General features: G+C 60.4%; 104 protein-coding genes and 6 tRNA genes (1 of these 110 running past the window's edge). 66 read left to right on the top strand and 44 right to left on the bottom strand.

The features are described 5' to 3' along the window. The 3 genes from QW379_02890 to QW379_02880 form a co-directional block, all read right to left on the bottom strand. A protein-coding gene (locus QW379_02890) for an ABC transporter permease (protein ID MEM2869352.1) crosses the window boundary here: on the bottom strand, positions 1-909 show its 5' portion. Its footprint begins 33 nt before the window's first position; only the first 909 of its 942 coding nucleotides appear in the window; its start codon is at positions 907-909; its stop codon lies beyond the left edge, outside the window. Next, on the bottom strand, positions 910-1887 hold the full coding sequence (locus QW379_02885; protein MEM2869351.1) for an ATP-binding cassette domain-containing protein: 978 nt from the start codon (positions 1885-1887) through the stop codon (positions 910-912). A 123-nt stretch (positions 1888-2010) separates the two neighbouring features. Further along, positions 2011-2295 (bottom strand): hypothetical protein, encoded by a 285-nt coding sequence (locus QW379_02880; GenBank protein MEM2869350.1) that lies wholly within the window; start codon positions 2293-2295, stop codon positions 2011-2013. A gap of 238 nt (positions 2296-2533) precedes the next feature. Here QW379_02880 and QW379_02875 point away from each other — a divergent pair, with 238 nt between their 5' ends. After that, positions 2534-2905, top strand: coding sequence for a hypothetical protein (locus tag QW379_02875; GenBank protein ID MEM2869349.1), 372 nt, complete (start codon positions 2534-2536; stop codon positions 2903-2905). Between the two features lie 138 nt (positions 2906-3043). Further along, positions 3044-8746: an ATP-dependent helicase gene (locus QW379_02870; protein MEM2869348.1), complete on the top strand. Its 5703-nt coding sequence runs from the start codon at positions 3044-3046 to the stop codon at positions 8744-8746. A 23-nt stretch (positions 8747-8769) separates the two neighbouring features. Here QW379_02870 and QW379_02865 read toward each other — a convergent pair whose 3' ends face one another. Next, the gene (locus tag QW379_02865; protein ID MEM2869347.1) at positions 8770-10053 is read right to left on the bottom strand and encodes a CPBP family glutamic-type intramembrane protease; all 1284 of its coding nucleotides are present in this window, start codon (positions 10051-10053) and stop codon (positions 8770-8772) included. A 154-nt stretch (positions 10054-10207) separates the two neighbouring features. Between QW379_02865 and QW379_02860 the strand changes: the two genes are divergently transcribed. Genes QW379_02860 through QW379_02810 form a run of 11 tightly spaced genes read left to right on the top strand, consistent with a single transcriptional unit; the run spans position 10208 to position 22145 of the window. Next, entirely contained in the window at positions 10208-10534 is a 327-nt protein-coding gene (locus QW379_02860) for a hypothetical protein (protein ID MEM2869346.1), read from the top strand. Then, the gene (locus tag QW379_02855) at positions 10527-12629 is read left to right on the top strand and encodes a V-type ATP synthase subunit I (protein MEM2869345.1); all 2103 of its coding nucleotides are present in this window, start codon (positions 10527-10529) and stop codon (positions 12627-12629) included. Before QW379_02860 ends, QW379_02855 begins: the two co-directional genes overlap by 8 nt. Positions 12630-12643: 14 nt before the next feature. Further along, a complete protein-coding gene (locus QW379_02850; GenBank protein ID MEM2869344.1) occupies positions 12644-12865 on the top strand; it encodes a hypothetical protein in 222 nt (73 codons plus the stop codon). Positions 12866-12884: 19 nt separating this feature from the next. After that, positions 12885-13436 (top strand): V-type ATP synthase subunit E family protein, encoded by a 552-nt coding sequence (locus tag QW379_02845; protein MEM2869343.1) that lies wholly within the window; start codon positions 12885-12887, stop codon positions 13434-13436. Between the two features lie 15 nt (positions 13437-13451). Further along, positions 13452-14531 (top strand): ATP synthase A1 subunit C, encoded by a 1080-nt coding sequence (gene ahaC / locus QW379_02840; GenBank protein MEM2869342.1) that lies wholly within the window; start codon positions 13452-13454, stop codon positions 14529-14531. A gap of 8 nt (positions 14532-14539) precedes the next feature. Continuing rightward, the gene (locus tag QW379_02835; GenBank protein MEM2869341.1) at positions 14540-14845 is read left to right on the top strand and encodes a V-type ATP synthase subunit F; all 306 of its coding nucleotides are present in this window, start codon (positions 14540-14542) and stop codon (positions 14843-14845) included. A 29-nt stretch (positions 14846-14874) separates the two neighbouring features. Then, positions 14875-16608 carry an ATP synthase subunit A gene (locus tag QW379_02830; protein ID MEM2869340.1) on the top strand — a complete coding sequence of 578 codons (1734 nt, stop codon included), beginning with the start codon at positions 14875-14877 and terminating at the stop codon, positions 16606-16608. A 16-nt stretch (positions 16609-16624) separates the two neighbouring features. Next, positions 16625-19840, top strand: coding sequence for a PKD domain-containing protein (locus QW379_02825; protein MEM2869339.1), 3216 nt, complete (start codon positions 16625-16627; stop codon positions 19838-19840). A 4-nt stretch (positions 19841-19844) separates the two neighbouring features. Next, entirely contained in the window at positions 19845-21239 is a 1395-nt protein-coding gene (locus QW379_02820; protein ID MEM2869338.1) for a V-type ATP synthase subunit B, read from the top strand. Between the two features lie 13 nt (positions 21240-21252). After that, positions 21253-21873, top strand: coding sequence for a V-type ATP synthase subunit D (locus QW379_02815; protein MEM2869337.1), 621 nt, complete (start codon positions 21253-21255; stop codon positions 21871-21873). Next, complete coding sequence (locus tag QW379_02810) at positions 21873-22145, top strand: hypothetical protein (protein ID MEM2869336.1); 273 nt, start codon at positions 21873-21875, stop codon at positions 22143-22145. Before QW379_02815 ends, QW379_02810 begins: the two co-directional genes overlap by 1 nt. A gap of 69 nt (positions 22146-22214) precedes the next feature. On the opposite strand, the gene QW379_02805 is transcribed toward QW379_02810, so the two are convergent. Both QW379_02805 and QW379_02800 read right to left on the bottom strand, forming a co-directional pair. Further along, on the bottom strand, positions 22215-22811 hold the full coding sequence (locus QW379_02805; protein MEM2869335.1) for a hypothetical protein: 597 nt from the start codon (positions 22809-22811) through the stop codon (positions 22215-22217). Between the two features lie 21 nt (positions 22812-22832). After that, positions 22833-23108: a hypothetical protein gene (locus QW379_02800; GenBank protein MEM2869334.1), complete on the bottom strand. Its 276-nt coding sequence runs from the start codon at positions 23106-23108 to the stop codon at positions 22833-22835. Between the two features lie 635 nt (positions 23109-23743). Here QW379_02800 and QW379_02795 point away from each other — a divergent pair. Continuing rightward, a complete protein-coding gene (locus QW379_02795) occupies positions 23744-24298 on the top strand; it encodes a Rab family GTPase (GenBank protein MEM2869333.1) in 555 nt (184 codons plus the stop codon). 35 nt (positions 24299-24333) lie between these two features. Here the strand turns inward: QW379_02795 and QW379_02790 are convergent, their stop codons facing one another. Further along, positions 24334-24825 carry a metallophosphoesterase gene (locus QW379_02790; GenBank protein ID MEM2869332.1) on the bottom strand — a complete coding sequence of 164 codons (492 nt, stop codon included), beginning with the start codon at positions 24823-24825 and terminating at the stop codon, positions 24334-24336. A gap of 123 nt (positions 24826-24948) precedes the next feature. Between QW379_02790 and QW379_02785 the strand changes: the two genes are divergently transcribed. After that, complete coding sequence (locus tag QW379_02785) at positions 24949-26352, top strand: hypothetical protein (GenBank protein MEM2869331.1); 1404 nt, start codon at positions 24949-24951, stop codon at positions 26350-26352. Between the two features lie 12 nt (positions 26353-26364). Here the strand turns inward: QW379_02785 and QW379_02780 are convergent, their stop codons facing one another. Both QW379_02780 and QW379_02775 read right to left on the bottom strand, forming a co-directional pair. Then, positions 26365-26853 carry an N-acetyltransferase family protein gene (locus QW379_02780; protein MEM2869330.1) on the bottom strand — a complete coding sequence of 163 codons (489 nt, stop codon included), beginning with the start codon at positions 26851-26853 and terminating at the stop codon, positions 26365-26367. An 8-nt stretch (positions 26854-26861) separates the two neighbouring features. Further along, positions 26862-27425 carry a DUF4184 family protein gene (locus QW379_02775; GenBank protein MEM2869329.1) on the bottom strand — a complete coding sequence of 188 codons (564 nt, stop codon included), beginning with the start codon at positions 27423-27425 and terminating at the stop codon, positions 26862-26864. 82 nt (positions 27426-27507) lie between these two features. On the opposite strand from QW379_02775, the gene QW379_02770 reads away from it, so the two are divergent. The 3 genes from QW379_02770 to QW379_02760 all read left to right on the top strand — a co-directional run bounded on the left by QW379_02770 (position 27508) and on the right by QW379_02760 (position 30590). Further along, the gene (locus tag QW379_02770) at positions 27508-28005 is read left to right on the top strand and encodes an archaemetzincin family Zn-dependent metalloprotease (protein ID MEM2869328.1); all 498 of its coding nucleotides are present in this window, start codon (positions 27508-27510) and stop codon (positions 28003-28005) included. Between the two features lie 305 nt (positions 28006-28310). After that, positions 28311-29651, top strand: coding sequence for a hypothetical protein (locus QW379_02765; protein ID MEM2869327.1), 1341 nt, complete (start codon positions 28311-28313; stop codon positions 29649-29651). Continuing rightward, entirely contained in the window at positions 29652-30590 is a 939-nt protein-coding gene (locus tag QW379_02760; protein MEM2869326.1) for a hypothetical protein, read from the top strand. Positions 30591-30664: 74 nt separating this feature from the next. On the opposite strand, the gene QW379_02755 is transcribed toward QW379_02760, so the two are convergent. Continuing rightward, the gene (locus QW379_02755) at positions 30665-33640 is read right to left on the bottom strand and encodes a M20/M25/M40 family metallo-hydrolase (protein MEM2869325.1); all 2976 of its coding nucleotides are present in this window, start codon (positions 33638-33640) and stop codon (positions 30665-30667) included. A 530-nt stretch (positions 33641-34170) separates the two neighbouring features. Between QW379_02755 and QW379_02750 the strand changes: the two genes are divergently transcribed. From QW379_02750 to QW379_02735, 4 genes are read left to right on the top strand one after another with little or no spacing between them, the layout of a single operon-like run. Continuing rightward, a complete protein-coding gene (locus tag QW379_02750; protein MEM2869324.1) occupies positions 34171-34464 on the top strand; it encodes a hypothetical protein in 294 nt (97 codons plus the stop codon). Between the two features lie 3 nt (positions 34465-34467). Next, positions 34468-34659, top strand: coding sequence for a hypothetical protein (locus QW379_02745; protein MEM2869323.1), 192 nt, complete (start codon positions 34468-34470; stop codon positions 34657-34659). After that, positions 34649-36130, top strand: a complete 1482-nt coding sequence (locus QW379_02740) for an amino acid permease (protein ID MEM2869322.1) — start codon at positions 34649-34651, stop codon at positions 36128-36130. Before QW379_02745 ends, QW379_02740 begins: the two co-directional genes overlap by 11 nt. Before the next feature lie 50 nt (positions 36131-36180). Further along, positions 36181-37356, top strand: a complete 1176-nt coding sequence (locus tag QW379_02735; GenBank protein MEM2869321.1) for an MFS transporter — start codon at positions 36181-36183, stop codon at positions 37354-37356. On the opposite strand, the gene QW379_02730 is transcribed toward QW379_02735, so the two are convergent. After that, positions 37314-37997 carry a hypothetical protein gene (locus QW379_02730; GenBank protein MEM2869320.1) on the bottom strand — a complete coding sequence of 228 codons (684 nt, stop codon included), beginning with the start codon at positions 37995-37997 and terminating at the stop codon, positions 37314-37316. The two genes, QW379_02735 and QW379_02730, sit on opposite strands and share 43 nt — an antisense overlap. A gap of 285 nt (positions 37998-38282) precedes the next feature. Here QW379_02730 and QW379_02725 point away from each other — a divergent pair. After that, positions 38283-38405, top strand: a tRNA-Thr gene (locus QW379_02725). Positions 38406-38563: 158 nt separating this feature from the next. Here QW379_02725 and QW379_02720 read toward each other — a convergent pair. From QW379_02720 to QW379_02680, 9 genes are all read right to left on the bottom strand, one after another. Continuing rightward, on the bottom strand, positions 38564-39811 hold the full coding sequence (locus tag QW379_02720) for a Ni/Fe hydrogenase subunit alpha (GenBank protein ID MEM2869319.1): 1248 nt from the start codon (positions 39809-39811) through the stop codon (positions 38564-38566). Further along, positions 39808-40566, bottom strand: coding sequence for a hypothetical protein (locus QW379_02715; protein MEM2869318.1), 759 nt, complete (start codon positions 40564-40566; stop codon positions 39808-39810). The genes QW379_02720 and QW379_02715 overlap by 4 nt, the downstream gene beginning before the upstream one ends. Then, positions 40566-41387, bottom strand: a complete 822-nt coding sequence (locus QW379_02710) for an FAD/NAD(P)-binding protein (GenBank protein ID MEM2869317.1) — start codon at positions 41385-41387, stop codon at positions 40566-40568. Before QW379_02710 ends, QW379_02715 begins: the two co-directional genes overlap by 1 nt. After that, positions 41388-42365, bottom strand: coding sequence for a 4Fe-4S dicluster domain-containing protein (locus QW379_02705; GenBank protein MEM2869316.1), 978 nt, complete (start codon positions 42363-42365; stop codon positions 41388-41390). It lies immediately after the preceding gene. A 359-nt stretch (positions 42366-42724) separates the two neighbouring features. Then, the gene (locus QW379_02700) at positions 42725-42853 is read right to left on the bottom strand and encodes a hypothetical protein (GenBank protein ID MEM2869315.1); all 129 of its coding nucleotides are present in this window, start codon (positions 42851-42853) and stop codon (positions 42725-42727) included. A 92-nt stretch (positions 42854-42945) separates the two neighbouring features. Then, positions 42946-43671: a hypothetical protein gene (locus tag QW379_02695; protein MEM2869314.1), complete on the bottom strand. Its 726-nt coding sequence runs from the start codon at positions 43669-43671 to the stop codon at positions 42946-42948. A gap of 278 nt (positions 43672-43949) precedes the next feature. Then, positions 43950-44022: transfer RNA gene (locus QW379_02690), tRNA-Gln, on the bottom strand. 81 nt (positions 44023-44103) lie between these two features. Then, complete coding sequence (locus tag QW379_02685; GenBank protein MEM2869313.1) at positions 44104-45777, bottom strand: glutamine--tRNA ligase/YqeY domain fusion protein; 1674 nt, start codon at positions 45775-45777, stop codon at positions 44104-44106. Between the two features lie 67 nt (positions 45778-45844). After that, positions 45845-45918: transfer RNA gene (locus QW379_02680), tRNA-Gln, on the bottom strand. A 171-nt stretch (positions 45919-46089) separates the two neighbouring features. On the opposite strand from QW379_02680, the gene hutH reads away from it, so the two are divergent. Continuing rightward, the gene (gene hutH / locus QW379_02675; protein MEM2869312.1) at positions 46090-47613 is read left to right on the top strand and encodes a histidine ammonia-lyase; all 1524 of its coding nucleotides are present in this window, start codon (positions 46090-46092) and stop codon (positions 47611-47613) included. Here the strand turns inward: hutH and lysS are convergent. Then, positions 47606-49186 (bottom strand): lysine--tRNA ligase, encoded by a 1581-nt coding sequence (gene lysS / locus QW379_02670; protein MEM2869311.1) that lies wholly within the window; start codon positions 49184-49186, stop codon positions 47606-47608. The two genes, hutH and lysS, sit on opposite strands and share 8 nt — an antisense overlap. A 96-nt stretch (positions 49187-49282) precedes the next feature. Here lysS and QW379_02665 point away from each other — a divergent pair, with 96 nt between their 5' ends. Both QW379_02665 and QW379_02660 read left to right on the top strand, forming a co-directional pair. Further along, positions 49283-49456 carry a preprotein translocase subunit Sec61beta gene (locus QW379_02665; GenBank protein MEM2869310.1) on the top strand — a complete coding sequence of 58 codons (174 nt, stop codon included), beginning with the start codon at positions 49283-49285 and terminating at the stop codon, positions 49454-49456. Between the two features lie 52 nt (positions 49457-49508). Beyond that, positions 49509-52094, top strand: coding sequence for a M20/M25/M40 family metallo-hydrolase (locus QW379_02660; protein ID MEM2869309.1), 2586 nt, complete (start codon positions 49509-49511; stop codon positions 52092-52094). A 6-nt stretch (positions 52095-52100) separates the two neighbouring features. Here the strand turns inward: QW379_02660 and QW379_02655 are convergent, their stop codons facing one another. Beyond that, on the bottom strand, positions 52101-54875 hold the full coding sequence (locus tag QW379_02655; protein ID MEM2869308.1) for a PKD domain-containing protein: 2775 nt from the start codon (positions 54873-54875) through the stop codon (positions 52101-52103). 248 nt (positions 54876-55123) lie between these two features. Between QW379_02655 and rpl7ae the strand changes: the two genes are divergently transcribed. The 6 genes from rpl7ae to QW379_02625 all read left to right on the top strand — a co-directional run bounded on the left by rpl7ae (position 55124) and on the right by QW379_02625 (position 59455). Beyond that, a complete protein-coding gene (rpl7ae, locus tag QW379_02650; GenBank protein MEM2869307.1) occupies positions 55124-55495 on the top strand; it encodes a 50S ribosomal protein L7Ae in 372 nt (123 codons plus the stop codon). Between the two features lie 13 nt (positions 55496-55508). Further along, on the top strand, positions 55509-55721 hold the full coding sequence (locus tag QW379_02645) for a 30S ribosomal protein S28e (GenBank protein ID MEM2869306.1): 213 nt from the start codon (positions 55509-55511) through the stop codon (positions 55719-55721). A 7-nt stretch (positions 55722-55728) separates the two neighbouring features. After that, complete coding sequence (locus tag QW379_02640; GenBank protein MEM2869305.1) at positions 55729-55911, top strand: 50S ribosomal protein L24e; 183 nt, start codon at positions 55729-55731, stop codon at positions 55909-55911. Positions 55912-56033: 122 nt separating this feature from the next. Next, complete coding sequence (infB, locus tag QW379_02635; protein MEM2869304.1) at positions 56034-57788, top strand: translation initiation factor IF-2; 1755 nt, start codon at positions 56034-56036, stop codon at positions 57786-57788. A 137-nt stretch (positions 57789-57925) separates the two neighbouring features. Then, the gene (locus tag QW379_02630; protein MEM2869303.1) at positions 57926-58726 is read left to right on the top strand and encodes a tRNA (adenine-N1)-methyltransferase; all 801 of its coding nucleotides are present in this window, start codon (positions 57926-57928) and stop codon (positions 58724-58726) included. A 51-nt stretch (positions 58727-58777) separates the two neighbouring features. After that, on the top strand, positions 58778-59455 hold the full coding sequence (locus QW379_02625; protein MEM2869302.1) for an MBL fold metallo-hydrolase: 678 nt from the start codon (positions 58778-58780) through the stop codon (positions 59453-59455). 195 nt (positions 59456-59650) lie between these two features. On the opposite strand, the gene QW379_02620 is transcribed toward QW379_02625, so the two are convergent. Continuing rightward, positions 59651-59724, bottom strand: a tRNA-Val gene (locus QW379_02620). 189 nt (positions 59725-59913) lie between these two features. Here QW379_02620 and QW379_02615 point away from each other — a divergent pair. The 6 genes from QW379_02615 (at position 59914) to QW379_02590 (ending at position 68301) form a co-directional block, all read left to right on the top strand. Continuing rightward, positions 59914-61152, top strand: a complete 1239-nt coding sequence (locus QW379_02615) for an MBL fold metallo-hydrolase (protein MEM2869301.1) — start codon at positions 59914-59916, stop codon at positions 61150-61152. 127 nt (positions 61153-61279) lie between these two features. Further along, complete coding sequence (locus tag QW379_02610; GenBank protein MEM2869300.1) at positions 61280-63298, top strand: PQQ-binding-like beta-propeller repeat protein; 2019 nt, start codon at positions 61280-61282, stop codon at positions 63296-63298. Then, the gene (locus QW379_02605; GenBank protein MEM2869299.1) at positions 63295-65055 is read left to right on the top strand and encodes a hypothetical protein; all 1761 of its coding nucleotides are present in this window, start codon (positions 63295-63297) and stop codon (positions 65053-65055) included. Before QW379_02610 ends, QW379_02605 begins: the two co-directional genes overlap by 4 nt. Beyond that, positions 65055-65735, top strand: coding sequence for an ABC transporter ATP-binding protein (locus tag QW379_02600; protein MEM2869298.1), 681 nt, complete (start codon positions 65055-65057; stop codon positions 65733-65735). The genes QW379_02605 and QW379_02600 overlap by 1 nt, the downstream gene beginning before the upstream one ends. 98 nt (positions 65736-65833) lie before the next feature. Then, positions 65834-66718, top strand: a complete 885-nt coding sequence (locus QW379_02595; protein ID MEM2869297.1) for an ABC transporter permease subunit — start codon at positions 65834-65836, stop codon at positions 66716-66718. Then, the gene (locus QW379_02590; GenBank protein ID MEM2869296.1) at positions 66715-68301 is read left to right on the top strand and encodes a hypothetical protein; all 1587 of its coding nucleotides are present in this window, start codon (positions 66715-66717) and stop codon (positions 68299-68301) included. Before QW379_02595 ends, QW379_02590 begins: the two co-directional genes overlap by 4 nt. Positions 68302-68425: 124 nt before the next feature. Here the strand turns inward: QW379_02590 and QW379_02585 are convergent, their stop codons facing one another. Continuing rightward, entirely contained in the window at positions 68426-69826 is a 1401-nt protein-coding gene (locus tag QW379_02585) for an MBL fold metallo-hydrolase (protein MEM2869295.1), read from the bottom strand. Between the two features lie 64 nt (positions 69827-69890). Here QW379_02585 and QW379_02580 point away from each other — a divergent pair, with 64 nt between their 5' ends. Together QW379_02580 and QW379_02575 are read left to right on the top strand one after the other, a co-directional pair. Then, positions 69891-71345 (top strand): M48 family metalloprotease, encoded by a 1455-nt coding sequence (locus QW379_02580; GenBank protein MEM2869294.1) that lies wholly within the window; start codon positions 69891-69893, stop codon positions 71343-71345. Between the two features lie 6 nt (positions 71346-71351). Beyond that, complete coding sequence (locus QW379_02575; GenBank protein MEM2869293.1) at positions 71352-72245, top strand: tetratricopeptide repeat protein; 894 nt, start codon at positions 71352-71354, stop codon at positions 72243-72245. Here the strand turns inward: QW379_02575 and QW379_02570 are convergent. From QW379_02570 to QW379_02555, 4 genes are all read right to left on the bottom strand, one after another. After that, a complete protein-coding gene (locus QW379_02570) occupies positions 72144-73292 on the bottom strand; it encodes an NAD-dependent epimerase/dehydratase family protein (protein ID MEM2869292.1) in 1149 nt (382 codons plus the stop codon). The genes QW379_02575 and QW379_02570 overlap by 102 nt on opposite strands. Further along, a complete protein-coding gene (locus QW379_02565; GenBank protein ID MEM2869291.1) occupies positions 73225-74166 on the bottom strand; it encodes an HAD-IIB family hydrolase in 942 nt (313 codons plus the stop codon). The genes QW379_02570 and QW379_02565 overlap by 68 nt, the downstream gene beginning before the upstream one ends. 87 nt (positions 74167-74253) lie before the next feature. Next, complete coding sequence (gene rfbB / locus QW379_02560; GenBank protein ID MEM2869290.1) at positions 74254-75258, bottom strand: dTDP-glucose 4,6-dehydratase; 1005 nt, start codon at positions 75256-75258, stop codon at positions 74254-74256. Between the two features lie 171 nt (positions 75259-75429). Beyond that, entirely contained in the window at positions 75430-75891 is a 462-nt protein-coding gene (locus tag QW379_02555) for a dTDP-4-dehydrorhamnose 3,5-epimerase family protein (protein ID MEM2869289.1), read from the bottom strand. A gap of 96 nt (positions 75892-75987) precedes the next feature. On the opposite strand from QW379_02555, the gene QW379_02550 reads away from it, so the two are divergent. Further along, positions 75988-76470, top strand: a complete 483-nt coding sequence (locus QW379_02550; GenBank protein ID MEM2869288.1) for a DUF835 domain-containing protein — start codon at positions 75988-75990, stop codon at positions 76468-76470. Between the two features lie 220 nt (positions 76471-76690). Here QW379_02550 and QW379_02545 read toward each other — a convergent pair whose 3' ends face one another. Continuing rightward, on the bottom strand, positions 76691-77854 hold the full coding sequence (locus tag QW379_02545; GenBank protein MEM2869287.1) for a glycosyltransferase: 1164 nt from the start codon (positions 77852-77854) through the stop codon (positions 76691-76693). A gap of 336 nt (positions 77855-78190) precedes the next feature. On the opposite strand from QW379_02545, the gene QW379_02540 reads away from it, so the two are divergent. From QW379_02540 to QW379_02525, 4 genes are all read left to right on the top strand, one after another. Continuing rightward, complete coding sequence (locus QW379_02540) at positions 78191-79384, top strand: radical SAM protein (GenBank protein MEM2869286.1); 1194 nt, start codon at positions 78191-78193, stop codon at positions 79382-79384. A 52-nt stretch (positions 79385-79436) separates the two neighbouring features. After that, positions 79437-79631, top strand: a complete 195-nt coding sequence (locus tag QW379_02535) for a 30S ribosomal protein S17e (protein MEM2869285.1) — start codon at positions 79437-79439, stop codon at positions 79629-79631. A gap of 87 nt (positions 79632-79718) precedes the next feature. Next, on the top strand, positions 79719-82655 hold the full coding sequence (locus QW379_02530; protein MEM2869284.1) for a DEAD/DEAH box helicase: 2937 nt from the start codon (positions 79719-79721) through the stop codon (positions 82653-82655). Continuing rightward, on the top strand, positions 82652-83482 hold the full coding sequence (locus tag QW379_02525) for an HD domain-containing protein (GenBank protein ID MEM2869283.1): 831 nt from the start codon (positions 82652-82654) through the stop codon (positions 83480-83482). Before QW379_02530 ends, QW379_02525 begins: the two co-directional genes overlap by 4 nt. Positions 83483-83548: 66 nt before the next feature. Here QW379_02525 and QW379_02520 read toward each other — a convergent pair whose 3' ends face one another. Genes QW379_02520 through QW379_02505 form a run of 4 tightly spaced genes read right to left on the bottom strand, consistent with a single transcriptional unit; the run spans position 83549 to position 86788 of the window. After that, on the bottom strand, positions 83549-84820 hold the full coding sequence (locus tag QW379_02520) for an Ig-like domain-containing protein (GenBank protein ID MEM2869282.1): 1272 nt from the start codon (positions 84818-84820) through the stop codon (positions 83549-83551). Further along, entirely contained in the window at positions 84817-85641 is an 825-nt protein-coding gene (locus QW379_02515) for a CDP-alcohol phosphatidyltransferase family protein (protein MEM2869281.1), read from the bottom strand. Before QW379_02515 ends, QW379_02520 begins: the two co-directional genes overlap by 4 nt. A 12-nt stretch (positions 85642-85653) precedes the next feature. Then, positions 85654-86223, bottom strand: a complete 570-nt coding sequence (locus tag QW379_02510; GenBank protein MEM2869280.1) for an adenylate kinase family protein — start codon at positions 86221-86223, stop codon at positions 85654-85656. Positions 86224-86227: 4 nt separating this feature from the next. After that, complete coding sequence (locus tag QW379_02505; protein ID MEM2869279.1) at positions 86228-86788, bottom strand: arginine decarboxylase, pyruvoyl-dependent; 561 nt, start codon at positions 86786-86788, stop codon at positions 86228-86230. A gap of 296 nt (positions 86789-87084) precedes the next feature. Between QW379_02505 and QW379_02500 the strand changes: the two genes are divergently transcribed. Together QW379_02500 and QW379_02495 are read left to right on the top strand one after the other, a co-directional pair. Further along, positions 87085-87167, top strand: a tRNA-Leu gene (locus QW379_02500). Between the two features lie 132 nt (positions 87168-87299). Continuing rightward, complete coding sequence (locus QW379_02495; GenBank protein ID MEM2869278.1) at positions 87300-87800, top strand: hypothetical protein; 501 nt, start codon at positions 87300-87302, stop codon at positions 87798-87800. 41 nt (positions 87801-87841) lie between these two features. Here QW379_02495 and QW379_02490 read toward each other — a convergent pair whose 3' ends face one another. The 4 genes from QW379_02490 to QW379_02475 all read right to left on the bottom strand — a co-directional run bounded on the left by QW379_02490 (position 87842) and on the right by QW379_02475 (position 89955). Further along, positions 87842-87970 (bottom strand): hypothetical protein, encoded by a 129-nt coding sequence (locus QW379_02490; protein ID MEM2869277.1) that lies wholly within the window; start codon positions 87968-87970, stop codon positions 87842-87844. 123 nt (positions 87971-88093) lie between these two features. Beyond that, positions 88094-88738 carry a nucleoside monophosphate kinase gene (locus QW379_02485; GenBank protein ID MEM2869276.1) on the bottom strand — a complete coding sequence of 215 codons (645 nt, stop codon included), beginning with the start codon at positions 88736-88738 and terminating at the stop codon, positions 88094-88096. Between the two features lie 197 nt (positions 88739-88935). Beyond that, on the bottom strand, positions 88936-89679 hold the full coding sequence (locus QW379_02480; GenBank protein ID MEM2869275.1) for a sulfite exporter TauE/SafE family protein: 744 nt from the start codon (positions 89677-89679) through the stop codon (positions 88936-88938). A gap of 30 nt (positions 89680-89709) precedes the next feature. Then, the gene (locus QW379_02475; protein MEM2869274.1) at positions 89710-89955 is read right to left on the bottom strand and encodes an AbrB/MazE/SpoVT family DNA-binding domain-containing protein; all 246 of its coding nucleotides are present in this window, start codon (positions 89953-89955) and stop codon (positions 89710-89712) included. A gap of 126 nt (positions 89956-90081) precedes the next feature. Between QW379_02475 and QW379_02470 the strand changes: the two genes are divergently transcribed. From QW379_02470 to QW379_02430, 9 genes are all read left to right on the top strand, one after another. Then, entirely contained in the window at positions 90082-90951 is an 870-nt protein-coding gene (locus QW379_02470) for a DUF429 domain-containing protein (GenBank protein MEM2869273.1), read from the top strand. A 59-nt stretch (positions 90952-91010) separates the two neighbouring features. Further along, entirely contained in the window at positions 91011-91229 is a 219-nt protein-coding gene (locus QW379_02465) for a hypothetical protein (GenBank protein ID MEM2869272.1), read from the top strand. A 65-nt stretch (positions 91230-91294) separates the two neighbouring features. After that, positions 91295-92599, top strand: coding sequence for a DUF4010 domain-containing protein (locus QW379_02460; protein MEM2869271.1), 1305 nt, complete (start codon positions 91295-91297; stop codon positions 92597-92599). Positions 92600-92697: 98 nt separating this feature from the next. Beyond that, complete coding sequence (coaBC, locus tag QW379_02455; protein ID MEM2869270.1) at positions 92698-93900, top strand: bifunctional phosphopantothenoylcysteine decarboxylase/phosphopantothenate--cysteine ligase CoaBC; 1203 nt, start codon at positions 92698-92700, stop codon at positions 93898-93900. Next, entirely contained in the window at positions 93897-94778 is an 882-nt protein-coding gene (locus tag QW379_02450; protein MEM2869269.1) for a GHMP kinase, read from the top strand. The genes coaBC and QW379_02450 overlap by 4 nt, the downstream gene beginning before the upstream one ends. Further along, positions 94779-95684, top strand: coding sequence for a hypothetical protein (locus QW379_02445; GenBank protein ID MEM2869268.1), 906 nt, complete (start codon positions 94779-94781; stop codon positions 95682-95684). It begins immediately after the preceding gene. 10 nt (positions 95685-95694) lie between these two features. After that, complete coding sequence (locus QW379_02440) at positions 95695-98217, top strand: Ig-like domain-containing protein (GenBank protein MEM2869267.1); 2523 nt, start codon at positions 95695-95697, stop codon at positions 98215-98217. A 50-nt stretch (positions 98218-98267) separates the two neighbouring features. Then, positions 98268-98585 carry a hypothetical protein gene (locus tag QW379_02435; GenBank protein ID MEM2869266.1) on the top strand — a complete coding sequence of 106 codons (318 nt, stop codon included), beginning with the start codon at positions 98268-98270 and terminating at the stop codon, positions 98583-98585. Further along, complete coding sequence (locus QW379_02430) at positions 98586-99722, top strand: acyl-CoA dehydrogenase family protein (GenBank protein ID MEM2869265.1); 1137 nt, start codon at positions 98586-98588, stop codon at positions 99720-99722. Here QW379_02430 and QW379_02425 read toward each other — a convergent pair. Then, a complete protein-coding gene (locus tag QW379_02425; protein ID MEM2869264.1) occupies positions 99719-100648 on the bottom strand; it encodes a site-specific DNA-methyltransferase in 930 nt (309 codons plus the stop codon). The two genes, QW379_02430 and QW379_02425, sit on opposite strands and share 4 nt — an antisense overlap. Before the next feature lie 17 nt (positions 100649-100665). Continuing rightward, the gene (locus QW379_02420) at positions 100666-102588 is read right to left on the bottom strand and encodes a C25 family cysteine peptidase (GenBank protein MEM2869263.1); all 1923 of its coding nucleotides are present in this window, start codon (positions 102586-102588) and stop codon (positions 100666-100668) included. 127 nt (positions 102589-102715) lie between these two features. Between QW379_02420 and QW379_02415 the strand changes: the two genes are divergently transcribed. The 5 genes from QW379_02415 to QW379_02395 all read left to right on the top strand — a co-directional run bounded on the left by QW379_02415 (position 102716) and on the right by QW379_02395 (position 106807). Next, the gene (locus QW379_02415; protein ID MEM2869262.1) at positions 102716-103798 is read left to right on the top strand and encodes a CorA family divalent cation transporter; all 1083 of its coding nucleotides are present in this window, start codon (positions 102716-102718) and stop codon (positions 103796-103798) included. Positions 103799-103891: 93 nt separating this feature from the next. Beyond that, positions 103892-103969 (top strand) — tRNA-Arg (locus QW379_02410). A gap of 170 nt (positions 103970-104139) precedes the next feature. Continuing rightward, on the top strand, positions 104140-104898 hold the full coding sequence (locus QW379_02405; GenBank protein MEM2869261.1) for an ABC transporter ATP-binding protein: 759 nt from the start codon (positions 104140-104142) through the stop codon (positions 104896-104898). Next, a complete protein-coding gene (locus QW379_02400; GenBank protein MEM2869260.1) occupies positions 104899-106350 on the top strand; it encodes a hypothetical protein in 1452 nt (483 codons plus the stop codon). Between the two features lie 79 nt (positions 106351-106429). After that, on the top strand, positions 106430-106807 hold the full coding sequence (locus tag QW379_02395; protein MEM2869259.1) for a nascent polypeptide-associated complex protein: 378 nt from the start codon (positions 106430-106432) through the stop codon (positions 106805-106807). Between the two features lie 34 nt (positions 106808-106841). Here the strand turns inward: QW379_02395 and QW379_02390 are convergent, their stop codons facing one another. From QW379_02390 to ilvE, 3 genes are all read right to left on the bottom strand, one after another. Further along, positions 106842-107069, bottom strand: coding sequence for a hypothetical protein (locus QW379_02390; GenBank protein ID MEM2869258.1), 228 nt, complete (start codon positions 107067-107069; stop codon positions 106842-106844). Between the two features lie 114 nt (positions 107070-107183). After that, positions 107184-108419 (bottom strand): glycosyltransferase family 4 protein, encoded by a 1236-nt coding sequence (locus QW379_02385; protein MEM2869257.1) that lies wholly within the window; start codon positions 108417-108419, stop codon positions 107184-107186. Positions 108420-108440: 21 nt separating this feature from the next. Then, complete coding sequence (gene ilvE / locus QW379_02380; GenBank protein ID MEM2869256.1) at positions 108441-109319, bottom strand: branched-chain-amino-acid transaminase; 879 nt, start codon at positions 109317-109319, stop codon at positions 108441-108443. A 117-nt stretch (positions 109320-109436) separates the two neighbouring features. On the opposite strand from ilvE, the gene QW379_02375 reads away from it, so the two are divergent. Then, positions 109437-110066 carry an RNA 2'-phosphotransferase gene (locus QW379_02375; GenBank protein MEM2869255.1) on the top strand — a complete coding sequence of 210 codons (630 nt, stop codon included), beginning with the start codon at positions 109437-109439 and terminating at the stop codon, positions 110064-110066. 156 nt (positions 110067-110222) lie between these two features. On the opposite strand, the gene QW379_02370 is transcribed toward QW379_02375, so the two are convergent. Next, complete coding sequence (locus QW379_02370; protein MEM2869254.1) at positions 110223-111614, bottom strand: site-2 protease family protein; 1392 nt, start codon at positions 111612-111614, stop codon at positions 110223-110225. Between the two features lie 102 nt (positions 111615-111716). Here QW379_02370 and QW379_02365 point away from each other — a divergent pair, with 102 nt between their 5' ends. The 3 genes from QW379_02365 (at position 111717) to QW379_02355 (ending at position 113464) form a co-directional block, all read left to right on the top strand. Beyond that, a complete protein-coding gene (locus QW379_02365) occupies positions 111717-112706 on the top strand; it encodes an HD domain-containing protein (protein MEM2869253.1) in 990 nt (329 codons plus the stop codon). Positions 112707-112857: 151 nt separating this feature from the next. Continuing rightward, positions 112858-113274, top strand: coding sequence for a KEOPS complex subunit Pcc1 (locus QW379_02360; GenBank protein MEM2869252.1), 417 nt, complete (start codon positions 112858-112860; stop codon positions 113272-113274). Next, positions 113240-113464 (top strand): hypothetical protein, encoded by a 225-nt coding sequence (locus tag QW379_02355; GenBank protein MEM2869251.1) that lies wholly within the window; start codon positions 113240-113242, stop codon positions 113462-113464. The genes QW379_02360 and QW379_02355 overlap by 35 nt, the downstream gene beginning before the upstream one ends. Here the strand turns inward: QW379_02355 and QW379_02350 are convergent. Next, positions 113461-114777, bottom strand: coding sequence for a tryptophan--tRNA ligase (locus tag QW379_02350; protein ID MEM2869250.1), 1317 nt, complete (start codon positions 114775-114777; stop codon positions 113461-113463). The genes QW379_02355 and QW379_02350 overlap by 4 nt on opposite strands. A gap of 268 nt (positions 114778-115045) precedes the next feature. Here QW379_02350 and QW379_02345 point away from each other — a divergent pair. Continuing rightward, the coding region (locus QW379_02345) for a hypothetical protein (protein ID MEM2869249.1) at positions 115046-115343 on the top strand (298 nt) is incomplete at its 3' end.

The following is a 115343-nucleotide window of genomic DNA, read 5'->3' as shown; positions in this document are numbered from 1 at the left end:
TAGAATCATGAGGAGCGCGAAGAGCGCGACCGCGCCCAGGTCGAGATAGATGGGCAGGGTGTTTAGACCGAGGAGGGCGCCGCGAACCCCGTCCACGGTATAGCCGAGCGGGTTGAGCCTGACCGCGCCCAGCAGCCAGCCCGGGAGCCTCTCGTCCACGGGGAAGAGGGCCCCCGAGAGGAAAAAGAGGGGGAAAACGAGGAACGTTGAGACGACCTGAAAGCCCTCGAGGCTCTCGAAGAGGGAGCCGATGGCGAGGCCGAGCGAGACCATCGCTATCGCCGTGACCAGAAGAATCAGGAGGGCGAGGGGGATGCCCCAGGGGTTGACCGAGGGAAACAGGAAGGAGAGTAGGAGGAGTACAGAGGCCTGGATGATGACGTCGGTGCACCCCCCCAGAACCTTGCCGAAGAATATGCTTATTCTCGATACAGGCGCGACGAGCACCGCCTTGAGGACGTCGAGCTTCCGGTCCCACACGATGTAGAGCCCGAAGAAGACCGAGCCGAAGAGCACGGCCATCGCCAGTATCCCCGGGTAGATGTAGGACCGGTAGTCCACGCCCCCGATATCAACCGCCGAGCCCACGCCCGTTCCGAACAGGAAGAGCCACATCAGGGGCGAGACGAGGCTCGAGACCACCCGGCTCCTCTCGCGCGTGAAGACCTTGAACTCCCTGTACCACACAGCGGCGACGCCCCCGAGCTCGCGCATCAGAGCCGGTGGTTCCGTGACCCCCTCTTGCGCCGGTCGTGTGCTTCGGGAGGGGGAGACAGAGCCAGAGGAGCCGCCGCTCCTGAGCCCTGCCTCTGCATCATGGGGTGGTGGCGCCGGGCCATCTGCCGGTCTGGAGCCCCCGCCCTTGCCGGCCGGTCCGGCGCTCTGCTCTGCCTCTTTTCCCCCCGCCATCTACCTCCCCCTCTGCCGGAACCTCGCCACGCTCTCGACCCAGCCGCCGCTGTCCTCGCCGCTCTCGTCCCTGATGTCTCGCCCGGTGAGCTTGATAAAGACGTCGTTCAGAGTCGGGACACGCGTCTCCACGCACTCCACGCCGGGCACCCTCGAAAGAAGGTCCGGGAGGTGGAGGTGGGCCTCCCTCATCGCTATCTCGACCAAACCCGCGTTTAGCTTAACATCCGAGACATAGGGGAGGGCTCTTATTTTCTCAACGGGCGGGTCCCTGACCTTAAGAACGACCATGTAGCCCCCGAGGGCATCCCTGAGCTCGGAGGGCTTCCCGAGGGCGATTATCTTTCCATGGTCAATTATTCCAATCCGGTCGCAGACCTGCTCCGCCTCCTCCATGTAGTGCGTGGTCAGGACGACAGTGGTCTGCTCCGTGCTCGCCATTTTCTTTATGTATTCCCAGGTCCTGGCCCGCGTCTGGGGGTCCAGGCCGAGCGTTGGCTCGTCGAGGAACAGGACCGCTGGCCTGTGCAGCAGCCCGCGCGCGAGCTCCAGCCTCCTCCTCATTCCTCCGGAGTAGGTCCGGGTGACGTCGTCCGCCCTGTCCACGAGGTCCACGAGTTCCAACAGCTCCTGAATTCTCCTCCGCCTGACCTCCCGCGGAATTCCATAGAGCATCCCGTGCAGCTCGAGATTCTCCCTGCCCGTGAGAACAGTGTCGAGCGTGGGGTCCTGGAAGACGATGCCCACCTTTCTCCTAACCCCGGCCGGGTCGCGGACGATGTCGTGCCCGGCGACGCTGGCGGTTCCTGAGGTCGGTTTGATGATTGTGCAGAGCATCCCTATCGTCGTCGTCTTGCCAGCGCCGTTTGGACCTAGCAGGCCGAATATCTCGCCCCTCTCGATGCTCAGGTCGAGGCCGTCCACAGCCCGAATTCTGCCGAATGTACGGGTCAGTCCCCTCGCTTCTATGATGGCCATCTCGACCCGGCGAGCACCGTAACCGATAATAATGTTTTGGTAAAGGCACACCCGCGTGGCAAGACTCCAGACTCAGCCCTACATCTCAGGAGATGCCGCCCCATTCTGTGAAGTGGAAGAGGCTCATCTCTTCCTTCTCTCCTCCCATGGATTGTAGGGCAGGGTCGGGTCGACTTCGGCTCCCCGAGCCACCATCTCCTGGGGCTTGAACCAGCTATCTGGGGGCGGAGGGGTTATGAAGTGAGGCCTCTCGGGGGGCTTCGGGAGCTCGATGACGGGGACGTTGTCGAGAAAGAGCGTCGGGACCTGAGGCTCTGGATGGGTGGAAGCGGGCGGGGCAGTCGGGGGTGCACAGGGGCGAGGTGTTGCGGAAACTATTCTCGGGGGCGAGGAGGGAATCTCGCCCACGATGCGGGGCGGCGGGGGATGGAATTCTCTAACTACCTTTGGAGGAGGTGGCTGGCGACGGCCTTCCACGCCTGTGATACCAAGGAGTTCGTAGAGGGGCCCAGGCGATGGGCGCTCCTCAGTGTCTTGGGACTGTGTATGGGGCGTTGGGCGTGAGGGGAGAGACGTGAAGATGCCGGGCTGAGGGGCAGCGGCCGGTTGAGAATAGTAATAGGGAAATTGTGCATGAGTTGGGGGAGTGGGCTGCGGAACTACAGAACACGCCCTACTTTCCTGCGCCGGAGGTCTGACCGGCACCGATGCGGAATGCTGGGCGGGGATGGAGTGTGAGCTCCGGAATTTTTGGAGTGGCCCTGGTACCCTCGGAGGTGCCGAGGCTGGAGGGGGAGCCATCCATGGCGGATGGCTAGGGTCCGCGGAAGCCACTGCTGTAGCAAGGGCCCTTTTCCTTTTTAGGAAAAGGAAGGCGCAGAGGAGGGGGAGAGATTGGGGCGCGGACCGATGGGACGGCCCCGCGACGAAGAGAGAGCTACGCTGGTGCTCCGGAGCGGTCCTCACGCCCTTTGCCTCATTTGTTGTGGCCCGCTTCAAAAAGGACGTCACCCGTTAACACTAAGCTGCTTCCGGGGTAATAAATGTGAGGGGTCTATGATTATTTAAATCTATATAAAACGGTCTGTCGTATCTAGAAAATATTTATTACCACCAGCTCTAATGACTATTGATTAATCCAAGGAGGAATGGCCGGTTGGGCATTAGGTTCGTAACGAAGAGGCACACGCTCGAGGAGATGCTCTCTCTGATGCATCCCCTGGTCAGGGATTGGTTCAGGGGGAAGTTCAGGGAGCTGACCGAGCCGCAGGCCCTAGCCATCCCCCTGATTCATGCTCAGGAGAATGTGCTGATATCTTCGCCAACTGGTAGCGGGAAGACCCTCACCGCTTTTCTATCCATAATCAACGAGCTTCTGGTACTTCAGGAGAGCGGGAAGCTGGAGGACAGAATCTACTGTATTTACATATCCCCACTGAAGGCCTTGGCAAACGACATCGAGAAGAACCTCCAAGCCCCCCTCAGGGAGCTGAGGGCGCTTGCGAAATCCAGGGGCGGGGAGGGGCCGCGCATAAGGGTCGCGGTCCGCTCGGGCGACACCAGCGCCTATGAGAGGCAGAAGATGGCAAGGCTCCCCCCCCACCTCTTCATCACTACGCCAGAATCGCTCTCGATGGTGCTCTCCGCGCCCAGATTCCGGGAGAACTTCATGGGCGTCCGCTATGTTATTGTGGACGAAATCCACGAGGTGTGCAGCTCGAAGAGGGGGGTTCTCCTCTCCCTAACCCTCGAGAGGCTGCAGGCGTACTGTAGTAGCGAGTTCACTCGGATAGGGCTCTCGGCCACCCAGGCCCCAATCACAGAGATAGCTAAGTTCCTAGTCGGATACGACAATAGGGGGAGGCTCAGGCCCGTGTCCATCGCCGTCGCAAGTGCGCAGAAAGGCCTAGACCTGAGCATCCTCTGCCCAGTGGAGGACCTGAGCGCCGTTCCCTACGAAGTCGCGAACTGGAAGATGTACGACAAACTGAAGGAGCTAATCGAGAAACACAGGACAACCCTGATATTCACAAACACGCGGAGCGGGACGGAGACAGTGGTCCACAAGCTAAAAGAGAGGGGTGTGGAGGGCATCGCCGCCCACCACGGCAGCTTGAGCAAGGAGACCCGGCTCGAGGTCGAGGAGGGGCTCAGGAGCGGGAAACTCAGAGCTGTGGTCTGCTCGACATCGCTGGAGCTGGGAATAGACATCGGCCACATAGACCTAGTCTGCCAGATCGGCTCCCCCAAGTCGATTGCGAAGGGTATTCAGCGGATAGGGAGGGCCGGGCACGGGGTCTATGAAACGCCGAAAGGTAGAATCATTGTGTTCGACAACGACGACCTCGTGGAGTGCTCGGTGTTGGTCAAAAACGCCTATGCAGGTAACATAGACAGAATTCAGATACCAAAGGGCTGCCTGGACGTACTCGCTCAGACATTGGTCGGAATGTCTCTCGAGAGGCGCTGGGGCGCGGAGGAGGCGCTTGCGCTCATCAGGCGCTCCTACTGCTACCGGGACATGCCGGAGGAGCGGTTCTACTCCGTGCTCAGCTATCTCGCGGGCAGACACTCGCTCGAGGGTGAGGCCTATGCGAAAATTTCCTACAGAGATGAGGATCGGACCTTCGGAATCCGGAAGGGCAGTAGGATGATTTTTTTCCTTAACGGGGGAACGATTCCTGAGGAGTCTTCCTACAAGGTCTTCTCAGAGAAGGGCGTACCGCTCGGCACCCTCTCCGAGAAGTTTGTCGAGAGGCTGAGGAGCGGGGACATTTTTCTTCTGGGGGGGAAGACCTACGAGTTCGACCGATCGCGCGGAATGAAGGTCTTTGTCAAGGACGCCCGGGGCAGGAGACCTACAGTTCCATCCTGGAGCGGTGAGATGCTCCCCCGCACATTCGACCTCTCGCTCGAGATTGGGAGGTTCAGGGCGGAGATGGCCAAGCGTCTCGTTTCGAAATCAGGTGAAGGGCTGCAGGAATGGCTGATGAAGGAATACAGATGCGACCCCGGGTCGGCGAAAAGCATCATTAGTTACTTTAAGGAGCAGCTCGCCATCTCTCCGAAAATACCCACCGACCGGCGCCTGGTCATAGAGGGGTACAGGGATGGTAGGGGGAACTTCAATCTAATTTTCCACTACTGCTTCGGCAGAAGAACAAACGACGCCCTCTCGAGGGCCTACGCCTATGCGCTGACGAAGGAGTACGGAGTCAACGCCTCTATATCCCTATCCGATGATGGCTTCCTTATCACTCTGCCGAAGGAAATACCTCTCAAGAAAATCGAGAAGCTGGTGACCCCGGAGAACCTCGAGAGACTTTTGAGGGCCTCAGTGAAGGGCACGGAGCTCTTCAAGCAGAGGTTCAGGCACTGCGCGATGCGCAGCTTCATGATTCTCAGAAACTACAAGGGGAGGGAGATACCGGTCTCGCGCCAGCTCTACCACGCCTCCCGGATTCTGGAGCTGCTGGACGACGAGGAGTTCCCGGTCATGGCGGAGACATTCAACGAGATATTTCAGGATGCGATGGACATTGAGGGTGCAATGAAGGTCGTGGAGGGAATAAAGAAGGGGCGACTTGAGGTTTGCTACCAGGGCCCAACGGATCTGCCCTCGCCCTTCGCGCACAGTCTCGTGCTTATGGGTATATCGGACATTGTGCTCATGGAAGACCGATCCGCGCTCCTGAGGGAGTTGCACAGACGTGTGCTGAGCAGGGCATTTCAGGAAAGCGGCGCAATGGCGCCACGCTTCTCGGTCGAGGACGTGAGAGCTTACTTCCGTGGAAAGGAGATGAGGATTGACCAGAAGGCGGACATCCTCTACATCATGCGCAGGGTCGGGCCCTTGAACCTCCTCCAGCAGAAGGGCAGGAACGTTTACGATCTATCCAACGTTGACTTCGAAACAACGAAGAGGTGGGCACTGGAGCTGATTCGGGACGGTCAGGCTGTTTTTGCGTGGTGCAATGGACCAGTCTGGGTGCCAGCGGAGGAGCTGCCAGCGTACTACGCGATCTACGCTGACAAGAGGAAGCCCGGTAGCGCCGAGAAGCGGGTGCTCTTGATGCTGAAGAGGGGGAAGAAGCTTCCCTACGATGCGGGCTCCCAGGCGGCTCTGAGGAGGCTGGAACAGGCCTATCTTGTCGAAAGGTTGCCCGACGACCCCGACGGCCGCCCCGTTTACAAGCCGAGAGATGTCTCCAGAATTCCTCGGGTGGACCTCCAGAACGCGCTCCGCCGGAGGGTGCTACAGACGCTCGAGTTCGGCGGCCCGATGTCGCTCGCGGAGCTCGCCTTTGCGCTCGCCTTAGACGAGGCATCGGTGGAACAGGTGCTCACATCCCTCGAGGAGGAGGGGCAGGTTTCTTCGGGGAGCTTCACGGAGGCCTCTGGCGCCACACAGTACATGCTGACGAAGGACCGCCTCCGGCTTGAGGCTAGGACGAACGGGGCCCGAACTTTTGACGAAAGCCAAGTAATGCAATTCCTGCTGAAGAAACAGTTCTATGGTTTCCAGAGCATAAACGATTACTTTAGCAGGCTCTACGAGGCGGGGATGGCATACGACCTATTCAACCGCTTGGAGAGCTTTGACCTAGAGACCTGGTGGGAGATGAGGAGGAAGGGCGAGGTCTTGAACGGCAGATTCTTCCACGGGCGGGTCGGGTATATCAGGGCCTCGGACGCGCCTCTTTATGTTTCTGTATATAGAAAAGAGCAGCTCTCCCAGCTGGACGAGGAGGTGCTAATGTTCTTCAGGAAGAACCCGGGCTCAACATTCTCCGAGCTAGTCGAGGGCTTCTCTGAAAAAAGAGTATCAAGGGAGGAGCTAAAGGAGGCGCTGGACAAGCTCGACCGGAATCTCTATTTGGTCCGAGGCTTTTTCGAGAAGCGCGAGTGGTCCTCGAGGAACCGGTATTTCTGCTTTGACATTGAAGGTGGAGAGAAAGGGGCTGAGGAGAAGCTACTGATTCGCGTTCTAGAGGCCTATGGACCGCTCCACATAGGCGGCATTAAAAGCGCCACGGGCTTCGACTACGATTTTCTCGTTGAGAAGCTGCAGCAGCTTGAGGAGCGGGGCGAGGTGGAGAGGATAATCTCGGTTGGGACGTCGCCCATCGACCTTTACATCCTGAAGAGGGAGCTTCCCGAGCTTGAGAGGGTGATGCCGGGCGAGGTCAGGGACAGGATGAGAATTCTCTCTCTCTACGACCCATACGTCCGTCGGCTCTGGGCGGAGGTAGCAAACCGCTATGGTGAAGGCTGGTTCTTCCCAGTTATCAAGAATGGCATCCTGATCGGAATGGTGGAGAAGTGGCAGATGAGCGGCTGCGTGGACGTGAGGGACATAAGCCTTGACGACACCTCTCTCCTCCCCGAGCTTCTCGATGAATTGGACTTCGTGATGGGCTACTACCGCTCTATGGGCACGGACATCATCCGCGTCAGGAGGGTTTTCGGCAAGTCCATTGATGAGCTGGAGCGGCGTCACCTCGACACATTCCTTTCGAAGGGCTACCAGGTCGTTCAGGGCAATCTGCTCAAAGGGGAGTTTGTTCCAAATGTCTTTCCTAAGGGAAAGGCGCTGGCGTACCTACTCTGGAAGCAGCACATCCACCCAGAAAACAGGTTCAAGCATACCCTCGAGGCCGCCCAATACATGGGTGGATTGCGCTCGGACTTCGAGGCTGGTATCAGGGTCCAGCTCTTCACCCCCCTCTGGAGGCTGGTGAGAGCCGGTGCGCTCCTTTCATGCCTCGGAATTCCGGAGCACCTCCTGAACTGCCTCCCCTCGGATGTTCTCCTATATAAAAAGGCGAAGAACCGGCCCGTGGACGAGGAAATGCGCGAGGTGCTCGGGGCGATACCTCTCTACACACCGATATCTCGCGCAGATCTGAGCCGGAGGGTCTCGCTCTCGCATGAGGCCTTCTCAGAGGCTCTGAAGAAGCTCTACGCCGGTTTATTTGTGATTCGGGACTCCAAGAACCGCTATGTGCTGACCAAAGAATCCCAGCTCACGGTTGAGGAGGCGAGGCGGCGGGTGCTGAGGAGAATCGTAGAGAACTTCGGTCTCGTGAACGCAGAGGCCCTCTCGGCCTATGTCAAGCACGAGTTCAAGATGGCGGAGCTCCGGGGACTGCTAAAGGAGTGGGAGAACGAAGGCTGGCTGGTCAAGGGCTATCTGGTCGAAGGCTCCGAGGCCCTTTTCTGGATCATCAAAGAAGACCTCGATAAAGTGCCCCAGATGGAGTTCAGAGAGAGGGTGGTTCTGAGCCCTTCTGACGCCCTCTCACACTACATGGCCCAAGAGATAAGAGACCGCTTCGGGATGGGCGCGTGTTTCGTCGTGTTGGATGGAACGGAGATGACCGGGGCCTTCAAAGCCACCGTGCGAGCTGGTGTTCTCACCATAACCCAGATGATCGGGGAGCGCACGGAAGAGGCCGCTAGGGAGTTTGCGCGGAGGTGGGGACTGAGAATTGAGTTCTCAGAAAAGGACGCCGGGCGTCCTACTGACGAGTGGGAGCTGATCAGCTGGTACGAGAGGCGGTTCCTGAAAAAAACAGAGGAGAGGGCTGAGGAAAAAGAGGCCGAGGCCGGGGAGGGCGCCGGGGGCGACGTATCCCCGGAGGGTGGCGGGGGAGCGGGCGAGGAGGTGGTCGAGGACGGGGAGGAGGAAGCGGGGCTCATTGGCGAGGTAAAAGGCTTTTCGGTCCGGCGCTCCAACGGGCCAGGGGAGGAGCTCAGGGAACGGTCTCTCCCGCAGCGGGAGATGGGGGAGGGACCCGAAAAAGGGAAGAGAGGCGAAAGGAGGCGAGGTGGAAAGGAAGAGAGTTATTTCCGGTAACATGCCGATGGGACTCTCCGCACTCAACATGGCCGGGCCGGGAGGGTGTTCGATTCTGCATATCTGGAAAATATCTCCCTGAGCCACCGGAGGGTCTGGGAAGCGTAGTGGCCGAAGTAGAAAGCCCCCACGAGCAGCCATAGCGGGAGGAAAACCACCCAGAGCTCGTCGAAGCCCGGCACAAGCACTAGGCCGAGGTACAGGTAGTCAAAGCCGAAGTGGAGGGCGATGGCGGCGTGGAGGCCAACCCTCAGGAACAGGTAGCCGAAGGCTAGGCCGGCGATGAATGTTGGCAGCACCTTCCAGAGGTCCCAGCCGGGGACGTGGGCCAGGCCGAACATGAGCGACGAGCCGACCAGGAAAAGCGCCTCTAGCGGACCGATTCCGAAGCCCCCTCCGAGAAAGTATCCCCGGAGTCCCTTCGTGGTACGGCAGCGCAAGTACTCGAGCAGTCCTCTGCCGGAGGCCTCTCCTGAGGCGTGGGCGAAGGCGTGTGCGATGAGTAGTGGGAGCCCGAGGAGGAAAGTCCTGGCAAGAAGCTCCTCGTAGACTGAGGCATGGGCAAAAGTGAAGAGGAGGTACCACCGTGGATATTCTCCGAAATCAGGAGCTCTCGGGGCGTTACCGGTGGCTTCGACCACTAGAGTATAGATGAAGTCGAAAAAGAAGACAGCGAGAAAGAGCTGGGGGAGCTGCACAAAACCATCTCCCGAGCGCCGGTCCGGAGCCCTGAAGCGCTTCACGCAGAGTGCGAGGAAAGTCCTGATTCTCCCCCGCTCGCTCCAGGCGATGGAGGCGAAGGAGAGGAGAATCGCGGCCACAAGGGCTGCGTACCATGCGAGAAAAGAGGGCCCGGTGAGCTCGGCGAATGCAATGGGCTGGGGAGTGAGGATATAGAGTGCCGCGCCCCGTTCGCTCTCCGGGGCCATTCTGAAGACCTCCGGGACTCCGGCGACCAGGGCTGCGAGGGAGAGAGCCATCGCCAGAAAGAAAACCAGAATTCCAGCAAGCCTCGCGAGGTGCTGGAGCACCATCAGGACGGCCTTCCACCTCGGACCCTCGGCAACGGCGATGGAGACCACGGGAGGAATCGCTTCTTCGTCGTCGAAGGTGTCCCGCGGTGGCCCCGCGAAATTCCCCGGCGAGTCCGGGGGTGCTGTCCTGGAAGGAATCGTGGGTGGCGGAATTCGCGATGGGTCCCCCCCGTCGGCGGTTGAAGAAATCACAGCGGCGCCGCAGGAGGGGCAGGGGAAGTCTCTGTCCCTCTCCTGAAGCTCCTTCCCGCAGCGGGGGCATCTCGTCTGCACGGAGAGATGATTGCGGTGCCCAGTATTAAGCTAGCGGGGGCCGGTCCGAACGGGCTGCTCCCAGAGCGGAGCCCCCAACACAAACTATTTCAACACAAACAATATAATCCGCCCGAGCAGGGAATTCCGCCTTGTCCGTGGGGAGGTTGTAGTCTTGGCTCGCGAGGAGGTGCTCAGCAGAATACGCGAGGCGGAGGCACGGAGGAGGGAGGCGGAGGAGGCCGCGCTGGGTGAGAAGGAGAGAATAGTTCAGGAGGCCCGCCGCGAGGCCCGAAGAATTCTTGAGGAGGCCACAGCCCAGGCCGAGGCGGAGGCCGCGGAGCGGCTCCGCGCGGCCGAAAAGGCAATTCAGGACGAGAGGGCTCGGATGATGGCCCAGGCCCAGAAGAGCCTCGCAGACAGGAGGGAGATGGCCTCCGCCAGGGTGAGGGAGGCGGCGGAATTCATCCACAGCGAGTTCCTGAGGCGGCTGAATGCTTAGGCCGAGACGGATGAGCCGCGTCGTGGTCGCGGGCCCCAGGGAGCGTATGAGGAGCGTCGTCGAGACTCTCCACGCCCAGCGCTCCATGCACATCACCGACTACCGGGAGGAGTACGAGGGGTTCGTAATCGGGACACCGATGGAGGGCTCCGCCGAGAGCTCCGAGAGGCTGCTCAGGCTGCGCGCCGCTTCCAAAATTCTGGGCGTGGAAGAGGGTCCCACGCATAATCCACTTCCCTCTGCCACGGCGCGGAAAAAGCTCGACGCGCTGCTTTCGAATCTTGAGAGAGAGGTCAGGGGGCTGGAGGCGGAGAGGCAGGAGCTCGAGAGCGGCCTGCGCGAGCTTGAGAAGAGGAGGGCCTCTCTACTCTCTTTCGCCGAGCTGCCCCTTCCCCTCAAGGCCTACAGGCCCTACGACAGCCTGGCGGTCTTCACTGGAAAGGCCCGCGCCGGTTTCGAGCGGGAACTGGAGCGCGTGACGGACAGGTTCGAGCTGTTCACCCGGGGCCCCGAGGGGCCCTTTGCGCTCTTCGTCGACAAGTCGAAGAGGGAGGAGGTGGAGAGGGTCCTCGCGCGCCACGACTTCACCGAGCTCAGGGCTCCGGAGGGGGAGGGCTACCCATCCAGAATTCTTGCCGCCCTCGAGCGGGAAATCGAACAAAAGCGAGAGAGGCTCGAGGCGGTCAAGAGGAGGCTGGCCCTGGCGAGGGAGGAATACAGGGACGAGATTCTGGCATGCTCCGAGGAGCTTGCGATTGAAATCGAGAAGGCGGAGGCCCCGCTGAGATTCGCAACCACGGACACGGCCTTCGTCATCGAGGGCTGGGTCCCAACGGACGAGCTGGAGAGGACCGCGGAGGCCCTCAGGAGGGCCGCGGGAGACCACATCCATATAGAGGCGCTGGAGGAGGAGGAGTGGCTGGAGGAGGCCCGCGGGACCACAGAACGTGCGGAGGGGAAAAAGGATGCTATTGGGGCGAAGGGGCAGGGAAGAAAGGTCGAGAGGGGGGAGGGAGAGGACGACATATACGCGGGAGTTCCGGTGGCGCTGAAGAACCCACGGCCCTTCAGGCCCTTCGAGGCCCTCATAGAGCTGTTCTCCCTTCCCAGCTATAAAGAGCTCGACCCGACGGTGCTCCTGGCGCTAGTTTTCCCGTTCTTCTTCGGACTGATGATAGGGGACCTCGGGTACGGGGCACTGCTCATCGCGACCGGACTGATATTCAGGACGAAGCTAAAGAAATGGGAGGGCTTTTCCGAGCTCGGGGCCTACATTCTCGCGGCCGGTCTGTTCGCCTCCATATTCGGAGCCCTCGTGTTCGCCGAAGCGTTCGGAGTCCCCTTCCACTCCGCCGCACACGGCGAGGGGGGCGGTGAGGTCAGCTGGGAGAGCCTCACCGGCCTCGACATCCCGGTTCAGGCCTCCATCCACAAGCTCGAGGCCTCCGGCCTCTCGACCCTGATGGTCTTCTCGGTCGTGGCGGGCTCGGTGCACCTATGCCTGGGACACCTGCTTGGCGCTGTAACTGAGTGGCAGCACAGCCGGCGGCGCGCGGCGGGTAAGGTGGGCTGGTTCATGATCGTTTTCGGCTTCGGGCTGATCATCCTCAAGTTCGCCGATAAGAACTCTCTCGGCGCGTGGCTCTGGGCGGGTCCGCTAGCGCCCTTCAGCGCGTACTGGGACCCTGGCATCGGCCTACTTATTCCATACGCCTCCGTCGCATCCCTTGTGCCCGGCGTCGCCCTCGCGGCCATCGGCGAGGGCCCCCTGGCTCTAATGGAGGTGTTCAGCGCGCTCTCGAACATCCTCTCGTACACCAGGCTGGCGGCGATAGGCGTGGCGAAGGGGGCGATGGCATTCGCATTCAACAGCATCCTCCTCCCGCTCGTCACCGGCGGGAGCATTGGCCTCGCCCTCGCTGGCTGGGCGCTCCTAATACTCGCCCACATGCTCGTCTTTGTATTGGGCTCCATCTCGTCGGGAATTCAGGCCCTCAGGCTCAATTACGTCGAGTTCTTCACCAAATTCTACAAGGGAGGGGGAATCAAGTTCAGACCTTTCGGATACTGGAGGAGATATACGACAGAGACCTGAGGAGTGTGGGAAAAATGGACATCGGAAGTGGTTTGGTCGCCTTAGCGGCCGGGATAGCGATAGCCGGGACGGGAATCGGCACGGCGTGGGCGCAGAAGGAAATTGGTGCAGCGGCGGTCGGCGCGACCGCGGAGAACGAGAAGATGTTCGTCAGGGGCATCGTGTACATGGTCGTCCCCGAGACAATCGTTCTCTTCGGCCTCGTCATCGCCTACATGCTGATGGGGAAAGTGTGAGCGGCTCGAGGGGGAATGGATGGGTCTAGAGCAGGTCGTCGAGGACATTCTCGCGGAGGGCGAGAGGCGCGCCACCTCAATACTCGCCGAGGCCCGCGCCGAGAGAGAAAAAATTCTCTCGGAGGCCCGGGAGAGGGCGCGGGAGCTGAGAGAGAAGCGGCTGGCCGAGGCCGAGAAGGAGGCGGCCCAGCTCAGGGTGCGCGAGCTGGCGAGCGCGGAGCTCGAGGCGAAGCGGAACCGCCTCCGGATGGAAAGGGAGATGCTGGAGGCGGCGGCGGAAGCGGCCCGCCGGAGGATCTCGGCGCTCCAGGGCGCCGAGGAGGAGGCGATTCTGGAGAGGCTGCTGAAAAAGGTCCCGCCGGGCTATAGGGTCCTCTCGTGCCCGAGAAATGAGGAGTTTCTCAGAAGGCGGCTCGGCTCGGCCTACGCCGGCACCGTCAACTGCCTCGGAGGCCTTATTCTCGAGAGCCCGGACGCTTCTGTGAGGATCGACCTGACCTATGATACCATCTTTAAGGAAGTTGTGGAGAGCACAATGAAAGAGGTCCACACTCTCCTTTTCCCAAAATGAAGATAGGGAGGAATCATGACACTCTCCGGTGAAGCCGGCCACGAGGGCAACTATGCTTACACATGCGCCCGCGTGAAGGCTAGGAGAGCCCTCCTCCTGCCCCCAGATACCTACCCGAGGCTGCTGAAGATGGGACTCTCTGAAATCGGCAGGTTCATCGGCGAAGGGCAATACCGGAGCGAGGTGGAGGAGCTCTCTGGGCGCTATGGGGGGGTCGACCTCATTGAGAGAGCGACATATCTCAACCTCGCTAGGACCTACAATACTATCATCGGTTTTACAAGGGGAGAGCTGAGGGAGCTTGTGCGCAGGTACCTCAATCGCTGGGATGTATGGAACTTCAAGACCGTACTGCGCGGCCGGCTCGCGGGGATTTCGTGGAGTGAAGTTGAGGGAGACATTGTGCCGGCAGGCGTTTTTAATAAGGAGGACTTCGCGGCATTGTTCGCAGCCGCTGACATAAACGAGATGATTTCTGTGCTGAAGCGGGAGGGGAGGGAGCACGACTTCGAGCCACTTCTGCTACGCCTACTTGGAGAGAAAGGAGAGGTGCCAGTTCTAGCCGACCTGGAGAACGCCCTGGAGAAGAGCTACTACGAGCGCCTCCTCCGGTTTGTGCCAGAGAAAACGCAGGCCAATCGTCTCTTTCTCCAGTTCCTGAGAGTCGAGACTGACATTGTCAATCTCAAGACATTATTCAGGCTGAAGGCCGAGGCATCGAGCCCCGAGGCAGCCCGGGAACTGTTAGTCGATGGGGGGGAGGAGCTCGACCCATCGAAACTCAGGAAGCTCGTGGCTGCGGAGGGCATCGAATCTCTCCTACAGTGTCTCGTGGGAACGAAAATTTATGAGAGCATTAGGGAGCCGGCCACTCGGATCAAAAACTCCGGGTCGCTCCATGAGGTTTTCTTGGCGCTCGACAGGTATCTCCTAGAGAGGGCCAGGCGGTTCTCACACACATATCCCCTCTCCGTAATCCCGGTAATGGACTATTTGCTGAGAAAAAAAATAGAAGTGGACAATTTGAGAACAATAGCCAGAGGCAAGCAGAGCGGCCTCCCGGAAGAGGTCATCCGGGGCCTGCTTTTCACGTGAGGGCTGATATGGAGCTGGCGGTTGTGGGGAGGGAAGAGTTCGTCACCGGGTTCAGGCTCGCCGGTGTTCGCAAGGTCTACGAGGTGAAGGGCGACAGCGTCGAGGAGATGGAGAGGCTGATGGAGAAGGCGATGGGGGATAGGGAAGTAGGCATTCTGGTCGTCATGGACACTGACTTTCGCAGGATTTCCCCTTCTCTGAGGAAATCGATGGCAGAGAGCGTGGAGCCGGTGGTAATCGCCATCGGAAAGATAGAGGAGGTGGATCTAAGGGAGAGGATATTGCACGTCGTCGGTGTGGATTTATGGAAGTAAGTGGATTGAATAGATTCGGAGGTCAGGGGATGGAGGAGAAGGGCGAGGTCTACAGGGTCTCCGGGCCGGTGGTCACCGCCGAGGGCATCAAGCCAAAGATGTACGACGTGGTTCTGGTCGGCCGGGAGAGGCTGATGGGAGAGGTCATAGGTCTTGAGGGTCCGAGGAGCCTGATTCAGGTCTATGAGGACACCTCAGGAATTCGGCCGGGAGAGGAGGTCGTGAATACGGGCTCACCGCTGATGGTGGAGCTTGGTCCTGGGCTGTTGAAGTCTATTTACGATGGAATTCAGCGGCCCCTGCCAGTTCTGAGAGAGCTCAAGGGCGATTTTATCCGGAGGGGCGTGAGCGCGCCAGGCCTGGATCGCCAGAGGCGCTGGGAGTTCCTACCTAGGGTGAAGGCGGGGGATTATGTCCGGCCCGGGCAGATAATTGGTACTGTTCAGGAGACGAAGTTCATAGAGCATCGAATTCTTGTTCCGCCGAACGTCTCCGGAACACTCACGAGCATCAGCGCCGGCCGGTATACGGTAGAAGATGTGATTGCGACACTCTCGGACGGCACACCCCTCAGGCTCATGCAGAGGTGGCCCGTAAGGCTGGGGCGGCCGTTCAAGAAGAGGAGGATGCCCGACGTCCCCCTGATAACCGGCCAGAGAATTCTGGACACGCTCTTCCCTGTTGCCAAGGGCGGCACTGCCGCGATACCGGGGCCGTTCGGCAGCGGGAAGACAGTCACCCAGCACCAACTATCCAAGTGGAGCGATTCGGAAATAGTGGTCTATGTGGGCTGCGGCGAGAGGGGAAACGAGATGACCGAGGTTCTGACAGAGTTCCCGCGCCTACAGGACCCAAGGACAGGGGCTCCCCTGATGGACCGGACGGTCCTCATCGCGAACACCTCTAACATGCCGGTGGCGGCGAGAGAGGCGAGCGTCTACACGGGAGTGACAATAGCGGAGTACTACAGGGACATGGGGTGGAACGTATCTCTGATGGCGGACTCGACCTCGCGATGGGCGGAGGCGCTGAGGGAAATATCCTCTAGGCTGGAGGAGATGCCAGGGGAGGAAGGCTACCCCGCCTACCTCTCCGCCAAGTTATCCGCTTTTTATGAAAGGGCGGGGAGGGTCCAGACGCTGTGCGACCTCGACGGGTCCGTCACCATAGTAGGCGCCGTGTCCCCGCCGGGCGGCGACTTCTCCGAGCCCGTTACCCAGGCCACGCTGAGAATCGTCAAGGTCTTCTGGGCGCTCGACGCTAAGCTCGCCCAGCGGCGGCACTTCCCGGCAATCAACTGGCTGACCAGCTACAGCCTCTACACAGCCACCCTTGATAAATGGTTCGAACAGAACGTCTCAAAAGACTGGCCCGCGCTTAGGGCCTGGGCGATGGAGACCCTACAAAGAGAGTCGGAACTCCAGGAGATTGTCCAGCTCGTCGGGTCGGACGCCCTCCCCGATGAGCAGCAGCTCCTGCTCGAGGTCGCCAGGATGATAAGGGAGATATTCCTCCAGCAAAACGCCTACCACGAGGTCGACTCCTTCTGCTCGATGGCCCGGCAGTACGCTCTCCTCTCGGCCATCAGGAGGTTCTCGGAACTCGCGTTCCAGGCCCTCGAAGCCGGCGCTCCTCTGTCGAGAATCACGGCCGTGCGCTCGAGTGAGCTTCTGGCTAGGTCCAGATTCGAGAGGGACTTCGAGAGCGAGATGAAGAAGGTGATGGAGCTGATGGCGTCCGAGTTCTCGGCGATGGGCAGGTGATGGTGCGGGGTTCAGGATGATGCTGAGAGAATCGGTGGCTATGCTCGTTCTGCTCGCCTCGGTGTGCGCCCCGTTTCCCCCGAGGTCGGGGGGAGGCGACGCCCGGACCCCAGCGACAGAGCTCAGGAGGGAGGAGGGGTGCGTGTCCAGGCTGCTCGAGATTCGCGCCCGAGCGGTGGTGGATGAGGCGGGCCACGCCCTGAGCGTCAGCGCGGTAGTGTCGATACAGGCGCTGCAGAACACCTCCAGAGTATTCCTGAAGCTCAACCCCGCGATGAACGTGACAGAGGCCCACGAGCCTTCCCTCGGGAATCTGAGCGTGGAGCGCTCTTTCGACCCCTTCATCGCCGTCTCGCTCGGCCGGGAGGTGGGCGCAGGAACATTGCTCAACATTACCCTGAACTACTCCGGAGAAGTGGCCTACAGCGAGGACGGGGGCGAGAGCTACTGGGACTACATCGGTCCCGAAGGGAGCTGGGTCAGGTCCTACGGCTGGTACTTCCCCGGGGACGAGAGGATGGAGCGGGCCCGGGCCACCCTATCCCTGACCCTTCCCGAGGGAAAGATGGCTATTGGACCCGGTGAACTCGTCGGGGAAGTTCATGAGACCCCCAATGCCACGGTCACGTATATATGGGAATCGCGGATACCTCTTATCGGGCTCTCATTCACGGTCGGGCGCTACGTATTCACCGAGCACCAGACCTCCGACCATATCTATCGCCTTTATTTCAGACCGGAACACGCCCCAGCCGCCCCCTCCTATGCTTCCGAGATGGCCCGGATTGTGGAGTTCTATACCTCCCTTTTTGGTCCCCCAGGCTTCCGCGATCTTACGGTCGTGGAGGTGCCTGGCCGGTTTGCTGCATGGGGCCAGAGCCTTCCGTCCATGCTCTGGCTCTCTTCCCGCAATTTCGACGGCCCCCTTCCCTATAGACTCCTCTCCCACGAGCTCGGCCACCAGTGGTGGGGCGTGGATATAGAGGCTGATGGGGCGGGGGAGAGCTGGCTGAGGGAGGGCTTCGCCGGATACAGTGAGGCGATGTACGAGATGGAGGTTTACGGCTCCCGGGGCTACCTCGAGTTCTGCAGGCAGAGGTACATTGAGCTTTTCGTCGCTCCCGGCGGCCCGGAGCCCCTGCTGATAGGGACCAACTACGACCTCGCTGGCTACAAGGGGCCGTGGGTGTTGCACATGCTCCGTTACTTAATCGGCAGCGCGGAGTTCAATAGAAGCCTCTCCTCCTTCCATCAGAAATTCTCGGGAAAGGTGGTCAACTTCTACGACTTCATGGAGCACATCCAGAGCTCGACCGGACGCGACCTCTCAGTGTTCTTCTTTTTTTGGATGTTCTCTCAGGAGAGGCTTGACTGCGCCATCGCCTGTGCGACTGTATTCCAGGGAGAGGAAGGGAAGCAGATGGTCGAGGTTGTGGTGGAGAGCAGGGCCGCGGAGCCTCTCCTTCCAATCGACCTCTCGGTGATGAATGAAGGAGAGACCATCGCCTTTTTTCCCCGGGCCTCGCTCAGAAAGGATCGTGTCACGGTCCTTCGGTTTGAGATTGACCGGGAAGCGGACACTGTAAAGCTAGATCCAGACGGATGGCTTCTGGACATCGCCACATCGAATAATGAGGCCCCGACCGCACAGGCCTCCCTGGACTTCTCGTTATCCGGATTTGAGTTGCAGGGCGAGCCAATAGAGGGTGGAGCGATTGTGGCAAGAATCGGTCTCTCTAGCGAATCCTCGATGGATGCGGAGCTGCTGGGTGTGATGCTCCTAGCGGATGGTGCGCCGGTGTGGAGCGATGCAGTGGCCCTACCATCGCATGGGCGGGTCTCTCTGAGTGCTCCTTTCTCACTGAGCGTGGGAGAGCATGAACTAGTGGCTTGGGTAGATCCCGACGACCGATTCTACGAAAGGAACGAGAGCAATAATATCTTGTCCACAATGCTGAGAATCCTTCCACCGCAACCTCTCCTCCCAAATCTCCGCGTCATGCCCCGCTCGCTCTCGGTTCCGGCCGGCGCCACGGGCGGAGAGACCACCTCCCTGAGCGCTGTGGTCGAGAACACAGGCAGGGCTAACGCAGGGCCCTTTGAGGTGGAGTTCTGGCTGGAGGATACGGTGCCATCTCTTCTCGGACGCGCGGGCTGTTCCGGGCTGTTTCCCGGAGGGAACGCTGAGATATCCATTCGGCTCATCGCCTCTCCGGGCAGGCATTTCGTCACAGTGGTTGTGGACCCGGCCGGAGAAGTCGTAGAGAGTGATGAGGGTGACAACTCCCTCTCATCCGACGTCTATTTAAACGCCCGGCCGGAGCCGGTGCTCCACGCGACCCCCGCAACAGTGGCGGTTTGGGAGTGGCTTGAGTTCTCCGGAGAACGCTCCGTTGACGACGGCCGCATCACCCACTATTTCTTCGATTTCGGTGACGGTGAGGAATCGGGTTGGGTGGCGGAGCCAGTAACCCATCACCGCTACAGCCAGAAAGGGAGCTACCGGGCAAGGCTGAGGGTTCTGGACGACTCAGGGGCGGAGAGCGGGTGGAGCCCTGATGTGGTTGTCAGGGTCCTGAACGCACCGCCGGTTGCTGAGGCTGTCGCAAAAAGGAGGAACGGGGACGTGAGGACCGAATTTAAATTCAACTCAATATCCTTCGACCCCGACGGGGCCGTGGTGGAGCACCTCTGGGACTTCGGGGACGGACGCAGAGCCTCGGGGGCCACTGTCGCCCACACATTCACAAAAAAGGGCAATTTCACGGTGACCCTGTCCGTCAGGGACGATGAGGGCGCCCTCTCCTCCACATCCCTCAACGTGACGGTGCGCAACCTGCCACCAACGGCCAGCATCAGCGCGGGAAAGCTCGTTGGGCTGGTCGGCGAAGAGTTTAAGTTCAGCGCCAGCGGAACCACGGACCCGGACGACCCCCCGGAAAACCTCGAATTTCTGTGGGATATAGAGGGCCGGCAGGTCAACGGCCCTGAGGCGGTTTATGTATTCACCGGGCCAGGGCAGCACAGGGTAGTGCTGAAGACTAGCGACGGCTACGACTTTTCAGAGGCTTCTGTCATGGTCGAGGTTCGCTCGCCTCCGCCATCTAACCTACAGGGGGTCGTCGGCTGGCACTCCTGGGCGCTGCTGGGCTTGCTGTTAGGACTCATGGCTTTTCTCGTGATTTACCTCACAGTGCCATTCAGGAAGCGAAAGGCGGAGGAGGAGGAGTGAGTGGATGACTAGGGAGTACAGAACCGTGAGCAGGATTGCCGGGCCTCTGATTTTCGTTGAGAGGACGGAACCCGTGGGCTACGGAGAACTCGTCAGGGTTTCCCTCCCCGACGGTAGCAGGAGGAAGGGCCAGGTGCTTGACACCTCGAGGGAGGTTGTGGTAGTCCAGATATTCGAGGGCACGGCGGGAATGGACAGATCCTGCGGTGTCACATTCCTTGGAGAGACGCTCAAACTGCCCGTCTCACCTGATATTCTTGGAAGAATTCTCTCCGGCGGGGGAGAGCCGCTCGACGGGGGACCTAGGATAGTTCCCGAGGAGCGCCTAGAAATCCTAGGGTCCGCCATAAACCCTTGGGCCCGTGACTCGCCACGGGAGTTCATCCAGACCGGGATCTCGACGATTGACGGAATGAACACCCTTGTCCGGGGCCAGAAGCTCCCCATATTCTCAGGGTCCGGGCTCCCCCACAACGACATCGCACTCCAGATCGCGAGGCAGGCCCGCGTCCCGGGGGGGACGGGCGAGTTCGCGGTGATTTTTGCGGCGATGGGCATAACAAACGAGGAGGCCCAGTTCTTCATGCACGATTTCGAGAGGACGGGGGCTCTCAAGAGAGCGGTGGTCTTTCTGAATCTCGCCGACGACCCGGCCGTGGAGAGGCTGATTACCCCGAGGTTGGCTTTGACCGCGGCCGAGTACCTGGCTTACCAGCACGATATGCACGTGCTCGTCATCCTCACCGACATGACCAACTACTGCGAGGCCTTGAGGCAGATCGGCGCCGCGAGGGAGGAGGTGCCGGGCAGGCAAGGCTACCCGGGCTACATGTACACCGACCTCGCCACCATATACGAGAGGGCTGGGAAAATAAAGGGCAGAAAGGGCACGATCACCCAGTTCCCTATCCTTACGATGCCCGGCGACGACATCACCCACCCGATACCTGACCTTACGGGTTACATCACCGAGGGGCAGCTCGTGATATCGAGGGAGCTGCACAGGAGGGGCATCTATCCCCCGATCAACGTCCTACCCTCGCTCTCGAGGCTCATGAATCTAGGTATCGGTAAGGGGATGACCCGAGAGGACCACAAGGCGGTCTCGGACCAGCTCTACGCAGCCTACGCAGAGGGCAGCGACCTCCGGGGGCTTGCGGCGATCGTCGGCAAGGAGGCCCTGTCGGATCGCGACAAGAAGTTCCTTCAGTTCGCCGATATGTTCGAGGACAGGTTCGTTCGGCAGGGAAGGGAGGAGGACAGGGACATCGACTTCACTCTCAACCTCGCATGGGAGCTGCTCGCCACCCTGCCCGAGGCGATGCTGACCAGAATGGACAGGAGCCTCATCGAGAGGTATCATCCCGCTCACTCCGGGAAAAAAGGTGCTGAGGCGTGAAAGGAGCCGGTCGATGATGATAAAGGACAGGGTGAAGCCGACCCGCTCCGAGCTTCTGGAGCTGAAGAGGAAAATTCGCCTTTCGGAGAGAGGGCATCGGCTTCTGAAGATGAAGCGGGATACCCTGATCATGGAGTTCTTCAGGGTGCTTGCCCGGGCCAAAAACCTCAGGACTCAGCTCATCGAGCAGTACAGAGCTGCTGAGAGGAAAATTGCAATAGCGATGGCGGTGGAGGGGGTCGTGGCAGTAAGGTCAGCCGCTTTTGCCATCAAGGAGAGGCCAAGAATTCGGCTGAAGAGTAAAAACGTGATGGGCGTGGTTGTACCGCTCGTAGAAGGATCCGGCGTCAGGAAAAAGCTATGGGAAAGAGGGTACGGAATTCTCGGTACGAGCGCTAGAATCGACGAGGCCGCTAGGGCCTACGAGGAGCTCGTCGAGACAATTATAGTAACGGCCGAGGTGGAGACCACGATACGCAGGCTATTGGATGAGATAGACCGGACACGCCGGCGGGTCAACGCCCTAGAGTTCAAGGTCATTCCAGAACTTAAGGAGGCGGCTGCTTTCATATCCCTCCGCCTCGAGGAGCTAGAGAGGGAAAACATATTCAGGCTGAAGAGAATCAAAGGCTGATGGAGCCCGGCGGGGCGCCGGGGCGCGGCCGGAGCGGCGGGAGCTCGGGAATTACGGGAGATGAGCGGGGCGGGAGAGGCAGCGCGGGCTCGAGGGGCGGCCCCGTGAGGAGCACCGATGCGGGTGGCGGGGAAGAGCCGGGGCTGCCCCCGGCCCTCCGGACCCCGGAGGGCCGAGAGAGGCTGATGAGGCTGCTGTGGCTGATATCTCTGGCGATGCTCGCAACCGGCTACGCGCTGATTTTCTGGATATGGACCCGCGGGGGGCTCTGATTCCATCGGAGCGGGTCTACAATGAGAATCAGGGCTTCTTGGGCGGGTAGAGCCTCGCGAACTCCTCACTCACCTCCGTCCGCAGTCTCTCAAGAACGAGCCGGTTTGCCTCCGTCTCGGTCCGAGCCTCAGAATCACCTCTTTTATCGGGCCGCTCTCGCCCATATCCGTTATATAGAGTCTGTGGAAAAACAGCTCGAGGACGAAATCTCTTCCCGGAAAAACAAAGTCCACATCTGGCTCACCGCTGATCGGCACCTCCTGAAACGCGTACCCCCTCCTTTTCAGGAGAGCTCTGAGCCGGGCCAGGAAAATGTCCCTGTCGAAATCGTCGTGCCAGAGAACCGCCCTGTAACGGTTCACATCATGGGTCGGCACCTTCCGGAGAGCGAGATAGGAAATCAGTACCCCCAGGCAATACAGAGGAATAAGAATAAAGATGGAGGACTCGCACGTGTAGTCCGGGAGACCCATTCTGTCTCTGACGAGCATGTTCAGGAGAAAAAGCAATAGCGCGACAACTCCTCCCAGTATCAGTGATACGGAGAAAATGACGACGTGGTAATCCGTCGGGGAAATGTGATACCATTTGTTCTTGACAAGGGGACAGCGGATGTAGTCCAGGGCGTCCCAGGCGTGGGTGCGTGTGAGAACCCATTTCCCCATTCAAATAACCCCGCCCGGCCGCTACTCCTCCTCGCAGAGCGCCTCACGCCTCAGAAGCATCGCCGCCTTCTCCCCGTCCCACTCGTCCGACTCTCCCCCCTCGACCAAGTAGCGCGGCTCCGGGTACTTAATTAAAAGATTCTTGATAAAATCGTCCACTTTGTCCTCATCAATGGGGCCCCCGGAGGTCTTGGGCTCCACTCCCCTCATGCCATCCGATTTCACATACCATGTGCCGACGCACCTGTCCTTCCTGCGGTCCCACACGTAAATATATTCCCAGCCCATCCGCCTCACCTATAAGTTGTTATCTGTCTAGAGAGTATAATAATTATTTGCCCATCCCAGTTAGTGCAAATATACCATTCAAATCCATCCTTCTACCCCATATTAATGTTTCCAGCCCCCTTCCACTTACCCGCTGTCTAAGTTAGGACAGTATTGATGCTCATCAGAGAACATAAACCACAATCATTCTTGAGCTTGGACGGCCCTCAAGATCGCCTATCGTCTGAGGTACCTACCGGCGCGGTTTCTATCCACTCTGTTAATCAAATCAAGTTTTCCGACTACATCCTCTAAAGAGGTTTCTGAAGAGGAATGAGGCAGCTCCAACCTCAAGGATTCCCTTGATGGCCCAAACGAACCCTCCCCCCTCATCTTGAAAGCATTTTTAACCCACGAACCTATCGCTCCTATGAGATCCTGTACTTCATTCTCGTTATCACGAATTTTTAGGAAAATCTACTTGGCTCCATTTAACAATCAATACGATTATTAGATGCGATTCTCAATCATCATGATTACAATGTATGAATGATATGGAGCGATTCATATTTCACAGGTGAAAATAGTTCTGATTTGGCTTTGGAGGTGGTTTGGGACCACCTGCGCCGGGAAAATTTTTATTTAATCAGGTCCATAACATATCCGTGGTCGAGAGGTACAGTAAGAAAGTCTGCCTGCTGGGCGATGAGGGGGTGGGGAAGACCAGCCTGATTCGGCGGTTCGTGGAAAATACATTCGACGACTCCTACATTAAAACCATCGGGACCAAGATATCAAAGAAGGAAACGGTGATACAGGGACGTGACGGTCGGCCCGTGCAGCTCAACTTCATGATATGGGACATCCTAGGTCATAAGTCCTCGAAGAGGGTCCCACCCACCTACTACGCTGGCGTCGAGGGAATTATGGCGGTCTTCGACTTGACCCGCCCCGAGACCTTTAAGGATCTCGACGTCTGGGTAAGTGGAATAGTTGTGGAGAAGAACTACGAGCCCGCCGTCGTCATTCTGGGCAACAAGAGCGACCTGAAAGACAGGATAAAGGTCTCGGAAGAGGAGCTCAAGAGCATGGCCGGCAAAATGGGGGCCGCCCACTTTTGGACCAGCGCAAAGACCGGAGAGAACGTAGAGGCGGCCTTCCACCACCTAGGAAAGGAAATGCTGCTAAGGCGCTCCGGTCCCTCGTGGACTTGGGCCTGAGCCCCCGCGCGAAATCCGGCTCCCTGAACCAGCTATCAGAAATCGACCAGTTCCGCCTCCATGCTCCCCGTGTCGACCAGCGCCAGCGTCCTCTTTCCCGTGAGGTAGCCGCAAGCTTCGCCAGGGTTGACGACTAGGGTCCGCCCCCTCCTCTCGATTCTGGGTTCGTGCGTGTGCCCCAGGACGACTAGGTCATACCTCCCGCAGCCCGTGAGTGCGTCCGCGAGCGCGCGCTCCGTGCCATGGTAAACAGCAACCCTCCTTCCCTCTGGGTCGACCTCCGCAAGGTCCCCAGCGAGCTCGCCGATTTCTTTGAATCTCTTCTTCAGGCCCGCCCTCTCGCCGTCGTTGTTCCCGTAGACCGCCACGACCCGCACGCCGGCTTTCGCCAGCGCGGGAGCGACGAATGGGGCCACGATGTCGCCCGCGTGGAGCACAAGCCCCACTCCCCTCTTCCTCATCACGAGCGCCGCGGCCTCGACCGCGGGCAGGCTGTCGTGCGTGTCAGATATCAGGCCGATGAGCATTGCTGTTCCTCCCGGAGCGGAGGATGGCCGGAGCGAAGCATTATTCTTTGGGTTGATTGGGCGGGGAGCCTTCCCTCATTTCCACAACAAAATATAATACTCCACCACCTCATCGCCGTCTCCGTGCCAGCCGCGCGCTTCCCCCTGCCAGCCCGCGACAGGGTTATCCTTCACCTCTCCCGCTTCGGGCGGCCGGAACCTGAAGGGAGCTGCCCGCGTGGCATCACCCAGGACGGAATAGCCGAGGCCACGGGACTCGCTAGAGCTCACGTCGCCCTCGCGCTCAGGTCCCTTCGCGAGGAGGGGCTCGTCGAAGAGCTGAAGGGGCGGGTGGCGGGCGAGGCGCGCAGGAGAAAAGTCTACTCGCTCTCCGACGCCGGCCTGAGGTACTCGCGCGAGCTTCTGGCATTGATCATGGAGGCCGTGGTCGAGCTCCATAGGGATGGCGCGGAGCCCCAGAGGCTGAAGCTCTCCGAGGCCTCCTTCCTACTATCTAAAAAACTCCCCCTTGCAGAGCTTGCAATCTCGGTGGGCGAGAGGGCGGTGCTATGCATCGGTCCGGACGGCCTGCCCGTCCGCGCTCCTCGAAAGGGGGGTTGGGGGTCGGGCGAGGAGGGGACGGCCTTGCCTGCGAGCGAGGGAGTGGGCGATGCCGGGCCATCCCCTCCGCGCCCCACCCCGGAGAGTCTTCTCGTGGAGACACCCACAGGGGTCCTGGGGGAACCCCAGCCCTGTAAAAAGGCGCCGGCCACCCCTCCCCGTCCACCAGAACCCCCGCTGGTCAGGTGGGGAAGGCTGGCGGCAGTGACCCTCGCCGGGCTCGCGCTGCTGCTCGGGCTCATATTCACAGGCATCCGGCTCGGGCTCCCGCTCCCTCCCGACTTTCTCCTCACATACTTCCTCCTCCTGCTCACAATCGAGCTCGTGCTCCTGCTCGCCTACGAAATACCGCCCGGCATCAGGACCGAGCTGGGAGTTTTCACGGGCACATTCATTGCGCTCTACGGTGGCGTTCTGGTTCTCGCGCCCCCTCTCCAGAGCCTTCTCTGGCTGGCGCAGGGCCTCCTTATTCTTTCCACGGGCCTTCTGCTCTGTCCCCTCAAGGAGGGCCGCGGCCTCCAGACCGCGGGCGCTGCCGCGGGCGCCTTCATGGTCCTCCTCGGCTCCCTCGGCGCTCTCAGGCCCGGCGAGCTTCACCTACGGCTCTTATCCGCCCTCTGGATTCCCGCTGGCCTCCTGTTCATAGCGGCCAGAGTCTACCCGGGGAAGCTGGGCCTCGCCAGCCACCTGAGGGCCTCGGCCGTGATGTCGGCTGGCCTCTTCCTCCTTGCAACGGGTATCTTCTTCTTTTCAAAAGGCCTCCACGCGGAGGGACTCGTCGAGCTCGTGGTCGGCGGCGCGGTTCTCTATTGCGCCGCGCCCCGCAGAAGGGAGAACTGGAGCCCCACATTCATTATAGTCTCGACGCTGCTGGGCCTAGTAGTCGTGCTAAGCGCGATCTCAGCCCTGGAGTATTTCGCGGGCTGAGACGGGGCCGGCTCAATCAAGCAGTTTTTGAAAAATATGAACGTCAAGCCACCGGCCGAATTTCCACCCCGCCTCCCTCATCACACCTACTCTCTCAAAGCCAAGCGCCTCGTGCAGGTGGAGGCTGGCGTCGCTACCCTCCACAATGCGCGAAACAACCAGATGGAACCCGGCCCTCTTTCCCTCTTCGAGAATTCCCTCCATCAGGGCCTTTCCTATCCCCCTCCCCCTGTGCTCTCTCGCAACATAGACTGAGAGCTCGACCGTCCTGTCGTAGCCCTTCCTCCTCGACCACCGGCTGAGCGAGGCCCAGCCCACAACCCTTCCGTCCTCCTCCGCAACCAGAATCGGGTGAGAGGGCTTGTGCGCCAGGTACCACCTCCTCATCCGCTCCTCGTCCCTCGGCTCTGTGTCGAAGGTGGCTGTAGTGTGCAGGACGGCGTCGTTGTAGATTTCAGCCATCGCCAATAGGTCGGCCTCGCTGGCGGGTCTTATTTTCACCGAACTCCTCACTTCCCACCCGCCCCCCTCGCTTGTTGCCTGAAATAGTAAAAGTAAAGCATTGCTAGGAGGAGCGCCAGCATCGATAGCTGGACAATCCAGCCAACCCTCTCAAAATCTCCGAAGGGAACCAGGTTGAAGCCATAGTAACTCTCCACCGGAAAGCTCAGGGGGTTGTAGGGGTGGTGGAGCGTGTCGAGGAGCACATGCGATACTGTCCCAATCAGTGCCGAGGAGCTCGTGACGAAAATCGAGGGCTTTTGGGAGCGGAGGTCCACCCCAGCGAAAAAGAACCACCTCTTGTTCTTCAGACGGCCCTCGAGTTTGCGTAGCAGCGGCGGGACCGCAAAGAGCACGAGCGCGATTGTGAGACCGAGGTCCACGGTGATTGAGCCGAGCAACGAGTGCATCAACCCCCTAGACTTCCATCTGTCCCAAGTGAGGATGTAAAGGAAAGGGCACTCTAAATCCGGGATGACGGAGCCGACGCTCAGGGCGAAGAAGTCGAACCTCGCCGGTCTGTGCGCGAATAGGGGCCACACCGTCGGCCAGTGCAGAACCGCAATCGGCATGTCAGCGCCCCAGCTCCATGCTCCGGGCAGCCCCCATCCGCATCCCCAAACTTAAATCTCCCGCACGCCTCTGGCCCTCTGGATGTCCAAGGAACTCACCCTTGTCCTGTTCGGCGATGTCCCCGAAGCAGATATCAGGGAACTCGGGGCCCTCCTTCCCGGCGCGGGGTACCGGGTCATTGCGGTCAGGAATGAGCCCGTCCCCGCCGCGGCCTACAGCCCACGCCGGGCCCAGTATCTCGCCTCCGCCTTTCTCGAGGTAGCCCTGAGGCACCCGGGGACTGTCCTTGGAATAACCGACCTCGACCTCTACACGCCGGATCTGAACTTCGTCTTCGGACTTGCGCAGAGGGGTGGGAGGGGGGCGGTTGTAAGCAGCCACAGACTCCACCACCCCATCCGGCGGATCTATCTCGAGCGTCTCGTAAAAGAAGCGATTCACGAGCTTGGGCATGTGAGGGGGCTCGGCCACTGCCCTGACCCGCTCTGCGTGATGCACTTCTCTAACTCTCTGGCTGACACAGATAGAAAAGGACCCTGGCTCTGCGGGAGGTGCTCGCTCGCAGACCCCGGTGTGTGATTCCCTCCCACGACAGCGGGGCCACACTTTTCCGTGATAAATCCGCCGTTGCCGACTTTCACCTACCCCTCCAAACCCTTTTTATACGGCGACGTGGGTTGGGTCGTTGGGCTCCCAAGGACCAAAGAGCCCCGCCGGGGCCGGCTCCCCCGCAACAGGGCGCAGCACTGACGAACCGCGCCCCAGGGGGAGGGCGTCGGCGAAGTGCCTGCATGAGGTGATGCGGGAGAGGGCGGGCGAGTGGGGCTCGAATCGCCTTCGATCGCGTAGACCGGGCGGGTAGAACGGGTCCAGGTGGAATGAGCATGGTGACGAAGGAAGAGCTGGCGCCCCACGTCGAGGACGTCGCGAGGGCGCTCGGGAAGGACAGGGTTTTGAAAGAGGGCATAGATGTTGAGAAAGAGCTGAGGGAGTATCTGGAGACCTACAGGGTGCTAGATATCGCCACGGCGAAGAGGAGCGTTGTGAGGAAGCACGGGGGCAACCCTGCAGAGCTAAGGGTCTCGTCTGGGCCGCCGAGAAAGCTCTCGGAGCTGCAGGTGAACGAGCCTTCTGTAGACTTCGTCGTGAGGGTGCTCACGGTTAATCCGAAGGAGGTGGAGGTCGACGGTGAGAAGAAGAAAATCCACTATGGAATCATCGCCGACGAGACTGCGTCGAAGACCTACACCGCTTGGATGGAGGAGGTGCCGTTCAAAAAGGGCGATGTGATTCGGGTCAGGAGCGCCTACACGAAGGACTGGAACGGCGAGCCCCAGATAAACTTTGGCAACAGGACGACCTTCGAAAAGGTCTCGGACGAGCTCGTTCCAGCGGCCGCCGCAGGGAGGTTCGGTGAGGAGAGGGTGCTGAAAGTGAGGGATTTCAAAGATGGCGAGAACAACGTTACCGTCGAGGCAAGAATTCTGACCATTGAGAGGAGGGAGGTGCCCGTTGGGGACGCGGTCAAGACGGTCTTCTCGGGTCTCCTCGCCGACGAGACGGGCCGGGCCCAGTTCACGATGTGGCACGAATTCCCGATAAAGCCCGGCGACGCTGTGAGAATTCAGGGCGCCTACATCAAGTGCTGGAAGGGCATCCCGCGCCTCACTTTCGATGAGAGGTCGAAGGTTGAGAGACTGGAACACTCGACACTTCCGGGACTCAAGGAGCTGGAGCGCGGACATGTGACGACCATCGAGGAGATCGCCGCGCGCGGCGGGGCGGCAGCCGTGACTATCCGGGGCATCATCATTGATGTCAAGCCGGGGAGCGGCGTCGTGTTGCGCTGCCCCGAATGCAGGCGCGTTATTCAGAAGGGCGTCTGCAGGGTTCACGGGGCGGTGAAAGGAAAGCCCGACCTGAGAATCAAAGCCGCGATCGACGACGGCACCGGAGCCCTCATCGCTGTTCTCAACAGGGAGCTCACAGAGAGGGTGACGGGGAGGGCGATGGAGGACTACATGAAGGTGCTGACCGAGCTCGCCAGCCCCGACGCCGTCCGGGCCGACATAATGGAGAAGGTGATCGCACGCCCGATGGAGCTGACGGGCAACGTGACATCGGACGAGTATGGCCTGATGCTCGTGGCGACCTCAGCCAGGATGCTGGAGGTGGATGTCCAGGCTGAGGCGAGGGCGATGCTCGAGAAGCTGGAGGTGGATTGATTGAGAGCCCCAAGGGAGATCGCCCACCGCCTCTTCGCCGAGGAATTCAATTCATCCACGGTGGAGCTGGAGCCGGAGGGCGAGTTCTCGCCCGGCCACGTGCTCACGCCGCTCGGCCTCTGCGTCAATAGGGTCCTCGTCGTGGGAGTGATAACTGACGTCGAGAACATCTCAACGAGTGGTGACCCGCTCTGGCGCGCCCGGCTCTCTGACCCCACCGAGACCTATTACATATCTGCGGGCAAGTACAGCCCCGAGGCCGCGGGCGCTCTGGCCAGAATCACTCCACCAGCCTTCGCCGCCGTCGTCGGAAAGGTACGGGTCTACAGACCGGAGGAAGGCGTGGTCTACCTCTCGCTCAAGGCCGAGACCGTGGTTCCTTCGACAGCGGCTCTCAGGGACTACTGGGTACTCGAGGCCTGCAGAAGCCTCAAAAAGAGAATCGAGCTCGCCGAAGAGGCCATGGGCCTCGAGAAGCCGACCGTTGAGGCCCTGGTGTCGCTCGGCGCGAGCCGCAGTCAGGCCGAGGGGCTCATCCTTGCCCTCAAGAGATACGGACCTCCTGACCTGGAGCGCTTCAGGGCGATGCTGGAGAGTTGCCTGCGCTACGTCCTGCCCGAGATGAATGGCAGAGCGGGAGAGGAGGAGGAGGCGTTCGCCATTCCGGGAGAGAAAGAGGGGCCCGGGGAGATGGCATCCGAGGAGGCGGAGGAGCCCGGTGACGATGAGGTCCCGGGCTACTCCAAGGAGGAGGAGGCGAAGGTCATAAAAATCGTCGAGAGCCTCCAGACGGGCACGAAGGGAGCGCCCTGGGAGAAAATCGTGGAGAGGGCGAAGAAGGAGGGTCTGAGCAAGGAGACCGTGGACCAGATAGTGATGGATCTGATGGAGTCGGGCGTTCTCTACGAGCCCTCGATAGGCCGAATTCGGAAGACCTGAGACCTCGGTTTCTCTCGACACCCGGGCTCCCTCTCAACTTCATGTTCTTTTTCCCTCTCCGCCTACACCGTGGCCTATAACCCCCGGCCGGGGGGCTCGCCCGTGTAGGGGGGCCCGGGATGAGGTCCGGCGCCGGGGTCCTCAGCGAATTCACCAATAGAATTATCGGGCGTCCAGGGCTCGGCCTCGGGCGGCTCCGGGGGGAACGCCCTTCCCTCCATTCTGACAACTCCTGACCCGGCCGCCCTCGCCCTCCATCGGAGCCCCCAGAATGCCATCAGCACAAGGAGCGCCATCAGAACCAGACCCAGCGCTCCAAGCAGGCTTACCAGCCAGTCCCTGTTCTCCAGCGCGGGCTCTTTCTTAGGAGGCGGCGGGAGTGGAGGAAGGGGCTCGATTGTTACGATGAGTGAGGCCGCAGAAGACTCGCCGTAGTCGTCCACAACGGTGAGCTCGACGGTGTAGTTGCCGGGGCGGAGGAAAACATGCTCCACGACCGGTCCTCCGGCGTGCGTCCCGTCCCCGAAGCTCCAGTAGAGAATCACCGGGCCCTCGGGGTCAGAAGAGCTAGTGGCGTCGAAGTAGACCTCTCTACCCTCGGTGAAGCAGCCGAAGGCCCTGAACGCGGCAATGGGCCTCCGATTGATGACCCTGACAGGCTCGAGGTAAAAAGTGTCAGTCTGGCCCGCGCTGTCCATCACGGTGAGGGAGGGGGCGTAGGTGCCGGGGCGCGTGTAGGCGTGCCGGGGCGATGCGTCCGAGGACACGTTCCCGTCGCCGAAGTCCCAGAGATAGACCACGGGGCCCTCGAGGTCGCTTGAGTCGCCCCCGAAGAAAAGGACGGGCCTGAAGGTGCTGACCTCCTCGGGATGGGCCATCGCCCTCGCCACGGGCCTCCTGTCCCTGACCTCGACGATTGTGTATGCGGTGGCCTCGGAGCCGTCGTCATCCTTCACAGTCAGGCGGATGGTGTATCTTCCCGGTCTATCATAGGAGTGGGCGACGCTCCAGCGGGGGTCGGTTTCCCCGTCGCCTAGATCCCAAAGGACGGCCACGACCCTGCCATCAGGGTCATTGGCGCGCGCCGTGAATGTGAACTCCGTGGTGATGTCCCCCGTGTCCTCCGGCACCTCTATGAAGCAGGCCGGGGGCCGGTTGCTAACGATTATTCCGAGGTGGTAGATGGAAGAGGAGCCATCATCGTCCGTTACATTCAGGAGGACGTCGTAGCTCCCGCTGTTTGTATAGACATGGACGGGGTCGAGCTCATCGGTCTCGCAGCCGTCCCCAAAGCTCCAGCGGACCGTCACGGAACCGTCCTGGTCGGAGGCGTTTGAGAAGAACTTGATGGGCACGAGGGTCAGGGCGCGGGTGCTGTTCGCTGATGGGCTGGCGGAGGGGGCCCGGTTGAGAACCGTGATGTTAATTCTGGACGGCCCGGAGACTGAGCCGAGGGCGTCGCGGACGCGCAGCGAGGCGGTGTAGACACCATCGTTGCCGTACGAGTGGGCCGCTCGGGCCGACGGCGTCCAGCCCGTGCCGCTTCCGTCGCCGAAGTCGAAGCTGTACTCCGAGACGCCGCCGATGGCGTCCACCGAGCTCCCGCCTTCGAAGCGGACCTCCTCCTGTGTCAGGACTGAGAGGGGCGAGGCCGAGAGGAATGCCACAGGCTTGTCGTTCACCTCCACAAACCTCTCGGCTGTGTTGTTGCTCTCGTCGCTCTCCACGACATTGTTCCGCGGGTCGATTTCAACGGTGACCCTGTGGGTCCCCACGGCCGCCTTCCACCTCGCTTCTGTGGAGGAGGTCGCACCTGCGGGCACATCAACACGTCTGGCGGCGATTGGGAGACCATCTAAGTAGAACTCGACATCGACGTCCGTAGCGTTCAGGTTGCCCGTGTTGGTTACATTGACCGATATCTCCACATCCTCCCCCTCCTCCGGCCTTTCGCTCGAAAGTCTCAGGCCATCCGGCGGGATGGAGAGGTCAACATACATAAACCTGGCCATCTCCGCTAGGGATGCGATTGCGAGCATTGTAGCCCTTTGGACGAGCGTGAAGTTGATGTACTCCACCCTGTCCATGGTCGAGTGGTAGTAGGGGCTGAAGTCCTCTTCGATGCCGAAGACCCCAGGGTAGCCGTGCTGCCAGAAGCGAGTGACGTCCGTCGGGGCGCCCTGACCCGCGGGGTACTGATAGGTGTCTATGCGCAGACCGATTCCGTATCTCTCGTTCACGCCAACCATGTACCGGCCCTGCGGCGCGGAGGCGGGGTCCCAAGCTAGGTTGAAGTCGTATGTTCCCCCAGCGTACGAGCTTCCGACCATATCGTAGCATATCCCGCCCTGCACATTCTCCCCCATTGAGTGGATGCTCTCCACGTATCGCCCCGAGCCCACCAGCCCTATCTCCTCAGCGGTGAAGAAGCAGAACTTTATGGTGTCCTGGAAATCGTACCTGCTTAGAATTCGAGCGGCCTCGAGAACAGCAACGCAGCCCGAGCCGTCATCGTCAGCGCCGGGGGCGTTGTTCCAGTAGTCCTGCGAGACGCTATCAGAGTGGGCGTAGAAATAGTAGACCGCGTCCGAGCTGGTGTTCAGGCCCGGAAGGGTGAGAATCACGCTGCTCATCAGATATGTGTTGACCTGCCCCTGGTAGGTGAAGTTGTGGAAGGAGACCTGCAGACGGCCGTTTCTATCGAGAGTGTCGTGGAGCCACCTCGTCGCCAGCGCCATCTGGGGCGCGGCGCAGAAGCGCGTCCCGAACTCCTGAAGCGTGGTCAGGTACCGCCTGAGATGGTCCTGCGAGACCTGGCAGGTCAGGCCCTTGATCGCGGCCTGGACCTCCGGGGGAGGAACTGTGAAAAGCTTGGTGGAGGGCTCTTGTCTCACGCCGCTGCCCGGCGCCAATGGGACGTCAAAATAGATGGGGATGGAATGGAGGCCGCCCGGTTGCCCACCCGCTTCCATCGCCCGCTCCTGAAAAGTTGCTCCTGCCCCGGGCACGAGAAGTAAAAGGACGACCACCGGCGCCGGAACCCCTCTCATCACCATGAACATTCGGTTGGCTATATATTAATGAATTGGTGCGGTGGTGCGGGGTGCCCTCGGAACGGACCGATGCCCCCACCTCGCCTGTGTGACTGCCAATAGGTGAGGGCGGGGAAAAAAGAGGAGAGAGGAAGGCGTTTGGGAGAAGCAATAAATTACCCCAACAACCTTAAATCGCTCCACACTTTTACCAGTGGAGGGGAAAGGGAATACAGCCCAACACCCTGCTCAACATCATAGGCTTCAGCCTCGTCCTCGCGGCGCTCTCGGGCTTCGCAATCTATACGGAGGTCCCTGCGGGCGGGCCGGGACTGAGGAGCTACTCGGTCAGGTTCCCCCTGACAGAGGCGACCGGGCCGGAAGGCTCCGGGGAGGCGCGCGACGGCCAGACGGTTCAGAGCACCCTCACGGTCACCCAGCCCAATATCACGACAATCATTTTTCAGTTTGAGTTCACCGACAACTATCGCTTCTCCTTCGTAAGCCCAGCCGGCGCCAATCTAAGAATCACCTCACCAGAAGGTGTCGTGAAGGAGGCCAGCTGCGCCCCCGGAGGCACCACCCGGACATCGGTCGAGTTCACGGACCTGAACGAGCTCCCCGCCGAGGCCAAGGTTACCGCGGCCGGCCTCCAGGACGCGCAGAAAAAAGCCGCAACCCGCTACCCACCCGGACTCAACGGAACCGGGGACTGGACTATCGAGGTGAGCGCAATACGTGATTACCTGCTGCCGGTCCACGGCCGGGGCAGCATATCCTTCACCATAAGCACACGCATAGAGAGCTACGTAGCATTGGTCGAGGAGATGCACGAGGCCTGAGGCATGACTGGCAGGAAGATGATTGCGGGAGGGAACCCCAAGAGGCAGGCGGGAGTGAGGGTCAGAGAGCTATATTGTCGAGAGCACGGGAGACCTGCTGGGTGGAGAGGGGGCGCAAAAAGCTCGGGGGAGAGAAAGGACGTGCCCCACTTGGTTGCGGTATTGAGGGGGGTGGGCGGAGCCAATGGCAACTGAGAACGGCGGCACGCTTGGCGAGCGCTGCAGACGTCGCTTCTTCATCACCAAGAGCGTGGAGGAGGTGCTAGCTGAGGCCGAGGCGGCACCCCACAGGCTCAGGCGCAGCCTCAATGTTATTGAAATTACCGCAATCGGCATAGGTGCGATCATCGGTGCTGGGATATTCGTCCTCACGGGAGTTGCGGCGGCGGTCAGGGCCGGTCCTGCTATCGTCATTTCCTTCATTGTCGCCGCGGTCGCTTGCGCCCTTGCCGCCCTATGCTATGCAGAGTTCGCATCAATGATTCCCATCTCTGGCAGCGCCTACACCTACTCCTACGCCACGATGGGCGAGCTCGTAGCCTGGATAATCGGCTGGGATCTGATTCTGGAGTACGCGGTTGGCGCGATTGCGGTGTCGATAGGGTGGTCGGGCTACTTCGTCCAGCTCCTGAGGACCTCGGGCTTCGAGTTCCCCGCCGCACTGGCTGCGGGCCCGTTTTCTGGAGGCTTCATAAACCTCCCGGCGATTTTCATCGTCCTGCTACTCACCCTCTTGCTCGTTCTAGGTACCCGGGAGAGCGCCAGAATCAATCTCGCGCTCGTGCTGACGAAAATCGTGGTAATTCTAATTGTCGTTATGGCTGGGGCATCCCACATAGACCCAAAGAACTACGAGAACTTCCTTCCTTTCGGGGTACCTGGAATCTTTGGTGGGGCCGCCATCGTCTTCTTCGCCTACATCGGCTTCGACGCCGCCTCCACCACAGCGGAAGAGGCGGAGAACCCCCAGAGGGATCTACCCATCGGTATAATCGGCTCGCTTGCGATATCCACCATTCTGTACATAGCCGCGGCCGCTGTCTTAGTCGGCATGGTTCCGTACAGCGAGCTGAACCAGTCCGCTCCCTTTGCGTACGCTTTCGCCCAGCATAATGTGGTCTGGGCGACGGCCGTGGTCTCCGCGGGTGCGATAGCGGGGATCACGAGTGTCCTCTTGGTCAGCCTCCTCGCCCAGCCGCGCATCTTTTTCTCCCTTTCGAGGGATGGGCTGTTGCCCAAAGTTGTTGCGAGAGTCCACCCGCGATTCGGGACCCCCTATATAGCGACTCTGGTCACGGGAGTTGCCGTTGCAATTTGTGCGGGCATTCTCCCAATTGAGATCGCGGCCGAGCTGACAAACATCGGGACCCTCTTCGCCTTCTTCCTAGTCAGCGTGGGAATCATCGTCCTTCGCAAGGTCAGGCCTGACCTCAGGCGACCGTTCAAGGTACCGCTGGTCCCCTGGCTCCCGGCGTTGGGTGCGATTTTCTGCTTGGCCCTTATGATCAGCCTCCCACCCCTGACGTGGTTCAGGTTCATAATGTGGCTTGGAATAGGGCTGATAATCTACGCCAATTATGGGTATAAAAAGAGCAAGCTCTTCAGCACACATAGCACCGACGCGGAGAACTTATCGGGGCCTGGGACTGGACAGCTCGGGGGATAGTGCCAGACCCCCCAATAGATTTATCTGGAAGCCCCAAGCTCCACCCACCGATGGACAGGGACTACAGGGTGATGCTCGCTGCCTCAGGTCTCAACACGGCGGTCACCGCGATGCTGTACGCTTCCCTCCAGTTCCTCGCTTACGAGAAGGGCCACTCCCTCATTTACGTCGGCCTCGTGGGCGCACTCCCCTACATCGGAATGATGGTGATGGCATACGTCTGGGGACTCCTATCCGACTGGCTCGGAAAGAGAAGGGACATCGTGGTCGCCACCGGCGTTCTGGGGAGCCTGCTCTTCTTCGTCTACCCCTGGCTGACGACGATCGAGCAGCTCCTCGCCGTCAGATTCGTCCAGGTCTGCCTGATGGGCTCGATAATATTGCTTCTGGCAGTCGTCACGGAGCGCTTTCCTGCGGAGAAGGGGAGGGTGATAGGGGACATAAACGTCCCGCTCTCGCTCGGCTGGATGGTAGGAGCGGCGGCGGCAGCCTTTCTTTACAGGGAGCACACGACAGAGCTCTGGGCGCTCTGCGGCGTCGTGGGGCTGGCTTCAGCTCTGGTGCTCGTGCCGCTCAGGGAGGAGAGGAGGGCCGCCGGGCTCAGGCCCATGCTCAGCGGGATGGTGACCTTCAGAAATAAGAAGCAGATAGGCCTCCTCTGCGCGGCGACGCTCGTTTTATTGATAGGTAACTACATGGTCTACTCGGTCTTCGCCCAGTACCTGCGCACACCCGACTTCGGCCTGAGCGAGTTTCAGATCGGTCTGCTCGTCGCGGGCTCGGGCCTCACCGGTGTTCTGGTGGTCCGATTCGCCGGAGAGCTGGCCGACCTGCGCGGAAGGCGGGGAATCTTCCTGGGGGCCATCGTGTGCTATGCGGCGAGCTGGACCCTCTATGCCCTGACCACGAACATCTACGTCGTCGGCCTGCTCTGGATGCTTCCCTACTGGTCCTTCTTCGTCACCAGCTCAACCGCGATCGCATCTGACCTGACCAGCGAGGAAGAGAGGGGGAGGGGCATAGGAATTCTGAATGCGGCGATCAACTCCGGGAACGTGGCTGGCTCCCTCCTCGGGGGCTTGGCTGCGGAGGTGCTGGGCTACCGGCCTACGTTCGGGATCGCTGCCGCTCTCGTGACCGCCTCGTTCTTCATCGCCCTCGGCGTCAGGGAGAGCAACTCGAGTCACTCCAGCGGCTCAACCCCCGCGGCTCCGCCCGAAAGGTAGAGTCGGGGCGCTGGCGGATCTCCGGCATATCTGAGCAGGCCCATGACTCGAACAAGAGTACCATTCTCCCATGGCCTCTTCTCCTCCGACGGTCTGTAAGAGTTCGAGGAGCAGTTCAGCTCAAGCGATGGATTGGACCGCTCGACTAGTCTGAAACTGAGGCTCTGCCCGCGGAGGTTTTTAAAATATGCCACGCCGGCGAGGGCGACGCCAGAACCGTTAAGAATTCCGCGCTCAAGCCACAGAACCTCCAGCGTGGAAGGGGAAAGGAACTCGAGCCTCGCTGCAGATTTTATCTGCATCTCCATCTTTCCGGCGAAGCGCTCGAGAACGCCCGAGGCGCGAATTCTCGCGCCAGTCAGTAGCCGGCCCTTCAGATTCGCACCCTCCAATAGAGTAGCGTCGATGGAAAGCCGAACCCCGGGCGGTTTTCCACCGGGCAGCAGCTCCACGTCGAGGCTTCCTTCCCACGACCTCCTAACTTCCCGCACCATTCCACTGATTGAAACATAGCTGCCCGCGGCTTCGGCCGGGACCGAGCCGGAAAGCTCGATGGGAGCGACGCTCACGGAGTAGGCGTACAGCCCGAGCGAGCCGAGGAGCGAGAAGAGCGTTGCGGCGGTGAGCAGTCTGTCAGCCATGTCCGGGAGCCTACTCCCCGAACGGCTTATCAAAGGCGCGTGGTACCTACCAGACCCCATGCCGATGGGGCTCAATGGCGGCCCTTTCTACCCGCACAAACTGGTGAGCAAAAGGCTACGGTGGAAAAACGGCGACAATGCGCTTGCCTATGTCGCATGCGAAGCGCGGGTCCTTGCGGGTTCTATGAATCCCCCGGCTAGACCTCCGGAATATTAACATAAGCTTTAACTAAGCCATCGGATATCAGGCCCCATAATGGCGGCTCCCGGAGGGAGCCCGCCCATGCCGCTGTGGCTCAGTGGTGGAGCGACTCCTTGGTATCCACCGGGGGGCTGAGTATGGATGAGGCCTCCAGGAGTCCTTTGCCGAACAGGAGTAGGTCGAGGGTTCAATTCCCTCCAGCGGCTCTGGGCCCCCGGAGGGGGCCCCTGGGATTTATCCGCTTTGATGAAACTTTGAGCCTCACAGGTTGCACGGGACAAAGTTTCGGGTTCAATTCCCTCCAGCGGCTCTGGGCCCCTGGAGGGGGCCCCTGAAAAGCCTGTGTCGACTTTCGAATGATTTCTCAGTGCGTCGAGCAGGAAAAGCAGGGGTCATAGGCCCTCAGAAGGCTCTCGGTCAGCTTCACCAGCTCCGCTCGTGGTTTTGTTATATTGGCGTTGAGCAGCGCCGTCAGGTCCTCTTCGATGTTGGTAAGGTTCTGGGCCGTCGGTGTGACTATGTCCGCCTCGGTGACGATGCCCTTCTCGTCCACGCGATAGGCATGGAATAGAGTTCCCCTCGGTGCCTCCGTTGCCCCCACGCCCCAGCCGGGCCTGACGACCCTCGGGACGGTCTCGTCCTTGAGCTCCTGGGCGAGCTCTCCAGCCAGCTCGATGCCTTCCTCGGTGTAGTGCACAAGCTCGATACCCTGCGCGACGAGATTGTGAAACGGGTTGACGCTCGGGAACTTAACAACGTCGCCGGCCAGCTCCCTGGCCCTATCGAGCAGCCTGTGGTGGAAAAGATTCACCCTGGATATGGCCCCGACGAAGAAGCCGTGGCCGTTGCGGTGGCTGAACTTGGCGGTGGAGTAGGTCCTGACCGCCTCGTTGAGGTACTTCTTATAATCGGTTAGCGGCGCGTTAACACCGGCGTCCGACACTATCCTGCCGCCGTAGGCCGGGTAGTTCTGGCCGTCGTCGAGCGCCGAGTACTCAGTTTTGCGGTGCAGTTCTGGATAGGCGAGGGAGGCGGCGAACCTGTAGGTCTCCACACAGTCTTCTAGGACCCCCTTGAGCTCCTTTTTCACCATGGCCATCTTTGTCCGGGATGGGAGTCGCATAAAGCCGCCGGGTACGGAGTTGACGGGGTGGACGGCTCGGCCTGAGACCACCTGAACGATGTCGTTTCCCACCGCCCTGACCCTGAGGGCGCGCTTGACGGCCTCCGGCGCCTTCCCGTAGAGCTCGACGAGCGTTCCGGCCCCGAGGTATTCGGGGAGGGCCAGAAAGTACAGGTGCAGGGCGTGGCTCTGCAGCATCTGCCCCACGATGCCTAGCCGGCGCAGTTTCTCTGTCTGTGCAGATGGCTGTATCCCCATGGCTTTCTCGATGGCCATTATGGCGGCGTAGTTGTGGACCACCGGGCACACCCCGCAAATTCTGGAGGACATCTGGGCGACCTCGTCGGCCCTCCGTCCGCGTAGGAACTCCTCGAAGAGGCGGCAGCCTTCGTGGACCTCCATCTGGACCCGGGCGCGGCCCTTCTCTATCTCGAAAGTGATCCGGGCATGCCCCTCGATCTGGGAGATGTAGTTGTAGCCGGCGCTCATTTATTATCACCCCCGACGTCTACGAAGAAACTGGAGTTGACCGCATACTTCCTGAAAAGGCGCACGATGTCCTCGGGGGAGGCCAGCTTCCTCAGGAGCTCGAGCTCATTGGACATCTCAGGCTTCTCCAGAGCACCGCGGCACCCGTCGCACGGCATGCCGGCGGTGGGGCAGGGCGCCCCGCAACCGCCGTACGTCACGGGGCCGGCGCAGGCGACCTTCTGGAGGAGCAGGCATGGGTTGTCCCTTTCCTTGCAGTCCATGCAGACGGGACGGACGTGCTCCCTGAGTGGGCGACCGGCAAGGACATCGCTGACCAGTTTCTCGATGTCCTCTCTAACGATGGGGCAACCGCGAATCTGGAAGTCGACCCTGATATAGTCGGAGAGGGACTTCACGTGGACCATTTCAAAGAGGTCCGCCTTATCACCATAGATGCGCTTCTTGGCGGAGACCAAGTCGCGGTAGTTGTTGAGGGCCGCTATGCCTCCGAAGCAGGCGCACGTCCCCATTGCGACGACTATCTTGCTCCGCTCCCGAATCTCTTTGACGAACTGGACCTCCTCGCTCGTCATTGCCGTCCCTTCGATGAACGCAATGTCGAAGTTCGTCCATTCGTTCCGGCCCTGACCAACGCGGAAGTGCTTTATGTCGACGTTAGTCAGTATCTCGAGCAGATGCGGAGAGTTAAGCAGCTCGACCTCGCAACCCTCGCAGTCAGTGAGGTCAAAGATACCGACCACCGGCTTCGCCATCAGATCGCCTCCGGGAGTTCCTTTACTTCCGCATAGTTGAACACGGGGCCGTCCAGGCAACAGTACTTGTGGTTGATCTGGCAGTGCTGGCACTTGCCGACGCCGCACTTCATCAATCTCTCCAGTGACACATATATCTGCCTGTCCTCCATACCCGCCTCTTTGAATCGCTTGATTGCGAACTTGTACATCACCGGCGGACCGACGATGATGCCCACTGCGTCCTTTATCGGGTAGGTGAGCTTGTCGATGAGGGCCACGCCGAACCCGACGCAGCCGTCCCAGTGGCAGGGGGTCCCGTCGGGATTCTTGGCTGCGTCCACCGTGACAAGGAAGTTTGCCCTTTTTTTCCAATCGTCGAACTCGTGTTTGAAAAGAAGATCGGCAGGAGTTCTCGCGCCGTAGAGGATGGTCACCCTCCCGAAGTCCTCTTTATGGGCTAGGACATAGTTTATGTGACCACGCACGGGGGGCAGGCCCAGACCGCCGAGCAAATAGACGATGTCCTTTCCCTTGATGGAATCCAGCGGGAAACCCACTCCATAGGGACCCCTGATGTAAATCGCGTCGCCGGCCGTCATCTTGTGGACCGCGTTTGTCACGGAGCCCACCCTGCGTATGCATAGGTCAATGTAGCCCTTCTCCTCGGGACTTGAGCAGATTGATATCGGCGCCTCGCCGATGCCGGGCACAGAGAGCTCCACAAACTGGCCGGGTTGGTGGGTGAAGCCACGGCTGACCTTGATGCGGAACACCTTGGTGTCGTAATTGAGCTCGGTGACCTTCATTATCGTCCTCTTCTGGGGCTGGTAGATATTCATTCATCCCACCTCCAGCTTCTCGAGGTTGGCGCGCATATTGATGCCTGCCGGACAGTAGACGATGCAGCGGCCGCAGCCGACGCAGGCAGGGAGACCGAACTCGTCCACAAAGCTCTTGAACTTGTGTGTGTAGATGTTGCGGAAGCGGTCCTTTATATTCGGCCGAAACTTGTGGCCCCCCGCAACGGTGGCGAAGTTCAGAAGGGTGCAGGAGTCCCAGAAACGCTCGCGTCGCGAGTTCTCAGGAACCACTTCAGAGGTATCGGCTACATCGTAGCAGTAGCAGAGAGGGCATACCGTGGTGCAGTTGGTGCAACCGAGACAGAGCCTGGCCATCTCGTCCCACAGTGGGTTGGTGTGGTTTCTGGCGAAGCTGCGCCAGACCTTCTCGTAGTCCAGCGGTTTCTTCTCCTCACACTCCGCCGAAATCCCGGTGACAGCTAGGTCCGTAGCGTGAAACAGAGGGGAGCCGAGGAGCTTCCGACCTTTCTCCGTACCGGCATATACGATGTAGCCGTCGCCCTCTTCCCTGAAGAAGAGGTCGCAAACCCCGTGGGGAAGCCTGTCCGCGTTCATTGATTTGCAAAAACACTCCTCGCTCGGCTTGCATTCAACACCCATTATCAGCATGCCGCCTCGGCGGGCAGAGTAGTAGGGGTCGCTGGCCATGGCCATGTCCAGCCGGACGATGGCATTTATATCGCAGATATGGAGACCGAAGAAAGCCAGTCTCGACTCGGGCAGCATTTCCCTGAACTCGCCCTTTCTGAACTCGAACATCGTCTCCCGGGGCGGGTGCAGGTACTTCTTCACCGGCAGCACAGTTCTCGGGTAGTCGAGAACCGGCGGGTGCTCATCGTCGATTTCCGCAAACATGAATACGGACCCGTGTTTGACCGGGCCGATGACAGTGTACTCCCCTGCCAAACTGGATAGGAACCTGCCGACGTCGCCCTTTTTAATTTTTTTTCCAATCATCCTCATCACCGTCCGTTTCCCGCCCTGCCGGCGTGGAGCCAACCTGACGGTAGTGTATCTCTGTGATTCTCTACCCCCCGGTGGAGAATATTCCTGATAGATATGAACTTTGTTCTTTGGTACAAAGATGGCAGCATTTCTTTGTTTCTTTGTGCCTAATGGCGTACGGCCTGTCCCGCACAGACTGCACTCGCCTGTGTTTAAGGAGTTAGAGCAGCGCCTATTCATCGCATCATTCAACGGAATGGCCTCCGGGAAGAGCGCATGGACCGCCTTCCTTCTCGAAAGGCCCATGTAGAACTCGTTCGGGACACCTTGCTGGGGCACTTCTGGGCGCAGAGGCGCTAGCCGGTGCAAAGCTAGCTTCTAATGTGGCGGGGGCGCCTGAGGACGCGGACCCTGAATCCGAGCTCCGCCAGAACCCGCGAGGCCTGGACACCGGCGAGGCCGCCATCCACGACAAGAACTGCACCGGTTTTCGCACCCATCGCTGCCTCCCCCGCGACCTCCAGACCGGTGGATGTGTTCTATCGCTCCTCGCTTTCCGCCATAATCACTCTCATGCGTCGCAGGTCTTTTCTCATGACGGCAATTCCTTGATTTGAGAGATGAGTTCCTCACCTTTCAGAAACTCAACCCGATCCCCTGCCTCAGCGATTCCGCCATGAGCCGTGCTATACAGAAGTATGCTATCTCCTTCGTTAATTTTTAAGTTGTTGTTGTTATCGTTGAATCGCCCGTTGGCCACCGGGATGGTGCTCAATAATGTGCTCATCCTTACAGTGCCTGTTTCTGGATCTATTATTTTGATGGTAACTTCAGTAGATTTTTTAGCCCCATTGGTGACATTTATTATCCAGTCTCCCTCAGCAGTTTTTTTAGCACGTATTCCTAAAGCCTCCTCGAAAGGATACTCCGGCAGCTCCTTGATGGTGCCGAGGACACGATTCCCCATCCTCAGCTCAAGCCTCATTCCTTCGAATATTTCGCCGTTGTTTTTAAGAAAGATTGTGTCTCCCGTGTCCAGCCTATTGTTATTGTTCCTGTCGTTGAATTCACCATCGGATGAACCCATCCATGTCAATGGACAGGTATACACCAAGTCATTTGTCTTGCCATCAAATACCTGTAACCTCACTTCCTCGGCGTTTTCAGAACCCCGCGTAATCTCAATCAACCAGCCGTCTGGTCTTGGCGTCACCCGGAGTCCGTATGTGGTGCCCCCTTCCCCGCCCGCAACATTCGGGGTCCTGTTGACCACCATAACAAGAGCGAGGGCGATGCTCACCCCAACAAGCACGACCACTGTTAAAATGATGGCGATGTTTTTCTCGGGAGTTCGGGCCGGTTGGAGTGACGGTTGGGCCATGTATTGATATTGAGGAGAATATAGCTGGGGTGGCTGCTGTGGAGATGCCTGCGGTGGATGCTGCTGGCTGGCAGATGGTACATATCCTTGCTGGGGCCCTGTGGAACACATAATAATATGAAAGGAAAAATCTCATAATAACTATTGTGCCTACGGCCCGTTTGAGCCCCTCTTATCCATTTGCCCCGCCCCAAAGCTCCGGCGGGCCGCGGCAATAGCCCCGGGTGGATTCGAACCACCGTCCCGGGATGCAGGACCCCGGATGATTGACCTCTACACTACGGGGCTTTTTTGACTGCGCCGGGCCGAATTTCGTTTCCGTAATTAAAGATTTGCAGGAGGGCGCCTCCTTGGGCCTCGTTCGCCCTCTCACCCCTGAGACCTGCTCTTGCTCCATCTATCCTTCAGTCGCACGGTCAGGTTCAGGACGAGTCTTTCGGGCGTCGTGTCCGGATCCACGCAGAAGTACCCGACTCTCTCTAGCTGAATACGGTCTAGGGGCTTCAGCCTCTTCAGAGCAGCCTCGACTTTGCAGTCCGTGAGAACCTCGAGGGATTTGGGGTTAAGGAACTCCCTGAAGTCCCGGCCCTCCTGCCCCGCCGGGTCTTCGACTGTGAATAATTTATCGTAAAGCCTCACCTCCGCACTTATGGCGTGGGGGACAGACACCCAGTGCAGAGTTGATTTCACCTTCCTCCCGTCCGGGGCACTACCACCGCGCGTCGCGGGGTCCACGGTACACCTAAGTTCGACCACCTTGCCATTTTTTTTCACGGCCTCCCTGCAGGTCACGAGATAAGCACCCCTAAGCCTGACCTCGCGGCCGGGCGCGAGTCTGTAGAAGTCCTTTGGCGGGTTCTCCATAAAATCATCCTGTTCGATATAGAGCTCCCTTGAGAACGGGACCTTTCTCTTTCCCGCGGAAGGGTCCTCTGGGTTGACCATCACCTCAACCTCCTCCACTTGGCCCTCCGGGTAGTTCTCGATAACGACCTTCAGGGGCCTGAGGACGCCCATGTATCGCGGGGAGGTCTTATTCAGGTCCTCCCGGATGCAGTGCTCGAGGAATTCGAAGTCCACTGTGCTGTTGACCTTTGCCACGCCTATTCTCTTACAGAAAAGCCTGATGCCGGCGGGCGAGTAGCCCCGGCGCCTCATTCCACTGATTGTCGGCAGCCGGGGGTCGTCCCAGCCGGAGACCCTCCCCTCCTCGACGAGCTGCCTGAGCATTCTCTTACTCATCACTGTATAGCTTAGGTTTAATCTGGCGAACTCGATCTGCTGCGGGTGGTGGACGCCCAACTGGTCGAGGAACCAATCGTACAAGGGTCTGTGGTCCTCGAACTCAAGGGTGCATATGGAGTGGGTGATGCCCTCTATTGAGTCCTCAAGCCCGTGGGCCCAGTCATAGGTAGGATATATGCACCACTTCGTGCCCTGCCTGTGGTGCGGGACCTTCAGAATTCGATACATCACCGGGTCCCTCATGTTCATGTTGGGGTGGGACATGTCTATCTTCGCCCTCAGGACTCTGCTCCCGGTCTCGAACTCTCCTCGGCGCATCCTCTCGAAGAGGTCGAGGTTCTCTTCGATGCTCCTGTTGCGGAAGGGGCTGGGGGTTCCGGGCTCCGTCAGCGAGCCCCGCATTCTGCTTATCTCCTCCGCACTGAGGTCGTCGACATATGCCTTCCCGGCCTTTATTAATTGAACAGCGTACTCATACATTTTCTCAAAGTAGTCCGAGGCGAAGAATAGCCTATCCTCCCAGTCGAAACCCAGCCAGCGCACATCCTCAATTATTGAGTCCACGAACTTCTGCTCCTCCTTGACAGGATTGGTGTCGTCGAACCGGAGGTTGCACTTCCCGCCATATTCCTCCGCAATGCCGAAGTTCAGGCATATCGACTTCGCGTGGCCGATGTGCAGGTAGCCGTTCGGCTCGGGCGGGAATCGTGTGTGGACCCTCCCCCCGAACCTCCCGGTCCTATTGTGCTCATTTATGATCTCCCTAATGAAGTCAGATGCAGGCTCCTTTTCCTCCATCCCGCTCACCACCTCCCCTGCATACTGGATGCCGCCTACTTATAATTTAACCAGGTTTATCAGAGAATGGCAGCCCCGACCAGAGTCGAACTGGTGCCTAGAGATCCAGAGTCTCTTATGCTACCACTACACCACGGGGCTATCCATTTTTTAGTCCTTGGTAACCGGGGTCCCCCCGGGAGCGGCCCCACCGGCACTTCTCCGTACTCGTTAATATAGGAGGGTCTATTTAATGAAATCGCCCCGGCACGCCCTCCGGTACCGATTTCCACTTATATCTGTAAAGAATATGCCGCACCGTGGGTGCGAAGCATGACGGTGGTCCTTGACGGTCACTCCCTCACAATCGAGGACGTTGTGAGGGTGGCCAGGGGCGGCGAGCGAGTGGAGATTCACGGCGACGCGAGGGCGCGAATTCAGCGCTGCAGAGAGATGCTGGAGCGCAAGATTCGTACCCGCGAGATAATGTACGGTGTTAACACGGGCATAGGGGAGCTCTCTGAGGTCGTTCTCACCCCCGAGCAGGTCGAGCGATTCCAGCGATATCTTCTCTATTCTCACGCTGCGGGCTGTGGCGAGCCATGTACGGAGGAGGACGTGCGCGCCGGAATGCTCTCCCGCCTGAACACGCACTGCTGGGGCCACTCGGGCATCAGGCTCGAAATCGTCGAGACGCAGCTCGAGATGCTCAACCGGGGCGTCACGCCCGTGGTCTGTCAGAAGGGTTCGGTCGGGGCCTGCGGTGACCTCTCCCCCATGGCCCAGATGGCCCTGACGCTGATGGGCGAGGGGGAGGTATTTTACAAAGGGAAGAGACTGCCGGCGAAGCAGGGTCTCGAGGAGGCTGGAATTCATGCGATTGTGTTCAGGGAGCGCGACGGACTCGCCGCCATCAACGGCTCCAACATGATAACTGGCATGGGCTGCCTGCAGATATATGACGCGTGGCGGTGGCTCAGGACCCAGGAGGTCGCTCTAGCGATGACCCTCGAGGCCCTGAACGCCAACATGAAGGCCTACGACCGCCGAATTCATGAAGTACGGGGCTATCCGGGGGCAATCGCCTGCGCTGAGAATATCAGAAGGCTCACCGAAGGCTCTGAGCTGCTCAAGCGGCCAGGAAAGAAGGTGCAGGACGCCTACTCCCTGCGCTCCAGCCCTCAGGTCGTGGGAGCCGCTCGCGATGCCCTCGAGTGGGCACGACAGATTTTCGAGATCGAGCTCAACCACGCTGCCGACAACCCGACCTTCTTCCCCGACGAGGACCTTGTGCTTACTGGAGCGAACTTCCAGGGCACTCCCCTCGCGCTGGCGCTGGAGCTCGTGGGTATGTCCATCACAACCGTCGGTGTCCTCTCGGAGAGGAGGACCAACAGGCTCATGAACCCGCACCTTTCCATGGGCCTTCCGGCCTTCCTGACGAAAGGCGCCGGGATGTTCTCCGGCCTGATGCTCGCCCAGTACACCGCAGGTGCTCTGGTCTGCGAGAACAGGGTCCTCTGCACGCCGGCAGCCGTTGGATCGATTCCCGCGGCCGCGGACCAAGAGGACTTCGTCTCCATGGGGATGACAACTGCCATCAAGACCCGCCAGATAATCGAGAACTCGTGGACGATTGTGGCCATTGAGCTGATGGCGGCTGCGCAGGCACTTGATTTCAGGTCTCCGGTCAGGCCATCCCCAGCATCGCAGGCGGCTTACGAGGAGATTCGCAAGGTCGTCCCAAAACTGGAAGAGGACAGGCCCCTCCATCCGGACATCAACAACCTGACGAGGGCCATACGGGAGAACAGGGTGCTGGATGCGGTGGAGAGGGTTGTCGGAAAGCTCAGGTGAGCCCTCTCCCGGCCGCTCTCAATCTCCCGACCACCCAGTCCCTATCCAGGGACTGGAGGAAGTAGCCCATCCTCGGGCCCCTCTCCTTGCCCAGCATGACCTTGTAGACCGCCCCGAAGGTCCTGGCCGCGTCTAGCCCCATCGCCTTGCCCTTCTCGTGAATTGCGTTGTGAATTCGCTCCGCCTCCCAGGGAACTGTGGAAAGCTCGACCGCGAGACCAGCCAGCAGCCCCTTCTCCGCATCATCGAGCCGGACCGCCGGCACTGTCCTCTGGAGAACAAACCTGTGCTCCTCCGGGGCGTATTTTTCAACCCAGGCCCTCACGCACCCTACCTTTTCCGCAAGCTTGCGTTCCCAAAAATCGTCTAGGCCGTCGAGCTGCCTGTTGCGCGCTAGAATTCCCTTCACGCCCTCGAAATCCGGCGCGAGCTGGACGATTGTGACGAGGTGCGTGTAGGGGACCTGAAAGAATGTCTGAGCCGGTTTATCTATCTGGGAGAGCTCGTATGACCTTTTCAGGTCGCCAGCATCTTCCTGAGGTGATGGCTTGTCCACTCCGTAGTAGACCCTCTCAATGTGCTCGTAGTCCTCCACGAGGTGGAGAAGGTTTCTCGAGATGTCGAAGTCCTTGTGCCGCGTGGCGCGTGTCCGGAAGAAGAAGAACCGCAGCACCTCGGGAGGAGCCACCTCTAGGAATTGCTCCACCGTTAAAATATTCCCGAGGGACTTGGACATCTTCCTACCCCCGACAAGGATGTGCTCGTAGATGACGGGTTTCGGGGGTTCGTAGCCGAAAACCTCCCTGGATATTACGCTAGAGGTGTCGTAGGAACCCCCGGAAGCAGCGTGCTCCTTTCCGAATGGCTCACATGTGACCCCTAATATCTTCCAGCGCGCCGCCCACTCCACCCGCCAGCTTAGTTTCCCGTTGCGGAGGTCAGCCTCGCCTTCATAGCCGCAGCCCTCGATGCGCATTTTTCCAGCGACGCCGCCTGAGCATCTGTACAGCACCTTGTCGCCTCTATATGCATATGCGTGCGTCGTCGCGATTTTGCCGCAGCGCTCGCAAACCGGCTCAAAGGGCAGCCAGTCAGAGGCTTTCTCGGTACCCGATATATCGCGCAGAATTCGCCGGATAGTGTCGCCCCTTTCGAGAGCGACGCGCGTCAGGGCCTCGTATTCCCCCTTTCTATACATCTCGGCACCGGACCTGACCTCAGGCCGCACCCCCAGCCTGGCGAGAGAAGCAACGAATGGCTCGACGTAATGCTCCACGAAGCTGTGCGGATGGCCCTCGGGGCAGGGGAGGGAGTAACAAGGTTTGCCCAGGTGGGCATCAAACTCCGCCGGGAGCTGCTTCGGTAGCCTCCGGAGGGGGTCGGCGTCGTCGGCTATCCAGATAAGCCTCGCCCTCCCCCCAATCTCCCTGACCGCCCTTGCCACGCCGTCCGCTATTATCACATCGCCCGCGTTCCCGATGTGAATCTGGCCGGATATCGAGGTTCCGCTCGCTACAACGTGCTCCACTCCGCGCCGGAGGAGCTCCCGCGCAATGACGTCGACCCAGTGCACTGTGGGACAATGGACGAACGATTATTAAATCGTGGTGCCATGCGTGGGGTGCTCCGGCAAAAGAGATTTATACCGCGACGCATATAATAAGAAGCGATGGCGAAGGGAAAGTCGAAGAAGGGCGAGGGCTTCCACTCCGCGGCAGGTCTGATTCGCTACTTCGACGCCGAGGACGAGACCGCCATGAAGATACCGCCCCTGGCGGTCATTGGGGCATGCATCGCGTCTATTATTATCGTTGAGTTTCTGAGAAACGCCTTCCCGACCTGAGCGAGCCCCCGTCACAAAACCGTTATATTCGGCGGTCTCCATTGACGAGTTCATGATGGCCTTGCCACTCCGGGGAGCGATCTGCCTGCTCCTTGCGACGCACGTGCTGCTTTCAGGCACGGCTGGGGGGTCACCGGGTCATTCGGCAGAAAGGGATGGGGCGGGCGATGGGGCTTTCCGCTCCTCCGTTTATACCATGCCCGCAGGATTTTTAGATAGAGTCCAACTCGAGAAGCTGCGCGGGTGGGTCCTGGCCCTCCAGTCCCTCGGGACGAGGTATGTCTATTCCGACAAGGCTATGGAGGCGGCGGACTACATTCTTAAAGAGCTTCAGGGGATGGGTGTCCCGGCCTCGCTACAGACTTTTCTCTACAATGGGCATTACATAAGTAATGTTGTCGCCGAACTCCATGGCCGGGGCCCATCCCTCCCAGCTTTTGTTCTCTGCGCCCATTACGACAGCATCAACGGCACAGAGTCTCAGTTCAATCCATATGCCCCCGCCCCGGGTGCGGACGACGACGCCACCGGCGTTGCAGCGGTTCTGGGGGCAGCGCAGGCCCTTTCCCGCGCCCGGACAAACCACACGGTTATTTTCGCGTTCTTTACGGGCGAGGAGATCGGGAGGGTCGGAAGCTCGGAGTTCGTAAGAAGGCTCGTGGAGAGCGGTAGGCAGATTGCGGGAGCGATATGTCTCGATATGATAGGATACAACCACGAGTTCCCCAAGGTAGACATCGTGAGCAACGAGCGCTCCCTTTGGCTCGCCGGGGCGGCAAAGAAGGCGAACTACTACGGCGGCGTTGGACTGAGGTCGAGGAGTGTGGTCACCAGCGACGACCCCCCCCGCTGGAGCGACCATGTGTCTTTCTGGGAAAGAGGAATCGACGCGATATGCCTCATCGAGGACGAGAATCCCACCGAGAACAGCCGGTACTTCAGGGCCAACCCCTACTACCACTCGGGCGAGGACACCCTGGAAAAGTTGAACCTCTCACTGATGGTCAGGATTGCCAGACTGGGGCTCGCGACCGCGGCCGGCCTCGCCAGCCTTGCCCTCCCCGACCTCAGGCCCCAGCTCCTCTCCTATCCTTCGGCCGGCATCCTTGAGGGCGATGAGCTTTGGTTCGATATTCGCATGGTGAATGAGGGGGAGGCGATCGACAAGGGCTCCGTCTCGCTTCTGGTGGATGGCGTCGAGGTGGATCGTGCTGAAGTCAATCTGAGCCGGGGCGAGGCCCAGTTGCACTGGCGCGCCACAGCTGGAGCGCACGAGCTGCGCTTCGTCGCCGACCCCGAGGATGACTTCGCGGAGTGGGACGAAGCGAACAACGTCCTCGCAATCCCCCTCCATATCGCCTGGAGGCCGGACCTCCTTGTTTCAGAGCTGAGAGCCGACGATACAACCCCCCTCCCGGGGCGGCCGCTTCGCATTTGGGCCGAGGTGCGAAACGAGGGGGGAGCGCCGGCGTCGGCGCGCCTCACCCTGTCGTCCTCTTCTGAGGGCACAAACCCTCTGCTCAACGAGAGCTTCACCCTGTCCGCGGGAGGGGCCAGAATATTTATGGCCGTGGCTCTCGCGCCGGATGCGGAGGAGACCTTCACCGCCACCGTCTGCGACGCCGACCCTTACGAGGCCGATGTCTCTGACAACCAGCGAAGCCTCACAGTCGAGCCCCATCTGCTCAGCTCCAGCGGCCTCCTCCTCAAGGCCACGCCGGACGTGGCGGACCCTGGGGAGCCAGTCACGCTCGAGGTCGAGACCGGACCCTCCGGTGCGCAAATAAGCGGTTTTCTCTTCGACTTCGGCGACGGAACGCGCGCGGGCTGGCTGGGCGCGCCCTTCGCTCCCCATGTCTATACAGTGCCCGGGGTTCATCTCGCGCGCGCCCGCGTCCGGGACGGGAAGGGAGCGGAGACAGAGCTCGATCCCCTGCCCGTGACGATAAGGGAGGTGAAGCCGGTGGCGCTCGCCCGGCTGGAAAACGACGCGCCGGGCATCAACGAGAGCGTGGGGTTGAGCGCCTCGGCCTCTTTCGACCCTGACGGCGAGATAGTCCAGTACCTCTGGGAATTCAGCGACGGGGCTCGGAGCCTAGGCAAGGAAGTGCGCCACAAGTTCCGTACCGCCGGTAGCCACACCGTCAGGTTGACTGTGGTGGATGACAGGGGCAACGCGAACTTCACTGAGATTCAGATTCTCATCGTCAACAGGCCGCCCTCCGCAGTGATTCGAATCGACCAGAGTGCGCTCTTCACGGGCGAGGAGGTGGGAATCGATGGTTTGTCGTCTAGCGACTCTGAGGGAAACATCGTCTCGTGGTGCTGGGAGCTAGGCGATGGGAACACGAGCGCGGGGCCGTCCCTCACCCACGCCTACTCCTCGCCCGGAATGTACTCTGTCAGGCTAACGGTCACGGACGGGCTCGGCGCGGAGGGCTCGGCGGAAGTCCGGGTGAGGGTCTTCGAGAGACCGCCCGCACCTCGTCCGGCCGGGGAGGCCGCCCCCTCCTGGGCGACGCCCGCGGCAGCGCTCGTGATGCTCGCGGCGGGCGGGCTGCTCCTTTCGAGGGAGCTGCGGAGGGGGGTAAGAAGAGGGGGAGCCGGGGTAGACGTCCCCGGAGACTCTGAGGAGTAGGCTTCCCTAATCTCGACGGCGGACGAGAAGCGAAGCAGCTCCCGCGGCCGCCAGCGCGGCCAGAAGAAGGCTCCACCAGGGAAAGGGCTCGACCGTGACCTCCCCCCCGGGCGGAGGATTCCAGACCTCCACCTCCACCACGGCAGCCTCCGAGGAGAGGGGGGAGGCGACGGCGCGGGCCTGAATTCTGTGGGCACCGTTTCGAAGCCCGGTGGTGTCGAGGGAAAAGCTCCAGCTCTCCGTGCCTGAGGCCTCCCTCCACTCCCCCCCGTCGACGCGGACCTCGACGCGCAGGAGGGGCTCCGTTCCGGGGATGGCCCTGCCCCCGACCTCGATGACCCCCCTCACCCTGCTGCCGTTTGAGGGGTGCGTGATGGTGCAGCCGGGCGGGGAGGGAGGGGGCCGGGCCTGCGAGACATTGAGGGTGAAGCCCTGCTTGTCCAGCCCCCCGCGCCCGTCAGAAACGATGAGCACGAGGGAGTAGCGGCCCTCCTGCACGGGGGTCCAGTAAACTCTCCCGGAATGTGGCTCAACGACCATGCCCTCCGGTCCCTCAGAGAGCTCCCAGCTCAGGAGGTCGCCGTCGTCGTCCTCCGCCCCTGCGCGGTACTCCCACACCTCCCCGACCCTTGCGTCGAGCACCGGCGTGCTGTTTATTCTCGGGGCCCGGTTCCGGGGCGAGACGGTGATGTTCAGGACCGTGCTGGAGGCCTCTTGGCCGTCGTCGTCCCTGACGAGAACGAAGGCGCCGTAGACCCCCGGGGCGGCGTACTCATGCTGAACGGTCGCCCCGGCAGACCATCCCGTGAAGACCCCGTCCCCGAAGCTGAAGTTGAATGACGCGACACGTCCATCGGGGTCGGACGAGAGGGAGGCGTTGAAGAGGACCGGCTCCGTGGCGGCGGGGCTGACGGGGCTGGCCGTCAGGCGGGCCTCCGGGGGCCGGCCGAGGACAGTGACGCTGACCAGGGCGGGCTCGCTCAGGGCCCAGCCGTCCCCCGCGACGAGGCTGAAGCGGTAGAGCCCCGGGCGGTCCGGGACAAAGGAGAGGATGGGTGACAAGGAACTCTCCAGCTCAGCCGCTGGCCCCGTGAGCTGGGTCCAGAGGAACTCCAGCCCGTCCCCGTCGGGGTCGGAGGCGCCTGCAGCGATGGAGACCCGGGTCCCCTTCCAGGCCGTGACGTCGGGCATGGGAGCCACCTCGGGGGGGTGGTTGAGGATGTACTCCACATCGATTCCGAGGAGAACGGGCGAGGAGAGCCCGTCGCTCGTGGAGAGCAGGGCCCTGAACCTGAGCGGACGCGCGCCTCCGGCGGCCTCCAGGGAGCCGTTCTCCGGCGCCCTCGACCAGGACAGGCCGGAATTCGTCGAGAGCTCGAGCTCTATGGAGTTCGCGCTCGAGTTGGGCAGGAGGGAGGAGAGGGTCACGCGGCTCCAGCGCACGAGGTGCGCGGGCGAGAGCTCCCCGGTCTCAAGAACTCCCGAGGGTCTGTACAGGTTGACGGGCTCAAGAATTCCGGCGTGAACCTCCGGGGCGCTCGAGCCGGATGCGTGGTCCCAGGCGAGCACAAAACCGCCGCCCGGTCTCCACGCAATGGAGCAGTTGGCAGTAGCTCCCTCACTGTCCGGGATTTTCACAGCGGTGCCGTTTTTGCCGCCGCCGGCGTCGAGCAACTGGTAGCGGGCGCACCGGGGCCCGCTCCCGTCCTCGTACCAGCCCACGCTCGCGCTTCCGTCTGGCGCGCTCGCGACCCTGGGCCTCCACTCCCGCGCCGCTCCGGTGCAGACGTCAAATTTGGGGCCCAAGGGGGCGCCGTCCGGTCCGAACCACCGGCCGTAGAGGTCGACCGAAACAAAAGGCGGCCCCTCCTCCCAGACCACGATGAGGTTCCCCCCGGCATCGCGGGCGATGTCCGGCATGTCGCTCTGGCCGCTCCCCGCAACCTCCAGCGCGCTGCCGTTCAGGCCCGCGCCCCCGTCCAGCCTCTGGAGGAGTGCCCGGCTCGGGTTGCCGTAGTCTGTCCAGACCACGACATATCCGGATGGGGGGCTGGCGACCACGCGCGGGAACCACTCCGGGTTCGCCAGGGTGGAAATCGCCCTGTTGCCGTGGACGGGCGCACCGGAGGTGTCGAAGAGCTGGCAGTATATGTCGTTCTGGTTGACTGCGAACTCGCGGCTGTCGACCCAGACGACCAGGGTGCTTCCGTCGGGCGCGCAGGCCACATCGGGGTAGTAGGGACAGGCGACGGAGCAGGCCTCCAGCCGGCTCCCGGTGACGGTTCCGTCGGGGCGGAAGCGCTGAGCGTAGATATGACCGCTCATCGGGTCCTCCCAGGCGACGACGAAGCCGCCCCACGGGTAGACGTCCACGACGGGCCAGGGCAGCGAGGACTGGGAGGCTATCGTCAGCCTCGAGCCGTTCTCCCTTCCGTCGGGCGTGTATCTCTGGCACAGGACGGCGGTTCCGTTGATGCTTCTCTCCTGCCACACCACCACGATGTCGCCCGAGGGGGCGACGGCGACGTCCGGGTTGGTCTCGTTCCAGGGCCCCCGGCAGACCTCGAGCCCGCTCCAGCTCAGGGAGGGCCTGTCCCTGAGCAGGGCGACCGAGCCGTCGCCCAGAATGGTGAGATTCTCCATGGCCATGCCTGAGAAATCGTGAATCGAGAGCCGGCCCTCATGGGACGGCCCGGAGGGGGGCTCCAGGGCGCCAGCCGAAGGGCAGAGGACGGGCCAGAGGAGGAGGGCGGCGGAGGGGATCAAAAGAGGAGGGCGCACACTGTACCTTCTGTCCGCTCGGGTTAATATTCATTGTGGAATAAGCTGGTATCCATCGGTTCCGGAGCCGGGCTGGAGCTCTCCAGGACCGACCCTGTGAACCCGGCGGGTGAAACGGTGCCTGGCTCTGCCCCTGCAGACCCCGACCCTCCGGTGCCGGGGAGAAGGGTTTATAAAGGGGAACTCGCTTGCCCACAGGCCTGTGAGTGATGAGGGCCCCTGTTGAGGGGCCTGAGGGAGGAATGGAGATGGCCAAACCGATGTATGTTAGGTTCGAGACGCCGAAGGAGGTCGCGGACAGGGCCTATGAGGTGGTGGAGCTCGCCAGAGAGTCCGGCAAGATATGCAAGGGCTCCAACGAGGTCACGAAGATGGTGGAGCGTGGTCAGGCGAAGCTCGTGGTAATGTCGGAGGACGTGCAGCCGGAGGAGATTCTGGCCCACATGCCCTTCCTCTGCGAGGAGAGGAACGTGCCCTACATTTACGTGCCGGCCAAGCAGGAGCTGGGCAGGGCCGCCGGCCTCGATGTCCCCACGGCCTCAGTGGCGGTGATTGACCCCGGAAAAGGGAAGGCAATTCTAGAGGAGCTGGCAGCGAAGATCGCCCAGCTAAGAAAGTAGGGGGGTGGCGCCGGTGGCAGAGGAGGACGGCATCCCATCCGAGGTCGTTGAGATAATCGGCCGCACGGGGATGTGCGGCGAGGCCACACAGGTCAAGGTCAGAGTGCTGGACGGGCGGGACAAGGGTAGAATCATCACGCGGAACATCTTCGGACCGGTCCAGACGGGCGACATCGTGATGCTCAAGGAGACCGCCCGCGAGGCCCGCAAGCTGAACGTAAGGTGATGCCGGGATGGTTGAGAGAAGGCTGTGCTCGTTCTGCGGGAACGAGATAGAGCCCGGCACCGGGAAGATGTTCGTGAGGAAGGACGGGAGTATCTTCCACTTCTGCACAAGCAAGTGCGAGAAGAACCTGCTCAAGCTGGGAAGAGTTCCGCGACATACGAAATGGACGAAGAGCTACCAGAGAGGATAGAGTCCGGCTCCAGGAGTGGGGGAGAATCGCCGGATAATGGTGGTCCTCTGGGAGGTTGCGGGGCTGGGCAGGGCTCTGAATGACTATGCATCGTAGGGTGTGTCGAAGGGAGCGGAAAAAAAATGTCAAGGGTCCGCCAGCCCATTGTCAGTGTCCTCGGTCATGTGGACCATGGGAAGACCACCCTCCTCGACGCCATAAGGGGCTGCACCGATGTTGCGGAGAGGGAGGTGGGGAGAATCACACAGCACATCGGCGCCAGCGAGGTCCCCATTGACGTAATCCTCGAGCGCTGCGGAGAGCTCGTGAGGGGGCGGAGCCTGAGAATTCCCGGGCTTCTCTTCATAGACACTCCGGGCCACCAGGCCTTCACAACCCTGCGCGCCCGGGGCGGCTCTTTAGCAGACCTCGCGGTGCTCGTCGTGGACATCATGGAGGGCTTCAGGCCCCAGACGATTGAGTCCCTCAGCATCCTGAGGAAATACAGAACACCATTCGTGGTGGCGGCCAACAAGATCGACCTCATTCCAGGCTGGAGGGAGCGCAGGGGCCAGTGCGTCATCAAAGGGCTCTCCGAGCAGCTTGAGAGCGCGGTCTCCGAGATGGACACGAGAATCTACAAGCTATCCGAAGCCCTGCACCGCGAGGGCTTCTCCGCCGATCGCTACGACCGCATCAGTGACTTCACGAAGAACATCATGATTGTCCCCGTCAGCGCAAAGTCCGGGGAGGGGGTGCCAGACCTTCTCGCAGTGCTGGTAGGGCTCGCCCAGAAGTTCCTCGAGGAGCAGCTCAGGACCGAGGATGGACCGGCCGAGGGGACGGTGCTCGAGGTGAAGGAGGAGAAGGGCCTGGGGAAAACCCTCGATGCGATAATCTATGCAGGAACGATAAAAAAGGGCGACACCATCCTCGTCGGAACCTGCGGAAAGCCGCTCTGCACGAAGGTCAGGGCGCTTCTGAGGCCCAAGCCACTCGATGAGATTCGCGACCCGCGGCAGAGGTTCGACTCTGTCAAATCGGTAAGTGCCGCCGCCGGCATCAAGATATCTGCGCAGGAACTCGAGGGTGTGGTCGCTGGGGCCCCCCTTCGAGTAGTTGAGGGGGAGCTCGAGGAGCAGGTCCGGAAAGTGGAGGAGGAGAGCAGACCAGCGGTGGAGACCTCGGAAGAGGGCATCATCATCAGGGCAGACGCCATCGGCTCTCTCGAGGCGCTGGCGTTCGAGCTCAGGGCCGCAGGAATCACCATTAAGCGGGCGGAGGTCGGGGAGGTCTGCAGAAGAGACGTCGTCGAGGCCGCGACCGAGAAGAACCCCCTGAACAGGGCTATTCTCGCTTTTAACACCCACGTTCTTCCGGATGCACGGGAGGAGCTTGAAAAAGAGGGCGTGGCGGTTATCGAGAATAATATCATCTACAAACTCGTCGAGGATTATCTTGCCTGGAGGGAGAGGAGGAAGGCCGAGCTCGAGCGGGACAGGAGGGCCGAGCTGGTCCACCCGGGGAAGTTCATGGTGCTGCCGGGCTGCGTCTTCAGAGTCAGCAAGCCTGCTGTGGTCGGGGTGCGGGTTCTGGCGGGCAGGCTGAGGCCCGGCCAGTCCATCTTGAGGGAGGATGGTAGGGTCATCGGGAGAATAAAGAGCATCCAAAAGGACAATGAACCACTGAAGGAGGCGCTGACGGGCCAGGATGTTGCAATCGCGATCGAGGGCGCGACCGTCGGCAGACAGCTCTGCGTCGAAGACGTTCTCTATGTGGACATTCCGGAGCACCACGTCAGGGAGCTAAGGAAGCTCGAGCTCAACATAGACGAGATTGAGTGCCTGAACCGGGTGTGTGAGATTCATCAGAAAGAGAAGCCGTTCTGGGGGAAGTAAAGGCGCGAATGGGCAATGTCAGGGGGGAAGGAATGCGACGGGGGACTTCCTGGTCGATGGGGGACGGTGGTCCGGGCCTGTGGCGCGGGACACGCCATTGAGAGACTGGAGCGCCAGAGAGGAAAGAGGATGAGGGGATGGAGGATACGAACCGGGGCGGGAGCGAGGTCAGGAGGGGCGAGAGGGTCATCCTCCTGAGCGAGGGCGGGATGAAGATACCCGCTGCAGTGGAGGAGGGCGTGAGACGAGTCGAGGGCGTTGGGGTCGTGGACACTGGGAGACTCATCGGGGTCCCCTACGGTTCGGTAATAAAATTTGGCGAGAGGCGCTTCATAGTCCTGAAGCCCTCTCTGCTGGACCATATCGAGACGCTCAAAAGAAGGGCACAGATAATCCTGCCAAAGGACTCCGCCCTTATAATAATGAATTGCGATATCTCCGCTGGGAGCGTGGTCGTGGAGGGCGGGAGCGGCTCGGGGGCCCTCACGCTTGCGCTCGCCCACGCCGTGGCCCCAGACGGCAGGGTTATTTCTTATGACACCAGAGCCGATTTTCTCAGTTTAGCCCGGAGGAATGTGGAGGCGGCGGGGTACGGCGGTGTGTGCACTTTTAAAGAGGGCGACGTCTGCACGACCGGCGGTATAGAGGAGAGGGGTGTGGATGCCGTTGTTCTGGACATCCCCGAGCCCTGGCGGGCACTGGAGAACGCGTGGCAGGCCCTTGCGCCCTGTGGCCATCTTGCATCCTACTCCCCCACGGTGAACCAAGTGGAGCAGACTGTGCGTGCGCTCAATGAGATGAGATTCATCGAGGTCTTCACCATCGAGACGCTCCAGCGTGAAATGGCTGTTGTGGAGAGGGGCATTAGGCCAGCGTTCGATATGCTGGGGCATAGCGGCTACTTGACCTTCGCCAGAAAGGTGCTTGAAAAATTCTAATGTGCCTCCTCAAAGAAAATGCTATCTTTTTTATTGTGCATTATCCCACATATGCAGACGCCGGCATTAATAGGGGGAAGAATTTGCGTAGTTGGAGGACCGGAGCTCACCGACCCGCGAGACTGCATGGTATATCTTCTCTCTATACAAGGAGAACAGCTGCTGATTGACGCTGGGGCCGGGCCCAGCGCTCCCGCTATATTGAAGAACATAGAGCGGGCATCTCCCGGTGCGGTCCTCAGGACCCTAGTTCTCACCCACGGCCACATCGACCACGTAGGCGGAGCGGCGGAGATAAAACGGCGCACTGGCTGCAGGATAGTCGCGCACGAGCTCGATATGGACGCGATTCAGGGCAGGAACCCCAGCAAGTCCGCGGAAGGGTGGTATGGAATTCGACTCGAGCCGGTCGGGGTGGACGATATTCTCAGGTCAGAAGAAGAAAGGAGGATCGTTGGAGGCGTCGAGCTCCACCTCCTCCACACGCCCGGCCACACGCCCGGGAGCATCGTCGTGTGGGCTGATATTGAAGGCAAGAAGGTCCTCTTCGGTCAGGACATCCACGGGCCATTCGACCCGGATTTTGGCTCGGACATTGATGAGTGGAGGAGGTCCATGAGCAGGGTCCTGGCTCTTGAGGCGGACATCCTCTGCGAAGGGCACTTCGGGGTATTTGAGGGAAAAGAGAGGGTGAAGCGGTTCATTGAGGGTTATTTGAGAGAAGTATGAGCGATTTTTCCTCGGGACTTGGGCTGGCCCAGAAGAGTCATAGTAGGCTCGGGTAGTTCGGAGAGCAGCAGGAGAAACGGCATAGTGCTGCTCATTGTAAGGCTGAAACTTTAATAACTGGAAAGTGGGCTCAGCCGGACCGCAGGCGAGCGCAGGTCGCCGAGGACCCGTGCTGAGTGTTTAATAACTGGAAAGTGGGCTCAGCCGGATTCGAACCGGCGACCTTCGCTGTGTGAGAGCGATGTCATAGCCAGCTAGACCATGAGCCCCAATGGCCTGCTCCAGGAGAGAATGCCGCTGCGGGTTCAAATTGTTTTCGGAAAAAGTTGAGACCGGGAATGGGTAGGGGGTTAGAAGAGGTATCGGATTTTATTTCTCCGAATTATATCAGGAGAAGGGTATAGATGCTTCTAAGGTCGCCTGCAAACCTTTAATAACCACACCCGAATACAAGACCGATGGCCCTGAGCTTTCGATTCCTGGGCGGTGCGAACGAGGTCGGCAGCGCAGCCCTCGAGCTCACACTGGATGGAGCGCGCTTCCTGTGCGACTATGGCTACGCGCCTAGCCGTCCCCCACGGTTCCCGCGTGAACCAGCGCTAGAGCCAGACCTGGTGCTCATCAGCCATGCTCATATGGACCACGCCGGTCTCGTGCCCTCGCTCCCCGCACGCACGGGCGCCCCTATCCTTGCCACTCTGCCCACAAAGGCGATGTCAGAGCTCCTTTGCTACGACGGCCTGAAGGTGGCGAGGAATGAGGGGTACACCCTGCCCTACGGCTCCTCCGATATCGAGCGGGTTCAGGAGAACTTCGATATCGCCGGCTTCGGTAGCAACCGGGATGTCAACGGGGTCGAGGTCAGGCTCCGTCCCGCAGGCCACATACCTGGCGCCGCAATGTTTGAGCTCGAAGGGAGCAGGAAAGTTCTCTTCACTGGAGACATCAACACTTCAGACACTCATCTCGTCCGCGGGACGCGGCCCCGCAGATGCGACATTCTTTTCATGGAAAGCACATACGCGGGCAGGGAGCATCCAGACAGGAAAGAGACAGAGAAGAGGTTTCTCGAAAGGGTGGAAGAGGTCGTGGAGCGCGGCGGTAAAGCTCTCATTCCCGTTTTCGCGGTCGGCCGCACGCAGGAGGTCCTGATGATGCTGCTCCGCCTCCGCGTCAACATCTGGCTCGACGGCATGGGCCAGAAGGTCAACCGCATCCTGCTGGAGCAGCCCGGGTTTCTCAGGGACCCAGAACTCCTCCGTAAGGCTGACAAGAGAGTGAGATACGTCAGGGGTGAGCATCTCAGGGCCGCAGCGGCGCGGAGCGAGGTCGTGGTCACAACCGGAGGGATGCTAGAGGGCGGGCCAATCCTCGAGTATCTGAGGCTCCTCAAGCGCGATAGGAGGAGTGCGGTCTTTATCACCGGATATCAGGTCGAGGGCACCAATGGTCGCCTCCTGCTCGAGAAGGGCAGAATCGACCTCGGGGAGGGTCCGGAGGAAATAGAGCCAGGGGTCGAGTTCTACGACTTCTCTGCCCATTGCGGGCACTCCGAGCTCATCGAATTCGCTAAGGGCTGCGGCCCAGAGAAGGTCGTTCTGTTCCACGGGGACAGCCGGGAGAAGCTGGCCGCAGAGCTGGAGAAAGAATTCGAGGTCCTCCTTCCCCGTAACATGGAGCAGGTGCGGTTGAGCTGAGGCGCACGGGGGAAGGCTAGGCCACTTTCCAATTGGCCAACTTACATAAGTACGGCGAAAGCCTATTAAGCTGATTAGAACCAATGAACCATAAAAATGATATTAAATAATATGGTAAGGGCCAAGCGTGGTGAAGGCCGGGAGGGAGAAGGGAAAAAGGATGAGCGTCCGGTCATCTGGAAGGGCTCCGGTCGCCATTACCATCGTCCTGCTTCTAGCGCTGCCGATTCTCACGCCGTTCCCTCAGGCTAGGGGTGCGGGCGGCGACCCGGAGAGTGTCGAGGTGCTCTTTTATTTCAGAGAGGAATACTATGTGTGGGGGAAGGTTCGGATCTCCGGAGCTGCTGACGCCGTCTCCGTCTCCTACTCCGCAGCCTCGGACCTAGACAAGGTGTTCCAGTACGACGAGAGCGGCGGGCAGATTTTTATCGAGATAGGCGGTCTGAGCCCACCTCCCGATTCATGGGTCTGGTGCCTCTTGTTATGGAACATCTCCAACAGCCGCTGGGAGCCATGGGAGAGGGGCGCCAGAGAGCTGCTCCTGCGCCCCGGAGATGCGATCGCTTGGTGCCCTTCAGACCTGTCCCCTCCCGTTCCCGACCCGCTCTCGAAGTACCCCTGGCCGATGTTCCGTTCCACTTCTGGGAGGACGGGCGAGTCGCTCTCACCCGCTCCCCTCTCAAATCTGACCCAATGGACCACTGACCTTAGCTCGCCCGTGGACTCAACGCCTTGCGTGGCAGATGGAAAGGTCTTTGTGCTCGCTGGCGGGCGCGGCCGGGGACCGGCGAGGCTCCTCTGCCTCGATGAATATTCGGGGAGACTTCTCTGGCAAAAGAACCTGAGTGCGTCTGACAGGCAGTACTCCAGCCCAGCCTTCCACTCGGGAATGGTTTTTTTCGGTCTAAGCGATGGGCGGTTTCTGGCGGTTGATGCACTCACAGGGGAGACCGCGTGGGAGTTCAGAGCGCGCTCCTCGGAGATCGGAATCTCTTCCTCCCCGGTTGTGCACAAGGGCCATATCCTTATTGCGGCCGGAGACGGATACGTCTACTGCCTCAACGCTACAGGCACCAAGCGCTGGGAGAGGGACACGGGAGCCCCTGTTCATCTTTGCTCTCCGGCTGTCAGGGGCGGCAAGGTTCTTATCGGGAACGAGGCCGGAAGGTTCCTGTGCCTCAACCTCACCGACGGAGATATCTTGTGGTCGGCCGAACTTGGCGGGAGAATTCGCGCCACGCCAGCGATCTCATATGAGAAGTCCGAGAACTATGTCTTCGTCTCCGTTCTCCGAGAGGAGCTCTCCATCTTTAGCCTCTACCAGTTCTACATTCCCGACGGCACCTACCAGTTCAACACGAGCTATCCTGCCTCGATTTCCTCTCCAGCGCTTCTTGGCGGAGGCCTCTACATTGGAACATCGGCTGAGTTTGTCGGGCACCATCCCGACAGAAACCAGCGCTTCTGGGGCCTGCCATTCGCCCCCGTGGATACTTCGGCCGCGGCCGCTCGTGGCTATGTATACTTCGGTACGAGCGGCGGTAGGGGTACCATGGTGTGTGCTCGGACCAGTGGTTTCTTGGAATGGACCTTCCATTCGGAATCGCCATTCTTCTCCTCACCCGTTCTCGCGGATGGGAGAGTCTTTGCCTGCACCAAGGATGGCCAGCTGTACTGTTTGGGAAGGTCACCGGCAACCAGAATCGAGGGCTTCTTGCAGGGGCCATCAAGGGCGACGGAAGGCTCGGAAGTGAAGCTGAGACTTACCCTGAACAACACAGGCGACCTCGGCACCACCATCAGCCTCTGGCTCACCGTGGACGGCGCCCGGAGCTCCCCTAGGGAGGGGCCGCTCGAGCTCCTGCCAGGGGACATTAAAGAGGTGTCTCTTGTCTGGAGGGCGCGTGAGGGAAGGCACGTCCTGGGAGTCGAACTTAATGGGACCGACGCGGAGGTCAACACGGTCACAGTAGAGGTGACGAAGGCACCCAGGACCTGTGCCATCGCGGCCGCGCTTGCAATACTTTTGGCGTTCTCCGCGCCGCTTCTACTCGTCCGCGGCGGGCGCGGGGGGATATGGAAGGGAAAGACCCTGTACTGTGCGTCAAGAGAGTTATTTAGAAATCGAGGGGTGGTGGAAGAATGAGGCCCCCCAGGACCGTATTAACGCCGCCACCCAGAGCCCGAAACGAACGGGATGCCCTCCCCGCCTGGCCGGCCCCGACCATCCTCATCGTCCTCCTCCTCCTTCCCCAGTTCCCCGCTGCGAGCGCCGTCCCAATCCCTCAGACTATTTCCGTCGCCGCGGACTGGACGGGCGCGGAGCACTACATCCGGGACCCGCAGGTGATTGAATTCAGAGGGAAATTATACATATTCTGGGAGGGCGACGACCCCAGCGGCGTCTGGCGCGGTCACCACGGCAACCTCTACTACCGGACCTATGAGAATATCGGCGGAATCGTCTCGCTCAGCGAAGTCAAGAGCCTCACCGGTTCCGTCTCCACTTTCGAGGGAGAGCACAGGAATGAGAAGCTATTCCCCGTCGTCTTCAAGGACAAGCTTTATGTGGTCTGGGCGAGCGCAGATAGGGCCCAGGTCCCTGAGGCCAATGTCGGTTGGGTCGAGATTCTCATCAAGAGCTTCGACGGCGAGAGATGGAGTGAGAACTTCATGGTCAACGGCCCCGTCGAGCCCTACAACTTCTCAAGGAGGGGGGCTAACCAGTTCCCCACAGCCGCGGTCTTCAAAGGAAAGCTCTATGTGGTCTGGGAAAGGAATGTCCAGTACGATGGGTACCTCTACTCAGATATCTGGCTCCGCGCCTTCGACGGGGAGAGGTGGGACCCACCGGTCAAGGTCTCGCCCGACACCGACAGGGACTACAACGAGGAACCCACCGCGATGGCGCTCGGGGACAAACTGTATATCGTTTGGGAGAGGATAGACTTCCGCAACCCCGCGGCTTGGAGATGGCAGCTATTCGCAAGGAGCTATGATGGTGAGGCTCTCGGACCCCTCACACTCATTACCGAGTCGACGGACCCCGGCTACAAGGACTCATATCCAAAACTCATCTACTATGACAACCCTAGAACCGGCCGGCCGGAGCTGCACGTCTTCTGGAGGGTAATGGGCGTGCCGAGGGGGCAATATATGCTGTCCGCGGCCGTCCAGCACTCCGTTTTCGACGGCGAGCGCTGGAGCGAGCCGAGGGAGGCGGCCCCGGTGACGAAGGCCGGCCGGGCGACGGGCCTGGGCCGAATCGGAGTGACTGTCTACAAACAAAAAATATACCTTGCCTGGGCCACCTCAAACGACTACGTCTCGACCGGGGAGGACTATGACATAGGCCTACGGAGCTACGACGGGGAGGCGTGGAGCGAGATAAGGGAGGCCACTCCTCCAGGTGACGAGACCGTCCCCCCCGCCTGGCAGCTCAAGGGCGCGAGGCCAGTAGAGCTCGACCCAGCGGGACTCCCCACTGGCTGGTCCTTCCTGGACGACTGGAGGCCAAACTTCGTCAGCATGGATAACGACCCACGCCTCATCGAATACAAGCACAGGCTCTACATCTGCTGGAGGATGATTCCGGACATCAAATTCTACGGGACAATGATTCTCTATCTCAGGGTGGTCGAGGACGCGGACTCAGACGGTGATGGATACACGGACACGGCCGACGCCTTTCCGGAGGACCCGCTCGACTGGAGGGACGCTGACGGCGACGGTGTGGGCGACAACAGCGACCCTGCGCCGTACAACCCAGACGTATGGCTCATCGGCCAGAAGACTTCTCATTCTAGAGAGACCAACCCCGCGGCCGGGGCCGCGCTCTTACTCGTTACCGTAGCGGCCGCGGCCTACATCCTGAGGCCATCGAGAAGGAGGGAGGAGGGGTGATGGAGTTCGAGCGAGTGAGCAGGTATTACGACGGCTTCCGGGCCCTAAACAATGTGACGCTCAATGTAGGTAGCGGGGAGGTCGTGGTTCTCGTCGGACCCAACGGCGCTGGTAAATCCACGCTCCTCAAAATCGCCGCAGGATTTCTGGAACCCTCGTCCGGCGCCGTCCGAATGGGAGGGAAGGGCCTCAGACCCAGAGAGGCCCGCGCTATTACGGGTTATCTTCCCGAGAACGCCGCATGCTATGACGAGCTCACCGCTCGCGAGAACATGGAGTACTTCTGCACCCTTCGTGGCCTCCCGGCCCGTGAGGCTAGGAGACGGACGCAGGAGCTGCTAGAGCTCGTCGGGCTTCAGAGGGAAAGGAAGCTCGTCAGGGAGTTCTCGAAGGGAATGAGGCAGAGGCTCTGCCTCGCGCTCTCCTTGGTCGGGGAGCCGGAGCTCGTGCTCTGGGACGAGCCCTCCACCGGCCTCGATCCTCTGGGCAGATTGCTCCTACGGCAAATCATCGGCACTCTCAAGGAGAGGGGGGCCTCGGTTCTGATATCCTCCCACGACCTCCGCGAGGCCGCTCTCGTGGCAGACCGGGTATGCCTGCTGCACGAGGGCGAGGTGAAGTTCACGGGAAGTATGGACGGACCCGCTCTAGAGAAGCTCTTCTCAGAGGTGGTGAGCTAATGGCGGCGGCGGATAGAGAGATAGAATCGGGGGGAGGAGAGAGAGAAGGCATGAGAGCGCAGGGATGGGACGAAAGGGGGGGAGGGGAAGACGGGGCGTTGGCGAATGTTGGCTCGGCTAGGGAGCGGGATGGGAAGGAGGGGGCGGAGGGAAGGGTGGGAAGAAGTGCGAATCGTTACGAGGAGAGAGGAGCCACAGGTGCCGGTCCTTTCCGGGCCGGTGGGAGAGCTCCCGCCATGAGTGATAATAAAAAGGGCGGTTATGGCCCGCTCCGCACCCTCTCGGCTTCGCTGCGCAAGGAGCTTCTTATCAACATAAGGAACTGGAAGGTCCTTGCCTACTCCCTATTCCTCGCTGCCCTTCTCTTGCTCGGTTCGTACCTGCCCCCTGACACTTTTCCTTATGAGACGGCCATATCCCAGGGGCCTCTCGTGGTGCTCGCGGCGTTGGGCTGTGCTTTCGTCTTCGGGGTCGACGCAATTTCGAGGGAGCATGAGAGGGGTACGGCCCCGCTTCTCTTCGGAACGCCCGCGAGCCGGGGCGTTATGCTCGCCGCAAAGGCGCTCGTCCCCATCATCGCCTGGCTACTGACCCTTGCGGCGCTCTGTGCCGTCTATCTCACACAGGGGCTCGGGGAACAATTTGCGATTCTGTGGCTTGCGAGGCTGCTCTCCGCAACGTTGCTCTTCTTCGCGGGGCTCTCCCTCCTCCTCCTCATATCTGCCGCGGTAAGGGGACGCGGTGCGCCCTTCGCGGGACTGGTTGCGGTGCTTCTAATATTCTTCACATCGGGGTACTTCCCGGTCGAGATGGCAGGGGGGGCAATGATTCTGAGCCCGGGATACCACGAGTACCTCACCACGGTCGACTTGGTCGACGGCGCGCTCGATAGTCCCTTACCGGCGGCCGCGCTCGCGCTGGAGGCCGCGGCCTTTGCTGCACTGGCGGGGTGGTTCTTCAGGAGAAGCGAGGTGGTCAGATGAGGGCCGTGGCTCTCGCGCGCGCCTCGCTCGCTGCGCTTATTCTGCTGGCATTGGTTCCGTCCTCATCGCCCCAGACCACCACGGGCATTGAGTTCGAGGTCATCTGGGAGAGGTCCTTCTTTTTCGAACTCACGGGAAGGGTGATGATCGCCAATGTCTCTCTCAACAGCTACCTGCCCATCGAGGCCTGCTTCACGGTCGAGGTCTCAGCCCCCGGCCTGAGCGTTTCGCCCACGGTCACCAACGTGACGCTCTCCGGCGGTGGGAGATTCGTTCTGGAGGTGAAAGTGTCCGCGCCTGCGCCGGGTGAGTACTTCCTGACCGCAGTTATGAGGAGAGGAGAAATCTCAAGCAGGCATCTGGCGGCCGCCGTGTTCCTCCAGCCGCTCTCGTGCAAGTTCGAGCTGCCCTGCGACAACGGAAGGACCGCTATGTTAGGAGTCGGGCAGAGCTACACGGCGCGGGTGAACTTCACCAATTGGGGCGCCTTGCCACTCAACCCCACTCTAACGCTCCAGGCTAGGGACGTCGCGGATGCCCCTCCAGCGTCGGACCCAACCGCCCCTGTGACCTTTGAGGTCGGGAGTATTCCCCCCGGGGCAACTCGCCTCTTCACCTTCAACGGCTCATCCCTGCCCTCACTCGGCACCCGACTCATTCAGCCAGTCGTGAGCATCGGGGATGGGGTCGCCATCTACGGCTATGACGTCGGGCCCCTTGGCGCCTATAATGTGACGAGATTCGAGTTCACGTTGGCGGCGAGGGAGCTTCTCGGCGTGGAGCTATCGAGCGACGTCTTCGAGCTCGGGAAAAGGACCACGGTCACAGTCTATTTTGAGAGCAGGAAATCGCTCCCAGTCATGGAGGCCAGAGTCGAGGTAAGGCTCAGAACGGACATCGAGGCGCGCGGAGAACTCAACGACTACCCAGCTGAAGAGCGCTTCGAGGAGTTCATAAGTCTCGTCAAATCCAGAGTGGAGTGGGACAGACACATCGAGCTCGGCGGAATGAGGCCGGGCGTGCAGGTGCCGAGGGAATTCTCAATCCAGCCCAAAATCTGCCGGGCTTCGGAAACGGGGGGTAGCTTCTTTCTAGATTTCAGGGGAAATCTTGACGGAACCACAAGCAATATCTCCAGACCGGTCTCCGTGCGCTCGCCCATTCTCCTCCAGCTCGAGAGCGGGGAGAAGGTATGCTATGGAGAGACGGGGGCGCTCCTGACGCGTAGGGTGATTCTGCGCAATCATTCCAACCAGACGATTCAGGGCGCGAAGGCCCACTTCTTCCTCGACTTCAAAGAGAGGGGCCTCGTGGAGAAGGGGAGAATCGCCGAGACGCCCCACATACCCGTCCCCACCCTCGCTCCGGGGAGGGAGGCCCGCCTGGCCCTAACGATTCGTCTCCTCTCACCCGGCACCTATGTGTTTTTCCCGCTCGTCGAGTGGGGTGGGCTATCGGTCTACGGCACCAGCATAAGAGTGGAGGCGTCCGCTCCCCAGCAGACACCAGTCGGCCCCTACGCCACCGTTCTTGTCGTTATTCTGGTCCCCCTTGCCCTGACGAGGAAGATGGCCCTAGCGTGATTATGCCATCCCATGAGGTGGTGTCGTTACTGGACAGCGCCAATTCCATCCCTTCCCAAATCACATGGCCCCCAGTCTAGTCATTGACGGGCTCCGGTAGAGGTGGCCAGAGCCCGCAGAGCGGTTAGAGCTCCCAGGAACTCCCCGGCCATGGAATTCGGGTGCGGGCTCCCCACTCCAGAGCTATAGCGCTTGCTAGGGCGTTGGCACCCTCCTTCTCGCCGTGGACGAGGAAGACGTTCTCCGGAAATCGTTTGAACCCGCGCAGCCACTCCATAATCTCAGAATGGTCGGCGTGGGCAGAGAAGCTGTCTAGTGCCTCGACCCTCGCCAAAACCTCCCGGACCCTGCCCAGTATCCTGACGCTCCTAGCGCCATCCCTCAGCTTGCGGCCCAGGGTCCCGATGGCTTGGTATCCGACGAAGAGGACGGTGCATTCGGGCCTGCCGATATTGCGGGATAGGTGGTGCAGCACTCTCCCCCCCGTGCACATCCCGCTGGCAGAAATAATAATGTGGGGCTGGCGTACCCGGTCGATTTTTCTAGATTCCTCGAGCGTGCGGGTCAGATGGACACCCGGGAAGTCGAGGGGGTCGTCGCCACTCTCTAGAAGCGCCAGAGTTTCGGCGTCGAAGCACTCGGGGTGATTCCGGTATATCTCGCCGGCTTTTATGGCCATCGGGCTGTCCACGAAGGTCCTGAGGCCTTGCAGCTCGCCGGCCTCCATGTAAGGATTGAGGGTGTAGAGAACGTCTTGGGTCCTGCCCACTGCAAAGGCCGGGATGATGACATTCCCGCCCGCCTCCACTGTGGACTTCACGACCCTAAAGAGCTTCCCGGAGCGGTCGGCCTTTTCGGAGTGGACCCTCCCTCCATAGGTAGATTCAAGAACGAGGGCGTCCGCATCCTCGACTCTAGTTGGATCCCGCAGGAGGGGCGCCCCGGGTCTCCCGAGGTCGCCGCTGAAAACCACCTTTTTTCCCTCAGCCTCGAGCTCTATCATCGCAGAGCCGAGGATGTGGCCGGCGTCGAGTAAACGGACCTTCACGTCACCAACCCGGAACTCCCTTTCATATTCCACCGTCTCGAACCTGCGCATCACTGCATCCACGTCTTCGAGGGTGTAGAGGGGGCGGGGGGCAGCCCTGCGCCGCCGGGCCTTCCTCTCGGCATCCTCCATCAGGAGGTGGGCGGAGTCGCGGAGCATTATGTCACAGAGGTCGGCCGTGGCGGATGTGGATATTATTCTGCCCTCGAAGCCCCACCTAATGAGGAGCGGTAGCCTCCCGCTGTGGTCTATGTGGGCGTGGGTGAGGACGAGGGCGTCTAATTCCCCAACTGAGTTGCCGAAACCGGCGGAGTTGAGCGCTTCGAGCTCGGGCGGTCCTTGAAAGAGGCCGGCGTCTATGCCGATTCTCGCCCCTGGCGTCTGGACAACATAGTGCGAGCCGGTGACGGTGCCGGCGCCTCCATAGAACTCTATTTTCATCACGCCCACGATTCGCTCGCCCTTTGGACAGCCCATGTCCTTGGCGGGAGATGGCGGGCGATGGGAAAAAGGTTTTCTTCATGAACGGGCATTCTCGATTGTGGAGGAAAAAACGCCCGCGCTACTCAGGGGTTTTGCGGGAGGAGTTGTGCTCGCGGGCCTGACAGCGCTGCTGGTCGCGCCCTTCTCGCCCAGAATGATTGCGCCCGTTTCGGGTATTCTGTTTCTTGCCGGGCTGGCGCTCGGGACGGCCCTGCGCTCCAGAACGGTGGTATGGTTGATGACCACGGGTGTTTTCTCCACACTGGTGATGGGTGCGGGCCACGTCGCGGGAGCCTTGTACGGTAGAGCGCAGCTCTGGGTCAGCGGAGCCTTCCTCCTGTCTCTCTTCCTATCTCTGTATATCCCAGTCCTCAGGAGCGTCCAGAGGGCGCTCCTATCGGCACTAGTAACAGTGGCGGCTGGTTGCGCCGGAGCGCTGCTCGGCCTGGCGCTCGGCGCCACCATCCTAACGGCGCTCCTCTTCCTCTCCGCCGGCTGCTTCTTATCAGTCGTGAGCTCCGAGGACGGCGCGATATCGCTTGCGCTCCACTCAGTCCTCGCATGCTTCATGATGGGCTTGGGCTATGTAGCGGCCTTCCTGACTGGGATGTCGGGCCTCTGGGTTCCCGCCCTCTTCATACTTTCTGTGCTGGTCAGTATATTCGTTCTGCCGTCCGCAGCCCGGCTGCTCATGTTGCTGCTAGTCCCCATCGATGTCTTCGCCGCGTTCGGCTATGTCCTGGGCAGACCCTTCGGCCTTTCTCAGGGGCTCGTGCTGGTCTTCACCGCGTGCGGTGCTGGGTTTGACCTCCTGATATATTACCTATCGGAAAGCTGGGTTCTGAGGGCCAGCGGGGCCCGGGTTGTGGACGAAGTGCAGCTGCCGGAGGTCTACGGAAGGCTTAGGGAACTCTCCTCACGAGCGCGACTCCCCCCTCCGAGAGTAGCCCTCATGGTTTCGGACGCCCCAAACCTCCTATCCGCTGGCCGCGGCCCTTCCCGCGCAGTCATCGCACTGAGCACAGGGCTTCTGGAGCGGCTGAGCGAGGAGGAGCTGGAGTCGCTTTTGGCTCACGAGCTAGCCCACATAAGGGAGAGAGAGCTCGCGCCCGCCACCTTGGCGGCCGCGCTAGCCTCCCCCGTTGGGAGTCTCGCGCGCCCGCTTCTGGAGGAGAGGGGGAGCGAGCTTTACCCGCTGATAATCCCTGTCCTAGCCATTGCCGCACCCTTCTTCAGCCTCTTGATTCATCTCTCTGCCCCGCGGGGAAGGGAGACCAGGGCGGACAAGGTGGCCTTGGCCCTAGGTGCCAGTGCGCCCGCGCTCGCCAGAGCCCTGGAGAAGCTGGAGTCTGGGGCCGGTGGGAGCCATCTCGGGGCCAACCCCGCGACCGCTCATCTTTTCGCCATCAGCCCCTTCAGGCGGGGCTGGGTTAGCGCCCTCTTCTCCAGCCAGCCCCCCACTGAGGAGAGGGTGGCGGTGCTCAAGCGGCTCTCGAGCGGGGCCGGTGGGTGATTGCGGGTGCCCGGAGAGGCCGAGGAGCTGATGGCTGAAGCGCGCCGGGCGCTCGGGCGTGAGGACTTTGAAGCCGCCTTGAGGCTGCTCGAGAGAATTCCGGAGGGGGATTCGCTGGGCGCGGAGGCCCTGCACGAGAGCGCTTTTTGCCACATAAGCCTTGGCCGGCCGGCGAGGGCGCTCGATTGCTACGACAGAGCGCTTAGGATAAAGCCAGGGGACCCCGACCTCTGGAACGACCGCGCCTTTGCCCTGCTCGAGCTCGGGAGATACAGGGACGCTCTGGAGAGCGCGGAAAAGGCCTTGGAGCTCAGCCCCTCGCACTACGCCGCCGCTTGTAACTCGGCGCGTGCGCTTCTCGAGCTTGGAGACCATTATAGAGCGCTGGAGCTGGCATGCAGGGCCGTCGCTCTGAACCCGCTCGAAGAGGATGGCCTATTTCTGAGGGCTGAGGCGGCGCGGAGGATTGGCCGGAGGGATGAGGCGGCTGACTTCTACAGGAGGGTGCTCAAGGTCAACCCGCACAATATGCAAGCGGTCTACAGGCTTGGGCAGCTCGACCAGTACAGGGAGATGGAGAGGGCACGTAGGTGGGAGGGTCTGTGGGAGCGCTGGAGCGGGCTCGAGAGACTCCCCTTCGTGGTCGGCTTCCTCCTGCCCGGAATTTTACTAGTCTCACTCGGAGCTCTCGTGCCCACGATAAAGGGGGGCAACGTCCTACTCTTCCGGGGAATTTCGATATCCGTGGGCGTTGTGCTGATTCTAATCTCGGTGGCGGTTATGCTCTCTGGAAGGGGCTCAGCAAGGGAGGGCGGAGGCGAGCGCGCGGAGGCCTCTGCGAAGCGGAACGCAGGCCCTGAAGCCCAGAACTTTCTGGGCGAGCGTCGTGTCGGCCCATGAGTGCCTTATGTCCCCCTCCCTACGGCTGGCCCGTCTGACCCGCAGCGGGAGGCCGAGGACGGCTGCAAGCTCCCTCGCGAGCTCGCTCACACTCGTCCCCTTTCCAGTTGCGACATTCACGACCCTCCCATCAGCGGAACTCCTCTCCGCCGCTAGAAGGGTGGCCCTCACAACATCCCCGACGTAAATAAAGTCCCTCGTCTGCCTTCCATCGCCGAATATCGTCACTCGTCCCCTTTCCCTCATATCCTTCACGAACCGTGGGATCACGGCCGCGTACTCGGATTCGGGGTCCTGCCTGGGACCGAAAACGTTGAATAAGCGCAGGCAAACCGTCTTCAGGCCATGGAGCTCGTGGTAGACGCGGCACAGGTGCTCACCAGCTAGCTTCTGGACCGCGTAGGGCGATTTCGGGCACGGCAGTGTCGTCTCGCTGACCGGCGGTCTGGCGTCTCCATAAACCGCGCACGAGGACGAGAAAATGACCTTGCTCACGCCGCAGTGGCGCGCGGCCTCAAGCACCGCCAAGGTTCCCATGAGATTCACGCGCGCCGTTCCGGCGGGGTCTCGGACGCTCGCAGGAACTCCGGGAATGGCAGCTAGGTGGAAGACGACGTCCGCGTCCCTGAGCGCGAGTCGGAGGAGCCCTTCGTCAGTCACCGAGCCCCTGAGGATTATCAGCCCACGCCGGCGGGCAAATTCTCGCCCCCTCCTTCTCCCCCCCCTTGCTCCCTCCCCCGTGAGCGGGACTTTCCTGGGCCCTCTCGCGCACCTGCCGCTGCTCCCGCCCTCTCCCTCCATCTCGGCAGGGGGCCCCGCGAATCCTTCGGCGCGCCTCATGCCACCTCCCTCCACTCCCCCTATTGGTTCCGCATCCCCATCCGCGAAACGCGGACCCGCGCCGTGGGCGATGAGGTTCTCCTCTTTGCCTGTTGAAAAGTCGTCTACCACCACCACATCATTCTCCGAGAGTAGCGAGTCAACTATGTGCGAGCCGATGAAGCCCGCGCCGCCCGTGACGACGGCCCTGATGCCCCTCAGCCTCATCAAGACTTAAATGCCTCCCCCTTCTATTATCTCTTTTGTTTTGCGAAGAGAACCGATTAAAGAAGGCCTCTAGAATTTCGAGCGCGCCCTCGTAGAACGCTCCCCGCGACACATAGTCCGCCAGCGCTCTCATCTCCCCTGTAGCGTTTGCCGGCACCCCCACCTTGCCCCCCGCTCGTTTGACGAAGCGCGCCGCCGGCACATCGTTCTGTCCGTCGCCTATAAAAAGCACCTCCAACGGAGGAATTCGGAGCTCGCGCAAGAGGAGCCTCAGCCCCCTCCCCTTATCCGTACCGGCCGGGAGCACCTCTCCCGAGGCCGAGGTCCGGAATATGCGACACTGGACCCCTCTTAGCGCTTTTCTCAGGAAATCGCAGATGCGATCTATGTCCTCTTCAGTGTAGTCCCCTCCCTTCATGAAGCCTCTCGGATAAACGGTTATCGCGTGCCTCTTTTCCGGGTCAAGCTCGCCGACGGCCCCGACCCCCATCGCTTGCAGCCGTTTAAGGAGCTTGTCCCTCCTGAAGCCGGTGGGTCGATAGGTCAGTATCTCCCTGCCCCCAATAAAAATCGAGCATCCATTCTCAGCGACCAGAGGGGCTTCGGGGCTCAGACCCCACCTCCTCCTGAGCGTCCTCTGGTACTCCACGCCCCTCCCCGAACAGAGAATCACTAAGACCCCCTGCACTTCCAACCTTCTGAGAGCCCCGACAAGCTGGGCCGAGGTCCGGCGGCCGGACTTGTCTGTCAGGGTTCCTTCAATGTCCGCGGCGAGGGTGCGGGGCCATGGGATGGGTGATATGTAACGCGCTCTGCCCGGGAACACACCGGCGCGGGAGCCGGGCGACAAAGGAGCGGTCTCTGGGGAGGTCATGCGGGACATGGACGGGCTGGCCTTTGAAGGGCTATGACGGCACAAGGGGCCAGGTCCTCCGGAGAAATGGGGCATGGCCCGGGCGAGCTAGTTGCGCGCCCGGGCGAACCTTCCAGCGAAGTCCAACCTCTTCTTCAACAGCTTTCTCCACCACCACTCATTGTCGCGGTACCAGAGAACGGTCTCCCTCATTGCCTTTCTGAAATCCTCTCTCGGGGCCCAGCCGAGCTCCCTCCTGATTTTCCTACTGTCGACGGCGTGCCGGGTCACGTGGCCTGGCCTGTCCGCGACATGCTCTATCAAGCTCTCAGGCTTGTTGAGAGTCTTCAGAACGATGTCCGCTATTTCCAGAACACTGTGCTCCTCACCCGCACCGATATTGTAGACCTCTCCCTCGAACGGGGCTCGCTCAATTACTGCATCCAGCGCCCTGCAGTGGTCTAGAACATGAATCCAGTCGCGGGTGTTCCTACCGCTCCCATAGACGGGTAGGGGCTTTCCCATTATCGCGTTGGTAGTGAAGAGGGGGACCAGCTTTTCCGGGAACTGGTAAGGCCCATAGTTGTTTGTGCACCTCGTGATTGCAACGGAGGTTCCATGGGTGCACCAATATGAAAAGGTCAATCTGTCGGCTCCCGCTTTGCTCGCGGCGTAGGGGCTCTTGGGCATCAGGGGCGCGTCCTCCGCCGGAGGCCTCCTCCCAGCCTCGCCGTAAACCTCGTCTGTTGATATCTGGAGAAAGCGGCAGCCCTTTCTCTTCCTCACCGCCTCCAGAAGGACGAAGGTACCGTAGACGTCTGTCATCACGAAGCTCCCCGCCTCCAGAATCGAGCGGTCGACGTGGGTCTCGGCTGCGAAGTTGACCACGAGGTCGCATCTTCTGACAAGTCTCTCAACGACGCTCCGATCGCATATGTCCCCCTTCACGAACCCGTAGCCCCTCCTCCCCCGCAGGTCCCTGAGGTTGTCCGGGTTGCCCGCGTAGGTCAGCTTGTCGAGAACCGTCACGCTCCAGTCCGGATGGTTCTCGAAAATATAGTGCACGAAGTTGCTCCCGATGAACCCGGCGCCCCCAGTGACCAGGAGCCTCACGCGGCCCCACCCCCGGCTGGTCTCCAACCTGATTTCGTCTTTGATCGGGTTGGTGAATTCTCAGGGGAGGACGAGCTCGGGCAGCCCCCCGCCCCTCCAATCGCCTCCGGAGAGGACCCCAAGACCGACTGGAAAAACCGCCAAGGGGGGCCCTCCGGCCCTGAACTTCGTCTACCCATGTCTCACCCTCCAGTCATAGGGAATCTCGGGGCTGTCGTAGGGGACCCTGTGCTCGTCGGGCTTCTCACGGTTGTAGACCTCCGTGGGGACGTTGACGATGAGGGTGGGCTCGCCTCCTTCAGCCGTGAAACCGTGGAGCACGAGCGGTGGGATTCTAAGTAGAGTCGGGTTGAGCTCTCCGATGTGGAACTCATTTATTCTACCCCTCGTTGGCGAGCCCTCCCTCCCATCGTAAAGAACTACCTTCGCCATTCCCCAGACAGCGCAGAAGTTGTCTGTCTGCCTCCTATGATAATGCCAGGCCTTTACGACGCCAGGGTAGCAGGCGGTTACATATACCTGGCCGAACTTCTCGAAAAGCTCTTCGTCCGAGCGGAGAATTTCCATCAGCCATCCGCGCTCGTCCGGAATGAGCCTAAGCTTCTTCTCCCTCACCCCATCTATAAGCTCCACGGCGCTCACCGGATCCCTTATTCGAAAGCATAATATTTATCACTTGGCTTCCCATGGCGATAGTTAGATACCCCCCTAAGCGCTCTACCTGTCTGGATGAATGCGGCGGGTCCGAGAAATCTTGAGCCGGGGGGGATGTACATCGTGGATGAGGAGTTTCCGTGCCTCTCCGTATCGCTCTTCCTCGGCCTAGTCGGGGAGGGAAGGAGGGGGCTCATAATATCCTCTGACCCACCGGAGCAACTCAGAAGCGCGCGCGGAATTCCGGAGGGAGTGGGTGTGGTCTGGGTAACTGAGGCGGAAGCGCCGAGCGCACTGAGGCCATCGCTAGTTGACCAGATAAATGCAGTGAGAGAGAGGTTCGTGGTGGGGGAGGGGGGTAGCGTGGTGCTCCTCGATATATTCAACCAGCTGGTCAGCTCGAACGACTTCAGCACTGTGTTCAAATTCTTCAACTACATCAGAGATGATACTTTGAAAAGAAATTCGGTTGTGCTCGTGTCGATTGACTCTCGTGCGGCGGAGGAGAGGCACTTCAGGATGGTCAAGAGACTTGCGAGGGCGATAATAAGGGAGTAGGCCCGGAGAGGTGAATTCTAAAGCCCCGGGTGAGGTATCGGTGACCTGACCCTCGCCCCATTCAATGGGGAGCTAAACGGCCCGGGATGTTGATATAGCGGCCTGCAGAAGTTCCTCGGAAGAGCAGATAGGGAGAGGGGTTGAGGATATGATTCGAAAGGACTCGAAAGCGGTCCCTGCGGCCAATGGACAACGTTAATCAAGCAAGGGTAGGGGGCGCTCACCTGATGAACTCGAGAATTCTGCGCGCCATGAATTCTGCGCCGTTCATTTCCGCGGCCATCCTCTGGAGGCGCCGAGCGCGGGCTAGGTACTCCGAAGAGCGCCCGACGATATCGCTCAGGGCCTCCCTCATCGCTTCTACACTCATCCTACTCTGCTCTATTACCCTTGCAGCGCCATGGTCGCGCATGCTACGTGCGTTCCCCTCCTGCTCAGATTGCGTCGGGGTCGGTATCAAGACGCACGGCTTACCGAACCGTATAATCTCGCTTATCGTGGTCAGCCCCGGCCTCGAGACGACGACGTCGCAGGCCTTCAATAGCTCGAAGCGGTCCTTTGCCCAACCGCGGATATTAAGGTACTCGCCCCTCCACTCGTTGAGCTCGCTCCCGGGCTCGCCTCTGTCGATAACAGACTTCCTCCTGAATTCCGGCAGCACGCGGGTCAGTATCTTTATTAAGGGCTCCCTAGAGCGCCCCGGGCCGCTTATCGCTGCATACACGAAGAGATCCTCCCCGAACCCCCATTTCTTTCTTATATCCGCGACATCTGGCAACTCTTCGGGGGACCTCCTTGACACGGGGCCTGTGAAGGTGAGGCGTCTGAGCATTCCGGGGGGTACTTGCATGTTCTCCCGGGATATCGTGTCCGGAGGAGGGAAATCTGGGACAAAAAGCACGTCTGGGTCCCGGAGCCAGTGGTAGTTCACCCGCGAAATCAGCTCGCTTGCGAGGCGAAGCCAGCCGCCCTCCATCCACCGGGGCATCAGAAAGCGAATCTGGTTCGAGACAAAAAAGAAGGGGACGTCGAATTTATCTTCGAGGAAGAGGGTCGAGTAGCGCGAGTCGGAGACGATGGCGTCCGGTCTCTGAGAGCGAATTCTCTCCTCCTCATGCCTAAGGTGGGTGAGGAATATGCGTATGTAGCTTCCGCAGCGCGCTAGGCTCCGCCCCATTGCAATTGAGCCATCCTCGTTCTCCTCCCACATCAGAGCCGGCGACTCAAAGGAACGGTAGCCTGCCTCCGTGATGTACCTCTGGGCCGGTCCGTAGGTCGAGAAAACGCACTCGACTCCCATCTCCTTCAGGCGGTCCGCAACGGAAACCATTCGGCCGATGTGGCCCAGGCCTATTCCGCAGGCCGCTATGTAGACTTTCTTCAACCGGGACCCAACCCCTAGGGCGGATGAGAGTCCGCCCTATTAAGAAGTTGGGGAAGTCGACCGTTTATCCGGGGGGCTATCTGGCCAATTGGTTTCCCCCAACGCCCAATCTCGTCCAGCTTTGGGGAGCCCAATTCCTGAAGAATTCTGGACCGCTAGCTAATGGGACAAAAAACCGGGGATGGACTCCCGTGCGCCTTTCAACCATCCAAAGGGCTTGGGAGGCTTTGCGTTCTCTTGTTGACCCACCAACATCGGCTACCTGAAGACGATGGAGTGCGTAGCTCCCCAGCCACGCTATCTTTATCTCCGGGGAGACGTTTCAGCGCCCCCGGAATGACCGAGTTCTCCCTGAAAAGGTTCAACAGGGTCCCGACCCAGCTCTGGACCCCGATGTGCCGCCACCCGCGCCTTTTTCTGAAGATGATACGGGGGGTGTATCACAAATACGGGCTTTCCAAGAGGGACTACAGAAGACCTGACGGCCGGAGCGCCTCACTCTGGATGGTCAGCATCAGAATCACGCACCGGTGCAACCACAGATGCGCGATATGCGGCCAGTGGGGAGAACGGGGCTATAACAGGCTACCGGACGCACCCAAGGTTGTCGGCGAGGTTCCTCTGGAAACATACATGAACCTCGTGGATGAAGTCTCTCCCCTCAGGCCCCATATCTATATAACCGGGGGCGAGCCCTTCCTCTATAAAGACCTCGTTCCCCTTGTCGACTATATGAAGCGGCATGGTCTGTCTGTGCAGGTTGTGACCAACGGCGTCGGGCTCGAGAAAAACGCGGAGGAAATCGTGAGGAGCGGCTGGGACATGGTCTGTGTCTCACTCGACGGGCCGCGGGAAATCCACGACCGGTGCAGAGGGCTAAAGGGGGCCTTCGACACGATGGAGAGGGGGCTCCGGAGGCTTCAGGAGGTCAAGAAGCAGCTACGCAAGACGACCCCCGTGGTCTACACTCTCACCACTATTTCGGAGACAAATCAAGCGGTTCTCCTGGAGACACTTGAGGAGGCGAAGGCGCTTGGACCCGAGGTGAGGGCTGTTTACTACTCTTGGTTCACGAGCGAGGAGGTCGGGAGGAGGCACTCCGAAGTCATGAAGGGGGCTCTGGGGGTCGAGCCATTCGCCTGGAAAAGCTATGTCCGCGACACCTCTAAGATAGACACCGCCCTGCTCGCGAGGCAGGTTGAGATTATTAAAAAATCTAGGATGGACCCCCCAGTCCTCTTCATCCCTCAGCTCGAGACGTGGGAGCTCGAGACCTACTACCGCCATCCCGAGAATTTTCTAGGCTGGAAGAGGTGCCTCGCGCCATGGTTCCAAGTTGACATAATGCCGAACGGGGACGTTGTCAACTGTCGCGACTTCCCGGATATCGTGATGGGAAATATTCGAGAAACCCCCCTCCTCGACATCTACAACAATGAAAAATTCAGGGCCTTCAGGAGGGCCCTCCGGAGCGCACCCGATGGTGTCTTCCCCCTCTGCAGCAGGTGTTGTGGGCTGATGGGCTACTAAATTTATATATACAAGAACCCCAATCTGACGCCCCAAAGCGAGGAAGAGAGGAATGGGCCGCATCCGTCCGACCTATATAAAGCGTGTGGCAATCGAGCTACTGAAGACCTATCCCGACCAGTTCACAACGGACTACCAGCATAATAAGGCCAAGGTAGCGGAGCTAACTGACGTTAAATACGTAGGACTTCGGAATAGGATAGCCGGGTATGTGACCCACTACCGGAAGACCCACCCATTGACCTGATTTCTGAGTGAGTCTGGCTCTTAGGGCCACTTTCACCCACTTCATTGCAACCTTTAATACCGCGCAGAGCCGTGTGCTTTTCCGAAAATGTACGTGGAGCACCCGTTCATTCGGCCTGGTGTGATAGAGGCCCGGGCGTACCAGATCAGCATCAGCCGGGCCTGTGTGGAGGAATCGACGCTCGTGGTTCTCCCGACGGGCCTGGGCAAGACTGTCATCGCGGCGCTCGTGATTGCCGAAACACTCAGGAGGCGCGGGGGAAGGGCCCTTTTCCTCGCGCCGACCAAGCCCCTGGTGCTTCAGCACGCCCAGACGCTCGAGAGATTGCTCACCTTGGGGCCGATTCGGACCTTCACCGGCGAGGTTGAGCCCTCGAAGAGGGCGGGAGAGTGGAGGGAGAGCCCTGTCATTGTGTCCACGCCGCAGGTGATCCTGAACGATCTAGTCTCGGGGGCCCTAAACCTAGACGATTTCTCACTAATAATTTACGACGAGGCCCATAGGGCGGTGGGGAATTACGCCTACGTCTTCATTGCTGAGAAGTACGGGCCTGCGGGTTTGGCGCTCGGCATCACCGCATCGCCTGGGAGCACGGCGGAGAAAATTCTCGAGGTTTGCGGAAACCTTAACATAAAGCGGGTGGAAATCAGAAGGGAGTATGACCCGGACGTGAGGCCCTATGTCCACGACATCCGCGTTCACTGGTTGGTCGTGGAGATGCCTCCGGACCTGCTCAGGGTGCTCGGGTATCTGAAGAATGCACTTAAGAAGCAGGTGAAGGTGCTTCAGGATTTCGGGCTGATCCGAAAGGGCGAGAGGCACTCGGTGAAGGAACTTCTGGAGGCCCAGAGGGCGATTCGCCAGAGGATGGCCTCGGCCGGGGGGAGACCTCCCCCCTCGCTCTTCCACGCGGCTGCGGTTCAGGCGGCGGCGGTCGAGATCAACCACGCCTTGGAGCTACTAGAGACTCAGGGCGTCTCGGCCCTGAACAGTTATTTTCACAGACTCGAGGAGAAGGCAAGTGGCAAGGGCCACTCACGCGCCGCCAGAATCGTTATGATGGACGAGGACATAATCCGGGCGCGCTTCTTGGCTAGGCACATCACGATCGAGCATCCGAAGCTCGAGAAGGTCGGGAAGGTGGTTGCGGACCAGCTCCGTTTGAAGCCTGATTCTCGCATCATCGTCTTCACGCACTACAGGGACACCTCCGATACTGTCGCGAGGGTGCTGGAGGGTATCCGGGGTTGCCGGCCCGTCAGGTTCGTCGGGCAGGCGACGCGGGGAGAGGACGAGGGCCTCTCCCAAAAAGAGCAGGCGGAGCTGATTCAGCAGTTTAGGGACGGGAGGTACAACGTGCTGGTGGCGACTTCCGTCGGGGAGGAGGGGCTGGACATCCCAAGCACGGAAATGGTGGTTTTCTACGAGCCGGTACCATCCGAGATTCGGACGATACAGCGGAGAGGCAGGACTGGCCGTAGGATGCCTGGGAAGGTCGTCATACTGATGGCGAAGGGAACGAGGGACGAGGCCTACTACTGGTCCGCGCGGAGGAAGGAGAAGAGAATGATGGAGGAGCTGGACATGCTCAGGCGCCAGCTCGCCAAGAAGATATCGGTGGGTTTCCCCTCGATGCGCGACACGATGAAGTACATCGAGAGCGCGGCTGGAGAGGCTCTGGCGGCACCGGAAACCGGACCCACCGAACAGGCGCGCCCGTATGAGGCGGAGACAGAGGGGGTGACGCTGGAGAATGAGACCCCGATTGAAGAACCTGTGGTACCAGCAGGCGCCGCGGCTAATGGAGACTTAGAGGGGAGGAGCGACCTCGAGAGAAGCGGCAGCGCACCCGGCAACAACGGCCGAGGTGAAGGAGGAGCTGCGGGCGAGGGAAGCAACGGAAAGGGAGTTGGAGGGATGGGGGCTTTTTATGGAAGCGGGGCGGAGGAGGAGGGGAAAGGGCTGGTCTATTCCGTACATAGTGGTACGAAGGCGGGAGGAGGAGACGGTATCGAAGAGGCCCCCGCCGCAGGAGAAACAGCCCTTGCGAAAAGAAAGGAGGCTGGAGCCGACCGGCGCGCCGGCCGGCGCAGGAAGCGCGCAATTGCGGAGGGTGGCCTCGCAGGAATTGCTGGAAAAAGAAGCAGAGGGCAGTCCACCCTGCTCGACTTCTCCGCGCAGCTCGAGGACGCGAGGCCTGAGGTTGTGGTTGACAACCGCGAGCTCAGCTCCGGCGTGGTCCGAGAGCTATCGAAGCTCAACGTCAGGGTCTCCCCAAGGCAGCTCGCGGTCGGCGACTTTATCCTATCTGACAGGGTGGGGGTGGAGAGGAAGGAATCACGTGACTTCCTGATCTCCCTTCTCGAGGGGAGGCTCTTCCAGCAGCTCAGGGCCCTGCGCAATGCCTACATGAGGCCCCTGCTCCTGATCGAAGGTGAGAGCCCCCTGACGAGCGGCGGCCTGAGCAGGGAATCGGTTCTGGGGGCCGTTGCCTCGGTTCTCGTCGACTACGGCGTTCCCATCGTCTTCACCCGTGACGAGAGGGAGACCGCAGAGCTCCTCGCGGCGATAGCGCGCAGGGAGAGGGGAGAGGGCAGGATGCCGGCCGTCAGGGGCGAGAAGGGCGCGATGTCGCTGGCGGAGAGACAGCAGTTCATCGTCGAGGGTCTTCCCCACGTATCCGGTGTGCTCTCCCAGAGGCTGCTTGCGCACTTCGGGAGCGTGGAGGGGGTCTTCCGCGCCTCTCCGGAGGAGCTGGCGCGGGTCAAGGGCGTCGGGAGGAAGACTGCGGAGGAGCTCGTGAGGGTGATCAGGGCGCCATATCTCGCATCCCGGGTGGAGGAAAAGGGGAGGGAGGGGGAAATGATGACAGTGGAAGAAAGTGGGAAAGGGGCCGTGGAGGAGGCGGGGGCTGACTCTAGTAGCGCGACGGTCAGAACCGGGAACCGGGAGAATGACACGATTTCGGCCGTGAAAAAAAAGGACGAGGAAAAGGACGGAGGCGTCGGGGGGGAGTCACGGTGACGAAGGAGAAAAGACCTGGGTATATTCATATGGGGATGAAGGCTAGGGGCGAACTCGGCGAGATGATCCGGGGCAACAGGAAGGCGCTCAGACTGCTGGAGAGGCTCGAGGGCGATGAGTACATCCAGGGGCTTCTAGAGATGGCGAACATCGTCGTCGTCGGCAGGCTCGGTTACAACGACCACGGCCTTACTCACTCGCGCATCGTTGCCCGGAACGCGCTACGAATTCTAAGGCTTCTGAGGGAGGGGGGCGTCCAGCCCAACATAGAAAAGGAAAAAACGGGGAGCTTAGAGGACGCGGAGTGCGTGGTGATGGCGGCGGCATACCTGCACGACTTGGGGAACGCGATTCACAGGAACGTTCACTACCTCCACACCCTCGTCCTCTGCGAGGACTTCCTCGATTCGGCATACATGGACCTCTACGGGAGTGAGAGGAGGAGGCTGGCGCGCCTGAAGTGCGCGACCTTAGAGGCCATTTACACACACGACGAGGAAGTGGAGGCGATAAGCGTCGAGGGAGGCTGTGTGAAGGTCGGGGACGGGACCGACATGGCAGGCGGGAGGGCCCGCATACCTTTTCAGAGGGGGAAAAAAGACATCCACTCGATATCCGCGCTGGCAATAAACGACGTTAGAATTATAAAAGGCGAGGAGAAGCCCGTTAGAATCGAGGTCGAGATGAGCTGCTCGGCCGGCATCTTCCAGATTCAGAACGTCCTCGGAGGAAAGATAAGGACTTCAGGAATCAAGCAGCATTTCGAGGTGGTGGGCATAGTCAACGCCCGCGATAGGGACCAGATATTCGAGAGAATAGAACTTTGAGACCGACGGAGCTACTAGCCCAGGGCCTGCCCTCTCACCGCATCGGCCCATCTTCCCATCCGGCCCTCAACTTCGGCCATCATTTCGGGCCGGGGCGTATCCCGATTCCTCGGAGTTCCCGCATTCCTTCAGCTCCCCGGGTGCCCAGCGTTTCGGCGGGCTGACCTCCCCCCTCTTTCTCCTTCCGTATACCACGCCCGCCGCGGCGGCGGCGATGAAATAAACAGCGAGTGGGACGAGGTCGATGATGCCGACGCCCCGGAGCGCAACCGCGGTCACATTCCACCTCTGGAGGGCCGTTGCGTTGCCATCAGACACTATCACCTCGACAACGTGCTCTCCAGCCGATTCAATTTTAATAATCGCCCACGGCTCATCTTCACCGACTGGCAGGCCGTCCAGACTCCAGGAGAAGCCCAGTGCTTCGCCGTCAGGGTCGAGGGCCTCAATGCTGAAGTTGAGCGCCTCACCCTCCCCACAGCTCAGGTTGAACTCGCGCGGCCTGTGTGATATGACCGAGGGCGGCCGGTTGGGCGGTCTGACCTCAACAGACCATAGGCGCAGGTCCAGAGTTTCATCCCCCCTGACCACCCTCGCTTCGACGGAATGGTTTCCTGCTGAGCCGGGGGGGAATGAGTGGCAGAATGAGAGGTTGCCCTTTCCAGCCGCCCAAAGCTCTCCGTCCACCAGCCAGAGCACGGCCTCGGCCCCGCTCCCGCCCTCGAGTGTGACAGCGAATTCAATCAACTCTCCTTCAATGGCGTCGGTTCGGCCGAACGCTGGCAGCGCACTGGATATTCTGGCCGGTGGGGGTGTGTTGTCCACGATGACTCTGATCTCCGCAAAAGCCTCTGCAGTCCCGTCCGAGACCCTTGCGCGCAGGACATGCTCACCATCGCCGGAGGCGAAGGTGCTCCACACCCAGCTCCAACTCCGGTTACCCGCCGCCGCGGACCAGGGACCGCCGTCAATGGAGACCTGAACCACAAGCGCGGCACCCTGAGGGCCGGACGCCTCGCCCGTAACGCAGACCTCACCCCCGACCACGCTCCCGTTAGCGGGGAAGGTGATGGCAATGTATAGCTCAGGTGAACCGGCGCGGGAGCCATCTGGAGAGGCGGCGGTCGCGTGGGACGGGAGCGGGAACAGGAGAAGGAGAATCAGGAGAATGACGCAAACGAGGGCAGGAGCGTGGGCATGAAACGACGAGTAAGGGAAGGGATGCGTGGTCTGGGGAGCGGGCCGTGGGGGGTTGTATCGGAAGCCTCCGGGAGCGTTCAGTTCCAGAGGCGGACCGCTACCGCTAAGGGCCTCTGTACGGCTCGCGTTTCCATTCATTTCCCCTCATCACCCCTTTCATCTCCTCCCGGTCTCCCGTTCCCTCCCTCCCGGCTAGTGGGGCCCCTCCTCATCCTCTCACGCCTCTCCCTGCGCGCCCCATGTTTCCCAAGGTCCTTCCTGTCGCCTCCTTCTCCCCTCTCACGCTCACTCAGCTCGTTCCAGGTGCTCACGGCGCGCTGGACGGCGGTGGTGTGGCCGGCGACGGCGAACCATATCATCATCAGCTCGATAATCGAGAGAGCCACAGGGAAGCCAGCGACGGTGAAGTGCATCCTGTGGTCCGAAGCGATCCAGCCTATCCACTCCGACATCTCCACGCCCATCTGAGCGAGTGGTGCCGCTATTAAAAGAACGAGCCTGTCGGCTCGGGCGAGCATTCCGCTGTAGTTCCTCCTCACCCCGACCGCCTGCGCCTGCGTCCCCATGTATGAGGCAAAGACGACACCCAAAATCGCCAAAAGGCCGATGCGAAAGTCGCAGAAGGGGCTAACCGATATCCCGCCGATTATCGCAACATCGGCATACCTGTCGAGAACATGGTCGAGGAAGTCACCACGCCTTGACTCCATCCTGCGCATCCGCGCCACCCGACCATCGAGGGCGTCGAAGAGGGCGCTCAGGAATATCATGGCACTGCCAGGGAGGAGGATATAGACACCTCCGCCGCCCAGATAGGATGTTGCATGGAAGGTCAGGCCCGCGATGACGGCAAAGAAAAAGGCGAGCCAAGTCATCGTGTTGGGGTGGGTGTGGACGAACCACCTCGCAACAGGGGTTAGGTAGGGCTCAGCCTGCTCCCTATACTCCTCCAGCACCATTGGGCTCCCCGGTCAGTCCCGGGCTGGGTTATTTCTTATGTAATAATTATGGTTTCGCAGCACGTCGTCCGAGAAGTCCACGCTGCCTGGAGGGCGACCTCCCCTGAAGCCCCGGCGCGCGATTTTCGCTATCTCGAGGGCAAGACTGCGTGGGCTCCTGCGCGTCGCGTCCAGCTCCACCACACTCCTCTTCCCGAGCCGCCCGACCGCTTCGATCGTTATTGTGTCCAGCGCCTCTGCTAGGCTGTTCTCCCTGACCTTGGCCTCTGGGTAGCCCCTCGCCCTCAGCCTTCGCCTGAGGACTCGCGGGCTGCACCTGAGCACGACCGCCCTGTCAACATCGAGAAGGTGCGAGAGGTGCCCCTCGAGGAAGACCCTCCCTCCGGAGAACTCCCTCCGCACGACCTTGTTCAGGCGGTGGAGGTCGACCTCCCGAGTCCTCCTCCGCCGGTCGCTCCTCCCGAGAAGGCCACGCTGGCGGGCGAGCTCGTTCAGGTCCACAACCTTCTCCCCAAGCCCGCGCAGCTCCCGGGCCACCGAGCTCTTGCCGGTGCCGGGGGTCCCACTCAGCGCTACTCTCATGCTTTCAAAGAATGAAGACCGCCGCGGCTATGGCAGTGGTCCAGAGGCCGTTCTTGTCGCAGACCGCGCTCTGAGTGATGTTGCGCGTCTTGACCGGTTTTCCTCCTATCGTGAAGATGTCCTTTTGCTCGTCGTAGTCCTTGGTCATGTCTAGCTGAATTCCGTGCATACTCGCGAGCATGTAGGCCGCGAGGTCCTCGGCGTAATCCCCCGCCATCTGCTCGTTCTGCCCGAAAGCGTGGTGCTCGCTTAAATAGCCGAAGGCAGAGGAGTCCAGAGGCATCGAGGCCCCTATGGAGGCCGCGATCAGGCGGTTGGGCTCATTGCCGGCGCATTCGCTCATCACGACATAGACTATCTGCCCGGGTTGGAGTTCCTTCAGACCTTCCTCCTTGCTCACGAGCTTACAGTGGGGCGGTAGGATGGAGGAGACGCGCACGAGATTGAATTTCTCGATGCCGGCGTCCCTGAGAGCCATTTCGAAGCTCGTCAGCTTCTCCTTGTGCTTACCTACACCTTTGACGAAGAAGACCTTCTTGGGGACGTGGGAGCCTCCCTCGAGCATGATGGTGCATTGGAATTTCCTGGCTTAAAGATATCTTCCGGCCGGCCCGGAGACCACCCGAACTCCGCCCGCTTTTCTCCCCCTTCTATTCCCGCGGCTCCGGGTTTTAACTGCATCAACCGGGGGAAGCGAGGTGAGGCCCCTGTCGCTCGATTCTCTCCCACTAGCGCGGCGGGGGACTCGGCGGGGAGACCAGTGCAACCGACCCGTGCGAGGGGCCAACCCGCTGGGCCCCGCGATGGTGTTCTTGGGGCGGCTCAAAACAGTTATATCGTCCGCGCCTCATCACGCGCCGCGCGGGGGTACCCGAGCGGTCAAAGGGGCAGGCCTTAGGAGCCTGTGGCGTAGGCCTTCAGGAGTTCAAATCTCCTCCCCCGCACTCCGATACCACCCGGTAAAGGTTCTCGTCATTGGGAGCGGCGGTCTATATATTGCGGCGAGTAGTGCGGCCCGGAGCGCAGTAAGGATTTTGGAGCTGGCGGAGCTATTGCGGCCGCCATTTTGGAGGAAGGTGGAGGAGAGCCTGAGGACCGAAAAGGCTCACTTCCACTGTGAGTTCCGCTATCCACGGACGACTCATCGAGAAGTGAGGTTCTGGGCTACGGTCGGTACACTGAGCATGGGGAGGGATAGAGAAAGACGGGCGTATCCCTGGGTCACGGACGGATACCTGTTACTCGGATTCTCCAGTATGGCCGGTCTCAAATTGGAGGAGATATTCTCGATACAGAAGGAGCCGGCGCGCCTCATATCCCCCATCCAGTTGGTGAACATCATCAGCTTCAAGAAACGCTTCGTCACACGCATCATCCATCATTATCGGGAGAGGAGGGACCTAATACTGCTCGAGATGCGTCGCATCGGTGAGCTATTTGGACAAGTTTTGAACGACAGCATATTTGTCCCTTTCGCTGCCCTCGATTCATTCCTGCAGATGATTCGCAGGCTCAATCCAAGAATCCGAATTTCTCCCAACATTCAATCCCTGGTATCCACCGGGCCAGTACAATAAAATGGTGTTGGCCCCCTTGTAGCGCCCGCATCTCTTGACCCTTAAAACACGATTCCCCATTCCCTCGCCTCGTCCCCGAAGTCCGGGAAGTCCGGGTTGTTAAGAAAGGAATTCTCGAAGCGCCTCCGCCACGACATAATCCGAATTCTCTCATCCCGACAGCTCGTCACCAATCCAGTAGCAGAAAACCGACCCCGGGGCAATCATATTGTCACATCACCTAGCCGGCGGATGCCCACCATGAAGGGCGCGATAGGCTGTCGGCTCGATACCGACCCTTTCCACCCGAGCCGTCAGGCGACTATCTTCCTTAGCTCCTCATCAGAGACGTTCATTGTGCGCGTCCCGTCGATGTGGTGAACCAGCTCCGGCCTCCTGGAGTAGTACTTTATCACGCCCTCCGACTGCTCGAGGTAGGTGCTCCAGCGTTTCTCGAAAGTCTCCTCGTTATCGTCCGCGCGCTGGATGAGCCTCTCGCCGTCGGCGTCGCACACGCCCTCCCTTTTGGGCATGAGCTCGGGGTTGTAGATATTGTATATCTTCCCGCACTTAGGGCATGAGCGCCTGCCGAGGATGCGCTTCCTCAGCTCCTCCTTCTTTATGTCGATCACGATGACCGCGTCGACCCTTGAGAACTCATCGAGCGCCCTCGCCTGCTCGAGCGTCCGGGGAAAGCCGTCGAGCAGAAAGCCCCTCTCCCCAATGTCATCCCTGGAAAGCCTCTCCCTGACCATGTCTATGACCAGCTCGTCAGGAACAAGCTTCCCCGCGTCCATAAAGCTCTTTGCCTTCCTCCCGAGCTCGGTCCCTTCGCGCACGTTTTCTCGCAAGAGGTCTCCGGTGCTTATGTGGACGACCGGGCTCAGCTTCTTTATCTTCTCCGCAAGCGTTCCCTTTCCGGCCCCCGGCGCGCCGAATATTACGATATTTTTTGGCATCGCGCTCAGCTCCCAAGGAGCGAAATCACATCTGTGAGATAAACCTTGGCCTAGAAGACCGCCCCTCGGGACTCTCACGCGAGTGCTGTGAACGGCCACCAAGCCAGTGTTTTGCTCCCCCTCGGGACCGAAGTGCTGCTATTACCCAAGCCGGGCGTTGGGGTGGCCCACTCATGCGTGCTCTGGTAAGTCCGAAATCAGGGGTTGAGAATTTTGAATAAACAGAGCGCCCCGAGAATCAGGAGAACGACGCCGAGCACTCTTTTAAAGAGACGGGGCGGTGTCTTGAAGGTTATATAGGCGCCGATAACGGGTGCCAGGCCCGCGCCGACGCACATCGGCAGGGTCACCTCTACGACCGGCGTACCGCCGAGTAACTTCCAGACGGCGAAGCCTGCGAGGCAGATGGGGGCCTCAGCGAGGTCCGTCACACCGACGGCGGCTTTTGCGTCAACTCCAATTATGGTCTGGCCCCCGGCGACGACCGGTCCGTAGCCTCCGCCCGATATACCCTTGTTGAAGGCGCTGATGCCCCCTATCACGCCCATTCTGAGCCATGTGAATCTGATGGTAACTCCAGAGAGAATCAGCGCGCCCATCACCAGCACCACGATTCCGATATAATACGAGAGAACCGTCCCGGAGAGCCTGATTCCAATAGCGCTAGACACTATCACGCCCGTAATTCCGCAGACGACGATGAAATAGACCTTTTTTGCGTCCCCAGTCCCCCAGCCGTTGAAGTCAACGTTTCTGAAGCGGTTGTGGAAGTAGGCGCCGACAAGGCCCCCTGTCGCCTGCGAGAGCAGTATAGCCGGAACCACAACCTTCGGGTTGAACCCGAGAAGAACAAAGGTCGGGGTGCCAAGGGTCCCATAGCCCTGCCCCAGCGAGGAGTCGACCAGCTCGTAGATGAAAGCGAAGAAAAAAATCATCAGCATCTGCAGGGCATTCGCGGGCAGCGACTCACCTCACGACTTCTTCCGCGGGAATACGGTATTCCGGCGAGAGGGGGAGGAGCAGACCGAGCCCCGAGGGGGAACCGCGCGCCGGATAGTCACGGACACCGGGAGTACGATAATTTTACCATCCCTGAAGAGCACCCAGCGTATGCTGCTACCGTTGGAGAGCCCAAGCCTCTCCACAATCGCCTTGGGAATGGTGGTACGCCTGCGCGAGCCCCTTATGGTCAGTTTGGTGTCCTGAACGTACTCCACCTCTTCAAGGTCCACCTCAAGCGCAGACAGTTTCTCCCCCCGATTGTCCTATACGCGCCAGATGTATATAAGTTTGGTGGTGCAACAAAATAATTTGGTTTTATCATTATTTCCGAAACGCTCAAAATGTACCTTGTCTCTGGTCTCCAGAGGATAGATGGGCGCCGGGGTGATACGCGGGAGGTTTCAGTGTTGATATACATCGGTGTGGACCTCGCATGGAAGATGGCTCCTGACCCAGATGAGAAGAGAACTGCTCTTGTCTCCCTCGATGAGGAGGGGACTGTGCTCGAGTACAGGGAATGCTCTGGTGACAATGAGATAGTTGAGGCCTGTCTGCGCATGGGCCCCGGGGAGTGCACCTTGGGAATCGACGCGCCACTCGTGGTTCCGGCGGAAACTGCCCGCATCCGGGACTGCGAGCTTGCGTTGATGAGGATGGGAATTCGTGTCTTTCCTACCAACCCTACCAGATTCCGGCGCTGGTACGGGGGCTGCAGGGGAGTCGCTATTTTGGAAAAGCTCCGGGCCCTTGGCTCCGGATATGAACTAGTTGCGGAGCTCCCCTCACGCGCGCAGAGGGCTGTCGTCGAGGTCTACCCGACGGCTTCGTGGATGAAAATATTCGGGGAGCGGCCACGGTTCAAGAACGTACCTTTGAGTGTGAAAAGGGACGCTCTAATGAGGCTACATGAGATGCTGGAGGACCGACTGCCCTCCGGCTACCCGCGTGTGGAGCTCGGCCCGCTCAGGCATGAAATAAATGAGCTTAAGGCGATGAGTGGAGCTCAGCTCGACCACCACGGCGACGCCCTTGACGCCGTCATGGCCGCCTACACGGTGCTTCTTTGGAGGAGCGACCCAAGCCTGTGCGAGGTCGTGGGGACTCTTGAGAGGGGGTTCATCGTGGTTCCGAAGGCTCCGGGGACGAGGGACAGGGAGAGGCTCGACGGGAAAGAGCGTGAACCCCGACACCGGTCTTCGCGTCCTCCATAAGAGTCGCCCCGCGCCGGACCCCGATAGATTTATTAAATCCGCGCCCATACTCGAACCCCGTGGGCGAGGAGGAGCTGACGGAGGCCGAAAGAAGGGTCTTCGATTACATCAGAACCCGCGATTTTGAGTCGAAGCCCTGGTCGACCCCGGAGGCGGCACGGGCCCTCGGAATGGAGGAGCGTGCGATCTATGAGGCCCTCTCGAACCTTGCTAAGCACATGAAGGGCCGCTTCTACATATATTATAAGGATGGTGGATTCCGTATTCAGGCGGAATAGGGAATAGTGCGATAGTCTAGCCCCGCGGCGATAAGTGTTTATAGTCAGGAAGCGGATTTTGATTCGTGAACCAGCTCGAGTTCCTGCTACGACTGGCAGTTTCTCTCGCGATCGGGGGCTTGATAGGTCTCGAGAGGGAGCAGCACCGCGAGCGCGAGCTTGTGATTGCAGGCGTGAGGACCTACCCGCTGATCTCAGTGGGCGGGATGCTCTTCGCCTATCTTGAGATGGCCACGGACGTTGAATACGCAGTCACGGTGGGCCTCGGAGCCTTCGCAGCGATGGCGATCGTTTACGCCTGGATTCGCCACTCACTGAGACTGACGGGACTGACATCCCCGGTGGCGCTCCTTGTTACGTATATAATCGGTGTGCTCATCGGTTATGGTTATTTCATAGAAGGTGTGGCTGTGGGGGTAGCGACCACTTTTCTCCTCCTAGCCAAGGGGAAACTCCATGCCTTCGCAGAGGCGGTCACGGAGGCGGAGATGATGGGTGCACTGCAGTTCATTCTCGTGGCCTTCATCCTCTACCCTATAACTCTCTCCGTGGGCGAAGTGGTCATTCGCGGCTTCAATCTCTCTAAAATCGTCAACCTCTCCGCGGTCGTGCTCACTATTATCCTGGTCTCCCTTCTCTCGTTCGTGTCTTTCCTCGCTATCAGGTACTTCGGAGCCCGGAAGGGTCTCGCGGTCACAGGGGCGTTGGGCGGACTGGTCAACTCGGAGGCCGCCGCGGCGTCGCTCGCAGCCCACGTCCGGAAATACCCAGCCACAGCCAAACCTGCCACCGCGGGTGTGCTGCTGGCGAACACGGGCATGCTGGCGCGCAACATTCTGATCAGTGCCTTATCGGATACGACACTAGGGACGGCAATAATGCTCCTTCTCCCCTCGCTCCTCATGGCGTCGCTGGGAGTGTTCTACTATATATGGTCAGTCGCCGGAGCAACGGAGACCAAGGGCAAGGTCTTCAGGATGGAATCGCCATTCGCAATGAGGCCCGCGTTGGTCATGGGGCTGCTCATAGGACTTATATCCGTGGTAGTGTACCTCTTCTCCCGAATTCCTTCCGGTGGGGGCAGTGCCGGAATATACATGACCGCGCTCGCGGGTTTTGTTTCGAGCGCCGCTGTGGTTTTTTCTGTGAGCACCCTCGCCTTCACAGGCCACCTTAGCCCCCTCCTAGCTGGAGAGGTGGCGGTGCTCGCCTGCCTGATGAGCACTCTGAACAAGCTTATGATCGTCCGCGCCGGCTCGAAGGAGCTTAGCCAGAGCTCTCGAGCGATGATAGCGGCCACTTTCGGGGTGGGGCTAATAGGCCTCGTCGCGATGGAGCTCTACTTGCGGGGATATATGGGCTGGTCATGATTACTTTGTTCAGCGTTTTTTCGGGTAGTTGATGGTCCGATAAGGGCGTATATACTTTGTGCATAACAATAAATACCAGATTCCCCAATCGGGCGGCCATGCACCCGTCCACCGAACTGCGCGGAACAAAGAGCAGGAGACTGGAAGGGAAGAGAATCGCCCTCGGCGTAACGGGCTCCATAGCCGCAGTAGAGTGCGTCCGGCTCGTCCGGGAGCTCATCCGGAACGGTGCAGAGGTCTTCCCCGTCATGTCGCCCTCCGCCTGTAGGATAATCCATCCCGACGCCCTCTGGTTCGCATCCGGGAACCGACCGGTGACGGAGCTGACGGGCGAGGCTGAGCACGTCTCTCTCTGTGGCAAGGTCCCGGATAGAGTGGACCTCCTTCTCATCGCCCCCTGCACATCCAACACGATATCCAAAATCGCCCTCGGCATTGACGACACTCCCGTGACCACCTTCGCGGCCACGGCGCTGGGCTCGGGGATACCCGTGATGATAGCCCCTGCGATGCACGAGAGCATGTACAACCATCCTGCGATGAAGGAAAACATCGAAAGGGCCAAAGCCTTCGGGGTCCAGTTCATACCGCCCAGAATAGAGGAGAACAAGGCCAAGATGGCGTCAGTCGAGGAAATCGTGCCGGCGGTGGTGAGGCTGATTGGCCGGGGCGACCTGAAAGGCAAACGAGTACTTATCATCGCGGGCGCCACCCGGGAGCCGATAGACGACGTTCGCTGCATCACCAATATATCCACCGGAAAAACTGGAACAGAGCTCGCCCTCGCAGCTTGGACAAGGGGCGCGGATGTGGAGCTCTGGTACGGCGCGAGCCCCAAGGCCCCGCCCCCCCTCATCCCGACGAAGCGCTTCGACACTCTCGAATCCCTAAACGCTCTGGTCCAGCGCTCCGGGCTGGCCTTTGACCTCATCCTCGTTCCTGCGGCAATATCCGACTACACCGTCGAAAAGACGCCAGGGAAGCTCGGCTCCGAGAGGGCGATTGTAATAGAGCTCCGGCCCGCGCCCAAGGTTCTGGCGACCCTCCGGCGGCGCTTCAAGGGGGTTTTGGTGGGCTTCAAGGCTGAGTCGGGGATAGGGGAGGAGGAGCTCGAGAGAAGGGCCCGGGAGATGATGGAGACATCAGACGCCGATTTTGCGGTGGCCAATGATGTGGGCAAGGTCACCGCCGAAACCACCGAAATTTTGATTCTCTCTAGACAAGGGCCGGTGAAGAAGTTCTCAGGGACGAAGAGCGAGGCCGCGGATGCCATTCTGAGCGAGGTCGCGAAGGCTCTATGAGAGGCGCGGCATTCTGTCCGGGGCACATTACCGGCTTTTTCAGGATATGCGACAGGAAGTGCGATCCGCTCGCGGCGGGTTCGCTTGGAGCGGGCGTGAACCTAGTCCTCGGCGCAACGACGCGGGTCGAAGCCCGCGAGGCGCGAGCACAGACAGTCAGGGTCTTCATCAACAACCGGAGGTGCAGGGCCCGGACAACGGAGCGGGCAATTCGATACATTCTTGGCGAAAGAGAGCTAGCGGTTGATGTCCGGACCACCCTCCAGCTACCCGTGTCGCAGGGGCTGGGGATGAGTGCTGCCGGAGCCCTGAGTGCATCCCTCGCCCTCTACTCTGCCCTCGGACTGCCCCATACCCTCGTCGCGGCCTCAGAGGCCGCACACCGAGCCGAGATTGAGGAGGGAACGGGCCTGGGGGACGTGGCAGCCCAGACGAGGGGCGGCTGGGAGATCAGGCTGAGACCCGGCCTGCCACCCCGGGGTTTCGTGGACAGGTTATTGGCGAAGGAGAGGGAGGTCGTGCTCTGTGTAACAGGTCCGCCGCTCAGGACCAAAGAAGTTCTCCGGGACCCGACCCGACGCCGGGCTGTGAATCGCGCCGGTTCCAGGTGTTTTACCGAGTTCCTAAAGAAGCCCTCTCTTGAGAGCTTCTTCGAGCTCTCCCTGAACTTCGTCCACCGGACGGGACTGGTGTCGAGGGCCTCACTGGAGCTCGCGCGGGCTGTGTCCGCCAAAGGCGTGGGACTCGCCAGTGTATCAATGATTGGCAACTCGGTTTTCGCTGTAGGCGACACTGACGCTATTGTCGAAATGATGAGGGGACGCGGCGATGTCTTCATCTCAGGTGTTGACCTTGCAGGCGCCAGGCTGGTGGAGTGAATGATGCTCCCTCGGTGCAGGGAGGTGGGTTATAAAAGGGTCGATTTTCCGCTGACCCGTGAAGAGCTAGAGCACCGCCTGGTCGGACGGAAGATTTTCACAGGGACTGACTACATAATTCTCGAGAGCGGAGGCGGCTGGGGGGTCGTCGGGGTGAAGAAGAGGAGGGGACTAGAGCTGTTGCGGGAGATAACCTCTGTGACGGTTCACTCCCTCCCCGCGCAAACCGATTTCGTCCGCGACCCTGAATGCGATGTCCAGAATCCCCACATGATGGCTAGAATCGCCGCGAGGTCGGAGAAGGAAACCGTCGTTGTTCTTGGAAAGTTTAACCACATATCCTTCATCACCGGGGGCAAGAGCGTTCCAACTGTGAAGGTCGTGGACATCGTCCCCCCTCGACCGAGCAAGACCCTAGAGCTCGTGAATGCAGCGCTGGCTTCGGGTGTGCTCGAATCGCCTTTGCTGGTGGAGCCAGTGCTCGTGGACGCACTCGACCTCATCTCCAGCACCCCCGGAATCGAAGGAAGTAGTGTGATGTTCCCCTGCGAGGCTGGCTGTATGGAGGTGGCCGGGAAGGAGCTTCTATATCTGGACAAGACACCGCCGCTACCTCCCGGCCCTGTAATTCTGGCGGGCTGTCGCTTGACCGAAAAGACCTTCAGGCTCGTGTACGACCGAAGGCCAGTTTTCGTCGACATCTGCCCGCGCGAGCTCGCGCGGTCTAGAATGGGGCCCAGGGAACTCGCGGTGGCGAGGTGCTGCGAGATTCACAGAGTCACTCTCGAGGGGACGCTGGCCCTTCTGCCATACGGCGCCACCGCGGGCGATGCCGCTTCTGCACTTCGTCGGCTTCTAGCGCTGGCTGGAGAGGACCGGAATGCTTTAAACCGGCACCACCAATAGGGAGGGGAGCATGCGCATAGGAGCCGGAATTCTGGTGCTGGGCGCAATTCTCCTGACCCCCCTAACAACCCCGGCACCGGCCAGCGAGAGTGGAGTGGCTGTTCCGAGGGCGACCGAGCTCACTGGGGACTGGATGGTGAACTCCTCGGCCGAGAGGAGATACAACGAGACCATCGTTCTCAGTGGAAACCTGACCATCAGCGGCGGAGGGCTCGTCGAGCTTTACAATTCCACGCTCCTGATAAACTGCACTTTCAACGACCAGTTCAGGGTCAGGGTCACGGGCGGGAGCGCGCTCGTACTGAGGGGGGGCTCCCTCCTCTCGGCCCGGTATCAGGACTCGAACACCTCCATCTCAATATCCCAGGGCTCCTCGCTGTGGGTCAACGACAGCGCCCTCGCGCGTTGCGGCTTCCCTGGGCCGGGTGAGGAAGGCTGGACGCCGGGTGTCAAACTAGACGGCAGCCGGGCGGAGTTCAACCGCGCCCGGCTGGAGGATAACTATGCCGTTCTCTACGGCACGCAATCCCAAGTGTTTTTCAACGGAACCCAGATAAGAGGCTTCAGATACGGTCTGATGCTTATCGACTCCCACGCTTGGCTGCTGAACTCCTCCGTGGAGGGGGTCGGGGGAGGGTTCGAGTTCAACCTACTAGGTTCCACTGTTTCCCTCCTGAACTCCACTTACAGTCCCAACCTTGTAGAGTTCAAGGACGATGGCAGCGAGCTCAACCTCTCATGGCCCGTGGGCATCAGGACGGTCTTCTGGGACGGCACACCGGCGGAAGGCGCGAACGTGACGGTATTGGACAGCCAGGGGCGCGAGGCGCTAAGGGCTTCCAGCGACGCCTCAGGCTGGGTGAGGGCTGCGCTCTCCGAATATAAGACCACACGCTCCGGCCGGAGATTTTTCTCGCCCTACAACTTCAGCGCCGAGTGGCGTGGTCTCTCCAGAGCCTTCCTTGGCCCGCTGGACGTGGATCGCGCCATGGAGGTCTTCCTCGTTATAGACACCAGCCCTCCGAGCGTTATCTTTACATTCCCCTCGAACGGCTTCGTCAACTCAACGATCGTGGACTTCTGGGGGAGCGCGCGCGACAACGACGCGGTAGCGGTAGTGGAGCTGAGCCGCGACGGTGGAGCTAGCTGGGTTGCGGCCACAGACCGGGGTGGCCCGTCCCCCTGGCAGCTCTGGAACTGCACTCTCGAGCTCGGGCCGGGGAGCTGGGAGGTCGTCGCCCGCGTCAGGGACCGCGCAGGCCTCGAGAACCGGACGGGGATATCGGTTGAGGTCGACCTCGAGCCCCCGTTCCTCGAGCTCGAGTCGCCTGTGGAGGGCCTTATCACCAACGCTTCCCTCCTCAGGGTCGAGGGGAGGTCGGAGCCGGGAGCGATGGTCTTCGTCGGCGACGACCCCGTGCCCGTCCCCCTCAAGGACAACGGGCGCTTCTCGGCCTCTCTGGTCCTGAAGGAGGGGGAGAATCTTGTTGTGGTGAGGGCGCGGGATTCCGCCGGTAACGAGGCCAGTTGTCGAGTCATCGTTTTCCTCGACACCATCCCGCCTCCTCTCAATGCCTGGCCGTCGGCATCCCTGACCAACTTCTCTTCGGTGGTTGTCTTCGGTGAGACCGAGCCGGGCGCGCTCGTTACAGTGGCGGACCTGCCGGTCGAACTCTCGGAACTCGGAACCTTTTCCGTAAGGGTCAACCTCACGCCCGGCTGGAATCGAATTCCCGTGAGCTCGGTCGACAGGGCGGGCAATGTAAATATCGCCCCGGTCGAAGTCGTGCTCGATCAGATTCCACCCCGCCTGAACATCCTCTCACCGGTGGAGGGCGCTATCCTCACCGACCCAGTGGTCAACGTCTCCGGGACCGCCGACGACGAGAGCGGAATCGCAACTGTCGAGCTCGGCCTCGACGATAAAAATTTCACTCTCGCCTCCGGAAACACGAGCTGGAGGGGGAAGGTCCGGGTTGAAGAGGGGAACCACACCATATCCGTCAGGGTCTACGACCGGGCGGGGAACGTGTGGAGGGAGAGGAGGCAGGTGAGCTATATTCCCGTCACAGTAGACACCTCGCCGCCGGTGGTCAGCCTGAAGAGTCCGCTCAGCGAGAGGGTCTCGAGGAGGACCATCAAGGTCACGGGCCTCGCCTCCGACCCTTCCGGCGTCTCATCCGTCGAGCTCAGCATCGACGGAGTGACCTGGAGCCGATGCAGAATCTCCCCCTCCGGGGATGATTGGTGGGGTGAGGTCTCTCTCGAGCCCGGCACTAACCAGCTCCATGTCAGGGCGACTGATGGAGCGGGCAACACCGGGACTCGCGTCTTCACCATCAAATACGAGCCCTACACCGCCCCAAGGCAACCCAACCAAGGCCTGCTCGCCCTTGCCGCCGGCCTCGCCCTCCTTCTGATTGCCCTCGGGGCCTATGTCCATCGGAGCTGGAGGCGATGGACGGAGAAGCCCGAGCCGGGCCTTGGCGAGGTGGAGGTCCCAGTGACGATGCCAGAGAGGGGGCTGAAGTAGGGGCGACCGCAATCGCTATTTAATCCATCGGTCATCATCCATTGATTTCCATGAAGCGCGCCGCGGATAGGGAGGGGCAACTCAGAAAGGCCGAGGTGCTTGAGAGGGTGCTCAAGGGGCAGGCGATGGAGACCTACATTGAGCACAGGACCGGCGAGATGAGGTGCTGTGCGCTCTGCGAGACCATCGGCTACAGGCGGAGGCCGATGAAGCAGGTCGGTAAAAAGTGGATATGCCTTTCCTGCTGGCGCCAGATGAAGGAGATTCTGGACACCCTCGACCGCTGGGAGGAGGAGGTAGCGATCAAAGATGAGATGGAGAGGACAATCAAGAAGGGATTGAGGACCTCTACCGAGGGTGGATGTTAGATGGACCTCGGGGTGTCCCGGGAGCTGGAGAATTTCCTTGACGGCGTGCGTCGCTTCGGCGCCTCCTTTAAATCTGAAGAACTCGAGCGCGCGGCCTCAATTCCCCGGACGCTCTTGCTCGAGTGCGGAAGAATCGGTCTCGCAGGCATCATGGTGCCTCCGGAGTACGGGGGTGCAGGACTGGGCGCGGTGGCTTACGCGCTCGCCATAGAAGAAATATCGAAGGCATCGGCGTCGCTGGGCGCGGTTCTCTCGGTCCACAACTCAGTGGGCACTCTGCCAATTCTCCAATTCGGGACGGAGGAGCAGAGAAGGGAGCTCCTGCCGCGCATCTGCTCGGGAGAGTACCTGGCCGGCTTTGCCGTCACGGAAGCGGGAGCGGGCTCGGACGTCTCTGCGGTCTCGACAAGCGCCGTCAGGGAGGGGGGCGAGTGGGTCCTGAACGGTGTGAAGCTCTTCATCTCCAATGGCCATGGCGAGGTCATCAACGTCCTTACCGCCACAGGGCGGGGGAAAGGCGCCCGGGGCCAGACGATGTTCATCCTCAGGAAAGGAGACCGGGGCTTTCGCGTGGGGCAGGTCGAGCGCAAGATGGGCCTCCACGCCGACGAAACCTGCGAGCTTGTGCTCGAAGACTGCCGGATTCCCGCTACTCGCGTTCTCGGAAAGGAGGGCGATGGCTTCAGGCAGGCGATGATGGCGCTCGATGCTGGCAGGATAGGCATCGGGGCCCAAGCGGTTGGGGCGGCGCTGGGGGCGCTTGAGGCAGCGACCGAGCTTGGGAGGAGAGACCCCCAGATGGGACAGGCGACCCATTTCACAATCGCAGAGTGCGCAGCAGAGCTCGAGGCCGCGCGCCTACTCGTGCTCTGGGCCGCGGACAGGAGGGACAGAGGGCTCGAGTCGACCGTAGCGATTTCGATGGCGAAGCTCCGCGCCACCACCGTGGCCAACGATGTCGCAATAAGGCTACTGGAAGCCATGGGCCCCAGAGCGCTCTCTGCTCCCAACCCATTCGAGCGCCTCTTCCGAGACTCGAAAGTATTCGAGATATACGAGGGGACCTCAGAAATCCATAAGCTCATCATATCTCGCAGGTTGATGGGCGCTTGGAGCTTCGAGAGGGGGCCAGACTAGTAGGGCCTGACCGAGCTGAAGAAGCCCTGGAGATTCCCACCCGCGAGTAGCCGGTAGGCGTCCGGGGCCACGTCCATCAATTTCCTTTGCGCCTCAATGTAGCCGAGAAAGTCAGGGTCCGAGTCAGAAGCGATACTGTGCCGCTTTTCTTCAGCGCAAACCCGAAACGTGACACCTGAGCCGGCGAAGGGGTCGAGTACGACCGAGCCGGGGTAGGAGAGCGCCCGGACAAGCCTGCGGACGAGCTCCGATGGCTTCTGCGTGGGATGCCCGACCCGCTCCAGCGAGTTGGCGCTGAGTCTCTCGATGCGCCAAACATTGCCGGGGTTCTTGCCTCTTCGGAGGGTGTCTGGGTTGAGGCGCTCGTCCTTCATATACTGCTCGAGTGTGCGCTGGTCGTATTTCTCTCGGACCGCGTCAAGGTCGAAGTAGTACCTGTCTGTTTTTGCGTACCAGGCGATTTCCTCATGCCTGTTTGCGAAGAACCTGTGCGCGCTCATCCCAGTGGAATAATTCCAGACGATAAGGTTGACTAGGCGGAGCCCCGAGCTGTGACGCAGGTGGTGCATTATCTCCAGTAGGTCCCCGCCCCTCTCGTCCCGGAACTGGAAGCCACCGAAGATGACCAGATTTCCTCTCTCCGAAAGAACGCGTGGCAGCTCGGTCAGCCAACTCCGTGCCCACCCAATGTAGTCCCCGAACCTGTCCCAAGTGGCGATGTCGAGATTGTAGGGGGGATCGATAATGGCGAGCTGAATCGATGAAGACGGAATTTCGCGGAGCAGGGTGGCTGCGTCCGCCACCTGCGCTAAGTGAAAGGTAAAATCAGGCTCCTTCCAGTCCACGGCGCTCGAGTGCCTTCTGCCCTCCCTCCTGAGCCGGTTCATCATCCTGTGCGCCGGGTTGAAGTGGGAGCGGTTGGGCATGCCCCTCTCCTGCGCGCTCACGTGTCGTTGGGCCCGTTGTGCCACTCGTCCTTTTCATTGGGTCCGGGCTTCGTGGGGAAGGGTCCGAAGGCAGGGTCGCCATAAAGCACGTACATGGCGACCTGCTTCCAGTCCGCCCCGCCGCCGGTTGCGTCTTGCTGCTTCAGTGGGGTGAGCTGGCCCCCGTGGTTCTTGATGTATCTGTTTATCATCCACACAAAGCATTTGCCGACCGTGTCCTTGTCCTGCTCGTGGTTGAGTATCCCGTCCCAGAAAAAGGCGTACATGGCGTTGTTCTTGTCCCAGTCGTGGTCGCCGGTGAACCGTCCCACGGTCGCCGGGATATCCTGGCCAACATCCGAGTATGATACCTCGGTGGCTCCGACGAGCACTATCGCCCCTCCGTAGAGGTAGCTCAGGGCGAAGATTCTATCGAATTGGATGTCAGTCCCGCTGTAGCTTTTGCCATGTATCTTGGCGTTCTCGCAGGCTGCGAAGACCGCTATCTGAGGCGGGAGGAAAAGGGCTCGCGCATCGTCGGCCTCCACGCTCCCCTCTTGCCTGAACTCGAAGTATATCCTGAGGGAGTAGAGGGAGCCATGCCAGCTCCCGTGGCCCCTGTAGGCCATCAAGCCACTCCCCATCAGCATCGGGTCGAAGTCGTTCTCTTTGATCGTCTGTGATGAGAGGGGGGCGGTCCCAATGCCCGCGGGGCCATAGTACTCGTAGGTCATTCCTTCATCCGCTAAATCCTCGCACCAATAGTAGCCCGGAGTCGCCTGCATCCTTTTGTGTGTTATTTCGTATCCATTAAAGGACGCGCCGTGGGTCCGCCAGTTGCGAATCACGGAATCGCCGTTGGAGTAGTTTACATTGACCGTGGGGAGAATTCTATCGTAGCAGTAGGTCCTGACGAGCTGATTAGCGGCGCCTTGGATGTTGTAATTCACGATTCTCCCGACCGCGGCATCCATTGTGTAGTCGTCGTCGTCAAGGAACCCGTAGCAGGAGTCGCTCGAGACCTGTTTGTCGCCCTCGCTGTTGGACAAATCCGGCAGCTCGAACTGGGGCACTGAAGAGTGACTGCCAACAATGCAAACGTTTTCAATTGGTCCGTAGTCCTTGCTGATGTTGCGGAGGAGCCCGAGGAGGCCTGTGGCGTTGGCGTTCAGTCTCCTGAGCTCGTCGTTCCCGGCCATATCCACTAGCTCCTCTTCGCTCGGGACAATATCCGTGACAACGTATGCCCTGTGGTAGGCCGCAATTTCACCGGCCAGCGCCGAGAGCGCGCGGACGTGCCACATGTCAAAGTTCTCAGTTTCGAAGTCCGCCGGATTGGCGACGACTACGTATGAGGCTGGGATGCCCAGCTTCCTCATCTCCCTCCAGACCCTCTCCTGTGTGTTGTAGCTCGTTGGTCCGAAGCCGACGGTGCAGTTCCTCGCCGCGGCCAGTCCCGCGACCCAAAGGGCCTCCCTGTAGCTCCGGACGGTGATATGGCCGCTGAAGCCCGCGAAATTTTCGAGCGTATGCTTGCTCATGGGGAGCCTCTCGACGCGATCTAACTGGGCCGCGAGGCTCTCCTCTACTTCAGTAGAGTTTGAGAACAGGAGGACAGGCAGGTTTGCAAGGTCGGAATTCTGTATCGTCCAGAGGGAGTGGTCATCGAGCTTTCCGCCTTCAAGAACGAAGAGCGGGTGGTAACCGTTGTGCGTCACAATGGGAGCAAGGCAAGCGATGAAGGTCATTTCCCACTCCGTCTGGGGTTCCTCAACCACCGCAATGAAATCGGTTGGGAGGACGTAGGAGGGAGCGCGGATGTGCACAGGTGGTCTCCCGCCGAGCATAACGCCGGCTCCGGCCGCCACGATAATGCTGGCCGCGACAAGCGCCCAGAACCTCCTGTCCCCAAATATTCGTAATCCGTCGCGGCTCGGCATGCAGTCTTATATAACCGGGTTGGAAATATTAAATTTGTGGTGCAGGCGGGAGCTTCGCGTCTCATCTCCCTAACGAAGGCTTAGGCAAAGTATATTTCCGGCAATCGCAATTCCTGGCGTCGGGAGAATGGCAGAGGGGACCTGCGCTCAAAACGGACAGGGGGCTCTCTCCCCCGAAATACCGAGGCTGCGCCTCGTTATCTACGATAAGAAGAGCACGAGATCCTTCGAACCAGTGGATTTCGACGAGGCGAGTGCACTGGAAAAAAAGTACGAGGGGGAGGCCTGGCTGGACATCGTCGCTCAGCACGTTGACGAAATCCTCCACAAGTTCTCCCTATCCAAAGAGCCCAACGACCATTACATCATAGATGAAGAGGACAGGACGGTCTTTCAGGTCCCTTTCCTGGTCCGCAACTCAACTGAGACCCAATACCTCTACATCATCTGCGACAGCTCCAACCGCATCACGACCATCCGCCAGACCGCGTGGGAGAGGGGGCCGGTGGAGTCGACCCTGCGCTTCATCGGAGATATAGTGGACGAGGAGACCGAGGACGGAAAGATGCCCTTACACAACTTCAGGGACTTCGTTTTTACGGCTCTCCTGGGGGCATGCTCTGACGAGTTCATCGCCACGATTAGCGCCTCACGGAAAAAGGTCAATAAAATATATGAGGGAATTGTCCGCCATTCCGACCCGATGGAGGCCCAGGCCCAGATATATCAGGTCCACTCTTTCCTCTCAGAGACATTCGGAACCACGATATTCCTCTTCAGGGAGTTCGTCTCGCTCGTGCGCAAGGGGAGCGGTAAGCACCTGAAGCTCTCCCTCTACCAGTCCTACCTCGAAAAAGTGATGAACGACGTAACCCAGGCAATTGAGATGAGAGATGGACTCGAGAACACGCTCGAACTGATATCCAACACTGTCAGGGCCAGTTTGTCAGATATCAACATTGCGAACACTGAGAGGCTGAACAGGGCCGTGGAGATTCTGACTAGGCTATCGGTGCTCTTAATGATTCCCAACTCCGTATTCACCTTCTGGCCCACCCTCCCGATAAGCCCCCATGACACATTCCTCGGCCTCCACTCCGCTTCTTGGGAAATGATAATCGCTCTTCTTTTAACGATATTAGGACAAGTATTGATTTCCTATTATTACAAGCACTCATATATAATGGATGTTCTGAAAAAGAATAGATAAGCTTCCGGCGGTTTACAGGGCCGCTGAACGAGCAACGCCCCCCTCTCCTTATTGCGAATAAATAAATAGCCGGGAATGCCATCCGAAGCTCGCGGGCCCGTGGGGTAGTCAGGACAATCCTGCAGGTCTTCGGAATCTGCGACCCGGATTCGAATTCCGGCGGGCCCGCCATACCATCATGCTGGGCCCGCCTCTGTCCTCGGCGAGGTGGTCTCGCCTGCGGTTCCGACGGGCCACCTGTCCAACCGCCAGTCAACAGCGCCGGAATTCGAGAGGGCGACGCCGCCGGAGCTCATCGGCCAAACTAGCTTTATATCTCCCGTCGCTCAATCTACAATCCGATGGACGAAGAAACGGGAGCGGATGGCGGCGAGAGCGGAGGGGGGGCGGTGGTGGAGGTCTCTGGGCTGGTTGTCAGGTTCGGAGAGCTTGAGGCCCTTTGTGGCGTCTCCCTACGAGTAGAGCGGGGTGAGCTCTTCGGGCTCCTCGGGCCCAATGGAGCGGGCAAGACCACCCTAGTCAGGGTTCTCACGGGCCAGCTCCGCCCCACCTCAGGGAGGGCTTTCACGATGGGAGTCCCTCCCGACGACCCGATAGGGATGAGGCGGAGCGCGGGCATTGTCCCCGAGGCAGAGGCTCCGCCGACCTTTCTGACCGTGCAAGAGTTCCTGGAGCTCGTCTGCAGAATTCGCCAAGTCGAGGGCGTGGGCGAGAGGGTGGCTCGCTGGCTTGAGTTCTTCCAGCTCGAGGAGAAAAAGAGCGTCCTCTGCAGGGATCTCTCCAAGGGCCAGCGCCAGAAGGTGATGCTGGCGGCCGCGTTCATCCATGAACCACCGCTCCTGATTCTCGACGAGCCCCTGAGCAGCCTTGACCCCGTATTCCAGAGAAGGGTCACGGACCACCTGCGAGATTTCGTCGCCCGCGGCGGAACGGTCTTCATGTGCACCCACATTCTCGACCTCGCCGAAAAGCTCTGCAGCCGCGTCGCGGTCATAAACCGGGGACGGATTGTGGCGACCGGGGCTCCCGGGGAGCTGAGGGGGGCAAGCGGCGAGAGGCTTGAGGAGGTCTTCCTCCGCCTCGTCGAGGGCGGTGGATAGATGGCCGCGGCTCTCTATCGATCCCTCCTCTGGGCGATGCTCAAAGAGGAGTGGAGGCTCCACAAAAGCTTCGTCGGTGCGGTGGGCTCGGGGTTCTTCCCCCTCGTGATTTTTCTTTTCTCCCTGGTCCTCTCCATCGCCTCGCCCTTGCTAACAAAGAGGGTCAGCGTGGAGACAGTTCTGCTGGCGCTGCACCTCGGCGCCCTCCTCTACGGCCTCGGCGTCGGGGCCTTGGCGAGGATAGGTGAGGAGGTGATGACCCGCAGGCTCGGGCAGGTCAGCTTCCTCCTCCGGCTCCCGGTGCTCGAGCCCGTCTCCTTCCGGGCTATGATGAGCGTTTTCTTCGTGAAGGACGCAATATACTATGTTCTGTATTCTATCGTCCCCCTGACCGCCGGCCTCGCGGCGCTCGTGCCCTTGGGCAGGGCCAGTGCCGCCGGTGTGGCGCTTCTGGGCCTCACGGTTCTCCTGAGCTTCATGCTGGGAATGGGCGTCAGCTTCCTCCTCTCCGCACTCTCGACGCGGTCTGGAGTGGCGCTGGGTGCGGCCGCGCTGGTCCTGCTTGTGCTCACCGTTGCAGCCTGGCCGCTGGGCCTCGTCCCGCCGGAATATCTCCTGCTCCCGCTCGGTTTTTGGGAGTGGGGAAGTGCGGTTTATCTGGCCGCCTCCGCCCTCGCGGCTTCCGCGATCTCTCTTGGGGCCATTGTGCTCACGAAGGAGAGATTCTCCGTCTTGGAGAGGAGGTTCACCCCGTCCCTCCTGGCCCTTGAAGAGAGAATCTCTCCTTTCGGTCCCCAACCAATTCTACTCGCAAAGGAGTGGCTAGAGCTCAGGAGGAGCGGCGCCTTGCTTCCTGTTGTGACGGGCTTCCTCGGCCCGCTGCTTGCGGTCTACGCCCTGATATGGCTGATAAAGACTGGTGTTGAACTTCCCCTGGACTTCAACATCGTGTTCTACGGAGGCATCCTGGGCTTCCTCGGGCTTATGACCTACTCCTGGATGACCAATCTGGAGCCCAACGAGTTCCTGAACGCCCAGCCCGTGGGCGTGGACGACGTCATATGGGCTAAGCTGCGCCTTTACTTCCTTCTCACGTCTCCCCTCTCGCTGGCCTATCTCGCCGTCATCGGCATCTACAACGGAGAGGCGTATCTGTTTCCCCTCGCGGCGCTGGTCTCCCTGTCCACGATGACCTATGTCGCGGCCGTCGCGTCCTGGCAGACCGGTCTGAGGACCAACACGATGCTCTTCGACGCCCGTGTACTGGCCCGATTTACTCTTGCCGTAATTCCGCCTCTCATCATCGTCACACTGGCCTCCTTCAGTCTCCGCATGACGCCCCTGGAGGCCGGCGGGGTCCTCGCACTAGTCTCGATCTGCCTGTTCGCCGCCTCCCGTGTCCTATTCAAAAAAATACCAGGACGATGGAGGAACCAGGGCTTTGGCATCTGACCGGCAAGAGGGGGTTACTAGGTAGTGCATGGTGGTCTGTGGCCGGTCCAGAGCGCAAAGTATATCGGAATAGGAGCAGTTGGAAGCGTCCGGTGAGGCGATGTTCCCGGGCGGAAGGGGGATGAACCCGCGGCAGCTCCAGATGATGATGAAGAGGATGGGGGTGACGATGGAGGAGCTGGACGATGTGGAGGAGGTCTTGATTCGGTGCAACTCGAGGGATATCGTTATAAAAAAACCCTCGGTCGCGCAGATTACCGCCCAGGGCCAGAAGTACTATCAGGTTTCTGGCGAGGCCACGACCGTCGAGAGGGCCGGGGCCGTCCAGGCCGAGGACGTCAGACTCGTTGTGAGCCAGACCGGCGCCTCCGAGGAGGAAGCGCGCCGGGCCCTTCAGGAGGCCGGGGGCCGGCCCGCGGAGGCGATAATGAAGCTCCTTGAGAAAAAGGGCGTCTGACCGGCCCCCCTTCTACTCTCGCCCCCAAGGACCGTCAGCCTTTCGAGAGAATCGAGGATCTGTCCGCGGGCCGGAGCTCTTTCTTCATTTCCCGGAGGAGGAAATCATAATATGATATCTGCTGCTCCACCTTCTCCAGCTCGGCCTTGCGGAGAGGGTATTCCTCGGGTGGACTGATGCTGAGCTCCCTCTCGAGCTCCTCCCTCCTCTGAATCCATCTTCTCCGCTCGTCCAGCGTTGTGAGAATTCTGCGTGTGTCCAAGGCGACCCTCGATTCCCTACATGTGTTTTGTGTTGTATAAAGACTTTTTGGCATTCAGAGGGGTGAGGGACCTGTCCTCGCCGGACCGTAAACACCTTACCGGCTCAGGCGCTCTCAGGCCCGTCGCTCGACCAGCCCTTCGTAGACAGCAAGGGTTTTTTTGGCGGCTTCCAACCAATTGTACTCTTTCTCGACCCTCTCCCTTCCAGCCCTCCCGAGCCTCTCGCGTAGCCCGGGGTCAGCGAGAAGGGCCGAGAGTCTATCGACCAGAGCCTCCGTGTCGCCCTCCGGATAGAGCAGTCCGGCCCCGCGTATATAATCAGGAATCGCTCCGACGCTAGAACAGACCACGGGCTTCGCCATCGCCATGTACTCGAATATCTTTAGGGGGCACCACCACAGACCGTAGCGTTTGAACAGCTCCCTTCTCTTTTCGTCTTTCGAGGGGGCGAAAGGGGCGGCGAGGACACTGCACATATTCAAGTAGCGGGGAAGCTCCGTGTAGGGAATTCCGCCGGTGAAGCGGACCCTCGCCTCCAGACCCCTCCTCCTCACGAGCTTCCTGCACTTCTCGAGGTCCTCGCCCCCGGAGCCCATCATAAGGAGCCTGAGGGACAACTCACGCTGGGCGAGCTTTGAGAAGGCCTCGACGAGGTCCAGCGCCCCGTGCCAAGGGTGGAATGCCCCAGCGAAACCGATTATGTCCCCTCCTTTGCCCCCTCCCCAGAGAGCCCTAGCTGGACCGGAGGGGTCCGCGGAGGGCGTGAAGTGCTCCGGGTCGGCGCCGTTTGGAATCACGTGAATTGGGGTGCTGGTGTGCTTTGATATGATCTCCTTCAGGAGACGCGTCTGGACGATAATTGCGTTGGCTCCCCCAAAGCCCATCCTTCGAAAGAAGTTCCGGCTCCTGAAGCTGAAAGAGCCCTCGGGGAAGCTCTCTTCCAGGAAGGGGCTGTTGACCTCGAGAACTGAAGGGATGCCCATCAACTTCGTGGACAGGGGCGCCAAGTCCAGGCGCATTTCGTGCCTCTCCTGAATCACATCCACCCCCTCCTCCTCGATGATATTCTTTAGCCACCGGAGGGCGATTGCGGGCTCGAGAATGTTGAGCTGGGACCGGAGGCGCTCAGGGGGTCCGAAGGGCAGGGGGTACTCGAGCTCCCATCCGGCGTACCTGAGCCTGACACCCTCTGGGGGTGGGGGAGGGGCAGAGCCTGCAGGCGGGGGTCGAGCGACGAGAGTGAGCTCATGCCCTAGGGCAGCTAGATGGCGGGTGATATTGTAGACGTGGGTGAAGCCAGCGTGGTCGCCCGAGAACACTTGATGGTGCGCGAGATAGAGAATTTTCATGAAGCCCTGTCCGACCTTTCTTCACCGGTATATGGGTACGCCGGTGGAGTTCACCAGCTCCTTGTAGGCCGCGGCCAGCTGGAGGGTTATTCTCCCGGGCTTTCCGTCGCCAATCGTCCTGTCGTCCACGCTGACCACGGGCGCGAGCTCGGCCGCGGTCCCGCAGACAAAGACCTCGTCCGCGGCATAGACTTCGAAGAGCGTGAGCAGCTTCTCCTCGGCCGGTATCCCGAGCTTCTCGGCCAGCTCCAGCACCGTCGCTCTTGTTATGCCAATCAGGTTCGAGACGGTGTATGGGGTGAAGAGCCTTCCTTTCTTCACGATAAATATGTTGTCCGCAGAGGCCTCCGAGACATAGCCATCCCTATCGAGGAAGAGGGCCTCGTCCGCGCCCCTCTGATTGGATTGAATTGTGGCGAGGATGTTGTTCAGGTAGTTCAGGGATTTGATGTTAGGACTCACGCAGTCCGGAGGGTTCCGACGAACGCTGGCCGTGATCAGCTTCAGCCCACGCTCATATTTGTCTCCATAGAGCGGCGCAAAGGGAATGGCGATTATTATCACCGTGGGCTTTGAGCACTTCAGGGGGTTGAGGCCCAAATCCCCCACGCCTCTCGTGACCACGGGCCTTATGTAGCCGTCCACGATATTGTTCCTCCTGCAGGTCTCGAGGATGAGCTCGCTCATCTCATCTTTTGTGTGCGGGATTTTTAAATCAATCGCCTTTGCAGATTCGAAAAGCCTCTCCACATGCTCGTGGAGCTTGAACACCCGTTTGTTGTAGGCCCTGATGCCCTCGAAAACCCCGTCCCCGTAGAGAAGCCCGTGGTCGAAGACCGATACCGCGGCCTTGCTCCTCGGCACGAACTCGCCATTAACGTAAACCAGATGTTCCTGCACTTGGGGCCCCCCCTCGCTCCCCCCATATGCACCATATAATTTATTTTTTTACCCCACGCCAACCCTCTTGCGCAAACCAATTAAGCGAGAAGCTCGATACGGTGATGGGGGGAGCTCTTGATAAAGGAGTGCAGAACGCACGGCTACTTCAGGGCCGACGCCTGCCCAAACTGCAAGGAGCCGGGCAAATTCCTTATGAACGACGAGGAGGTTGACCAGCTCGGCAGAATTCTGGCGGGGGTTCTGAGGCACTTCCCCGAGAGGTTCCAGCTCTCGCTCGATGGGCACGGCTGGGTGGATATCCGAGCGCTTGTGGAGGCGGTGCGCCAGAGGCGCAGCCAGTTCCATTGGCTCAGGCCACACCACATCGTCGCGATGGCGGCGACCGATCCGAAGGGACGATACCAGGTGGAGAGGGGGAGGGTCAGGGCGACATATGGCCACTCCATCGAGGTCGACCTGGACCTCCCGACCGACGGCATACCTGACGAGCTCTACTACCCCGCGACGGAGGAGGAGGTGCCGATTCTCCTCGAGACTGGCCTGAAACCCTCGGACAGGAAGCACGTCCACCTGAGCCTCACACCCGAGAGCGCCGCCGACGCCGGCTCCCACAGGACTGAGAAGCCAGTGATTCTCAGGGTGGATGCAAAGGGGGCGGTTGAGGGCGGGGTGGTGATCAAGCGCGCTGGGAAGACAGTGTTCATCACGAAGGAGATTCCTCCGGAGTATCTTTCGAAGCTCTGAGCCCCTGTGGCTGATGGCTACTCAGGCCGCGCCGTTTTCCCCGGCCGCCACCACACCGGCGTGGCCCCCCGTCGCCAGACCCCGAGCATCGCCTGCCAGTCTCCGGAAAAGCCGGAGGGGCACGCTCGTGGATAGAGGGGCCGCGCTCCGGGCGGGTCATAGGAGGGCGCCGACACGGGGCCCCACGAACTGCCACATTATTAGAAAAATCACGAACAGCCCAGTGGCGATGTAGATTCTGGTTGCGAGGGCCTCCCTGCGCCTCGCCTCCCAGAGAGGCCTGAGGAGCTCCATCGCCCTTTCTAGAGCGTCCTTGTAGACCATGCCGCCGTCGAGCCTTGGTATGGGGAGGCAGTTGGTCAGCCCGATCATCAGGTTTATCCAGAATAGCCAATAGAACGTGTTGGCCAGTAGCCAGAAGGCCTGCGGTGGAAACACGGAGAGCGGCCCCCGAACTTCGTAGAGGTCTGTCACGGGAGACTCCATCGGCATGAGCCTGAACAGAGGCAGGCTGATGTAGTAGGCGGCGCTCGCCACGAACCTCTCCAAAGAATCGGGCTTCAGAGGGCGGGCGAGAGTGGTCGGCAGGAGGTCCGCGGACATCGTTCCTATACCAAGGAAGCCCCGGCCTCGGTACTCCTCGCGGTTGCTCTCGTTGTAGTATTTTTTGTAATATTCATATTTGTCCGCCAGAAGCACGTGGACGGTGCGCCTCTCGCCCCTAAATAGGTAGGTGATGGTGGCGTTGTCGCCTGAGTGCGAGCGCGCCATGAGCGCTGAAAAGCCCTCCTCGTCGCGGATGACAGCCTGTTCGGCGCTCTCATTGGGGAGCTGGATGGAGGTTATCAAGGCCCAGGGAGGGATGCCCGCACTGTGGGCCGGGTAGTCCTTTACCACGTGCGTCACGACAACCCCTTCCTCAACCGGTCCGGTGGAGGCCATGAAGCCCCACGAGAATATCCCGGCGCAGGCGAATGCCAGAATCAGATTGGAGGCGGGGCCCACGGCGTACATTCTCGCTCTCTTGCGTCTGGGGAGCTTCTTCAGCGCCTCCTCATCGGGCTCGACGAAGGCCCCAATTGGAACAACGAACAGAAGGAGGCCGGTTGACTTCACCGGGACGCCCGCTGTGCGCGAGAGCACGCCGTGGGCGAACTCGTGCACCACGATTCCTATGGCGAGCGCCAGGATGCCGTAGCCGATGGGAATCAGGGGGTTGATGCCCGGAATTCCGAGAATCATCTCGGGACCGGGCGCTGCGGAGGCCGGGACGCGCAGAGCCAGAGGAACTTCCCATATCAGAACCACGGTGACCAGAATCATGAAGAAGACCAAAATGCCCAGAGAGACGTTGCCGAACCGGCGCCAGAAGTGCTCCCTTCCGGAGAGGCGCTCTATCAGCCTCAGGCCCCTCTTCGTCCTTATCATTAGGAGAGGGCCGGCGGCGGATACGCCCAGCTTTTCCAACACCCGCGCCTTCCAGAGGACTATGACCAGCAACACGTAAATGGTAACGACCAGCAGGGCCGTGATTATTCCGAACTCCATCGCCCGCGTGATTGGGGATGGTGTAGATTAAGGTTGAGGTCTGATGATACCTACCAGACAAAGTAAATAAGGGCCGAGGTGGTTTGAGCGCCCCGTGGGACCATGAGACAGTACATCTCGGACATCCGCGCGCTCCCCGACGGCAGCCCCGTGATGGGCCGCTTCGCGGTCAGGGGGAAGGAGGCGGTCAGGGAGTACAGGGCGAAGGAGGGGAGGTTCTTCTCACTCCAGCTCTCTGACAGAACGGGAAGCATACTGATGAAGTACTGGGGCGGGCGCGACCCGAAGACCGTTATGGAGCTCTACGCCTCCATCGAGCCCGGGGATGTGGTGATGCTGACGGGCACAGTCACCATGGACCAGTTCGAGCAGGCGCCCGTGATAACCGTGAACGAGGGGACCCAGCTGCTCAGGAAAGTGGAGAGCGTGCCGCAGGAGGAGCTGGCCGAGTACCTTCCGTCGACGAAGAGGGACAGGGGGAAAATGCTGGAGGAGCTGCTCGGAATCGCGCGCAGCGTAAAAAACGAGCATCTCAGGGCCCTATTGGAGTCTTTTTTCTCAGACCCTGTTTTTGTGGAGAAATACTCCTCCTCTCCATCCGCGATCATCCATCATCACAACTATCTCGGAGGCAATCTGGAGCACTCGCTCAACGTGCTGAAGCTCTGCCTGACGCTCTGCGACGCGTATCCGGAGCTCGACCGCGACCTGCTCATCGCGGGCGCGATTCTGCACGACATCGGCAAGCTCGAGGAGTACGCAACAAAGGCAACCATAGTAATGACGGACAGGGGCAGGTTCCTCGGCCACGTCGCGATAGGGGAGAGGATGGTCAGCGAGAGGGCGGGGGCGATACCCGGTTTTCCGGAAGAGCTGATGATGAAGCTTGGCCACCTGATGCTCCAGCACCACGGCACCCTCGAAGAAAACAGGCTCAAAGGGATGAAGATACCGGAGACGGCGGCGCTGCACTTCGCCGACGACGCCGACGCCCAGACAAAGGAGTTCCTGCAGATTCTAGAAGCTGCAAGGGAGACGAAGGACGCTTGGTCGTATCAGAGGGCGATAGGAAATGAGATCTACACAAAATGATAACGTGGATGGTGAGAGGCTGCGCGGTGGAGCGGAATGTGGAAATGAATGGCGACGCGGCCGGGGGGAGGACGTGGAGGGGAAGCTAGGGAAAGGAAATCGGAATTGGTATGAGGGTGGGGTATGATGGTGGAGGCGGAGAGGGAGCTGAATGTGGAGGGAAACGACGATGGCGGAGAGGGAGCAGGGGCCTCACGCGCGCGGATGGGCGCGTAGGAGGAAAAGTGCCGGAGCGCAGGTCTCGTCAAGAATCACGGCCCCTGCGGTCGCGTCGAAGGGCGGAAAGGCTCCTATGGAGATGCGTCATGTGAGTGTCAGGTGCTCCGTCTCCCTCGAGCTGGAGTTCGCGAGCGCAGGAGAGGCTCGCAGGGTGGCCGCGGCGCTCGAGCCGGACAACGAGGGCTTCCTGAGGAGCAGGGTGGAGGGCAGGAGGCTTCTCGTGGAGGGAGAGGCGGGGACAATCCCCTCACTACTGCAGACGCTGGACGACTACCTCGCCTGCCTCGGCGTGGCGGTGCGCGCGGGCGGGGGATGTGAGAGGAGGCGCGAGGAGAAAGAAGAGGAGTGAAAATGGACGGCGGGAGCCCCGCGCGGCATCGTCCGTTCTCTGCGGGAGGAACGTATCGGACGGGGAGGACGGTGGCTCCTCCGAGACCGGACGGAGAAGGGGGAGGAGAGCTGGCGGGAGGGGCCAGAGGACTGCCCACGACGCCTCCCGCTCCCCAATTCCGGTCCTTCGGTTCGTGAGGGGGGCTTAATGGTCCTCCACGACCCAGTCCCGCCAGGAGCTCCCCACCGAGGCCTTCCTCTCCTGAAAATCCTTTAAGAAGCGCACGGCGAGCTCCGCCGCCTCCCTCTTGCAGGCCCCGCAGAGGCGCTCCCCGCTCCTGCAGCTGTTGTATATCGTGTCGAGCTCCGCGTCGTCCTCGACGAGGTGGTAGAGCAGCATCTCGTAGACCGAGCACTCCTCGGGCTTGCCGCCGCTCCTCCTCTGCTCCTCCACCGAGACTGCGCCACCGGTCTTCGCCCTCATCACCTTCTCCGCCGCTTGGGCGGGCGGGTCCGAGAGGAATATCGCGCTCTCGGGTCTGGATGAGGACATCTTGTCTCCCGTCAGGCCGGTGATGAATCGGTGGTACGTGGAGGAGGGCTGAAAGAAGATGTTTGCGGAGCGCTTCGACTCCTCCGCGATCATCGCCCCGTCGAGCTTCGGAACATCGGCCGGGGATGCGTCGTCAATGTAGAGGGCTTTGTAGGCAGGTATCTTCCTCAGCTTCGCGAACCCGGCGGAGCCCGCGACCGACTCGGCGAGGGAGAGCAGCTCCTCCACGCCCTCGTCCGCCTTGACGAAGACGCCGACCCTCCCGTCCCTCGCAACGGTAACGTTGCAGAGCCTGTGGGCCGAGGCGATGTCCCTGGAGAGCCTTATATGGGGGTCCTGGTCGACGCCCACGGGGACGAGGGTGGGCCTCGGGCCGCCGTAGCGCTGCAGCTGGACGTGCAGGATGTCCCCGGCCTGAACGAGCGGGGCGAACATGTGGGCCATGCTCGTCGAGTCGTCCATGCCGTATATGGCGCGGATGGCCGAGAGGTTGACCCTCTTTCCAAGAATGTAGGCAAGGTCCTTCACCGCCCCCCTCGTGGACTGGAAGTATATCTGGCACCTGTCCCTCTTGAGGCCGAGGGCGATGTAGGACTTGATGTACTGATCGACCGCGATTTCTCTCCCCTTTTCCAGAGGGACGTTTCTGGTGGCGTAGGCCTCGATGTCCGCGACGGCGATGAAAACGTCCGCGCCGAGGGACTGGAAGTACATCACCTGGTCGAGAACCATCTTGTGCCCCAGGTGCATGTCGCCGGAGGGCATCAGGCCCGTCAGGACGGCGAAGGGCCTTCTGTGCAGAATCGCGTCGTGGATGAGCTCGAAGCCCCTGTGGCCGAAGACCACGCCCCTCCTGAAGAGCCTGTGCGGACCCGGGAGCTCGAAGCCCTCGAACCTCTCGATGCCGAACTCCTGAAGGAGGCGGCCGTAGTCCGCGAACTGCGCGCTCGCCCACGGGTCGATTCTCATCGTGGGGCGGAGGGGGCTGGGGCATCATAATGGTTGCGAATTCCAGTTGGAGGGAGCGGAGCCCCCCATGTCAGGGAATGGAGCCCGGCAGGGAACACGGACCAGAGCGGGAGTGTCAGACAGGGGTCGGGGGGCAACGGGAGCAGCGCATTTAACTCTTGTGGTCTCAGAATTGGTTAAATAGTGGACACCGCAATCGGGCGGTCGCACGGGAACCCGCTGGGCGCGGTGCGCCCGCATGGGAGCCGTCGGAAATGGAGGGAGAGAAATGAGGATGTCAATCGGTGTCGGTAGCGCGGGGGCACTCGCCGTTGTGGCGATGTTCCTGCTGGCAGGGGTGCCCCTTGCGGGCGGAAACGAATATCAATACTCTGTGACCTTCCCGCTGCTCGCGGGCAAGAAGGACATCGGGGCCGAGGTGAAGGTCTGGCACGACAACGAGAACTTCTATGTGAAGTTCACGACCACGGGCGACTGGTATTTGTCCGAGACGCATGTGGCGATATCGGTGCAGGAGAGCTGCCCGAGCGGCGACCCTTCAGGAATTCCTGCGAAGAACGGGAACC

Source organism: Thermoplasmata archaeon (genome assembly GCA_038851035.1).
In the GTDB taxonomy this organism is placed as follows: domain Archaea; phylum Thermoplasmatota; class DTKX01; order VGTL01; family VGTL01; genus JAWCLH01.
The sequence above is the reverse complement of the archived record's forward strand: the minus strand, read 5'-3'. Positions and strand labels throughout refer to the sequence as shown.

Bases quoted from the DNA above. Each gene is read 5' to 3' on its own strand.
- QW379_02825 (MEM2869339.1), top strand. From the start codon at position 16,625: ATGATGCTGAGAGAATCGGTGGCTATGCTCGTTCTGCTCGCCTCGGTG.
- QW379_02615 (MEM2869301.1), top strand. From the start codon at position 59,914: ATGGCCCTGAGCTTTCGATTCCTGGGCGGTGCGAACGAGGTCGGCAGC.
- QW379_02715 (MEM2869318.1), bottom strand. From the start codon at position 40,566: ATGGCGAAGCCGGTGGTCGGTATCTTTGACCTCACTGACTGCGAGGGT.
- QW379_02855 (MEM2869345.1), top strand. From the start codon at position 10,527: ATGCTTAGGCCGAGACGGATGAGCCGCGTCGTGGTCGCGGGCCCCAGG.
- QW379_02815 (MEM2869337.1), top strand. From the start codon at position 21,253: ATGATGATAAAGGACAGGGTGAAGCCGACCCGCTCCGAGCTTCTGGAG.
- QW379_02450 (MEM2869269.1), top strand. From the start codon at position 93,897: ATGAGAGGCGCGGCATTCTGTCCGGGGCACATTACCGGCTTTTTCAGG.
- QW379_02425 (MEM2869264.1), bottom strand. From the start codon at position 100,648: ATGCCCAACCGCTCCCACTTCAACCCGGCGCACAGGATGATGAACCGG.
- QW379_02510 (MEM2869280.1), bottom strand. From the start codon at position 86,223: ATGAGAGTAGCGCTGAGTGGGACCCCCGGCACCGGCAAGAGCTCGGTG.
- QW379_02435 (MEM2869266.1), top strand. From the start codon at position 98,268: ATGAAGCGCGCCGCGGATAGGGAGGGGCAACTCAGAAAGGCCGAGGTG.
- QW379_02570 (MEM2869292.1), bottom strand. From the start codon at position 73,292: ATGAGGCTGAGGGGCATCAGGGCCGTCGTCACGGGCGGCGCGGGCTTC.
- hutH (MEM2869312.1), top strand. From the start codon at position 46,090: ATGACGGTGGTCCTTGACGGTCACTCCCTCACAATCGAGGACGTTGTG.
- QW379_02420 (MEM2869263.1), bottom strand. From the start codon at position 102,588: ATGCCGAGCCGCGACGGATTACGAATATTTGGGGACAGGAGGTTCTGG.
- QW379_02480 (MEM2869275.1), bottom strand. From the start codon at position 89,679: ATGCTGATGATTTTTTTCTTCGCTTTCATCTACGAGCTGGTCGACTCC.
- QW379_02565 (MEM2869291.1), bottom strand. From the start codon at position 74,166: ATGACCTCCCCAGAGACCGCTCCTTTGTCGCCCGGCTCCCGCGCCGGT.
- QW379_02790 (MEM2869332.1), bottom strand. From the start codon at position 24,825: ATGCTCATCGGCCTGATATCTGACACGCACGACAGCCTGCCCGCGGTC.
- QW379_02520 (MEM2869282.1), bottom strand. From the start codon at position 84,820: ATGAATGGAAACGCGAGCCGTACAGAGGCCCTTAGCGGTAGCGGTCCG.
- coaBC (MEM2869270.1), top strand. From the start codon at position 92,698: ATGCACCCGTCCACCGAACTGCGCGGAACAAAGAGCAGGAGACTGGAA.
- QW379_02485 (MEM2869276.1), bottom strand. From the start codon at position 88,738: ATGCCAAAAAATATCGTAATATTCGGCGCGCCGGGGGCCGGAAAGGGA.
- QW379_02830 (MEM2869340.1), top strand. From the start codon at position 14,875: ATGGAGGAGAAGGGCGAGGTCTACAGGGTCTCCGGGCCGGTGGTCACC.
- ahaC (MEM2869342.1), top strand. From the start codon at position 13,452: ATGACACTCTCCGGTGAAGCCGGCCACGAGGGCAACTATGCTTACACA.
- QW379_02535 (MEM2869285.1), top strand. From the start codon at position 79,437: ATGGGCCGCATCCGTCCGACCTATATAAAGCGTGTGGCAATCGAGCTA.
- QW379_02730 (MEM2869320.1), bottom strand. From the start codon at position 37,997: ATGGCTGACAGACTGCTCACCGCCGCAACGCTCTTCTCGCTCCTCGGC.
- QW379_02350 (MEM2869250.1), bottom strand. From the start codon at position 114,777: ATGAGAATCGACCCGTGGGCGAGCGCGCAGTTCGCGGACTACGGCCGC.
- QW379_02845 (MEM2869343.1), top strand. From the start codon at position 12,885: ATGGGTCTAGAGCAGGTCGTCGAGGACATTCTCGCGGAGGGCGAGAGG.
- QW379_02430 (MEM2869265.1), top strand. From the start codon at position 98,586: ATGGACCTCGGGGTGTCCCGGGAGCTGGAGAATTTCCTTGACGGCGTG.
- QW379_02735 (MEM2869321.1), top strand. From the start codon at position 36,181: ATGGACAGGGACTACAGGGTGATGCTCGCTGCCTCAGGTCTCAACACG.
- QW379_02400 (MEM2869260.1), top strand. From the start codon at position 104,899: ATGGCCGCGGCTCTCTATCGATCCCTCCTCTGGGCGATGCTCAAAGAG.
- QW379_02530 (MEM2869284.1), top strand. From the start codon at position 79,719: ATGTACGTGGAGCACCCGTTCATTCGGCCTGGTGTGATAGAGGCCCGG.
- QW379_02765 (MEM2869327.1), top strand. From the start codon at position 28,311: ATGGTGACGAAGGAAGAGCTGGCGCCCCACGTCGAGGACGTCGCGAGG.
- QW379_02710 (MEM2869317.1), bottom strand. From the start codon at position 41,387: ATGAATATCTACCAGCCCCAGAAGAGGACGATAATGAAGGTCACCGAG.
- QW379_02585 (MEM2869295.1), bottom strand. From the start codon at position 69,826: ATGGGCTGTCCAAAGGGCGAGCGAATCGTGGGCGTGATGAAAATAGAG.
- QW379_02515 (MEM2869281.1), bottom strand. From the start codon at position 85,641: ATGGTGCTGGAGGAGTATAGGGAGCAGGCTGAGCCCTACCTAACCCCT.
- QW379_02365 (MEM2869253.1), top strand. From the start codon at position 111,717: ATGAGACAGTACATCTCGGACATCCGCGCGCTCCCCGACGGCAGCCCC.
- QW379_02770 (MEM2869328.1), top strand. From the start codon at position 27,508: ATGTCCAAGGAACTCACCCTTGTCCTGTTCGGCGATGTCCCCGAAGCA.
- QW379_02470 (MEM2869273.1), top strand. From the start codon at position 90,082: ATGTACCTTGTCTCTGGTCTCCAGAGGATAGATGGGCGCCGGGGTGAT.
- rpl7ae (MEM2869307.1), top strand. From the start codon at position 55,124: ATGGCCAAACCGATGTATGTTAGGTTCGAGACGCCGAAGGAGGTCGCG.
- QW379_02540 (MEM2869286.1), top strand. From the start codon at position 78,191: ATGACCGAGTTCTCCCTGAAAAGGTTCAACAGGGTCCCGACCCAGCTC.
- QW379_02625 (MEM2869302.1), top strand. From the start codon at position 58,778: ATGCAGACGCCGGCATTAATAGGGGGAAGAATTTGCGTAGTTGGAGGA.
- QW379_02755 (MEM2869325.1), bottom strand. From the start codon at position 33,640: ATGAGAGGGGTTCCGGCGCCGGTGGTCGTCCTTTTACTTCTCGTGCCC.
- QW379_02885 (MEM2869351.1), bottom strand. From the start codon at position 1,887: ATGGCCATCATAGAAGCGAGGGGACTGACCCGTACATTCGGCAGAATT.
- QW379_02745 (MEM2869323.1), top strand. From the start codon at position 34,468: ATGACTGGCAGGAAGATGATTGCGGGAGGGAACCCCAAGAGGCAGGCG.
- QW379_02820 (MEM2869338.1), top strand. From the start codon at position 19,845: ATGACTAGGGAGTACAGAACCGTGAGCAGGATTGCCGGGCCTCTGATT.
- QW379_02385 (MEM2869257.1), bottom strand. From the start codon at position 108,419: ATGAAAATTCTCTATCTCGCGCACCATCAAGTGTTCTCGGGCGACCAC.
- QW379_02550 (MEM2869288.1), top strand. From the start codon at position 75,988: ATGAATGCGGCGGGTCCGAGAAATCTTGAGCCGGGGGGGATGTACATC.
- QW379_02405 (MEM2869261.1), top strand. From the start codon at position 104,140: ATGGACGAAGAAACGGGAGCGGATGGCGGCGAGAGCGGAGGGGGGGCG.
- QW379_02505 (MEM2869279.1), bottom strand. From the start codon at position 86,788: ATGCTCGAGGGAGGCTCCCACGTCCCCAAGAAGGTCTTCTTCGTCAAA.
- QW379_02370 (MEM2869254.1), bottom strand. From the start codon at position 111,614: ATGGAGTTCGGAATAATCACGGCCCTGCTGGTCGTTACCATTTACGTG.
- QW379_02665 (MEM2869310.1), top strand. From the start codon at position 49,283: ATGGCGAAGGGAAAGTCGAAGAAGGGCGAGGGCTTCCACTCCGCGGCA.
- QW379_02415 (MEM2869262.1), top strand. From the start codon at position 102,716: ATGGCAGAGGGGACCTGCGCTCAAAACGGACAGGGGGCTCTCTCCCCC.
- QW379_02445 (MEM2869268.1), top strand. From the start codon at position 94,779: ATGATGCTCCCTCGGTGCAGGGAGGTGGGTTATAAAAGGGTCGATTTT.
- QW379_02835 (MEM2869341.1), top strand. From the start codon at position 14,540: ATGGAGCTGGCGGTTGTGGGGAGGGAAGAGTTCGTCACCGGGTTCAGG.
- QW379_02705 (MEM2869316.1), bottom strand. From the start codon at position 42,365: ATGATTGGAAAAAAAATTAAAAAGGGCGACGTCGGCAGGTTCCTATCC.
- QW379_02630 (MEM2869303.1), top strand. From the start codon at position 57,926: ATGGAGGATACGAACCGGGGCGGGAGCGAGGTCAGGAGGGGCGAGAGG.
- QW379_02775 (MEM2869329.1), bottom strand. From the start codon at position 27,425: ATGCCGATTGCGGTTCTGCACTGGCCGACGGTGTGGCCCCTATTCGCG.
- QW379_02805 (MEM2869335.1), bottom strand. From the start codon at position 22,811: ATGGGGAAATGGGTTCTCACACGCACCCACGCCTGGGACGCCCTGGAC.
- QW379_02810 (MEM2869336.1), top strand. From the start codon at position 21,873: ATGGAGCCCGGCGGGGCGCCGGGGCGCGGCCGGAGCGGCGGGAGCTCG.
- QW379_02605 (MEM2869299.1), top strand. From the start codon at position 63,295: ATGAGGCCCCCCAGGACCGTATTAACGCCGCCACCCAGAGCCCGAAAC.
- QW379_02640 (MEM2869305.1), top strand. From the start codon at position 55,729: ATGGTTGAGAGAAGGCTGTGCTCGTTCTGCGGGAACGAGATAGAGCCC.
- QW379_02740 (MEM2869322.1), top strand. From the start codon at position 34,649: ATGGCAACTGAGAACGGCGGCACGCTTGGCGAGCGCTGCAGACGTCGC.
- QW379_02590 (MEM2869296.1), top strand. From the start codon at position 66,715: ATGAGGGCCGTGGCTCTCGCGCGCGCCTCGCTCGCTGCGCTTATTCTG.
- QW379_02360 (MEM2869252.1), top strand. From the start codon at position 112,858: ATGTGGAGGGAAACGACGATGGCGGAGAGGGAGCAGGGGCCTCACGCG.
- QW379_02850 (MEM2869344.1), top strand. From the start codon at position 12,644: ATGGACATCGGAAGTGGTTTGGTCGCCTTAGCGGCCGGGATAGCGATA.
- QW379_02685 (MEM2869313.1), bottom strand. From the start codon at position 45,777: ATGGAGGAAAAGGAGCCTGCATCTGACTTCATTAGGGAGATCATAAAT.
- QW379_02700 (MEM2869315.1), bottom strand. From the start codon at position 42,853: ATGGGTGCGAAAACCGGTGCAGTTCTTGTCGTGGATGGCGGCCTCGCC.
- infB (MEM2869304.1), top strand. From the start codon at position 56,034: ATGTCAAGGGTCCGCCAGCCCATTGTCAGTGTCCTCGGTCATGTGGAC.
- QW379_02720 (MEM2869319.1), bottom strand. From the start codon at position 39,811: ATGAGCGCCGGCTACAACTACATCTCCCAGATCGAGGGGCATGCCCGG.
- QW379_02440 (MEM2869267.1), top strand. From the start codon at position 95,695: ATGCGCATAGGAGCCGGAATTCTGGTGCTGGGCGCAATTCTCCTGACC.
- QW379_02660 (MEM2869309.1), top strand. From the start codon at position 49,509: ATGATGGCCTTGCCACTCCGGGGAGCGATCTGCCTGCTCCTTGCGACG.
- QW379_02600 (MEM2869298.1), top strand. From the start codon at position 65,055: ATGGAGTTCGAGCGAGTGAGCAGGTATTACGACGGCTTCCGGGCCCTA.